Source organism: Micromonospora rhizosphaerae, assembly GCF_900091465.1.
In the GTDB taxonomy this organism is placed as follows: Bacteria; Actinomycetota; Actinomycetes; order Mycobacteriales; family Micromonosporaceae; genus Micromonospora; species Micromonospora rhizosphaerae.
The window spans coordinates 7,061,505-7,150,405 of record NZ_FMHV01000002.1 but is presented as its reverse complement, the minus strand read 5'-3'; the positions used below and the strand labels follow the sequence as shown (position 1 = coordinate 7,150,405).

Annotated in this window: 80 protein-coding genes and 5 pseudogenes (1 of these 85 only partly in view); 45 read left to right on the top strand and 40 right to left on the bottom strand. The window is 71.7% G+C overall.

Going from position 1 to position 88,901, the window contains the following annotated elements:
* Window positions 1–138: 138 nt before the first annotated feature.
* Together GA0070624_RS33635 and GA0070624_RS33630 are read left to right on the top strand one after the other, a co-directional pair.
* Window positions 139–1,053, top strand: a pseudogene (locus tag GA0070624_RS33635) (NUDIX hydrolase).
* A 347-nt stretch (window positions 1,054–1,400) separates the two neighbouring features.
* Entirely contained in the window at window positions 1,401–2,321 is a 921-nt protein-coding gene (locus GA0070624_RS33630; RefSeq protein WP_091350423.1) for a CDP-alcohol phosphatidyltransferase family protein, read from the top strand.
* 61 nt (window positions 2,322–2,382) lie between these two features.
* Here GA0070624_RS33630 and GA0070624_RS33625 read toward each other — a convergent pair whose 3' ends face one another.
* The 3 genes and pseudogenes from GA0070624_RS33625 to GA0070624_RS33615 all read right to left on the bottom strand — a co-directional run bounded on the left by GA0070624_RS33625 (window position 2,383) and on the right by GA0070624_RS33615 (window position 6,282).
* Window positions 2,383–3,630, bottom strand: coding sequence for a phosphatidylserine decarboxylase (locus GA0070624_RS33625; RefSeq protein ID WP_091347817.1), 1,248 nt, complete (start codon window positions 3,628–3,630; stop codon window positions 2,383–2,385).
* Between the two features lie 532 nt (window positions 3,631–4,162).
* A pseudogene (locus GA0070624_RS33620) lies at window positions 4,163–4,399 on the bottom strand (hypothetical protein); the annotation flags it as partial.
* Window positions 4,396–6,282: a PspC domain-containing protein gene (locus GA0070624_RS33615; RefSeq protein WP_091347814.1), complete on the bottom strand. Its 1,887-nt coding sequence runs from the start codon at window positions 6,280–6,282 to the stop codon at window positions 4,396–4,398. The pseudogene GA0070624_RS33620 and the gene GA0070624_RS33615, both read right to left, overlap by 4 nt.
* A 195-nt stretch (window positions 6,283–6,477) precedes the next feature.
* Here GA0070624_RS33615 and GA0070624_RS33610 point away from each other — a divergent pair, with 195 nt between their 5' ends.
* Window positions 6,478–7,719 carry an ATP-binding protein gene (locus tag GA0070624_RS33610; RefSeq protein ID WP_091350420.1) on the top strand — a complete coding sequence of 414 codons (1,242 nt, stop codon included), beginning with the start codon at window positions 6,478–6,480 and terminating at the stop codon, window positions 7,717–7,719.
* Between the two features lie 2 nt (window positions 7,720–7,721).
* Window positions 7,722–8,402, top strand: a complete 681-nt coding sequence (locus tag GA0070624_RS33605) for a response regulator (protein ID WP_091347810.1) — start codon at window positions 7,722–7,724, stop codon at window positions 8,400–8,402.
* Between the two features lie 9 nt (window positions 8,403–8,411).
* Here the strand turns inward: GA0070624_RS33605 and GA0070624_RS33600 are convergent, their stop codons facing one another.
* Window positions 8,412–9,146, bottom strand: coding sequence for a PIG-L deacetylase family protein (locus tag GA0070624_RS33600; protein ID WP_245719101.1), 735 nt, complete (start codon window positions 9,144–9,146; stop codon window positions 8,412–8,414).
* Between the two features lie 429 nt (window positions 9,147–9,575).
* Here GA0070624_RS33600 and GA0070624_RS33595 point away from each other — a divergent pair, with 429 nt between their 5' ends.
* The 5 genes from GA0070624_RS33595 (at window position 9,576) to GA0070624_RS33575 (ending at window position 15,324) form a co-directional block, all read left to right on the top strand.
* Window positions 9,576–11,216 carry a peptide ABC transporter substrate-binding protein gene (locus tag GA0070624_RS33595; protein ID WP_091347807.1) on the top strand — a complete coding sequence of 547 codons (1,641 nt, stop codon included), beginning with the start codon at window positions 9,576–9,578 and terminating at the stop codon, window positions 11,214–11,216.
* Between the two features lie 150 nt (window positions 11,217–11,366).
* Window positions 11,367–12,293 (top strand): ABC transporter permease, encoded by a 927-nt coding sequence (locus tag GA0070624_RS33590; protein WP_091347804.1) that lies wholly within the window; start codon window positions 11,367–11,369, stop codon window positions 12,291–12,293.
* On the top strand, window positions 12,286–13,263 hold the full coding sequence (locus tag GA0070624_RS33585; protein WP_091347799.1) for an ABC transporter permease: 978 nt from the start codon (window positions 12,286–12,288) through the stop codon (window positions 13,261–13,263). Before GA0070624_RS33590 ends, GA0070624_RS33585 begins: the two co-directional genes overlap by 8 nt.
* 26 nt (window positions 13,264–13,289) lie before the next feature.
* Window positions 13,290–14,318: an ABC transporter ATP-binding protein gene (locus tag GA0070624_RS33580; RefSeq protein ID WP_091347795.1), complete on the top strand. Its 1,029-nt coding sequence runs from the start codon at window positions 13,290–13,292 to the stop codon at window positions 14,316–14,318.
* Window positions 14,311–15,324: an ABC transporter ATP-binding protein gene (locus tag GA0070624_RS33575; RefSeq protein WP_091347792.1), complete on the top strand. Its 1,014-nt coding sequence runs from the start codon at window positions 14,311–14,313 to the stop codon at window positions 15,322–15,324. Before GA0070624_RS33580 ends, GA0070624_RS33575 begins: the two co-directional genes overlap by 8 nt.
* A gap of 154 nt (window positions 15,325–15,478) precedes the next feature.
* Here GA0070624_RS33575 and GA0070624_RS33570 read toward each other — a convergent pair whose 3' ends face one another.
* Window positions 15,479–15,871, bottom strand: coding sequence for a chorismate mutase (locus GA0070624_RS33570; RefSeq protein WP_091347790.1), 393 nt, complete (start codon window positions 15,869–15,871; stop codon window positions 15,479–15,481).
* A gap of 308 nt (window positions 15,872–16,179) precedes the next feature.
* Here GA0070624_RS33570 and pcrA point away from each other — a divergent pair, with 308 nt between their 5' ends.
* The 4 genes from pcrA to GA0070624_RS33550 all read left to right on the top strand — a co-directional run bounded on the left by pcrA (window position 16,180) and on the right by GA0070624_RS33550 (window position 21,505).
* The gene (gene pcrA, locus GA0070624_RS33565; protein WP_091347787.1) at window positions 16,180–18,585 is read left to right on the top strand and encodes a DNA helicase PcrA; all 2,406 of its coding nucleotides are present in this window, start codon (window positions 16,180–16,182) and stop codon (window positions 18,583–18,585) included.
* 161 nt (window positions 18,586–18,746) lie between these two features.
* Window positions 18,747–19,661 (top strand): LysR family transcriptional regulator, encoded by a 915-nt coding sequence (locus tag GA0070624_RS33560; protein WP_091350414.1) that lies wholly within the window; start codon window positions 18,747–18,749, stop codon window positions 19,659–19,661.
* Window positions 19,662–19,760: 99 nt separating this feature from the next.
* Window positions 19,761–20,327 carry a cysteine dioxygenase family protein gene (locus GA0070624_RS33555; RefSeq protein ID WP_091347783.1) on the top strand — a complete coding sequence of 189 codons (567 nt, stop codon included), beginning with the start codon at window positions 19,761–19,763 and terminating at the stop codon, window positions 20,325–20,327.
* On the top strand, window positions 20,324–21,505 hold the full coding sequence (locus GA0070624_RS33550; RefSeq protein ID WP_218105354.1) for a YeiH family protein: 1,182 nt from the start codon (window positions 20,324–20,326) through the stop codon (window positions 21,503–21,505). Before GA0070624_RS33555 ends, GA0070624_RS33550 begins: the two co-directional genes overlap by 4 nt.
* 253 nt (window positions 21,506–21,758) lie before the next feature.
* On the opposite strand, the gene GA0070624_RS33545 is transcribed toward GA0070624_RS33550, so the two are convergent.
* On the bottom strand, window positions 21,759–22,307 hold the full coding sequence (locus GA0070624_RS33545; RefSeq protein WP_091347780.1) for a TetR/AcrR family transcriptional regulator: 549 nt from the start codon (window positions 22,305–22,307) through the stop codon (window positions 21,759–21,761).
* Between the two features lie 112 nt (window positions 22,308–22,419).
* On the opposite strand from GA0070624_RS33545, the gene GA0070624_RS33540 reads away from it, so the two are divergent.
* Window positions 22,420–22,764: a hypothetical protein gene (locus GA0070624_RS33540; protein WP_141715233.1), complete on the top strand. Its 345-nt coding sequence runs from the start codon at window positions 22,420–22,422 to the stop codon at window positions 22,762–22,764.
* 189 nt (window positions 22,765–22,953) lie between these two features.
* Here the strand turns inward: GA0070624_RS33540 and GA0070624_RS33530 are convergent, their stop codons facing one another.
* The 6 genes from GA0070624_RS33530 to GA0070624_RS33505 form a co-directional block, all read right to left on the bottom strand.
* Entirely contained in the window at window positions 22,954–24,156 is a 1,203-nt protein-coding gene (locus tag GA0070624_RS33530; protein ID WP_091347770.1) for an ABC transporter permease, read from the bottom strand.
* Entirely contained in the window at window positions 24,153–24,860 is a 708-nt protein-coding gene (locus tag GA0070624_RS33525; RefSeq protein ID WP_091347766.1) for an ABC transporter ATP-binding protein, read from the bottom strand. The genes GA0070624_RS33530 and GA0070624_RS33525 overlap by 4 nt, the downstream gene beginning before the upstream one ends.
* A gap of 2 nt (window positions 24,861–24,862) precedes the next feature.
* Window positions 24,863–25,954 carry a peptidoglycan-binding protein gene (locus GA0070624_RS33520; RefSeq protein WP_091347761.1) on the bottom strand — a complete coding sequence of 364 codons (1,092 nt, stop codon included), beginning with the start codon at window positions 25,952–25,954 and terminating at the stop codon, window positions 24,863–24,865.
* Window positions 25,955–25,959: 5 nt separating this feature from the next.
* Window positions 25,960–26,526, bottom strand: a complete 567-nt coding sequence (locus tag GA0070624_RS33515; protein WP_091347758.1) for a hypothetical protein — start codon at window positions 26,524–26,526, stop codon at window positions 25,960–25,962.
* A 223-nt stretch (window positions 26,527–26,749) separates the two neighbouring features.
* Entirely contained in the window at window positions 26,750–27,817 is a 1,068-nt protein-coding gene (locus GA0070624_RS33510; RefSeq protein ID WP_218105353.1) for a sensor histidine kinase, read from the bottom strand.
* Window positions 27,818–27,905: 88 nt separating this feature from the next.
* Window positions 27,906–28,562 carry a response regulator transcription factor gene (locus tag GA0070624_RS33505; RefSeq protein WP_091347754.1) on the bottom strand — a complete coding sequence of 219 codons (657 nt, stop codon included), beginning with the start codon at window positions 28,560–28,562 and terminating at the stop codon, window positions 27,906–27,908.
* Window positions 28,563–28,901: 339 nt separating this feature from the next.
* Between GA0070624_RS33505 and GA0070624_RS36260 the strand changes: the two are divergent.
* Window positions 28,902–29,204 (top strand): annotated as a pseudogene (locus GA0070624_RS36260) (alanine racemase); the annotation flags it as partial.
* A 165-nt stretch (window positions 29,205–29,369) separates the two neighbouring features.
* On the opposite strand, the gene GA0070624_RS33495 reads toward GA0070624_RS36260, so the two are convergent.
* Window positions 29,370–30,158, bottom strand: a complete 789-nt coding sequence (locus GA0070624_RS33495; RefSeq protein WP_091350401.1) for a M23 family metallopeptidase — start codon at window positions 30,156–30,158, stop codon at window positions 29,370–29,372.
* Between the two features lie 260 nt (window positions 30,159–30,418).
* Window positions 30,419–31,135 (bottom strand): M23 family metallopeptidase, encoded by a 717-nt coding sequence (locus tag GA0070624_RS33490; RefSeq protein ID WP_091347751.1) that lies wholly within the window; start codon window positions 31,133–31,135, stop codon window positions 30,419–30,421.
* Between the two features lie 385 nt (window positions 31,136–31,520).
* On the opposite strand from GA0070624_RS33490, the gene icmB reads away from it, so the two are divergent.
* From icmB to sucD, 4 genes are all read left to right on the top strand, one after another.
* Window positions 31,521–31,925, top strand: coding sequence for a coenzyme B12-dependent isobutyryl CoA mutase small subunit (gene icmB / locus GA0070624_RS33485; protein WP_091347749.1), 405 nt, complete (start codon window positions 31,521–31,523; stop codon window positions 31,923–31,925).
* 405 nt (window positions 31,926–32,330) lie between these two features.
* Window positions 32,331–33,272, top strand: a complete 942-nt coding sequence (locus tag GA0070624_RS33480; RefSeq protein WP_141715232.1) for a hypothetical protein — start codon at window positions 32,331–32,333, stop codon at window positions 33,270–33,272.
* A gap of 181 nt (window positions 33,273–33,453) precedes the next feature.
* Entirely contained in the window at window positions 33,454–34,632 is a 1,179-nt protein-coding gene (gene sucC / locus GA0070624_RS33475) for an ADP-forming succinate--CoA ligase subunit beta (protein ID WP_091347741.1), read from the top strand.
* Window positions 34,633–34,634: 2 nt separating this feature from the next.
* Window positions 34,635–35,522 (top strand): succinate--CoA ligase subunit alpha, encoded by an 888-nt coding sequence (gene sucD, locus GA0070624_RS33470; protein WP_091347739.1) that lies wholly within the window; start codon window positions 34,635–34,637, stop codon window positions 35,520–35,522.
* A gap of 48 nt (window positions 35,523–35,570) precedes the next feature.
* Here the strand turns inward: sucD and GA0070624_RS33465 are convergent, their stop codons facing one another.
* The gene (locus tag GA0070624_RS33465; protein ID WP_091347735.1) at window positions 35,571–35,834 is read right to left on the bottom strand and encodes a hypothetical protein; all 264 of its coding nucleotides are present in this window, start codon (window positions 35,832–35,834) and stop codon (window positions 35,571–35,573) included.
* 159 nt (window positions 35,835–35,993) lie between these two features.
* Between GA0070624_RS33465 and GA0070624_RS33460 the strand changes: the two genes are divergently transcribed.
* A complete protein-coding gene (locus GA0070624_RS33460) occupies window positions 35,994–37,310 on the top strand; it encodes a cell division protein PerM (RefSeq protein WP_091347732.1) in 1,317 nt (438 codons plus the stop codon).
* 130 nt (window positions 37,311–37,440) lie between these two features.
* Here GA0070624_RS33460 and GA0070624_RS33455 read toward each other — a convergent pair whose 3' ends face one another.
* Window positions 37,441–38,067 (bottom strand): DUF4190 domain-containing protein, encoded by a 627-nt coding sequence (locus tag GA0070624_RS33455; protein ID WP_091347728.1) that lies wholly within the window; start codon window positions 38,065–38,067, stop codon window positions 37,441–37,443.
* Between the two features lie 32 nt (window positions 38,068–38,099).
* A complete protein-coding gene (locus tag GA0070624_RS33450; protein ID WP_091347726.1) occupies window positions 38,100–38,396 on the bottom strand; it encodes a CD225/dispanin family protein in 297 nt (98 codons plus the stop codon).
* A gap of 180 nt (window positions 38,397–38,576) precedes the next feature.
* On the opposite strand from GA0070624_RS33450, the gene purN reads away from it, so the two are divergent.
* Genes purN through GA0070624_RS33435 form a run of 3 tightly spaced genes read left to right on the top strand, consistent with a single transcriptional unit; the run spans window position 38,577 to window position 41,016 of the window.
* A complete protein-coding gene (gene purN, locus GA0070624_RS33445) occupies window positions 38,577–39,197 on the top strand; it encodes a phosphoribosylglycinamide formyltransferase (protein ID WP_091347723.1) in 621 nt (206 codons plus the stop codon).
* Window positions 39,194–40,765 carry a bifunctional phosphoribosylaminoimidazolecarboxamide formyltransferase/IMP cyclohydrolase gene (gene purH, locus GA0070624_RS33440; protein ID WP_091347720.1) on the top strand — a complete coding sequence of 524 codons (1,572 nt, stop codon included), beginning with the start codon at window positions 39,194–39,196 and terminating at the stop codon, window positions 40,763–40,765. Before purN ends, purH begins: the two co-directional genes overlap by 4 nt.
* A gap of 29 nt (window positions 40,766–40,794) precedes the next feature.
* On the top strand, window positions 40,795–41,016 hold the full coding sequence (locus tag GA0070624_RS33435; RefSeq protein WP_091347718.1) for a hypothetical protein: 222 nt from the start codon (window positions 40,795–40,797) through the stop codon (window positions 41,014–41,016).
* Between the two features lie 94 nt (window positions 41,017–41,110).
* Here the strand turns inward: GA0070624_RS33435 and GA0070624_RS33430 are convergent, their stop codons facing one another.
* A complete protein-coding gene (locus GA0070624_RS33430; protein WP_091347715.1) occupies window positions 41,111–41,614 on the bottom strand; it encodes a hypothetical protein in 504 nt (167 codons plus the stop codon).
* 34 nt (window positions 41,615–41,648) lie between these two features.
* On the bottom strand, window positions 41,649–42,692 hold the full coding sequence (locus tag GA0070624_RS33425) for an ABC transporter ATP-binding protein (protein ID WP_091347712.1): 1,044 nt from the start codon (window positions 42,690–42,692) through the stop codon (window positions 41,649–41,651).
* Between the two features lie 415 nt (window positions 42,693–43,107).
* On the opposite strand from GA0070624_RS33425, the gene GA0070624_RS33420 reads away from it, so the two are divergent.
* The gene (locus tag GA0070624_RS33420; RefSeq protein WP_091347709.1) at window positions 43,108–43,968 is read left to right on the top strand and encodes a bifunctional methylenetetrahydrofolate dehydrogenase/methenyltetrahydrofolate cyclohydrolase; all 861 of its coding nucleotides are present in this window, start codon (window positions 43,108–43,110) and stop codon (window positions 43,966–43,968) included.
* Window positions 43,969–44,068: 100 nt separating this feature from the next.
* Window positions 44,069–45,019, top strand: a complete 951-nt coding sequence (mdh, locus tag GA0070624_RS33415) for a malate dehydrogenase (RefSeq protein ID WP_091347705.1) — start codon at window positions 44,069–44,071, stop codon at window positions 45,017–45,019.
* An 87-nt stretch (window positions 45,020–45,106) separates the two neighbouring features.
* Here the strand turns inward: mdh and GA0070624_RS33410 are convergent, their stop codons facing one another.
* Window positions 45,107–45,955 carry an MBL fold metallo-hydrolase gene (locus tag GA0070624_RS33410; RefSeq protein WP_091347701.1) on the bottom strand — a complete coding sequence of 283 codons (849 nt, stop codon included), beginning with the start codon at window positions 45,953–45,955 and terminating at the stop codon, window positions 45,107–45,109.
* Between the two features lie 160 nt (window positions 45,956–46,115).
* Between GA0070624_RS33410 and GA0070624_RS33405 the strand changes: the two genes are divergently transcribed.
* Entirely contained in the window at window positions 46,116–47,333 is a 1,218-nt protein-coding gene (locus GA0070624_RS33405) for an NADP-dependent isocitrate dehydrogenase (RefSeq protein WP_091347698.1), read from the top strand.
* A 322-nt stretch (window positions 47,334–47,655) separates the two neighbouring features.
* On the opposite strand, the gene galT is transcribed toward GA0070624_RS33405, so the two are convergent.
* The 4 genes from galT to GA0070624_RS33385 form a co-directional block, all read right to left on the bottom strand.
* Complete coding sequence (gene galT / locus GA0070624_RS33400) at window positions 47,656–48,741, bottom strand: galactose-1-phosphate uridylyltransferase (RefSeq protein WP_091347695.1); 1,086 nt, start codon at window positions 48,739–48,741, stop codon at window positions 47,656–47,658.
* Window positions 48,738–49,535, bottom strand: coding sequence for a DeoR/GlpR family DNA-binding transcription regulator (locus GA0070624_RS33395; protein ID WP_091350397.1), 798 nt, complete (start codon window positions 49,533–49,535; stop codon window positions 48,738–48,740). The genes galT and GA0070624_RS33395 overlap by 4 nt, the downstream gene beginning before the upstream one ends.
* A gap of 250 nt (window positions 49,536–49,785) precedes the next feature.
* Window positions 49,786–51,315 carry an adenylyl-sulfate kinase gene (gene cysC, locus GA0070624_RS33390; protein WP_091347692.1) on the bottom strand — a complete coding sequence of 510 codons (1,530 nt, stop codon included), beginning with the start codon at window positions 51,313–51,315 and terminating at the stop codon, window positions 49,786–49,788.
* A gap of 123 nt (window positions 51,316–51,438) precedes the next feature.
* The gene (locus tag GA0070624_RS33385; RefSeq protein ID WP_091347689.1) at window positions 51,439–51,996 is read right to left on the bottom strand and encodes a DM13 domain-containing protein; all 558 of its coding nucleotides are present in this window, start codon (window positions 51,994–51,996) and stop codon (window positions 51,439–51,441) included.
* A 138-nt stretch (window positions 51,997–52,134) separates the two neighbouring features.
* Between GA0070624_RS33385 and GA0070624_RS33380 the strand changes: the two genes are divergently transcribed.
* From GA0070624_RS33380 to GA0070624_RS33365, 4 genes are read left to right on the top strand one after another with little or no spacing between them, the layout of a single operon-like run.
* On the top strand, window positions 52,135–53,049 hold the full coding sequence (locus GA0070624_RS33380; RefSeq protein ID WP_091347686.1) for an ABC transporter ATP-binding protein: 915 nt from the start codon (window positions 52,135–52,137) through the stop codon (window positions 53,047–53,049).
* Complete coding sequence (locus GA0070624_RS33375) at window positions 53,042–53,923, top strand: ABC transporter permease (RefSeq protein WP_091347683.1); 882 nt, start codon at window positions 53,042–53,044, stop codon at window positions 53,921–53,923. The genes GA0070624_RS33380 and GA0070624_RS33375 overlap by 8 nt, the downstream gene beginning before the upstream one ends.
* On the top strand, window positions 53,920–54,879 hold the full coding sequence (locus GA0070624_RS33370; RefSeq protein WP_091347678.1) for an ABC transporter ATP-binding protein: 960 nt from the start codon (window positions 53,920–53,922) through the stop codon (window positions 54,877–54,879). Before GA0070624_RS33375 ends, GA0070624_RS33370 begins: the two co-directional genes overlap by 4 nt.
* A complete protein-coding gene (locus tag GA0070624_RS33365; RefSeq protein ID WP_091347674.1) occupies window positions 54,879–55,589 on the top strand; it encodes an ABC transporter permease in 711 nt (236 codons plus the stop codon). Before GA0070624_RS33370 ends, GA0070624_RS33365 begins: the two co-directional genes overlap by 1 nt.
* 11 nt (window positions 55,590–55,600) lie before the next feature.
* Here GA0070624_RS33365 and valS read toward each other — a convergent pair whose 3' ends face one another.
* Complete coding sequence (gene valS, locus GA0070624_RS33360; RefSeq protein WP_091350394.1) at window positions 55,601–58,165, bottom strand: valine--tRNA ligase; 2,565 nt, start codon at window positions 58,163–58,165, stop codon at window positions 55,601–55,603.
* A 63-nt stretch (window positions 58,166–58,228) separates the two neighbouring features.
* Between valS and GA0070624_RS33355 the strand changes: the two genes are divergently transcribed.
* Entirely contained in the window at window positions 58,229–58,882 is a 654-nt protein-coding gene (locus GA0070624_RS33355) for a nitroreductase family protein (RefSeq protein WP_091347671.1), read from the top strand.
* A gap of 223 nt (window positions 58,883–59,105) precedes the next feature.
* On the opposite strand, the gene GA0070624_RS33350 is transcribed toward GA0070624_RS33355, so the two are convergent.
* The 3 genes from GA0070624_RS33350 to GA0070624_RS33340 form a co-directional block, all read right to left on the bottom strand.
* Window positions 59,106–59,636 carry a methylated-DNA--[protein]-cysteine S-methyltransferase gene (locus GA0070624_RS33350; protein ID WP_091347667.1) on the bottom strand — a complete coding sequence of 177 codons (531 nt, stop codon included), beginning with the start codon at window positions 59,634–59,636 and terminating at the stop codon, window positions 59,106–59,108.
* Window positions 59,633–61,162 (bottom strand): DNA-3-methyladenine glycosylase 2 family protein, encoded by a 1,530-nt coding sequence (locus GA0070624_RS33345; protein ID WP_091350391.1) that lies wholly within the window; start codon window positions 61,160–61,162, stop codon window positions 59,633–59,635. The genes GA0070624_RS33350 and GA0070624_RS33345 overlap by 4 nt, the downstream gene beginning before the upstream one ends.
* 89 nt (window positions 61,163–61,251) lie before the next feature.
* Complete coding sequence (locus tag GA0070624_RS33340; protein ID WP_091347662.1) at window positions 61,252–62,037, bottom strand: alpha/beta hydrolase; 786 nt, start codon at window positions 62,035–62,037, stop codon at window positions 61,252–61,254.
* 162 nt (window positions 62,038–62,199) lie between these two features.
* Here GA0070624_RS33340 and GA0070624_RS36255 point away from each other — a divergent pair, with 162 nt between their 5' ends.
* The gene (locus GA0070624_RS36255; protein WP_245719100.1) at window positions 62,200–62,688 is read left to right on the top strand and encodes a hypothetical protein; all 489 of its coding nucleotides are present in this window, start codon (window positions 62,200–62,202) and stop codon (window positions 62,686–62,688) included.
* A gap of 188 nt (window positions 62,689–62,876) precedes the next feature.
* Here the strand turns inward: GA0070624_RS36255 and GA0070624_RS36250 are convergent.
* Window positions 62,877–63,695, bottom strand: a pseudogene (locus GA0070624_RS36250) (EamA family transporter); the annotation flags it as partial.
* 87 nt (window positions 63,696–63,782) lie between these two features.
* On the opposite strand from GA0070624_RS36250, the gene GA0070624_RS33330 reads away from it, so the two are divergent.
* The 3 genes and pseudogenes from GA0070624_RS33330 to ychF all read left to right on the top strand — a co-directional run bounded on the left by GA0070624_RS33330 (window position 63,783) and on the right by ychF (window position 65,812).
* Entirely contained in the window at window positions 63,783–64,280 is a 498-nt protein-coding gene (locus tag GA0070624_RS33330; RefSeq protein ID WP_091347654.1) for a MarR family winged helix-turn-helix transcriptional regulator, read from the top strand.
* Window positions 64,281–64,343: 63 nt separating this feature from the next.
* Window positions 64,344–64,580 (top strand): annotated as a pseudogene (locus GA0070624_RS33325) (peptidase E); the annotation flags it as partial.
* Between the two features lie 146 nt (window positions 64,581–64,726).
* Entirely contained in the window at window positions 64,727–65,812 is a 1,086-nt protein-coding gene (ychF, locus tag GA0070624_RS33320) for a redox-regulated ATPase YchF (protein WP_091347652.1), read from the top strand.
* Between the two features lie 20 nt (window positions 65,813–65,832).
* Here ychF and GA0070624_RS36245 read toward each other — a convergent pair whose 3' ends face one another.
* From GA0070624_RS36245 to GA0070624_RS33300, 4 genes are all read right to left on the bottom strand, one after another.
* The gene (locus tag GA0070624_RS36245) at window positions 65,833–66,189 is read right to left on the bottom strand and encodes a hypothetical protein (protein WP_245719099.1); all 357 of its coding nucleotides are present in this window, start codon (window positions 66,187–66,189) and stop codon (window positions 65,833–65,835) included.
* 31 nt (window positions 66,190–66,220) lie between these two features.
* Window positions 66,221–67,012, bottom strand: a complete 792-nt coding sequence (locus GA0070624_RS33310; RefSeq protein WP_091347649.1) for an alpha/beta hydrolase — start codon at window positions 67,010–67,012, stop codon at window positions 66,221–66,223.
* 393 nt (window positions 67,013–67,405) lie between these two features.
* Window positions 67,406–67,669 carry a DUF2188 domain-containing protein gene (locus GA0070624_RS33305; protein ID WP_245719098.1) on the bottom strand — a complete coding sequence of 88 codons (264 nt, stop codon included), beginning with the start codon at window positions 67,667–67,669 and terminating at the stop codon, window positions 67,406–67,408.
* Between the two features lie 142 nt (window positions 67,670–67,811).
* Window positions 67,812–68,252: a hypothetical protein gene (locus GA0070624_RS33300; RefSeq protein ID WP_091347646.1), complete on the bottom strand. Its 441-nt coding sequence runs from the start codon at window positions 68,250–68,252 to the stop codon at window positions 67,812–67,814.
* Between the two features lie 169 nt (window positions 68,253–68,421).
* Between GA0070624_RS33300 and GA0070624_RS33295 the strand changes: the two genes are divergently transcribed.
* From GA0070624_RS33295 to GA0070624_RS33280, 4 genes are all read left to right on the top strand, one after another.
* Window positions 68,422–70,578, top strand: a complete 2,157-nt coding sequence (locus GA0070624_RS33295) for an amylo-alpha-1,6-glucosidase (RefSeq protein ID WP_245719097.1) — start codon at window positions 68,422–68,424, stop codon at window positions 70,576–70,578.
* 118 nt (window positions 70,579–70,696) lie between these two features.
* Entirely contained in the window at window positions 70,697–71,014 is a 318-nt protein-coding gene (locus tag GA0070624_RS33290) for an ArsR/SmtB family transcription factor (protein ID WP_091347641.1), read from the top strand.
* Entirely contained in the window at window positions 71,014–71,502 is a 489-nt protein-coding gene (locus tag GA0070624_RS33285) for an SRPBCC family protein (protein WP_091347638.1), read from the top strand. The genes GA0070624_RS33290 and GA0070624_RS33285 overlap by 1 nt, the downstream gene beginning before the upstream one ends.
* A 16-nt stretch (window positions 71,503–71,518) precedes the next feature.
* A complete protein-coding gene (locus tag GA0070624_RS33280) occupies window positions 71,519–72,223 on the top strand; it encodes a DUF998 domain-containing protein (RefSeq protein WP_091350384.1) in 705 nt (234 codons plus the stop codon).
* Window positions 72,224–72,636: 413 nt separating this feature from the next.
* Here GA0070624_RS33280 and GA0070624_RS33270 read toward each other — a convergent pair whose 3' ends face one another.
* On the bottom strand, window positions 72,637–72,945 hold the full coding sequence (locus GA0070624_RS33270) for a 4a-hydroxytetrahydrobiopterin dehydratase (RefSeq protein ID WP_091347637.1): 309 nt from the start codon (window positions 72,943–72,945) through the stop codon (window positions 72,637–72,639).
* A gap of 184 nt (window positions 72,946–73,129) precedes the next feature.
* On the opposite strand from GA0070624_RS33270, the gene GA0070624_RS33265 reads away from it, so the two are divergent.
* Window positions 73,130–73,579 (top strand): (deoxy)nucleoside triphosphate pyrophosphohydrolase, encoded by a 450-nt coding sequence (locus GA0070624_RS33265; RefSeq protein ID WP_091347634.1) that lies wholly within the window; start codon window positions 73,130–73,132, stop codon window positions 73,577–73,579.
* A 166-nt stretch (window positions 73,580–73,745) separates the two neighbouring features.
* On the opposite strand, the gene GA0070624_RS33260 is transcribed toward GA0070624_RS33265, so the two are convergent.
* From GA0070624_RS33260 to GA0070624_RS33240, 5 genes are all read right to left on the bottom strand, one after another.
* Window positions 73,746–74,855 carry a succinate dehydrogenase/fumarate reductase iron-sulfur subunit gene (locus GA0070624_RS33260; protein WP_091347632.1) on the bottom strand — a complete coding sequence of 370 codons (1,110 nt, stop codon included), beginning with the start codon at window positions 74,853–74,855 and terminating at the stop codon, window positions 73,746–73,748.
* 4 nt (window positions 74,856–74,859) lie between these two features.
* Window positions 74,860–76,770 carry a fumarate reductase/succinate dehydrogenase flavoprotein subunit gene (locus GA0070624_RS33255; protein WP_091347628.1) on the bottom strand — a complete coding sequence of 637 codons (1,911 nt, stop codon included), beginning with the start codon at window positions 76,768–76,770 and terminating at the stop codon, window positions 74,860–74,862.
* Between the two features lie 11 nt (window positions 76,771–76,781).
* Window positions 76,782–77,588, bottom strand: a complete 807-nt coding sequence (locus GA0070624_RS33250) for a hypothetical protein (protein ID WP_091347625.1) — start codon at window positions 77,586–77,588, stop codon at window positions 76,782–76,784.
* A gap of 259 nt (window positions 77,589–77,847) precedes the next feature.
* Entirely contained in the window at window positions 77,848–79,308 is a 1,461-nt protein-coding gene (locus GA0070624_RS33245) for a TldD/PmbA family protein (RefSeq protein ID WP_091350379.1), read from the bottom strand.
* A 35-nt stretch (window positions 79,309–79,343) separates the two neighbouring features.
* The gene (locus tag GA0070624_RS33240; protein WP_091347621.1) at window positions 79,344–80,780 is read right to left on the bottom strand and encodes a TldD/PmbA family protein; all 1,437 of its coding nucleotides are present in this window, start codon (window positions 80,778–80,780) and stop codon (window positions 79,344–79,346) included.
* Window positions 80,781–81,048: 268 nt separating this feature from the next.
* Here GA0070624_RS33240 and GA0070624_RS33235 point away from each other — a divergent pair, with 268 nt between their 5' ends.
* The 5 genes from GA0070624_RS33235 (at window position 81,049) to GA0070624_RS33215 (ending at window position 87,080) form a co-directional block, all read left to right on the top strand.
* Window positions 81,049–82,155 carry an ABC transporter ATP-binding protein gene (locus tag GA0070624_RS33235; RefSeq protein WP_091347618.1) on the top strand — a complete coding sequence of 369 codons (1,107 nt, stop codon included), beginning with the start codon at window positions 81,049–81,051 and terminating at the stop codon, window positions 82,153–82,155.
* The gene (locus GA0070624_RS33230; RefSeq protein ID WP_091347615.1) at window positions 82,152–83,207 is read left to right on the top strand and encodes an ABC transporter ATP-binding protein; all 1,056 of its coding nucleotides are present in this window, start codon (window positions 82,152–82,154) and stop codon (window positions 83,205–83,207) included. Before GA0070624_RS33235 ends, GA0070624_RS33230 begins: the two co-directional genes overlap by 4 nt.
* Window positions 83,204–84,211, top strand: a complete 1,008-nt coding sequence (locus tag GA0070624_RS33225; protein WP_091347612.1) for an ABC transporter permease — start codon at window positions 83,204–83,206, stop codon at window positions 84,209–84,211. Before GA0070624_RS33230 ends, GA0070624_RS33225 begins: the two co-directional genes overlap by 4 nt.
* A 12-nt stretch (window positions 84,212–84,223) precedes the next feature.
* Window positions 84,224–85,210, top strand: a complete 987-nt coding sequence (locus GA0070624_RS33220; protein ID WP_091347609.1) for an ABC transporter permease — start codon at window positions 84,224–84,226, stop codon at window positions 85,208–85,210.
* A gap of 133 nt (window positions 85,211–85,343) precedes the next feature.
* Complete coding sequence (locus GA0070624_RS33215) at window positions 85,344–87,080, top strand: ABC transporter substrate-binding protein (RefSeq protein ID WP_091347607.1); 1,737 nt, start codon at window positions 85,344–85,346, stop codon at window positions 87,078–87,080.
* A 55-nt stretch (window positions 87,081–87,135) separates the two neighbouring features.
* Here the strand turns inward: GA0070624_RS33215 and GA0070624_RS33210 are convergent, their stop codons facing one another.
* Window positions 87,136–88,901: the 3' portion of a S9 family peptidase gene (locus GA0070624_RS33210; protein WP_091347604.1), read on the bottom strand. The gene runs 376 nt beyond the window's last position; only the last 1,766 of its 2,142 coding nucleotides appear in the window; the start codon falls outside the window, past its right edge — the gene reads right to left on this strand; it ends in the stop codon at window positions 87,136–87,138.

Genomic DNA, 88,901 nt, shown 5'->3' with positions numbered 1-88,901 from the left:
AGGCCGCGGGTAACCCCTGCTCCCCGGGTAGCGATCGCCCTCAACCGATGAGCCCGAACGTCACCACACCCTCGCGGGCAATAAATTCATGATCGACGGGGTAACCGGACGGGCCGGGAGGCGGGAATTGGGGAGCTGGTGGAGCAGCGGCGGCGGATCGGGGCGTACGGGGTGCTGGGGGACGCCGACGGGCGGGTACTTCTGGCCCGAGGATCCGCCGGCTGCCCGTACCCCGGAGTGTGGCAGCTGCCCGGCGGCGGGCTGAAGCACGCCGAGCATCCCGCCGCCGCGGTGGTGCGTGAGTTCGCCGAGGAGACCGGGCTGGCCGTCCGCGTGACCGGGGTGCGGGACGCCGTGGCCGACGTGGCCACCTTCCGGGACGCCGGTGTCATCGTGCACACCGACCGGCTGGTGTTCGACGTCGAGGCGCGGGGAGGCGAGCTCCGCCCGGAGCCGGCCGGCGGCAGCGACGAGCTGCGCTGGTTCACCCCTGACGAGGCGGCGGGAGTGCCGCTGATGCCGTTCACCGCCGAGCTGCTCGGGCTTCCGGTGGCGCCCCCTGCCGCGGGACCTGCCCCGGGCCCTGCCGCCCGCGCACGCCGCTCCGCCCGCCACCGACCGGCGCCAGCGCTTCGCCGCGTACGGGCTGGTCACCGACCCGGCCGACCGGGTGCTGCTGACCATGATCGCTGAGGGTTACCCGGGGGCCGGGCGGTGGCACCTGCCCGGCGGCGGCACGACCACGGGGAGCAGCCGGCCGCAGGCCTGCTCCGGGAGCTGGTCGAGGAGGCCGGCCAGCTCGGTCGGGTGGTCGACCTGATGGCCGTCGACAACCTGCACAACCCCGCCGCGCTCGGTCCCGAGGGACGGCCGTTGGACTGGCACTCGGTCCGGGTGATCTACCGGGTCCGGGTGGACGCCCCCACCGAGGCGGTGGTGACCGAACTCGCCGGCGGCTCCACCGCCAGGGCGGCCTGGTTCGCTCCGGAGCGGGTCAGCCGGCTGCGGATGACCGAGGTGGCGGCCCGGGCAACCGGACGCTCGGGGTGGTAGCGCCCACTTGTCGAGCCCACCTGGGCCGCCTCCGGTACAGTCGGGACTTGGGATTGGCGGAGGAAACGGGCGATGACGCCCGAGATGGCAATATGAGGGCAGTTCGCGCGGTTTAAGGGAGATATAAGTACCGCCGGCAGCTATCGCCAAGCCCCGTTCCCTTATGCAATGGTGTTACTCCGCAAACGGCTGCCGGGCCCGAAAGCGGTCCGGCACGAGACAGCCGGACACCCGCCCTCGTGGCGGTCAGCCGATCCGGTGATGGAGGAAGCGTGCCGAGAGCCCCATGGCGCCGGCGTCGTACGACTGACAGTCCGCGCCCCGCAGGGCGTCGCTGGGCGGGCCGGCTGCGCCGCAGCAGCACGTTTGCCCGCCAGGTGCTGCTGGTCCGGGTGGGTCGCCGTGATGTCGACGCCGTCCCCGGCAACGACCTGGTCGTGCCCGACCACCGCTACACCGACCGGCAGCGCCGCCGGTACGGCCGCGACCGGTTCGACCGCGCCGAGGTCGAGGCCGTGGTGCCGGTCAGCCCGGCGCTGGCCCCCACGTCGCCGGTCGACGACGCGCCGCCGATGTCCATCCCGCTGCTGCCGGGTGATCGCACGGCCGCCCGCCGGATGAAGTTCGCCGTGGTGAACGCCTGCACGCTGAGCAGCCTGATGCTCGGCATGCTGGCCATCTTCCTGGCCATGCAGGGCGAGGTCCGGGTCGCGGCGCTCTGCCTGATCGCCTGCGTCGCCTTCGACGGCCTGGACGGCGCACTGGCCCGCAAGCTCGGCGTGGCCAGCCCGTTCGGCGCGCAGATGGACTCGCTGGCCGACATGTGCTCGTTCGGGCTCGCCGCCCCGGTGGTGGTCTACGCCTCGCTGGCCGGCTCGGTCCCACCGGCGGCCGCCGCGGTGGCCTGCGCCCTCGTGGCGGCCTGCGCCGCGATCCGGCTCGCCCGGTTCAACGTCTCGCCGAAGGACGGCCGGTTCTTCTGCGGCGTGCCCACCACCATGGCGGCCGCCGTGCTGGCCCTGACGGTGGCGATCGGGCTGCCGGTGTCCGGCCTGGTGATGGTCGGCGGGGTGGCGCTGCTCGGCGTCGCCATGGTCTCCAGCTTCCCGTACGCCAAGGTCGCCCGGCTGGTCAAGCTGCCGCCGTGGCTCTGGCTGGCCCCGGTGATCGGCGCGCTGGTCGACATCCGGCTCACCTTCGCCCTGGTGGTGGTGGGCTACCTGGTCAGCGGTCCGCTGCTCTGGCTGCACCAGCGCCACACCGCCTGATCCACCGACGTACGCGAAGAGGGGCGCCGCGACCGCGACGCCCCTCTTCGCGCGTCCGGGCTCAGACCCAGCGGGCGATCACGGTCGAGCCGCCGACCACCTTGTCGCCCGGGCCGACCAGCGGCTCGGCGGCGTCCGCCGGGAGGTAGACGTCGGTCCGGGAGCCGAACCGGATCAGCCCGAAGCGCTCGCCCTTGGCCAGCAGCGCGCCGACCGGCGCCCGCTGCACGATCCGCCGGGCGATCAGGCCGGTGCGCTGCGCGACGACCACCGTGCCGTGCTCGGTGTCCAGCACCGTGTACGCCGCCACGTTGTGCTCGGCGTCCGGCTTCATCGCGTTGACGAAGCCGCCGTCGGCGACGAAGTAGTCGACCACCTTGCCGGCCACCGGGGCGCGGTTGACGTGCACGTCCAGCACGGAGAGGAAGACCGCGATCCGCAGCCACTCGCCCTCGCCGAAGCGCTCGTCGTGCAGCCGCTGAACGGAGAGAACCTGACCGTCCGCGGCGGCGACCACGGCCGACGGATCCTCGGGGATGTCCCGCTCCGGGTCCCGGAAGAAGGCGGCCACCGGGGCGGCGGCGAGCGCCGGCAGCAGCCAGAGCTTCGACTTCGGCCGGGTCATCCGGGCCAGCGCGGCCAGACCGAGGCTGATGCCGGCCGCGGCGACCCCGTTGGAGTCGATGTGCATGTTGCGGGCCAGCGGCACGCTGGACGGCCGGTACGCCGGGGAGAGCCGGGCGGCGAGCGCGGCGCTGGCCGGGGTGAAGCGCAGGTGGTGCACCCGGACCGGCGGGGAGTTCCGCAGCACCAGGTCGGTCCGGACCCCGTGCAGCACGCCCTGCCGGTCCAGCTCGGCGGCGGCGCCCTCGGTCCGGAAGATCGGTGCGGCCACGCTCAGCACGGAGCCGTCGGTCAGGTACTTGGCCAGGCCGTTGACGGTCGCGCGCGCCTCCTCGGCGGTGCCGGTGAGCGGTTCGGCGGCGATGACCACCTCGGCGGCGTCGGCCTCGGCGAGGGTGGCGGCCACCCGGACCCGGTCGGCGACCCAGCCGCCCTGGGCCGACACGTGCTCGCGCAGCGCGGCGGGGGAGCATCCCTCCGCCGGCACGACGGTGAGCCGGTCGCCGGGAAGCAGCGCCTCGACCGCCGCGGCCAGGACCGCGGACCCCGGGGTCGCGCCGATCAGCAGGGCCGCCTTCGGGTCGTTACGCCGGGCGAGCTCGGTGACGAGGGTACGGGCGGCGCGCTCGCCGATGCGGACCGGACCGGAGGGGCCGGTGGTGCGCACGGCGGGGGACTGGGTCATGTCGGACGGGCTCCTGACGAGGTAGAGACGGGGAATCGCGGCGGGACCGCCACGGCGACCTGACCGGCTGAGCCGCGGACGAGGCCCCGCGGCGCGGGCCGGCCGGCGGAGGCGAGATCTCCACCGGCCAGCATATGCGCCTCCGCAGGAGACTCGCATCGCCGTGGCGGGCCATCATCGCCCGCGTGATCGACGAGGACCCGGGGGTGGGGCCGGCCACTCCGCCCGGGGCACCGCTGTCGGCTCAGTCGGACCGGTCCTCCCCGGTCGTCGGCCGCGTCCTGACGCCGGGCTCGTCGCCGACGGCCGGCAGCTCGTCGGTCGCCGGCTCGGTGCCGGCATCCTGCCGCTCGTGGCCAGCCAGGTCGCCGGGCGGTGCGGACGGCGACCAGCGCGGCTCGCCTCCTGGGCCGCTGACCGGGCGGTCCTCGATCGCCTCGGTCGGCACGTCCGCCACCGCGTCGGTGGGCCATTCGTCGGCCTCGGTGCGCTCCGGCCCGGCCCACCCCCGGGTGCCGTCCGCATAGGGCGCCGACACCGTGGTCTCGGCGTCCGTGCCGTCCGCGGACGGGTTCCGGTCCGCGTGCCGCCCGGAGCGCAGCGCGCCGGCCACTCCCAGCACTCCGATCAGGATGAGCGCGCCGGCCAGGAACCAGCCCACCGGGGGCAGGGTGAGCCCGAGAATCCGGGCGAGCAGCCACCAGACGGACAGGGCCAGGAAGACCAGCCCGAAGGCGAACGAGACGACGTCCGTGCGGTGGGCCTTCACCGGGTCACCTCCAGGTTGCCGGCGTTGACGTGGATGAGCAGGCGCAGGGTGCCACCGCCGGGCCCGTCCGGGCCGAGGTCGGTGCTCTCCCGCTGGCGGCCGTGCAGCCCGCCGGAGCGGCGACCGAAGACGGTGGCGTCACCGGCGTTCACGTCGGCCACCGTGGTGACGTCGACGTTCGGCGGGACCACCACGGTCGCCTCGCCGAAGTTGACCGCCACGGTGATCTGGGTGTCCTTCTTGTCGAAGTCGACCGCGCGCAGGTCGAGCACGGCGTCGCCGAAGTTGTTCTCGTACCGGACCGCCAGATCGCGGTAGTCGGTCGGTGCCCAGGTCACGTTGCCGTCCACCCCGCGTACCCGGTCGTAGGACTCGGCGACGGTGGCCACGCCGAGCGCGGCGGCGGTCACCAGGCCGAGCGCGATCAGCCAGCGGGCCCGGCCGAACCAGGTGCCGACCAGCAGCCCGAGCCCGATGGTGGCCAGCGCCGCGGCGAAGTACCCGGCCGCGCCGACGGGGAAGACGTCCAGCAGGTCGAGCACGGCGACCACGCCGAGGGCCAGGAAGATCAGTGAGAAGGTCACCGCGCCGAGCGGGGACCGTTCCTTCGGTCGCTTGGGTGCCTTCGCCGCCGGCGCGGGTGGCTGCGCCGGCGGGTACGGCCCGGCGTACGGGCCGCGGGGGGCGAACGGGGCCCGGTAACCGCCCGGCGGCAGCGGCGCGGTGACCGGCGACGCCGGCGGCACGGACGGAACGGCGCCGGTCGTCGAGGCGGGCGGCCACCCGGCCGCCTCGGCCCGGGACTCCGGTGTGGACCAGGCGGATTCCTCGTCGGCCCGTTGCGTCCCGGACCAGGCCGGCAGCTCCGTGGTGGGCTCCGCCCCGGGTGGCGCGGGGAGCACGCCGGTCTGCCCGGCCCCGGACCAGGCGGGCGGTTCGGCGGCGGCGCCGGCCGGGTGGCCCGCCGCGGTCCGCTCACCGGTCGCCGGTCCCGCCGACGGCTCCCAGGCCGCCGCGGTCGGCCCCCCGGCGGGGGTCGCCGGTCCGGCCTGGCGCGCAAGACCGGAGGTCGGGGCCCCGGCGGGCGCGCCGGCACCGGCCGGCGGGGTGAAGAGCCCCGGGGCCGGCCAACTGGCCGGTGGCACGGGGCCGGGTGGCGCCGGCGGGGGTCCGGGTGGACCCTGCGGTCCGGCCGGCGCGCGGTGGTCCCGATTGAGCAGCAGCGCGCCGCCGATCAGGATGGCCGCGCCGAGCAGGACCGCCCGGAACGCGTCGGTGACGATGTAGCCGAAGCTCACCGCGACCAGGATGCTGAGCACGATGACGGTGACCGGCGACATGCTGGACCGGCCGCGGCCGAGCATCGACTCCACGGGTGAGGCGGTGTCCCCCTCGCCGGGAATGATCAGCCAGGCGGCCACGTAGATCAGGACGCCGATGCCGCCGAAGAAGCCGAGCACGGCGAGCAGCACGCGCCAGAGCACCGGGTCGGTGTTGGTGGCCCGGCCGATCGCCGCGCAGACGCCGGCCAGGTAGCGGCCCTCGCGGGGGCGGACCAGCCCGTACCGGGAGGTGAAGCCGGCGCCGCCGGGCGGCGGGGCGTACCCGGGTGGTGGATGCCCGCCGGGCGTGGCGCCGGCGGCCGGCGGCGGCTCGGCGGACCCGGCGGCCGACGCGCCCGGGGGCGGGTCGGCGGACCCGGTGGTCGATCCAGGCCGGTCGGCGCCGGCGTCCCCCGTGAACGCGGCGGCCGTCGGCCCGGCGGCGGGGGGCGCCGTCTGGTCGGCGGGGGTGGTCGGCGCCGGTCCCGGCGGCGGGGGTGGCGGTGGCCCGTCCGGCGGTGCCGCCCCGGGCAGGGGCGGACGGGCAGCATCCTCGGTCATGCTCCGATCCTGCTCCGCGGCCGTCCGATCGTCCTCCGGACCCGACCCTGACCCCACCCTGAGATCCCGAGGCCCGGATGTCGGGGGCGTCCCCGTGGTCCGGAGGCGTCCGGACGTGTGACGATCGAATCGGCGCCGGCCGGGACCGGCCCGCACCCTCGTTTCCTCACCCGGGAGCCTCCGATCAGCAGCACCGTGACTCCGCCACCACCCCGCCTCTACCGGGCCCCCGAGCACCGGTTGGCCGCCGGGGTGGCCGCCGGCATCGCCGACCACCTGGGCATCTCGGTGGTCCGGGTCCGGGTGGCCTTCATGGTCCTGCTCGGGCTGAGCGGCCTCGGCCTGCTGCTCTACGCGGCCTTCTGGGCGGTGGTCCCGCTGCGCCCCGGCGACACCGCCGTCCCGCCCCGGCGGGACATCGCGCAGCTCCTGCCGTTCGTGGCGATCGGGCTGGGCGTGCTGTTGACCCAGGTCATGGTCTTCGATTCGGTGGGCGCGGCCGGCACCGCCGGGTGGCTGGTCGCGATCATCGCGGTGGGCGCCGGAGTCATCTGGCACCAGTCCGCCCCCGAGCGCCGCCGGCAGTGGGGCGAGTCGATGCCGGTGCCCTGGCTCGGCGCCGTGGTCGAGGAGAGCGACCGCCGCGCCTTCGTGCTCCGCTTCATCGGCGGCGGGGTGCTCGTCGCCGTCGGCATCATCGGGGTGGCGGCGGTCTACTCACCGACGCAGAACTTCGACGCGGTGATCAACGGGGTGATCTTCGCGCTGGTCGGGTTGGCCGGGGTCGGTGTGGTGGCGGCGCCGGTGCTCTGGCGGACGTGGAACCAGCTCCGCTCCGAGCGGGAGGGGCGCATCCGGGAGCAGGAACGCGCCGAACTGGCCGCCATGGTGCACGACCAGGTGCTCCACACCCTGGCCCTGATCCAGCGCAACGCCGGCGACGTCAAGACGGTGCAGCGGTTGGCCCGGGGCCAGGAGCGGTCGCTGCGGAACTGGCTCTACAAGCCGACCGCCTCGCCGGCCGAGCGCTTCGCCGCCGCATTGGAGCAGGCCGCCGCCGAGGTGGAGGACACCTTCGCCATCACCGTGGAGGCGGTGGTGGTCGGCGACCGGGAGACGGACGAGCGGGTCGGCGCGCTCGTCGCCGCCGCCCGGGAGGCGCTGGTGAACGCTGCCCGGCACGCCGGGGTGCAGACCGTGTCGCTCTACGCGGAGGTGGAGCCGGACCAGGTCAGCGCCTTCGTACGGGACCGGGGGAAGGGCTTCGACCCGGATACCGTGGAGGATCACCGGCACGGCGTCCGAGGGTCGATCATCGGGCGGATGAAGCGGCACGGCGGCCGGGCGGAGATCCGCTCCGGGCCGGGGGAGGGGACCGAGGTTCGGTTGATCATGCCGATCAACGGGACCGGCTCCACGACGGAAAGGGACAGATGATCATGGCCGAGCACGGACCGGACGAGGGGGCGCAGGCCCGGGACGGGCGGCTGCGGGTGTTCCTCGTCGACGACCACGCCATGTTCCGGGCCGGGGTCCGGGCCGAGCTCGGCGGCCGCGTCGAGGTGGTGGGCGAGGCGAGTACGGTGGCCGAGGCGGTCAGCCGGATCGCGGCCACTCAGCCGGACGTGGTGCTGCTCGACGTGCACATGCCGGACGGGGGCGGCCGGGCGGTGCTGGACGCGATGCGGCGTAGCCACCCGCAGGTGCGGTTCCTGGCGCTGAGCGTCTCGGACGCCGCCGAGGACGTGATCGGGCTGATCCGGGCCGGGGCCCGAGGGTACGTCACCAAGACCATCTCGCCCGACGAGCTCACCGACGCGATCCGTCGGGTGGCCGAGGGCGACGCGGTGTTCAGCCCGCGGCTGGCCGGCTTCGTGCTGGACGCGTTCGCGGCCCGGCCGGACGCGCCGGTCGCCGACCCGGAGCTGGACCAGCTCACTAACCGCGAGCGCGAGGTGCTCCGGCTGCTCGCCCGGGGGTACGCGTACAAGGAGATCGCCAAGGAGCTGTTCATCTCGATCAAGACGGTCGAGACGCATGTGTCGAACGTGCTGCGCAAGCTTCAGATGTCCAACCGGTACGAGCTGTCCCGGTGGGCGGCGGACCGCCGCCTGGTGTGATCCGTCCGGTCACTCGGTGCGCAGCACGGTGAACGCCTCGGCCATCCGGCCGGCGGGCAGGCCGGCGTTCTCGGCCACCGTGCCGAGCCGGTCGCGCACCCAGGTCTCGACGTCCATGTGCGCGGTCTGCGACCGGTGCGCCCGCATGGCGGCGACCTTGCGGTCGTACTGCTCCGTGACGTCGACCGCGTGGTCCGGCGCGGGGCCGCCGGCGTACCAGATCTCCCGGACCACCCACGGCGTCAACCCTTCGGCCAGCAGTTCCGGGAAGGCGAAGCGGTTGCGCGCGTCCGGGTAGACCGCGCAGGTGGTGGCCTCGCCGACCGCCAGGTGGTCGGGGTGGCTCGGGCCGGTGAGGTGTTCCCAGCGGCGCAGCGGCGAGCTGGTCAGCACGCGGTCGGGTCGGATCCGCCGGATCGCCGCGGTGATGTCCCGGCGCAGCGCGGGGGTGGGGCTGAGGAGCCCGTCCGGGTGGTCCTCGAGGAAGTCGACCCGGCGCACCCCGACCGCGGCGGCCGCGGCTCGCTGCTCCGCCTCGCGCAGCCAGGGCATCTCCTCTCGCGGGGTTTCGTCGAAGCCGCCGGAGGCGCCGCGGGTGACGATCAGGTACGCGACCTCGACGCCCTCCTCCACCCAGCCGGCGATGGTGCCCGCACAGCCGTAGTCGACATCATCCGGATGGGCAAATACGGCCAGCGTGCGACGGACGTCCGGTAGCACCGGAGAAGAAGAGGGGAAGCTCACAGAGCGTGAGCCTACGGGTCTTCTCCGCCCGCTATCGTCCTGATCTACCTGTTCAGAGGGGTACGACTGGGCCCTTTCGTGATCTTTTCTCAAGTATCGGCAACGTGGCGGCCAACTAACGGCTTGATAACGGCACCTTCACGGAAAGGGCCGGTGAGTGTCACAGTTGCAGCACCCCGCCCCCGGTGTGGGGCACCTCGTCGGCACGCCGACCACGTAACGCCACTCCTCCGTGGCTGATCGTGGCCGCTGACCCTGCGTGGTGTCGCCTCCGACGGGTGGGGCGCCCGGCGGATCGGTACCCCTGGGGTGTCCCGATTTCCTCTGCGGTAAACCGTCGACCTGTGGTTCGGGTCGGCGGCGGCGTCACCCCCAAGACGTGCGTGAAACCCACGACGGAACCAGGTCAGAAAGAGGAGGCCCCTCGGAATGAGAGTCTCGAAGCGGGCGACTGGCGCCCTCGCGGTCGGCGTTGCCGCCGCGCTGGTCGCCACCGGTTGCTCGAAGAGCGATGGCGGCGGCGGCGACGCCGGCGCCACCAAGGATGGCGCGATCACCATTCACGGCGTCCAGCCGGAGAACCCGCTGGTTCCGGCGAACACCACCGAGACCGGTGGCGGCAAGATCGTCGACTCGCTGTGGACCGGCCTGGTCGAGTACCCGAACAACGGTGGCGCGCCGCAGAACGCGCTGGCGGAGTCCATCGACACCAAGGACTCGAAGGTCTTCACCATCAAGATCAAGAAGGGTACCAAGTTCCACGACGGTACCGAGGTGAAGTCGAAGAACTTCGTCGACGCCTGGAACTGGGCCGCGTACTCGCCGAACGGCGCCGCGAACGGCAGCTTCTTCGCCGACATCCAGGGCTACGGCGACGTCGCCACCGAGGACCCGGACGGCGAGGGCCCGCAGAAGGCCCCGACTCCGAAGGCCGACAAGATGTCCGGTCTGAAGGTCGTCGACGACCAGACCTTCGAGGTCACCCTCGGCGCGCCGACCGCGGTCTTCCCGACCAAGCTCGGCTACAGCGCCTTCATGCCGCTGCCGGACAAGTTCTTCACCATGAAGCCCGAGGAGTTCGGTAAGAACCCGATCGGCAACGGCCCGGTGAAGTTCGTTTCCTGGGAGGACAACGTCCAGATCAAGCTGACGCGCTTCGACGACTACAACCTGCGCGACAAGCTGAAGATCAAGGACGTCACCTACAAGCTGTACCAGGACGAGAACGCCGCCTACAGCGACCTGCTCGCCGGCAACCTGGACTTCATGGAGACGGTCCCCACCTCGGCGCTCGCCGGCGACAAGTGGAAGAGCGACCTGGGCGACCGGGCCATGTCGGCCACCACCCCGTCGACCGCGTTCATCGCGTTCCCGATGTACGACAAGCGCTTCCAGAACGCGAAGCTGCGCAAGGCGGTCTCGCTGGCGATCAACCGGCAGGAGATCTCCGAGAAGATCTTCTTCGGTACCCGCAAGCCGGCTGACAGCTGGGCGAACCCGCTCACCCCGGGCGCCGAGCCGGGCAACTGCACCGTCTGCAAGTTCGACGCGGCGCAGGCCAAGCAGCTGCTCCAGGAGGCCGGTGGCTTCCAGGGCGAGATGGTCTTCTACTACAACGCCGACTCCAGCCACAAGGACTGGATGGAGGCCGTCGCCCAGCAGGTGAAGACCAACCTGGGCATCAACGCCCGGGCCGAGGGTGTGCCGACCTTCGCGGTGTTCCGGCAGAACATCAACGCCCACAAGATGAAGGGCCTGTACCGCGCCGCGTGGCAGCAGGACTACCCGGACATCGAGAACTGGGTGAACCCGCTCTACGTCACGGGCGGCTCCTCGAACGACGGCCTCTACAGCAACGCGCAGGTCGACGCTCTGGCCAAGGAGGCCAGCGGCGCCCCCAGCCTCGAGGCTTCGCACCAGAAGTTCGCCGAGGTGCTGAAGAAGATCGACGAGGACGTTCCCACCATCCCGATCTACTACTACGGCCAGCAGTCCGGCCACTCCGAGAAGATCAAGAAGATGGAACTGAACAACGTCGGCGAGCTGGACCTCTCCTCGGTCGAGCTCTGATCCGAACGGTCTGACCCCCGGGTCGGGCTCGCCAAATCCGGTGGGCCCGACCCGGGGCCGTTCCGCGAGCGGGTGTTACAGCACTCACACTCGCACATGACCGCCGTCGCGTCGGCCGTCCGACGCGCACCCTGTCTGGAGGACCACCCCATGGGCCGTTATCTGTTGAGGCGGCTACTTCAACTCGTGCCAGTCTTCATTGGCACCACGTTCATGATCTACGCGCTGGTCTGGGCCGTCCCCGGTGATCCGTTCGCCGGCAAGTGCGGCGAGCGGCGCTGCCCGGACACCTACATCGCGTTCATGACCGAGAAGTACCACCTCGATCAGAGCATCTTCGTGCAGTACGCGATGTACATGAAGAACCTCCTGCAGGGCGACTTCGGCGAGACGTTCAGCGGACGGTCGATCAATGACATCATCCTGACCGCCTACCCGAACACGCTGAAGCTGGCCGTGGTCGCCCTCACCATCGAGGCGGTCATCGGCCTCAGCGCCGGTGTGCTGACCGGCCTGCGTCGCAACGGTTTCCTCGACAACCTGGTGCTGGTCTCGACGCTTTTCCTGATCGCGCTGCCGGTCTTCGTCGTGGGCTTCGTGCTCCAGTGGCTGTTCGGTGTGCAGTGGCAGATCGTCAAGCCGACCGTCTCCAGCGAGATGCCGCTCTCCGAGTTGATCATCCCCGGCTTCGTGCTGGGTAGCGCCTCGATGGCGTACATCGCCCGGGTGGCGCGGACCAGCATCGCGGAGAACCGCCGCGCCGACTACGTCCGTACCGCCATCGCCAAGGGCCTGCCGATGCGCCGGGTGGTGGGCGTGCACCTGCTGCGCAACTCGCTGATCCCGGTGGTCACGCTGCTCGGCACCGACCTCGGCGCGCTGATGGGCGGCGCCATCGTCACCGAGGGCATCTTCCAGATCAACGGCATCGGTCGCCAGGTCTACCGGTCGATCGTCACCAAGGAGAGCGCTACCGTTGTCTCCATCGTGGTGGTGCTCGTGCTGGTCTACCTGCTGATGAACCTGTTGGTCGACCTGCTCTACGCCGCCCTGGACCCGAGGATCCGCTATGAGTGACCCGAGTGCCGCATCGCTTGTCAGCACCCCCCGTCCCGAGCAGCCGACCGAGATCGGCGCTCCGACCAACGCCGGCCTGCCGGAGAACGCCCGCCGGGAGAAGCCGCGCGGCCTGCTCGGCGACGCGTGGCGAGACCTGCGCCGCAAGCCGCTGTTCTGGATCTCCGCTGCGTTCATCGTGGTCTTCGTCCTCATGGCCGCGTTTCCGTCGCTCTTCACCTCCGGCGACGCGGTCAACGGCCAGCTGTCGCGGAGCCTGAACAAGCCGTCAGCCCACGCCTGGTTCGGGTACGACGTGCAGGGCCGGGACGTCTACGCCCGGGTGATCTACGGCGCCCGCGCCTCGATCGTCGTGGCGCTGCTTTCCGTGATCGGCACCCTGCTGATCGGCGGGACGATGGGCATCATCGCCGGTTACCGCGGCGGCTGGCTGGACTCGCTCCTCTCGCGGGTAGCGGACGTCTTCTTCGGCCTGCCGTTCGTGCTCGGTGCCATCGTCATCCTGACCACCTTCAACGGGTCGGGCACCAGCAACAGCAAGTGGGAGATCATGGGCCTGGTCACCGCCTCCCTCGTGGTGCTCAGCTGGCCGGTCGTGATGCGGCTGATGCGCTCCTCGGTGCTGGCCACCAAGGAGGCCGACTACATCGTCGCGGCCCGGGCGCTCGGTGCGGGCACCGGCCGGATCATCCTCAAGCACCTGCTGCCGAACTGCCTGGCGCCGCTGCTGGTCTACGGGACGATCATGGTCGGCTCCTTCATCGGCGCCGAGGCCACTCTGTCGTTCCTGGGCGTCGGCCTGAAGAGCCCGGTGGTCTCGTGGGGCATCATGATCAGTGAGGCGCAGAACTACATCCGGGTCGCGCCCAATCTGCTCTTCTTCCCCGCCGCGTTCCTCGTCACTGCCGTGCTGAGCTTCGTGATGCTGGGCGAGGCGGTCCGCGAGGCCCTCGATCCGAAACTCCGCTAGGGGAGACTGAGTTGTCCGACATTCTCGTGTCCGAGCAGTCCGCGCCGGGCTTTGGTGGCTCCGGTCGCCCCTCCGGCCGGCTGCTCGAGGTCGACGACCTGCGCGTGGAGTTCCGCACCCGGGACGGCGTCGCCAAGGTCATCAACGGAGTCACCTACCACGTCGACGCGGGGGAGACCCTCGCCGTGCTCGGCGAGTCCGGCTCCGGCAAGAGCGTCACCGCGCAGACCATCATGGGCATCCTGGACACCCCGCCGGGCTTCGTCACCGGTGGCCAGGTCCGCTTCCACGGCAGGGACATGCTCAAGATGTCCGCCGAGGAGCGCCGCCGCATCCGCGGCGAGGGCATCGCGATGATCTTCCAGGACTCGCTCTCCGCGCTGAACCCGGTCTTCACCGTCGGGTTCCAGATCGCCGAGCAGTTCCGGGTCCGGCGTGGCCTGAGCCGCGCGGACGCCAAGAAGCGCGCGATCGAGATGCTCGACCAGGTCAAGATCCCGAACGCCAAGGGTCGGTACAGCAACTACCCGCACCAGTTCTCCGGCGGTATGCGGCAGCGCGCGATGATCGCGATGTCGCTGGCGCTCGACCCGGAGGTGCTGATCGCGGACGAGCCGACCACCGCGCTGGACGTGACCGTGCAGGCCCAGATCATGGACCTGCTCGGCGAGCTCCAGCGAGAGCGGCGGATGGGCATGATCCTGATCACCCACGACCTCGGCGTGGTCGCCGACGTCGCGGACCGGATCGCGGTCATGTACGCCGGCCGGATCGTCGAGGAAGCCGACGTGTACGACCTGTACGCCAAGCCGGCGCACCCGTACACCCTCGGCCTGCTCAACTCGATCCCGCGGTTGGACGAGAAGGGGCAGGAGCTCCGCACCATCAAGGGCCTCCCGCCGAACCTGATGAACATCCCGACGGGCTGCCCGTTCAACCCGCGCTGCCCGATGGCGCAGCCGGTGTGCCGGGAGAAGTTGCCCCCGCTGCTGCAGATCGGCCGCGGTCGGGCCAGCGCCTGCCACTTCGCCGAGGAGCTCGTGAACCGTGACTGAGAACATCATCGAGGTCCGTGACCTGGTCAAGCACTACCCCGTCACCCGCGGGATCGTGTTCAAGAAGACCATCGGTCAGGTCAAGGCGGTCGACGGCGTCTCCTTCGACCTGAAGGCCGGCGAGACCCTCGGCGTGGTGGGCGAGTCGGGCTGCGGCAAGTCGACGCTGGCCCGGGTCCTGATGAGCCTGGAGAAGCCGACCAGCGGCAGTGTGTTCTACAAGGGGCAGGACATCTCCAAGCTCTCCGGCGGGGCGCTGCGGCGACTGCGCCGGCAGATCCAGCTGGTGATGCAGGACCCGTACACCTCGCTGAACCCGCGGATGACGGTCGGTGACCTGATCGGCGAGCCCTTCGAGATCCACCCCGAGGTGGCCCCGAGGGGCAGCCGCCGGAGCAAGGTCAAGGAGCTGCTCGACCTGGTCGGCCTCAACCCGGAGCACATCAACCGGTACCCGCACCAGTTCTCCGGCGGTCAGCGGCAGCGCATCGGCATCGCCCGGGCGCTCGCCCTGCGGCCCGAGATCATCGTCTGCGACGAGCCGGTCTCGGCCCTGGACGTGTCGATCCAGGCGCAGGTGATGAACCTGCTGGAGAAGCTCCAGAACGAGTTCGGCCTGTCGTACGTCTTCATCGCCCACGACCTGTCGGTCGTGCGCCACCTCTCCGACCGGGTCGCGGTGATGTACCTGGGCAAGATGGTGGAGGTCGGCACCGAGGACGAGATCTACGAGCGGCCGACCCACCCGTACACCCAGGCGCTGCTCTCGGCGGTGCCGGTGCCGGACCCGACCGTGCGGGATAACAAGGCGATCATCCGCCTCACCGGTGACGTCCCCTCCCCGGTGAGCCCGCCCTCGGGCTGCCGGTTCCGCACCCGGTGCTGGAAGGCGCAGGACATCTGCGCCCAGGAGGTGCCGCTGCTGCAGATCCGGCGGGGCTCGGACCACCCGAGCGCCTGCCACTTCGCGGAGAAGCGGGAGATCGTCGCCGCCCACGAGGTGTGATCGTTTCGGACCGCCTGCCGGCGCCAACGCGACGCCGGCAGGCGGTTCGTCGTATCCGGGGGTCGGCCGCCGTCGGCCCGCTGCGCCATCCGGGGTACGCCCGCGGGACGGCGGACCGGGCGGTGCCGCCCGGCGGCCGGGCCGGGGACACCCGTCACAAGGGTCCGCGGCCGGCGCGGAGCAGGAGCAGCGCGAGCTGGGTGCCGTCGGCGCCCAGTGCCTGCCGGAACCGCTCGAGGATCTCCCGCTCCCGGGAGAGCACCAGCCGGGTGCCGCCGGAGGCGATCCGGGTGGCCCCCACCTGCTGGGAGAGGCCGGCCCGCTCCTGCCACAGCTCGATCAGCGTCCGGTCGATCTCGTCGATCCGCTCCCGGATCGCCATGATCCGCGCGGCGGCCGCCGAGTCGTTGGTGCCGGTCCCGGCCGTCTCGGGGCCCGTCGAACTGGCCGGCACGCCCCCGCCGTCGCCCGGCCGCGGGTCGGTGTCCCCGTCCCCGGTCTTCCGGGACGCCATGCCGCCGCTGGACTCCACCACGTCTGTCATCATCGCCGTACCCCTCGGACATCAGGCCCGGTGCCCGGATCCCGGGACGAAAACGCCCCGGGCTCCAGGAGCCCGGGGCGTTTCGCAGGTCTTGTGATCAGGCGCGACCTACGGCTGCCGGACTCCCGGTGCCGTAGTAAAAGTAGAAGCGCTGACCGAACACGCCGTCGAGTATGCCGACCTCCCGCCCGCGGGCGCAAGGATTCCGCCAACTGGTGGGACGAGGCACATCCCTTCGCCGGTGCCGGCTTGTCTCATCGGGGCGTGCGCGGGCGGGTATTGTCCGGCCGACGACATAGACTCGCCGTGCGATGCATCCTCTCTTTGACATCCCCGCGTCTCCACCCGCGCCGGAGTCCCGGCCGATCCGGCCGCACCGGCCCGGGTCCGCCGGCGCCCGGCTGGACCCGCAGGCCCTCCTCGCCGGGCTGAACGGTCCGCAGCGTGACGCCGTCACCCACGCCGGCTCCCCGCTGCTGATCGTGGCCGGCGCCGGCTCCGGCAAGACCAGGGTGCTGACCAACCGGATCGCGTACCTGCTCGCCGCGCGGGACGTGCACCCGGGCGAGATCCTCGCGATCACCTTCACCAACAAGGCCGCCGGGGAGATGAAGGAGCGGGTGGCCGCCCTGGTCGGCCCGCGCGCCCGGCTGATGTGGGTGTCGACGTTCCACTCCGCCTGCGTCCGCATCCTGCGCGCCGAACACGAGCACGCCGGCCTGAAGTCGACCTTCTCGATCTACGACGCGGACGACTCGCGCCGGCTCATGCAGTTGGTCGCCCGGGAGCTCGACCTCGACCCGAAGCGCTACCCGGCGCGCGGGCTGGCCGCCCAGGTCTCCAACCTCAAGAACGAGCTGATCGACCCGGAGGAGTTCGCCGCCCGGGCCAAGGGCCCCAACGAGCGGGCGCTGTCGGAGGCCTACACGCTCTACCAGCGGCGGCTGCGCGAGGCGCACGCGCTGGACTTCGACGACCTGATCATGGCGACGGTGCACCTGCTGCAGTCGCACCCGCACGTCGCGGAGAGCTACCGGCGGCGGTTCCGGCACGTCCTGGTCGACGAGTACCAGGACACCAACCACGCCCAGTACGTGCTGATCAAGGAGCTGGTCTCCGGCACCGAGGGGATCGAGCCGGCCGAGCTCTGCGTGGTCGGCGACGCCGACCAGTCGATCTACGCGTTCCGTGGCGCGACGATCCGCAACATCCTGGAGTTCGAGCGGGACTTCACCGACGCCCGGACGATCCTGCTGGAGCAGAACTACCGCTCCACCCAGACCATCCTCAACGCCGCCAACGCGGTGATCGACCGGAACACCTCCCGCAAGCCCAAGCGGCTCTGGAGCGACGCCGGGGCCGGGGAGCGGATCGTCGGGTACGTCGCCGACACCGAGCACGCCGAGGCGGACTGGGTGGCCCGGCAGATCGACCGCCTGGTCGACGACGGCCACACCCGCCCGGGCGACGTCGCGGTCTTCTACCGCACCAACGCCCAGTCCCGGGTCTTCGAGGAGGTCTTCATCCGGGTCGGCCTGCCCTACAAGGTGGTCGGCGGGGTGCGCTTCTACGAGCGCAAGGAGGTCCGCGACGCGCTGGCCTACCTGCGCGCGGTGGTCAACGACGACGACACGGTCAGCCTCCGCCGGGTGCTGAACACGCCGCGGCGGGGCATCGGCGAGCGGGCCGAGGCGTGCGTGGAGGCGCTCTCCAGCCGGGACCGGATCTCCTTCGGCGCGGCGCTGCGCCGGGCCAAGGACGCTCCGGGGATCTCCACCCGGGCGGCCAACGGCATCGCCGACTTCGTCGCGCTCCTCGACGGGGCCCGGGAGCTGGCCGAGAGCGGCACCCCGGAGGAGGTGCTGGAGGCGCTGCTGACCCGCTCGGGCTACCTGACCGAGCTGGAGGAGAGCCTGGACCCGCAGGACGCCGGCCGGGTGGACAACCTCCAGGAGCTGGTCAGCGTCGCCCGGGAGTACACCGAGCGGATCGAGGCGCTCGGGGAGGAGGGGGAGCGGGCCACCGTGGCCGGCTTCCTGGAGCAGGTGGCGCTGGTCGCCGACGCCGACCAGGTCCCCACCGACGACCCGGACCACCAGGGCGTGGTCACCCTGATGACGCTGCACACGGCCAAGGGCCTGGAGTTCCCGGTGGTCTTCCTGACCGGCCTGGAGGACGGCGTCTTCCCACACCTGCGCTCGCTCGGCGACACCCGGGAGCTGGAGGAGGAGCGCCGACTGGCCTACGTCGGCATCACCCGGGCCCGGCAGCGGCTCTACCTCTCCCGGTCCGTCACCCGCTCGGCCTGGGGGCAGCCGGCCTACAACCCGCCGTCGCGCTTCCTCGAGGAGCTGCCGCCGGAGCTGGTCCGCTGGGAGCGCACCGAGGGGTCGTACACCTCGTGGGGCGGCGGGGGCGGCGGCGTCGGCGGCCGTGCGGACCGCGCGCCCGGCGGGCGCGGCGGCTTCACCGGGGGTACGCCGAAGGCGGCCCAGCTCGCGAAGCGGCTCGGCGTGGACGGCAGCCGGCTGGCCACCGCCAGCGAGCTGCCGCAGGGTCCGAAGGTGGCGGCCGGCGACCGGGTCAACCACCAGCGATACGGCCTCGGTCGGGTGCTCGCCGTGGAGGGGCACGGCCCGGGTGCCCGGGCGCAGATCGACTTCGGCGACCAGACGATGTGGCTGGTGCTCCGGCACGCCCCGATCGACAAGCTCTGAGCCGCCGCAGCCCGGCCCACCTGCAGCACTTGCTCGCCAGGCCGGGCCCGCGCTCATGCCGCCCGGTGACTGATCATGATCGGCATGTCGGGGACGCATGTGCGTCGGATATCACGCTCCGTGGCCTCGTGCAGGACAACCCGCGTGCCTATGATCCGGTGGTGTTCGACTCGCGCCACATCAGGACGTTCCACGAGGTGGTCCGGGCCCGGTCGTACTCGAAGGCGGCGCAGGCCCTGGGATACACCCAACCCGCGATCACCCAGCAGATGAAGGCCCTGGAGCGCGCGGTCGGCACTCCGCTGTGCACCCGCGTGGGGCGGCGGTTGCGGTTGACGGAGGCGGGGGAGACGCTGGCCCGCCACACGGAGAACATCCTCGGCAGCATGTCGGTCGCCCGGGAGCAGATGGCCGCGATAGCGCGGCTGCACACCGGCCGGGTGCGGGTGTGCGCGTTCCCCAGCGCCAACGCGACGCTGGTCCCCGAGGCAATGGCGCTGCTCGCCGTCGAGCATCCGGGAATCCGGGTGGAGTTGCTCGAGGACGAGCCGCCCGACTCGCTGCGACGGGTGGTGCAGGGCGAGAGCGACCTGACGCTGGCCTTCACCTATCCCGGCATGCGGGAGGAGGTGCCGGAGGACCTGGTGGAGGTCCCGCTGTTGGAGGACGAACTCACCGTCCTGCTGCCCGGCGGGCATCCGCTGGCCGAGCGCCACGAGGTCGAGCTCGCCGACCTCGCCGAGGAGCGCTGGATCGCAGGCTGCCTGCGCTGCCGCACCAACTTCCTGCACGAGTGCGCCCAGCTCGGGTTCACCCCCGACATCGTGTTCACCACCGATGACAACCTCGCGGTCCAGTCGCTCGTCGCGCAGGGCCTCGGCGTCGCGATGATGCCCGGGCTCGCCCTCTCCTTCCTCCGTCACGACAAGGTCAGTGGCCGCCCCCTGTCGCCCGCATCGCGGCGGCAGGTGTCGGCCTACGTCCTGCGCGAGCACCTGCGCATTCCGGCGACCGCCCGGCTCCTGAAGGCGCTCGCGTCGGTGGCCTGGCGGAGGAGGGCCGACCTCGCTGGGTGAGTCACGGCCGCGGTCTGCCGCATGGCCCATAAGCGTTCCTTGGGATCATGCAAATGACTGTTGTTGGACGTGATGGGTTGTAGCGGTCAGGCTGACGTCATGACCACTCCGGCCGCTGTTCCTGTCGTCACCGCCACCACCCCCCGCCTCGGGAGGCTGGTCGAGGAGGTGCGGGGCGTGGTGGACCGCGGCCTGCCGCACGATCTGACCGCGTACCTGGTGGGGGAGCGGCTCGCTCCCCACCTGGGCGCGCCCGATCTGCTCACCCCCGACCAGTACGAGGGTGATCCGGATCACTACCGCCAGCATCTCCTGCACGCCGAGCGGGACGGTGGGTTCTCGATCGTGGCCCTGGTCTGGCTCCCCGGCCAGCGAACCGCCATCCACGACCACGTCGCCTGGTGCGTCACGGGAGTCCATCAGGGCGAGGAGCACGAGCGGCGGTTCCGCCTGGTTTCCGACGGCACCACCGCCAGGCTCGTGGCGACCCAGGACGTTGTGAACCGGCAGGGCGAGGTGTGCGGCTTCGCGCCGCCCGGCGACATCCACCGGGTCTGGAACGGAGGGGACGGCATCGCGGTGTCCCTGCACATCTACGGAGCGGACATCTCCCGCCTCGGGACGAGTGTCCGGCGGGTGTACGACCAGCGGACCGACGAGTCGTGAGGGACGCGGGTACCGGGGCGTTGATCAGCGCGATGCGAAGCGAACTCCTCCCGGAGGCGCCCTCGCGGACCGGCGACGGCGACCACCCGGGGAGATGCCGCGACGGCCGTCCGGACGTCGCGAAGGGGTCCGCCGCGGCGCGGCTCCCGGGCCCGCGCTGGGGCGGGGGATCGGCCGTACTGCCCGGCCTGTTGGCCGCGAGCGCCGGGGCCGCCGGCGCCTGGGCGGTGCACTGGGCACTGCCCGCCGTGCCGGCGCTGACCGCGGCCATGGTGCTGGGGATCGCCGCCGCCCACCTACCCGTCGTCCGCGAGCGGGTGCGCGGCGTGGCCCGGCCCGGGCTGAGCGTCGCGGGCAAGCGGCTGATGCGGCTGGGCATCGTGCTGCTCGGGCTGAAGCTGAGCATGCAGGATGTGCGCGAGCTCGGGTGGCCGAGCATGGTAATGGTGGTCGCGGTGGTGGCGGCGACGTTCCTGGGCACGTGGTGGCTGGGCCGCCGTCTCGGCCTGCGCGGCGATCAACCGCTGCTGATCGCCGCCGGTTACTCGATCTGCGGCGCCTCGGCGATCGGCGCGGTCAGCGCGGCGACCGGCAGCGACGACGAGGACGCCGCGGCCTCGGTCGCCCTGGTGACGCTCTGCGGCACGCTGGCCGTCGCCGTCCTTCCGCTGCTGCAACAGCCGCTGGGACTCGACGACGTGCAGTTCGGACGCTGGGTCGGAGCGAGCGTGCACGACGTGGGGCAGGTCGTCGCCACCGCGCAGACCGCCGGGCCGGCGGCCCTCGGCGACGCCGTCCTGGTGAAGCTGATGCGGGTGGCGTTGCTCGCGCCGCTGGTCGCCGCCGTGGTGTTCGGACTCGGTCGGGCGCTTCGCGCCGGCACGCAGGGCGCCGACGGCGACGGTCCGCGGAGCCGGCGGCCGTCGCTCGTGCCCTTGTTCGTCGTCGGCTTCCTCGCCATGATCGGGTTGCGCAGTACCGGCTGGCTTCCCGAGGGTGTGCTCGTCGGCGCGTCCCTGGCGCAGGAGATCCTGCTCACCGCGGCACTGTTCGCCCTCGGGAGCGCGGTGCACCTGCCCACGCTTGCCCGCACCGGGGGGCGGGCCGCCGCTCTGGGGCTGAGCTCCTGGGCGGTCGTCGCCGGGGTGTCGTACGCGGGCGTGCTGTTGACCACCTGACCGTGCCTAGAGTCGGTAGTTCGGCGAGCGACAGCGCTGAGCGCAGCCAGGGAGGACGGGGTGTGGAAGCAAACTTTCGTACCCGGCGATGTCCTGAGCCTCTTATGAATCCGACCGCGGCTGCGCCGGGAGCAATCCCCGGAGGACCACCTCCGCCAGGGATTCGGCCAACTGCTCCCACTCTGCGGCAGATAGTGGTGCACGACCGACACGACGGGCGACCTCGCCCTGGGTCAGGGCCAGCGCGGGGCCACTAAGAGCGGTGAACAGGATGTCCATTGGTATTTTGGGCATCCGACCCGACTCCATCAGTCGCTTTGCGATCGGCTCGATTCGTTCCAGCATCGAAGCTGTGTACTTGCCGTAGATATAGTCCAGGCGTTCCGAGTTGAGCACAGACTCCGCGGCCAGAAATCCGGTTCATCTGCGGGACGTTCGCGGCGAGAGAGTAGAACGTCTTGACGATGTTCTCAAGTTTCTCGTAGTCGTCCGCATCGACGTCGAAGGCGACGGCAAGCTGCTTCATCAGGTCTTCCAAGACATGGTCAACTACCGCTCGGCAAAAGTTGATCTTCGAGCCGAAGCGATCGTTGATGAAATTGTGGCTGACCCCGAGACGCTTGGCGAGCTCGCGCACCGAGGCGCCCTCGTATCCCAATTCGGAGAAAGTGTCCAGCCCGCGTTGCAGAATCTCAGAGTCAGTGAGATTGACTTGCGGCGCCCTTGTCCGGACAGGTCGCCCCTGCCTCTGATTCGGCTGACTCTCGACCATCCCGGCCTCGCCCCATTCGTTGCCGAGCACGGGCGTAGGTCCTCGGCAGAGTTGTCGGTGCTCGGTGCGTTGGCCTGGAGACCTGCATTGGTTTCTCACTGGCTCGTCGGCAGGTTGTTCTCACCGATCTGTCGGTTTGATGGTGGACGGGGAGGCACGGCCGGAGTTCGGGCAGTGGTATGACCGGGTGCCCGACGTCGGCCCGGCTGGCAACCAGGCCTTCTTTGGCCGAGACGTGCTGGCGGGCCTGGTGCAGGGGATTCGGGACTTCCGGGAGCGCCGCCAGCAGTACCACGGGCCTGGGGCGACGCTGCTGGGCTGCGCGATGTGGATGGACGACCCGGAGCTGCTCGACGAGCTTGCCGCGCTGGAGGCGGCCTGCGTGGTGGTCAGCAAGCAGTCCCGGGACAAGAACGTGCAGCCGCCGCCCGCCGGAAAGCGTGGTCATCGCCCGCGATCGCGGGCCCAAGCCCTTCGAGCTCGGTGAGCTGCTCTCCGGGCGCATCGAACGCTTCCTGCTGCTCGTACGGCTGTTGAAGCCGGGTACCAGCGAATCCATGTTCGAGGTCGTCGGGGAGACCCGACCGGTCCGGCAGTTCCGACCAACACTCGGGCGGTTCCGCGGCGCCGGTCCGTCCGGCGGCGACCCCGGTCGGGACGCCGCCGGCCGGTCGGCTCAGACGCCCGCCAGCGCTTCCGTCGGCGTGAGCCGGGCGGCTCGCACGGCGGGGTAGAGTCCCGCGACCGCGCCGATCAGCAGCGTCGCGGTGAACCCGCCCGCCGTCGCCCATAGCGGCACCACGGCCGGCCAGTCCTGCGTGGCCGCGTACCCGCCGGTCACCACGACGCCGATCAGGATGCCGCCGAGGCCGCCGAGCGCGGACAGCAGCAGCGACTCCACCAGGAACTGCAGCAGGATCTGGCCGCGGGTGGCCCCGAGCGCCCGGCGCAGGCCGATCTCCGATCGGCGTTCGAGCACCGAGATGACCATCGTGTTCGTGACGCCGATCCCGCCGACCAGGAGCGCCACCGCGCCGAGGCCCAGCAGTAGGCCGCTGAACGCGTTCTCGGTGATCGTCCTGGCGGCCAGTGCGTCGGACGGCCGCGAGACCAGGACCTCGCTGGGAGCCCCCGGTTTCACGGTGCGCGGAAGGGCCTTGCGCACCTCGACCACCGCGTCTTGCGCCGTACGCGTGTAGACGGTCGTCGCGTGCCCGTCGAAGCCGAGGTAGGCCGTCGCGGCCGACCAGCCGACGAACACGGCGCGGTCCAGCTCCTCGGCCAGCGGCGCCGGCCGCAGCACGCCCACCACGGTGAAGCGGTGCTTGCCGACCACGATCTGCGGCTGTGCCGCGGCGTCGTCGATGCCGAGCCGCTGCGCCGCGGTCCAGCCCAGCACGGCGGTGGGGAAGTCGGCGGTGGGCTGGCTCAGCCAGCGCCCGCTGACCGGGCTGAGCCCGACCGTCTCCGGCAGGTCGAGGCGGCCCGCGTACACGGTGAGGCTGCCGGTCTGCGCGGGGTGGACGTGCTCGTTGCGGTACGCGTGCACGTCGGGCAGCCGGCCGACCGCCGACACCGCCTCCACCGACGCGATTCTTGCGATCATGGGGATCGCCTCGTCCGGTAGTTGCGTCGGCTTGTCGTCCGACGATCTGCCCGGCTCGACAGTCAGCAGGTTGGTGCCCAGTTCGTCCAGCTGCCGGTCCAGTTCGGCCTGGCTGGAGCTGGAGATGCCGACCACCGCGATCATCGCGGCGATGCCGATCGCGATACCGAGCGCGGACAGCGACACCCGCAGTCGGCGCGATCGCAGCCCGGCCGCGCCGACCCGCAGCACATCGCCCGGCGACAGCCGCCCGGGGCGGGGTGGGGCGCTCATAGGGCCGCCCCGATCCGCGCGGCGAACGGCACCACGCCGGGTTCGCGCTCGTCGCGCACGATGAGGCCGTCGGAGACCTCGACCCGCCGCGGCAGCCCTGCCGCCAGCTCCCGGTCGTGGGTGATGACCACGACGGTGGTGCCGGCCGCGTTCAGCTCCGTCAGCAGGCCCAGCACCGTCTCGCCGGAGGCGGAGTCGAGGTTGCCGGTGGGCTCGTCGGCCAGCAGCAGCGGCGGATCGCCGATCAGCGCCCGGGCGATCGCCACCCGCTGGCGCTCACCGCCGGACAGCTCGTGCGGCCGGTGGTGCAGCCGGTGGCCCAGGCCGACCCGTTCCAACGCGGCGTCGGCCCGCCGCAGCCGCTCCCGGGCGGCCACGCTCGAGTAGAGCAGGCCGTCGGCCACCGCCGTCCGCACCGCAACGCCCGAGGTCAGGTGGAACTGCTGGAAGACGAAGCCGATCGTGGCGGCCCGAAGGCCGGACAGCTGCCGGTCGGACAGGGCCGCCACGTCGTGCCCGCCGATGCGGACCTGGCCGCTGGTGGGGCGGTCCAGGGTGCCGATCAGGTTGAGGAGGCTGGACTTGCCCGATCCGGAACGCCCGACGACTGCGACCGCCTCGCCGTATTCGATGTCGAGGTTGACCCCGCGTACGGCCCGTACCCCGCCGGGGTAGGTCTTGGTGACGTCCGTCAGTTCGACCACGTTCACTCCGCGACCCCCACGGTGACGCCCTCGGCGATGCCGTCGCCGCTGATCTCGACCTTGCCGCCGGCGAACAGCCCCGTCTCCACGGGCACGACCCGGCTGGTCGCGCCGTCACGCAGTTCCACGCCGTAGCCGCGCTCGCCGATGGCGAGCAGCGCCTGGATCGGCACGACGAGCACGTTGGTGTGCTCGGCGGTGACGAAGCGGACCGTCACCGGCCCGGGCTCCCGCTCGGCTGTGGCTTTCAGGACCAGCTGCACGGTGACCTTGGGCTCCCCCTGATCCGGCGGCGGATCCGCGGGCGTGTCGCCGGTGGACCGGGGTGTCACCACGCCGAGCACGGTCGCCTCCACCGGTGCGCCGCCGGGCAGCGTGACGGTGGCCTTGGCGCCCTTCTTGGTCAGGTCGGGTTCGGTGGCCGGCACCTTCGCGGTGACGATGAGGGTGATCGGGCCGGCGGTGACGATGTCACCGGCGGCCGGCGCCCCGAGCCGGGCCGTCTGGGTGGCGATCCGCAGCGGACCGGGCGCGACGATCACGTCCGTCGACGCCACGGTGCCCGTGACGGGCAGCCCCAGCTCTTTCTGCCACCGCTTGACGGCCGCCGCGGTCGACGCGGAGTAGGAGGTGTCGGCCTTGAAGCCGGTGTACTTCAGCGCAATCAGGTTCGCCTCGAGCTGGGCGACGTCCGGGCCTTTGACCCCGTCGGCGAGGACCCGGTAGAACGGCAGCCGGCCGTAGAGCAGCACGATCGGGTTGTTGTCCGCACGCAGCAGCGGCTGTCCGCGCCGCACCGTGCTGCCGGCCGCCGCGAGCCAGGTCAGGGTGCCGGCCGCCTTGGACGTGACCGCCGACGCCTGGCCGTAGCCGATCTCGCCCTCGACGACCGTGGCCGCCGTGACCGTGGACCGCGTCACCTTGACCGTGTCGACCGCGGGAGCGCCGACGGGGCTGTCGTCCCCGCCCCCGGCGAAGACCCCGGCGGACATCGCCGCCGCCGCGGCGACCACCGCGGCGGCGACGACACCGAAGAGCACACGGCGCCATCGGCCGCTGATCCGACCGACCCGTCGCTGTTCCTGGCTGAGCATCTTCTTCAGCCGCCCGCCGGAGCGGTGAAGCAGATCTTCGCCGCCGCCTGGTACGCCGGTTCCGCCATCCGGTCCTTGATTTCCTGCTTCTGGCGCCTCAAGGTGGCGAAGTCGACCGGGGCGGGGTCGGGATCAGGGTCGGGGTAGCCCGGCACGCCGTTGTCGCGCATGCACTGCGCGATCGCCCGGCCCTTGCGTAGTTCCTCCTCGGTCGGCTTGCGGGGCGTGTCCTTTACCGGGGGGTCCAGCGCGGGCCACTTCTCGAAGCACTCGTCCAGGTCGGGAGTCAGCGTGTCCGGCCAGCCCGAGAATTCCATCATCGGGTTGTCGTGACCGAGGTAGCGGACCTCCGTCAGGCCCTTCTCGTTCAGGCACGTCGCGAGGTTCTGCTTCTGCTTGTCGTAGGCGTCCCACTGGCCGGCGGTGCCGGAGTCCGCCTCGCTGGTGGTCTCCGACTGGCCCGGCCCGCACGCCGTCAACACCGCCACCAGCAACGGCGCGCACGCCGCCAGTGCCGCGTACCGGATGCCACGCCCGGAAAGATGGCCCACACGTCCGCGGTCGATCGGCATCTACTTCTCCTCTGGAGCTGGGTTTCGCATCGCATATGACGTGCCGGTTCCGGCGGGAACGTCGTCGCCACGCCTGTGCTGGACGCCGGAGGGGTTCGCCGGCCGTCTCGGGTACACAGTCCACAAGAGGTGGTGTTATGCGGCGGTGAGCAGAATTCCTCACATCCCGCTAACATCATCCGAAGTCGATCGATTTACCGATTCCTCGGGTGCGGGCGTGGGTTCATGCCCGCGGGGCGTCACTGCGGGGCAGGATCACGCGCACCGACAGGCCGCCGTCGGGACGAGGGGTGGCCAGCGCGTCGCCGCCGTGGGCCTGGGCGACCGCACGCACGATGGACAGGCCCAGACCGCTGCCCCTGGCCGAACCCACCCGGTCGGTGAGCCGGCGGAACGGCTCGAACAGCGCCGGCACCTCGTGCGGCGAGATCAGCGCGCCCGTATTGGTCACGATGATCTCGGCCTGCCGGACCTCGGTCAGGGTCTGCACCCGCACGAAGCCGTGCGGGTGGTTGTAGCGGACCGCGTTGTCGACCAGGTTGCGGATCAACTGCTCCAGCAGGATCGGGTCGCCGACCACCGGCGCCGCTGCGAGTTGCGCCTGAACCTGCACCCGCTGCTCCGCGGCCGCCTTCGCGGTGACCTCGAGCGCATACCCCGCCAGTTGCGCCAGGTCGACCGACCGCCGGTCGGTGACCGCCTCCTCTGCCCTGGCCAGGGTGAGCAGCGAGTCGATCAGCCGTTCGTGGCGCAGGTTGACCGCGAGCAGGTTATCGCCTAGCTGCCTGACCTCGGCCGGGCTGTCCGGGCGGCTCATCGCAACCTCGACCAGGGTGCGGTTGAGCGCGATCGGGGTCTTCAGCTCGTGCGCGGCGTTGGCGATGAAACGGCCCTGCCCGGCGAACGCCCCGTCGAGGCGGTCCAGCATGCTGTCGAACGAGTCGGCCAAGCTCTTCACCTCACCCGGCGGCGCGTCCAGATCGATACGCTTGTGCAGGGTGCGCCCCGCGATCCGGTGCGCCGTCTCGGTGATAATGCTAAGCGGGCGTAGCAGCCGCCCCGACACGAACCAGCCCGCCGCGGTGACCACCACCCACACCACCAGCAGCGTCATCCCGCCCTTGAACAGCAGGTTCGCCTGCATCGAGTCCATGATCGCCTGCTTGGAGGCGAAGCCCTCCCCGATGTGCTCGCCCGCGACCGCCTGTTGCTCCGGCGGGAGCACCGCGTACTTCTCCTCGTACGCGACGTTCAGGCTGTACTCCATGCTGTTGTCGACCAGGATCAGCACGCCGCCGAGCACCCCGCTGCCCGCCAGGGCGAACAGCAGCTGAACACGACGGTCAGCCGGACCCGCAGGCTGCCGTGCCAGGAACCGTTCATCGCAACCGGTAACCCACTGCGGTCACCGTCTCGATGAGCTGCGGCTCCCCGAGCTTGCGGCGGAGCCCGCTGATGGTGACCCGGACGATGGTGGTGAACGGGTCCATGTGCTCGTCCCAGACCTTCTCCAGCAGCGTCTCGGCCGATACCACCGCGCCCTCGGCCCGCAGCAGCTCCTCCAGCACCGCGAACTCGCGGCGGGACAGGCCGACGTAGCGGCCGTCACGGTAGGTCTCGCGGTGGTGCGGGTCGAGCCGGATGCCGGCCCGTTCCAGCACCGGCGGCGTCGCCGGTCGGGCGCGCCGGCCAAGCGCCCGCACCCGGGCCACCAGCTCGGCGAACGCGAACGGCTTCGGCAGGTAGTCGTCGGCGCCGAGGCTGAGCCCGGCGACCCGCTCGGCCACCGTCACCGACACGGTGAGCATCAGCACCCGCACGTCCAGGCCCTGCGCCACGACCTGGCGGCACACCTCGTCGCCGTGCACCCGCGGCAGGTCGCGGTCCAGGACCATCACGTCGTACGCGTTGACGGCGAGCTTCTCCAGTGCCGCCGCCCCGTCGTAGGCGACGTCGACGGCGATGGCCTCCTGCCGCAGCCCCTCGGCGACGGCCTCGGCCATCAGCTCCTCGTCCTCCACGACCAGGACCCGCACCCCGCCACCTCCTCGACCGACCGACCGCCAAGTATGCACGGGCGTTGTTAGCAGGGTGTTAGTGAATTCCCTGTCGGCACGCTCACCCCCTCTGCTGTTGGCTACCGAGCGTGACTGGAAAGCTGGCCGAGGCGGTCGTCGACCTCGCGGCGGTCCCGGGCAACGTCGAACGGATCGCCGGGGCCACGAGCGCCGCGGTGATGGCCGTGGTGAAGGCGGACGGGTTCGGCCACGGCGCGTGCCGGTGGCCCGGGCCGCGCTGGCCGGCGGCGCCACCTGGCTCGGGGTCACCAGCGCCGCCGAGGCCTGCAGCTGCGCGCCGCCGGGCTCACCGCGCCGGTGCTGAGCTGGCTGCACGGCCCCAACACCGACTTCGCCGCGCTGGCCGCCGCCGACGTGGACGTGTCCGTGGCCGCCCCGGAGCTGCTCGACGCGGTCGCCGCCGCGGCCCGCGGCACCGGCCGCACCGCCCAGGTCCACCTGAAGATTGACACCGGCATGTCGCGGCACGGCGCGACCGCCGACGGCTGGCCGGAGCTGGTCGCCTGGGCCCGCAAGTACGAGCGGGAGGGCGTGCTGGCCGTGCGCGGCGTGTGGTCGCACCTGGCCACCGCCGACTCCTCGCCCTACGGCGTGACCGCGCAGCCGGCCGCGTTCGCCGAGGCCGTGAGCCACGCCCGCGACGCCGGGCTGGACCGCCAACCGCGGATCGGGAACGTGGCGGCGAACCTTCGCGCCTGTCGGAACCGACAAGTGCACCGACAGATCAATGAGAAACCGAAAGATCTAGTGGGAACCTACAGGTCGTCAGCAGGCCACGTCGATGCCCCGGGCGCGCAGGAACGGCGCCGGGTCGATCTGGTTCCACATCTGCCCCTTGTGCACCTCGAAGTGCAGGTGCGGGCCGGTGGAGTCGCCGGTGGAGCCCTCGTAGCCGATCACCTCGCCGACGCCGACCTTCTCCCCGACGGTGACGGCGAGGCGGCTCTGGTGGGCGTAGTGGGTGAGGTAGCCGTTGCCGTGGTCGATGAAGACCGAGATGCCGTACCCGTCGCCGACGTCGCCGGCCTTGACCACGGTGCCCGCGGCGGCGGCGTGGATCGGGGTGCCGGCCGGCATCGCGAAGTCGATGCCGGCGTGCAGCGTGCCCCATCGCATCCCGTAGCAGGAGGTGATCTCGGCGCCCTTCATCGGAATGACCCAGGAGGGCTTCGGGGCGGCGGTCCTCTTCGGCGTGGGCTTGGTCGTGGCCGCCTTCTGCGTCGGCGCGGGGCTGGCGGTGGACGGGCTCGGCGACGGGCTGACCGGGCTCGCGGAGGGGGTGACCGGGGCGGTCGACTCGCGCGCGGACCGGTCGGCCCGGGCGGCCGCCTCGGCGCGGGACTGGGCGTCGAAGTCGACGGCGGCGGGGGTGGGAGTGCCGTGGTCGGCGGTGGCGACGGTCGCGCCGCCGAGGCCGAGGCTGGCCAGGGCCAGCGCGCCGACGATGAGGTATGGGTTACGGCGGCTCTTCTGCTTGTGCAGTCGGTGCCGGCCGGGGGCGTGCACGGTCTTCTCGTTTTTGGTAGGGCTGTCTTCCTGCACGGGGACCTTCACCGAGTCGAGGGGCACTTGACCTCGAAATACTGGTGTCAGCCCGGTGAACGTTGGGTACAGGGAGCGCGGGGCGAGTGGGGCGCCTGGTCGTTCCTGCCCCTTTTTGTCCTGCGACGGGTGATCCAGCCCGGTAAAGGATCATGCAGGGGTGTGCCGTCACTCACATTCGGCGGTGTGAGCGAGCAGACATTGCCGGGCGGCGAGCAAACAAAAACCGCCCGGACCGTGTGATCCGGGCGGTAAACAGCCGATACGCAGCGTCAGGACGCGGCTACCTCGCTGTAAATTGCCTCGACTTGGAGCTTGATGTCCACTCCGCGCTCCTGCAGCCACGGCACCGGGTCCAACGGCTCCCCGTTGACATGGATCTCCAGGTGCAGGTGCGAGCCGTAGGAGTGGCCGGTGTTGCCGACCAGGCCGAGCTGGTCGCCGGCCTTGACCTGCTGGCCCTCCTTGACGCTCACTGCGGAGGAGTGGCCGTAGATCGCCTCGCTGCCGTCGGCGTGCCGGACGATCACCGCGTAGCCGTAGCCGCCGAACCAGCCGGCCTTGGTGACCGTGCCGTCATGGATGGCGACGTAGGGGGTGCCCTCCGGGGCGACCAGGTCCACGCCGGTGTGCAGCTTGCCCCAGCGCATGCCGTAGGGCGAGTTGAAGTCGTAGCCCTGCAGGGGCAGCAGCCAGACGTCCTGCTCGGCGGCGGCCTCGGTGCCGGCGCGTCCGCTGTCCCGGGACGCCCGGTCGGCGGCGTCGGCGCGGGCCGCCGCGTCCTGGCTGGTGACCGAGGCCTGCTTGAGCTCGTCGAGAACCGACGGGCTGACGCTCTTGGCGTCGGGGAGGGCGTTCGCGCCGAGCGCGACGATGCCGGCCCCGACGAAGGCGGTGGTGACGACTGCGGCGTAGCGGCTCCGCGGGGGGGTGGGTACGCGGCGGCGGCCACGATATCTATCGGGCTCAGACGACAGGCGCTGGCGCACGCACACCCTCCGTTGTCGGGGTTTCGATGCGGTCGGCCGGCGCCCGTGAAGCTCAAATGAACGTCGGCTGGCCGCGTCGCCACCCGTCCGTGGACCTGATGACAACCGTGGACACGTTAGCCAACCGCCACAGGAGTCACAAGGCGAAGCGCCGAATTGGCGTTTCTTTCTGTCCGTTTAAGTCCGCTGATGTCATAGGTCGTGCCACCGGTCGGCCAGCCCGATGACCGTCCGTTCGTCGCGCAGAGTGACCGTTCGGCGGAGGCGTCCGGCTTCCGGGTTGTCGGGTCGGACGCTATGCCACGGCCCGGGTTTCCGCGCCCGGGCGGGCCGGGTTACCGTTCGTTCAGGTGATAGCCGCGGAGCCGGTGAAAGGTGTGCGCTGATGAGCTCTCGTATCCGGGTCGTCGTCGCGAAGCCCGGCCTGGACGGCCACGACCGGGGCGCGAAGGTGGTCGCGCGTGCCCTCCGGGACGCCGGCATGGAGGTCATCTACACCGGCCTGCACCAGACCCCGGAGCAGATCGTGGAGACCGCGATCCAGGAGGACGCCGACGCGGTCGGCCTGTCCGTGCTCTCCGGCGCGCACATGACCCTCTTCAAGCGGGTGCTGGAGCTGCTCGCCGAGCGGGAGGCCCGGGACATCGTGGTCTTCGGCGGCGGCATCATCCCGGACGCCGACATCCCCGAGCTGGAGCAGCTCGGCGTGGCGAAGATCTTCACTCCGGGCGCCACCACCCAGTCGATCGTCGAGTGGGTCCGGCAGAACGTCGTCCAGCCGGTCGCCTGACCGCCCGGCCGCCAGCCTGGCCGGCGGTCCCGCTGCGGTCGCCGCGGGCGGACCCGGTCGGCAGGGGGACCCGGACAGGGGGAGGGGCCGGACGCACCCCTCACACGTCCGGCCCCTCTATGCACGATGCCCCGCCGCCACCCCTCGACCGACAGGGCATCGGCCGTCTCCCGTCGTCGCGCTGACCAGCGCTCCGACATCAGACTCAACGATGCCCCCACTGCGGGGTTACGCATCCCGGACAACATCCCCCGTACGGCTGACGGAGTTCGTCCGGCAGCGGCCGGTTAACCGGCCGCGGAGGGACGTGATCCGCTCCGAGCCGGCTCCCCGGGCGGGCCCGCTTCGTGACGTCGTGGGCCGTAACCTGTGGCTGCCCGCACCGATCCCCGCCGGGAGCCCGCCGTGACCCTTCCGCCGCATCAGCATTCGAATCCCGCCGACGAGTGGCCACCACCGGCCCCGCCGGCTGACGGCTGGCCACAGCCCCCGCATCAGCACGTCGGTCAGCCGGACGTTGGTCGGGCACAGCCGCCCGCCGGCCAGCCGGCCGAGTGGGGGCAGCCCGCGCACCCGCCGGCTCAGCCGGGTGGCGGTTGGGGGCAGCCGACCGCGGGCCCGTCGGCGGGCTGGGGACCGCCCGCGCAGCAGCCGGGTGGAGGTTGGCCGCAGCAGCCGTACCAGGGCGGAGCGGCTGCCGGCTGGTCGGCGCCGCAGCAGGCGTACCCGGGTGCCGGCTGGCCGCAGCCGGGCGGGCCGGCGCAGCTGCCGCCGCCCTGGCAACCGCCGCCCGCGCGGACGGCGAAGCGGATCCCGGAGGACCAGCCCTTCGTCGCCCGACCGAGCCTCCGCAAGCGGGCGCTGGCCCTCGGCGGGATGACCCTGCTGATCGGGCTGGTGATGGCCTGCCCGATGGGCCTGGCCGCCTCCTCCGAGAACGGGGGTGCGGAGATTCTCTTCGCCGTTCCGCTGATCATGCTGGCCTTCGCCCTGGTCGTGGGTCTCCAGCTGTGGCTCATCTCGTCCGGCGGCCCGGTGCTCGCGGTCGGGCCGGCCGGGCTCTGGATCAAGACCCGGCCCACCCGGGGGCAGGCGATCTGGCTGCCGTGGGAGGCGATCGACCAGATCTACCGGCGGCGCTGGGGGCTGGAGAAGATGCTCTGTGTGCGGGCGCGCGACCCGCGCGCGGGCGGTGACCTGGGCGCGTTCACCGCGCTCGACACCGGGATGTCGCAGGCGTTGTTCGGCACCGGCTTCACCGCCACGGTCAACTTCGCGGACCGCTCGGAGAAGGAGATCATGGAGGCGGTCCTGCGGCACTCCGCCGGCCGCTGCCGGGTCGCCTGATCCGTCGGGCCCGGCGGCTGTGCATTACCGCACACCCCGCACCCGCTCGGTTGCCCCCGGTTCCCATCTCGTTAGGCTGCGGCAAATGACCTGTCTCATCTGATGACAGGCGTCAAACTGATTTTCCAACGCTGGTGGCGGCGCGACGGCGCGCCGCGGAGACGGGACGGGACGCGCAATCGTGGACCTGTACGAGTACCAGGGGCGGGACCTGTTCGAGCGGCACGGGTTGCCCGTGCTCGCCGGCGGCGTCGCCACTACCCCGGAGGAGGCCCGCGCGATCGCCGAACGCCTCGGCGGTCGGGTGGTCGTCAAGGCGCAGGTGAAGGTCGGCGGCCGAGGCAAGGCCGGCGGCGTCAAGCTGGCCGAGGGCGCGGAGGAGACGGTGGCCCGGGCCACCGACATCCTCGGCATGGACATCAAGGGTCACACGGTCCACAAGGTCATGATCAGCGTGACCGCCGACGTGGCCGAGGAGTACTACCTCTCGTACCTGCTCGACCGGGCGAACCGCACCTTCCTCTGCATCGCCAGCGTCGCGGGTGGCATGGACATCGAGCAGGTCGCCGCCGAGACCCCGGAGAAGGTGGTCAAGGCCCCGATCGACGCCAACATCGGCGTGGACGAGGCGAAGGCGCGCGAGATCGTGACCGCCGCCGCCTTCCCGGCCGAGGTCGCCGACCAGGTCGTCGACGTCGCGGTCAAGCTGTGGCAGGCGTTCGTCGCCGAGGACGCCACGCTGGTCGAGGTGAACCCGCTGGCCAAGACCAAGGACGGCAAGCTGCTGCTGCTGGACGCCAAGGTCAGCCTGGACGACAACGCCGGTTTCCGGCACCCGGACCACGAGGCCCTGGTCGACCAGGCCGCGGTGGACCCGCTGGAGCAGGCCGCCAAGGAGAAGGACCTCAACTACGTCAAGCTCGACGGCGAGGTCGGCATCATCGGCAACGGCGCGGGTCTGGTCATGTCCACCCTCGACGTGGTCGCCTACGCCGGTGAGCGGCACGGCGGCGTCAAGCCGGCGAACTTCCTCGACATCGGCGGCGGCGCGAGCGCCGCGGTGATGGCGAACGGTCTGGAGATCGTCCTCTCCGACCCGTCGGTGAAGAGCGTCTTCGTCAACGTCTTCGGCGGCATCACCGCCTGCGACGAGGTCGCCAACGGCATCGTGCAGGCGCTGGCGCTGCTCGAGCAGCGGGGCGAGCAGGTCACCAAGCCGCTCGTGGTCCGCCTCGACGGCAACAACGCCGAGGCCGGTCGGGCGATCCTCGACGGCGCGAACAACCCGCTGGTCCAGCGGGTAGACACCATGGATGGCGCGGCCGAGCGGGCCGCCGAGCTGGCCGCTGCGGGGGTCTGATCATGGCAATCTGGCTGACCAAGGACTCCAAGGTCATCGTGCAGGGGATGACCGGTTCCGAGGGTTCCAAGCACACCCGGCGGATGCTCGCTGCCGGCACCAACGTCGTCGGTGGCGTCAACCCGCGCAAGGCGGGGCAGACGGTCGACTTCGACGGCACCGAGCTGCCGGTCTTCGCGAGCGTCGCGGACGCCATGAAGGAGACCGGGGCCGACGTCACGGTCATCTTCGTGCCGCCGCAGTTCACCAGGGGCGCGGTCATCGAGGCGATCGACGCCGGGATCGACCTGGCGGTGGTGATCACCGAGGGTGTCCCGGTGCACGACACCGCCGCCTTCTGGGCGTACAACGTGGCCAAGGGCGAGCGGACCCGGATCATCGGGCCGAACTGCCCGGGCATCGCCTCGCCGGGCGCCTCCAACGCCGGCATCATCCCGGCCGACATCACCGGCAGCGGCCGGATCGGCCTGGTCAGCAAGAGCGGCACGCTGACCTACCAGATGATGTACGAGCTGCGCGACATCGGCTTCTCGACCTGTGTCGGCATCGGCGGCGACCCGATCATCGGCACCACCCACATCGACGCCCTGGCCGCCTTCGAGGCCGACCCGGACACCGACGCGATCGTGATGATCGGTGAGATCGGCGGCGACGCCGAGGAGCGGGCCGCCGAGTTCATCAAGGCCAACGTCACCAAGCCGGTGGTCGGCTACATCGCCGGCTTCACCGCGCCGCCCGGCAAGACCATGGGTCACGCCGGCGCGATCATCTCCGGCTCGGCGGGCACCGCCGAGGCGAAGAAGGCGGCGCTGGAGGCGGTCGGCGTGAAGGTCGGCAAGACCCCGACCGAGACCGCCAAGCTGATGCGGGAGATCATGTCGGCCGGCTGAGCCGGTACGTGAGGCACCGAGGGGGTCGACCGGAAGCGGTCGGCCCCCTCACCTGTACCAGTACATGTTGTGGCCGGTGGCCCGCCAGATCGCGCTGGCGATGATGTTGATCACGCTCAATGCGATGGCCACGTAGCCGAGCGTGGGTGACTTGCCGAAGCGCTTGGCGTCCCGGATCGACAGGTAGCCGAAGACGATCCCCAGGATGCCGCAGCAGAGCAGCCCGACGACGATGCCCAGGACGCCCCAGAGCGTGGTGCGGTCCTTGCCGGGCGCCGGTGGTGGGGGCGGCGGCGGATACGGAGCGTTCACGGCGTCCTCCGGGCAGTCGGTGCCGCGACCGGACAGGTCGCGTCCTGGGCAGAGGCTAGACCGGATCGGGGGCGACGAGCCGGTGGATCACGCAACTCGCCGTCCTCGCCAGGCGGTATCGGAGTGCCGCCACCGGCGCGGCATGCCAGAGTAGAGCCAATGTCATCCGTCAGCCCTGACCAGACCCGCCGTACCGCCCCCGACGCCCGGCCGACCGGCCGCGCCCGGACGGCGCCCCGGGTGCCCGCGCCCCGGTCGGGGGAGGCGCCGCGCGGCCATGCGCCGCTGGTCGTCGCCGCCGCGGTGGCGGCCGGCTGGGCCGCAGTGACGTCCTGGCTGCCGGTCACCATCGTGCTCGGCCTGGCCCAGCTCAGCGAGGACGCCGGCTCCCTGTCCGGCGCCCTGCGCGCCGGGTTGGCCGGCTGGCTGCTCGGGCACGGGGTGGCGCTGGAGACCTCCGCCGGCCCGCTCGGCCTGGCGCCGCTGGCCCTGGCCGCGCTGGCCGCCTGGCGGCTGACCCGGGCCGGCGTGCACGTGAGCCGGGCGATCGGCGCCCGCGGTGGTCGCTCGCCCCGGCAGGCGCTCACCGTCGCGGTCGCCGTCGGCATCGGGTACGCGCTGCTCGGCGCCCTCGCCGCGCTCGCGGTCGGCGCAGGCGGCGTGCGGGCGTCCCCGGTCCGGGCGGCGGTGACCTTCGCGATCTTCGGGGCGCTGGCGGCGCTGGTCGGCGCGCTCCGCACCACCGGCGCATCGGGTCTGCTGGCACGGCGTTCCCCGGTGCCGCTGCGGGACGGGGTGCGCACCGGGCTGGTGGCCGCGCTGCTGCTGCTCGGCGCGGGCGCCGGGGCGGCCGGGCTGTCCGTGGCGACCGGGGGCGGCGACGCCGCCGACATGATCACGGCGTACCGAACGGGCGTGGCCGGTCAAGCCGGCATCACCCTGGTCAGCCTCGCGTACGCGCCGAACGCCACCATCTGGTCGGCCAGCTACCTGCTCGGTCCCGGGTTCGCCGTCGGCGCCGACACGGCGGTGCGGACCAGCGAGGTCTCGGTCGGCGCGCTGCCGGCCGTACCGCTGCTGGCCGGGCTTCCGCGCGGACCGGTCGACGGGCTCGGCGCCGGGCTGCTCGCGGTGCCGGTGCTGGCCGGCATGGCCGCCGGCTGGCTGCTCGCCCGGCGGCTGCTGCGGGCGGCCGCCGAGGACCGGGTGGTGGTCGGCTGGGGGGCGCTGCTCGCCCCGGCGGCCCTCTCCGGACCGGTCGCCGGAATGCTGCTCGGCGCGGCCGCCGCGATCTCCGGCGGGCCGCTCGGCGGTGGCCGGCTGGCCGAGATGGGCCCGGTGCCCTGGCAGGTGGCCGGGGTGGCCACCGCCGTCATCGCCGTCGGCGCGCTGCTCGGCGCCGCCACCACCAAGTCCCTCGCCCGCCCGTCCGGCGCCGACCCCGCCCCGCCCCGACCGGCCGCCGCCCGGTCCTGACCGCGCCGCGCCGACCTACGGGCGCCCCGACTCGCCCGTCGCGGACACGGCGAGGGCGGCCCTTCACCCGGCCGTCCGCGGACACGGCGAGGGGCGCCCGGACGGGTCCGGACGCCCCTGTCGAGCCGGGTCAGGAGAAGTTGTTCAAGTTGATGGCCGCGCCGGCGATCGCGTTGATGATGCCGATCACGACACCGATCGCACCGCAGATCAGGCCCGCCTTGGCCTGGCCCGCGTTGCTCGCCTCGCCCTGCTGGGCCTTCTTCTGGCCGAGCACGCCGAGCACCACACCGGCGATGCCGGCCGGGATGCCGAGCGCCGGGCAGCAGAGACCGAGCACGATGGAGGCGATGCCGGCGATCATGCCGATCAGGCCGAGGGTGTTGTTCTGCCCCTGCGGCATCGGGTAGCCGGCGTTCGGGTAGGTCGGCGCGGCGCCGTAGGCCTGCTGCTGCGCGTACGGGTCCTGGTACGGCTGCTGCCCATAGGGCTGGCCCGAGGTGGGCTGCCCGTACGGCTGTCCGGAGGTCGGCTGGCCGTACGGCTGACCCGAGGTCGGCTGCTGCCCGTACTGCGGCGGCTGCGGCGGCTGGGAGTACGGGTCCTGCGGCTGGCCGTACGGCTGGCCGGAGGTGGGCTGCTGGCCGTACTGCGGGGCCTGGGGCGGCTGGGCGTACGGGTCGCGGTACTGCGGGGAGGTCGGGTCCTGCGGGGGCTGCTGGCCGTACGGGTCCTGACCGGGGTAACCGGGCTGCATGCGAAGGCGCTCCTCAGACTGGGGGTCGGCGGTCAGTAGGTCGAGTTGTTGCCGCTCATGATCGCGCCAAGGCCGCCGAGGACGCAGCACAGGATGGAGATGGCCCAGCCGATGAGACCGATGATCAGGGCCCACTTGGACCACTTCTTCGACTCGGCGGCCGCCGCCTGGGCGCCCGCGTAGTCACCCTGCTGGAGCAGCGGGTTGACCTTGGAGGCGTTGATGATGGCCGGGATGGCCAGCGGCCAGAAGAGGAAGATGGCGACGATGGACATCGTCATGTTGTTGTCGATCTGCGGCGGCTGCTGCTGGGGGTAACCGGGCTGCATGGGGTGTACTCCTCGTTCGGTCGGCACCCGTGGATGCCGGTTCGCTGACGGGTGCGGCGCCGGGCGTGCATGGGGGCACCGAGCGTTCGGCAGCGTATCGCGTCCGCGCCACCCGGGTGATCACCCGAAACGTCGCTGCCCGACGGCGGGACACCTCGAACTGCCCGATAGGGTGACCTCGTGACCGAGCCCGCGTCCGTCGCCCGTCTCGTCGTCCTCGTCTCCGGCTCCGGCAGCAACCTCCAGGCGCTGCTGGACGCCGCCGCCGACCCCGGGTACGGGGCGAAGGTGGTCGCCGTCGGCGCTGACCGGGACGGGATCGCCGGGCTCGACCGGGCCGCCGCGGCCGGGGTGCCGACCTTCGTCGACCGGCTGAAGGACCACCCGACCCGGGAGGACTGGGACCGCGCGCTCACCGCGCACGTCGCGGAGCACAAGCCCGACCTGGTGATCAGCGCCGGCTTCCTCAAGCTGGTCGGCCCGCACTTCCTGGCCGCGTTCGGCGACCGCTACCTCAACACCCACAACACCCTGCTGCCGGCATTCCCCGGCATCCACGGCCCCCGGGACGCCCTCGCCTACGGCGTGAAGATCACCGGGGCCACCCTCTTCTTCGTCGACGCCGGGATGGACACCGGCCCGATCGTCGCCCAGGTCGCCGTACCGGTGCTGGACGACGACGACGAGGAGACGCTCACCGAGCGCATCAAGTCCGCCGAGCGCCGCCAGCTCGTTGAGCAGGTCGGTCGGCTGGTCCGTCAAGGTTGGACGATCACCGGAAGAAAGGTCACGATTCCGTGAGTTCCACTCAGGACGAGCGCCGCCCGATCCGGCGGGCGCTGGTCAGCGTCTACGACAAGACCGGGCTGGTTGAGCTGGCCCGGGCACTGCACGCCGCCGGGGTGGAGATCGTGTCGACCGGCAGCACCGCGGCGACGATCTCGGGCGCGGGCGTGCCGGTGACCCCGGTGGACCAGGTGACCGGCTTCCCGGAGATCCTCGACGGCCGGGTCAAGACCCTGCACCCGAAGATCCACGGTGGCCTCCTCGCGGACCTGCGCAAGGACTCCCACGCCGCCCAGCTCGACGAGCACGGCATCGCCGGGATCGACCTGCTGGTCTCCAACCTCTACCCGTTCCAGGCCACGGTCGCCTCCGGCGCCAGCCAGGACGAGTGCGTGGAGCAGATCGACATCGGCGGTCCGGCGATGGTCCGGGCCGCGGCCAAGAACCACGCCTCGGTGGCGGTGGTGACCGACCCGGCGGCGTACCCGGCGCTGCACGCCGCCCTCGGCGAGGGCGGCTTCACCCTGACCCAGCGCCGGGTGCTGGCGGCCCGGGCGTTCGCCGCGATCGCCGAGTACGACGTGGCCGTGGCGAACTGGTGCGCCGTCGAGCTCGCTCCTGCGGACCAGGAGTGGCCGGAGTTCGCCGGGCTGGCCCTGCGCCGCCAGGCGGTGCTCCGCTACGGGGAGAACCCGCACCAGCCGGCCGCCCTCTACGCCGACCCGGACGGCACGGCCGGGCTGGCCCAGGCCGAGCAGCTGCACGGCAAGGAGATGTCCTACAACAACTACGTCGACGCGGACGCCGCCTGGCGGGCCGCGAACGACTTCGCCGAGCAGCCGGCCGTGGCGATCATCAAGCACGCCAACCCGTGCGGCATCGCGGTGGGCGGGGACGTCGCCGAGGCGCACCGTAAGGCGCACGCCTGCGACCCGGTGTCGGCGTACGGCGGGGTGATCGCCGTGAACCGCCCGGTGAGCGTGGAGCTGGCCCGGCAGGTCGCGGAGATCTTCACCGAGGTGCTGGTGGCGCCGGAGTTCGAGCCCGGTGCCGTCGAGATCCTCCAGGGAAAGAAGAACATCCGGCTGCTGCGCGCCCCGGCCTTCGCGCCGCGGCCGGCCGAGTGGCGGCAGGTGACCGGCGGCGTGCTGGTCCAGCTGCGCGACGGGATCGACGCCGACGGCGACGACCCGGCGAACTGGCGGCTCGCCACCGGCGACGCGGCCGACGAGGCGACCCTGCGGGACCTCGCCTTCGCCTGGCGGGCCGTCCGGGCGGTGAAGAGCAACGCGATCCTGCTGGCGCAGGACGGGGCCACCGTCGGCGTCGGCATGGGTCAGGTGAACCGGGTGGACTCGGCGCGCCTCGCGGTCAGCCGGGCCGGTGCCGACCGGGCCAAGGGCTCGGTCTGCGCCTCGGACGCCTTCTTCCCGTTCCCCGACGGCCCGAAGATCCTCATCGACGCGGGCGTCCGGGCGATCGTCCAGCAGGGCGGCTCGATCCGCGACGAGGAGGTCATCGCCGCGGCGAAGGAGGCCGGCGTGACCATGTACCTCACCGGCACCCGGCACTTCTTCCACTGACCGCCTCGTCTCGGCGAAACCTGCCGGACGTGCCGGCCAGCTCGATCAAGGAGCTGCCCAACGGCGCGCTGGTGCTCGCCACCGACCTGGCCACCTTCTACCGCGCCCCCGGCGCCACCGACTGGCAGCGGCTTGGCACCGGCCTGCCGCTGACCGTCGGCATGGACGCCGAGTACAACGCGATCGACAACTCGGTCTACGTGGCCACCCACGGCCGCGGCATCTGGGCGTTCGATCTGGCCCAGCTCTGACCGTCGGGCCGCCGGTTCCCGAGCCGGCCGGCCCGTGCGACAGGAGGCCCCGTCCTGGCGAGAGGATGGGGCCTCCGTCGTGTGTGGTCGTGGGTCAGCCCGCTCTGAGGGTGACGGCACCCCGGGTTCCGTCGGTCCGATCCGCCCGGATGGTCCAGCAGCCGGCGGTGGGGAAGGTCCACTGGCTGCCCCACTCGTCCCCGGGGCGCTGCCAGGTGCTCCCGCCGGTGTGCCCGATGACCTCTATCGGCTCCGCGGTGGTGCCCTCCGGCCCCTCGGCCCGGAGCGTCAGGTCGCCGGCGCCCGTCATCCGGAAGGCGATCTTCGTTGGCTTGCCCACCCTGAGCTCTCCGCCTTCAAGGAAGAGCAGTGCCCAGAAGACGCCCGGAGTGCCCCCGACCTCGGCCAGCCCCGAGCCGTACTGGTTGGCCGGCGGACAACTCGGGGCCGGAACGGCGGCGTCAGCCGGCGAGCTGGCGACGGGCTCCGGGCCGGTCCCGGACGGCTTCCCGGCCGACTCGCCGCCGCGCTCACAACCCGCCAGCGCCGCCAGCGCGACCAGCGCCGTCAGCGCCAGGCGGGATCGACGGGATCTCATCTGCCCAGTCTGCCGCCCCAGATCAACGCGGTCGTCAGGCCGCGCTGGGGCGTACCTCGGCGAAGTGGCAGGCCGAGGGGTGCGGGTCCGCCGCGCGGAGCACCGTGTGCGGCTCCTTGTTGGCGCAGATCTCCTGGGCCTTCCAGCAGCGGGTGCGGAACCGGCAGCCCGACGGCGGGTCGGCCGGCGACGGCACGTCGCCGTGGAGCCGGATGATGTTCCGGTTCTCGCGGGCGCCGGGGTCCGGCACCGGCACCGCCGAGAGCAGGGCCTGGGTGTACGGGTGGGTGGCCCGCTCGTAGATCTCCTGCTCGGTGCCGATCTCGACGATCTTGCCCAGGTACATCACCGCGACCCGGTCCGAGATGTGCCGAACCACGGACAGGTCGTGGGCGATGAAGATGTACGACAGCCCGAACTCGTTCTGGAGCTTCTCCAGCAGGTTGATCACCTGGGCCTGGATCGACACGTCGAGCGCGGAGACCGGCTCGTCGCAGACGATGATCTCGGGCCGCAGGGCGAGCGCCCGGGCGATGCCGATGCGCTGGCGCTGACCGCCGGAGAACTGGTGCGGGTACCGGTTGATGTGCTCGGGGTTGAGGCCGACCAGGTCGAGCAGCTCCTGCACCCGCTGCCGCCGGCTGCCCCTCGGTGCCGCGTCCGGGTGGATCTCGAAGGGCTCGCCGATGATGTCGCCGACCGTCATCCGCGGGTTCAGCGAGGTGTACGGGTCCTGCATCACCATCTGCATGTTGCGGCGCAGCCGGCGCAGCTCGGCCCCGGAGGCCTTGAACAGGTCCCGACCCTCCAGGCTGGCCCGACCCGCGGTGGGGGTCTCCAGCCGCATCAGCAGCCGGGCCAGGGTGGACTTGCCGCAGCCGGACTCGCCGACCACGCCGAGCGTCTCGCCCCGGCGTAGCTCGAAGCTGACCCCGTCGACGGCCTTGACCGCGCCGACCTGGCGCTTGAGCAGCACGCCCTGGGTGATCGGGTAGTGCTTGACCAGGTGGTTGACGGAGAGGATCGTCTCGCCGCGGACCTTGCCAGCCGCGAGATCGGCTCCAGCAGCCCCACGCATTGGGCCTCCTCATCTCCTCACGCTGCGCAGCCAGCCTTGGCGCTGAGTAACGCTGTGCAACGATCGACAACGGTAGGTCGTCCAGGTGGGCTTCGACAAGGAGAGCGATGCGAACCGGCAACGGTGTGGCCCCCCGCCTTGTCGACTACCGGCGTGTCTGCTGTCGCGGAAGGTCCCCGAACCCATGCTCAAAGACAATGTCGGGCCCCTGTCGGAGCTGTCGGGCAGTCGGGGCGCCGCCCAGTGGTTCGGCGGACCCAGTGCGCTTCGTGCCTCTTGCTGGTCGACTGTCCGACCCGCCAGATGACGTGAGACAGAGATAGTCCGTCACTTTCGGTGACGAACATCTCGTAGCGGATCGTCACCGTCGGCCATCGTCGGATTCGCTGGCCCTTTCGCATGAGACGATCTGGGCGTGACGGCGATGATCCTGGACGGCAAGGCCACCGCGGCGGCGATCAAGGACGAGCTGCGGGTGCGGGTCAAGGCGCTGGCGGAGCGCGGCATCACGCCGGGTCTGGGCACGGTCCTGGTCGGCGCGGACCCCGGCTCCCAGGCGTACGTCAACGGCAAGCATCGCGACTGCGCCGAGGTGGGCATCGCCTCGATCCGTCGGGAGTTGCCCGCCGATGCGACCCAGGAGCAGGTCGACGAGGTGCTGGCCGAGCTCAACGCCGACCCGGCCTGCCACGGCTACATCGTCCAGCTGCCGCTTCCGGCCCACCTGGACACCCAGCGGGCGCTGGAGATGATCGACCCGGCCAAGGACGCCGACGGCCTGCACCCGGTCAACCTGGGCCGGCTGGTGCTCGGCTACGAGGGTCCTTTGCCCTGCACGCCGCGCGGCATCGTGGAGCTGCTCCGCCGGTACGACGTGGCGCTGCGCGGCGCCAAGGTCGCGGTGGTCGGCCGGGGCAACACGGTGGGCCGCCCGCTCGGCCTGCTGCTCACCCGGCGCAGCGAGAACGCCACGGTGACCCTCTGCCACACCGGCACCCTCGACCTCGCCTCGCACACCCGCGCGGCGGACATCGTGATCGTCGCGGCCGGCGTGCCGGGGCTGCTCACCGCCGACATGATCACGCCGGGTGCGACCGTGGTGGACGTCGGCATCACCCGGGTGATCGGCCCCGATGGCAAGGGCCGCTACACCGGCGACGTCGATCCCGAGGTGGCCGAGGTGGCCGGCGCGCTGGTGCCGATGCCGGGCGGGGTCGGTCCGATGACCCGGGCCATGCTGCTCACCAACGTGGTCGAGCGCGCCGAGCGGGACTGAGGGCCCCAAGCGCGCCATAACCGTCCGCCCCTGGCCCGATCGGTGCCAGGATGGCTGATACGGTCCGGAAAACCGACTGGTATCAGGGAGTGGGACGACCATGGGTAAGAAGGTCACTGTCGTCGGGGCTGGCTTCTACGGCTCCACCACCGCACAGCGCCTGGCCGAGTACGACATCTTCGACACGGTCGTGATCACCGACATCATCGAGGGCAAGCCGGCGGGCATCGCGCTGGACATGAACCAGTCGCGCCCGGTCGAGGGCTTCGAGACCAAGGTCGTCGGCGTCACCACCGGCCGGAACGGCGAGGGCTACGAGGCCATCGAGGGCTCGGACGTCGTCGTCATCACCGCCGGCCTGCCCCGCAAGCCGGGCATGAGCCGGATGGACCTGCTGGAGACGAACGCCAAGATCGTCCGCCAGGTCTCCGAGAACGTCGCCAAGTACGCCCCGAACGCCGTCGTCATCGTCGTCTCCAACCCGCTCGACGAGATGACCGCGCTGGCCCAGAAGGCCACCCAGTTCCCGAAGAACCGGGTGCTCGGCCAGGCCGGCATCCTGGACAGCGCCCGGTTCACCAACTTCGTCGCCGAGGCGCTGAACGTACCGGTCAAGTCGGTGAAGACGCTGACCCTCGGCTCGCACGGCGACACCATGGTGCCGGTCCCGTCGAAGAGCACGGTGGACGGCAAGCCGCTGCGCGAGGTGATGCCGGACGAGCAGATCGAGGACCTGGTCGTCCGGACCCGCAACGGCGGCGCCGAAGTGGTCGCGCTGCTCAAGACCGGTTCGGCGTACTACGCCCCGTCGGCGGCCGCCGCGCGGATGGCCAAGGCCGTCGCGGAGGACTCCGGCGACATCATGCCGGTCTGCGCCTGGGTCGACGGCCAGTACGGCATCTCCGGCGTCTACCTGGGCGTCGAGGCCGAGATCGGCCGGGACGGCGTCAAGCGGATCGTCGAGACCGACTTGGACGCCGACGAGCTGGCCAGCCTGAAGGCGGCGGCCGAGGCCGTCCGGGCCAAGCAGTCCGACGTCGCCAACATGTGACCCCCGACCGAAGGGGCGCGCCGGCATCGCCGGCGTGCCTCTTCGCCGTCTCCGCCTCGTTTGACCCGGTTGATCATGAAGTTGTTGTCACCCGCTCCGGCGTGTCGTGACTACAACTTCATGATCAACCGGGGAAGGGGTGGGCGCGAGGGCGACGAACGGGTCGCCCAGGTGGGGGGTGGCCAGCGTAGCGGGGCCGCGCAGCAGCGCCACGCGCGAGGCGCGCGCCGTCGCCGGGTCCTCCTCGTGGGCGTACGCGAGCTCCGGGTTGACCAGCTGCACGGTGTGCACCAGCAGGTCGCCGGTGAGCAACAGCCGCTCGCCCGCCGCCTCCAGCAGCACCGACTGGTGCCCGACGGTGTGCCCCGGGGTCGGCACCAGCCGTACCTGTGGGGTGATCGCGGCAGCGCCGTCCACCACCCGGAGCTGGCCGGCGGCGCGCAACGGCGCGACCAGGCCGGCCGGCAGACGCGGGTTGATCGTCTCCATCGCGTCGAGCTCGGCCCGCTGCAGGACGTAGGTGGCGTTCGGGAAGTACGGGCGGCCGGGGGTGCCGGTGATCGCCCAGCCAATGTGGTCGCTGTGCAGGTGGGTCAGGACCACCGTGCGGACGTCGGTTGGGTCGATGCCTGCGGCGGCGAGCTCCGCCGGCAGCCGTCCCGGCACCGGTGCCCAGCTCGCGGCGGGGGAGCCGGCCGGCCCGATGCCGGCGTCGACCAGCATGACCGGCCCGTCGCCGTCCCGCAGGGCGAAGCTGCGGAATGGCAACCACCACTGCCCGTCCGCGGTCACCGCGGCGGGGTCACGCCGGTCGGCCTCGCGCCACTGCTCCGCCGTCGCCGCCGGGAACGCCTCCTCACGGGGCTGGAAGAAGGCCCCCTCGCCGTCGGTGAGGGGGGTGACCGTGATAGACCCGAGGGTGCGGCTCAGCGCCATCCGGTGATGGTGTCAGCGTCGGACGCGCCGGACATCCGCTTTTCGTCGGGCGCGGACGGGGCCCGTCCTCGGCCTCGTCGAGGCCGGCTGAGGAGCGCCGGGCAGTTTCCAGTACGCTCGTACTGCTTGAGCATGTGTCCCCCGAGAGGAGCGCCGGCCGATGGCGAAGATCAAGGTAAACAACCCGGTCGTGGAAATCGACGGCGACGAGATGACCCGGATCATCTGGAAGCAGATCCGGGAGCAGCTGATCCTGCCCTACCTCGACGTCGACCTGCACTACTACGACCTGTCGATTCAGCACCGCGACGAGACCGACGACCAGGTCACCGTCGACGCCGCGAACGCCATCAAGCAGCACGGCGTGGGCGTCAAGTGCGCCACCATCACCCCGGACGAGGCCCGGGTCGCGGAGTTCGACCTGAAGAAGATGTGGCGGTCGCCGAACGGCACCATCCGCAACATCCTCGGCGGCGTGGTCTTCCGCGAGCCGATCATCATGTCCAACGTGCCGCGGCTGGTCCCCGGCTGGACCAAGCCGATCATCATCGGCCGGCACGCCCACGGCGACCAGTACAAGGCCACCGACTTCGTCGTCCCCGGCCCCGGCACGGTGACCATCACCTACCAGCCCGCCGACGGCGGCGCCCCGATGGAGATGGAGGTCGCCAAGTTCCCCGGCGGCGGCGTCACCATGGGGATGTACAACTTCGACGACTCGATCCGGGACTTCGCCCGCGCGTCGATGCGCTACGGCCTCGACCGCGGCTACCCGGTCTACCTGTCGACCAAGAACACCATCCTCAAGGCGTACGACGGCCGGTTCAAGGACATCTTCGCCGAGGTGTTCGAGAACGAGTTCAAGTCGGAGTTCGAGGCCGCCGGCATCACCTACGAGCACCGGCTGATCGACGACATGGTCGCCGCCGCGCTCAAGTGGGAGGGTGGCTTCGTCTGGGCCTGCAAGAACTACGACGGTGACGTGCAGTCCGACACCGTCGCGCAGGGCTTCGGCTCGCTGGGCCTGATGACCTCCGTGCTGATGACCCCGGACGGCCGTACGGTCGAGGCGGAGGCGGCGCACGGCACCGTCACCCGGCACTACCGGCAGTGGCAGAAGGGTGAGAAGACCTCGACCAACCCGATCGCGTCGATCTACGCCTGGACCCGGGGTCTGGCCCACCGGGGCAAGCTGGACGGCACCCCGGCGGTCACCGAGTTCGCCAACACCCTGGAGCAGGTCATCGTGGGTACCGTCGAGGGCGGCCAGATGACCAAGGATCTCGCGCTGCTCATCTCGCGCGACGCGCCGTGGCTGACCACCGACGAGTTCATGAACGCGCTCGACGAGAACCTGGCGCGCAAGCTCGCCGCCTGATTCCGTACCGCGTCACCGACCGAGCCCGCCGGCACCCGCCGGCGGGCTCGGTCGTACCTGCCCGGCGCGTCACCGAACGTGCTTCACCTCGTTGACCAGGTTGGACGTGGTGCCAGTCGCGTCCAGGAAGGTTGACCGCGGTCGCCTCGCGGCATGAGCGCCGATCAGCCAACCTTCCCGGCTGTCGCGCACAGCCAGCCGTCCCTTCCCTGCGGGGGGCCCTGTCCCGGGCCCCCGCGCCCTGCTGTCCGAGCAACTCGGCCTGCGGCAGGTGGTTCGGTCCGGATCCGCGGACACCGCGACCTGCCGCAGTCGGAGTCGATCAGCCCCGGGCTGAGGCGGCACGGAGGAGTTCGGCGGCGCGCTCGGGGGCGATGTCGTTGATGAAGACGCCCATGGCGGACTCGGAGCCGGCCAGGTACTTCAGTTTGTCCTTGGCGCGACGGATGCTGAACAGCTGCAGGTGCAGATGCCCCAGCTCGCGGTCGATGCGCACCGGCGCCTGTTGCCAGGCCGCGATGTACGGCATGGGCAGGTCGAACAGGCCGTCGAAGCGGCGCAGCAGGTCCAGGTAGAGCGGTCCGAAGGCGTCCCGCTCGGCGTCGTTCAGCGCCGGGATGTCCGGCACCGGCCGGTGCGGGGCCACGTGCACCTCGAACGGCCAGCGGGCGGCCGCCGGGACGTACGCCGTCCAGTGCTCGTTGCTCGCCACCACCCGGTCCCCGGCGGCCCGCTCGGCGGCGAGCACGTCGGCGTAGAGGTTGCCGCCGGTCCGCTCGGCGTGCCGGCGGGCGGCGGCCAGCAGCGACCGGGTCCGCGGCGTGACGAAGGGGTACGCGTAGATCTGGCCGTGCGGGTGGTGCAGGGTCACGCCGATCTCCACGCCCCGGTTCTCGAAGCAGAAGACCTGCTCCACCCCGGGCAGCTCGCCGAGCGCGGCGGTCCGGTCGGCGAGCGCGTCCAGCACGGTCCGGACGCGGCGCGGCGACAGGCTGGCGAACGAGGCGTTGTGGTCGTCGGTGAAGCAGACCACCTCGCACCGCCCGCGACCCGGCCGGACCGGGGTGAACGGGGTGATCTCGGCCGGCTCCTCGGCGACCCGCTGGCTCAGCGCGGGGAAGCGGTTCTCGAAGACCGCCACGTCGTACTCGGGAGCCGGGATCTCGCTGAGCCGGTCGGCGGTCGACGGGCAGAGCGGGCACTCGTCGACCGGCGGCAGAAAGGTGCGGGTCTGCCGGTGCACCGCGACCGCCACCCACTCGTCGGTGAGCGGGTCGTAGCGGAGCTGGGAGGCGGGCGGCGGCGGGGGCAGCTCACGCCGGTCCGGCTGGTCCCGCACCGCGTCGTCCCGCTCGTCGAAGTAGATCAGCTCGCGGCCGTCGGCCAGCTCGATCCGCGTGCGCTTCACTCCGCCGCCTCCGCCGTGGCCCGCCCCGTGGTTCCCACGATCACCAGCTCACCCACCTTTTCGCCCAGTACCCGACGCGCATCCGGTGCCAACTGGTCATCCGTGATCAGCACGTCCGCGGCGTCCAGCGGGACGATGGAGGAGATCCCCACCGTGCCCCACTTGGTGTGGTCGGCGAGCACGACCAGCCGGTCGGCGGCCGCCACCAGGGCCCGGTCGGTGTCCGCCTCCATCAGGTTCGGCGTGGTGAAGCCGGCCCGTTCGCTGATCCCGTGCACGCCCAGGAAGAGCAGGTCCAGGTGGAGCGCGCCGATCGCCGACACGGCCAGCGGGCCGACCAGCGCGTCCGACGGCGTACGGACGCCGCCGGTGAGCACCACGGTCTGGTCGGGTCGGCCGCCGACGTGCAGGATCTCGGCCACCGGCAGCGAGTTGGTCACCACGGTCAGGCCCGGCACGTCGACCAGGCGACGGGCCAGCTCGGCGGTGGTCGTACCGGCCGACAGGGCGACCGCCCCGCCGGGCCGGACGAGCCGCGCGGCCCGGGTGGCGATCGCGGCCTTCTCCGCCGACTCACGGACGGACTTGGCCCGGAATCCCGGCTCGTCGGTCGAGCCGGCCACCGTCGCCCCGCCGTGCACCTTGGCCAGCAGGCCCTGCTCGTGCAGCGTCTCCAGGTCCCGCCGGATGGTCATGTCCGAGACGCAGAACTCGGCGGCCAGCTCGGTGACCCGCACCCCGCCGGTGGCGCGGACCCGCTCCAGGATGGCCGCCTGCCGCTGCCGCGCCAGCATCCGCCGTACCTCCGGCTCCCGCGACCACGCACCCACGCGGTCGAACGTGTTCCAACAAAGACGAACACTAGCGCTCAGGAGGGCACGACGAAAGGAGCCCGGGGTCGGCGTAGGCGACGGCGACCCGGCCGTGGGCGGCGCAGGGCGACCGCGACCCGGCCGTGGGCGGCGCAGGGTGACGGCGACCCGGCGGTGGGGCGCCGGCGGGTGACGGGTGCCGCGGCCGTGGGCCGGGGGTGGCGGGCCGGGATCAGGCCGGCTGGAGGCGGGGCTCCACCCAGCCGGTCTCGGTCAGGTGGGTCATCACCACCTTGACCGCCTCGTCGACGGTCATGTCGGTGGTGTCCACCACCAGGTCGGCGTCGATCGGCTCCTCGTACGGGTCGTCGATGCCGGTCATCCCGGTGAGCAGGCCGGCCCGGGCCCGGGCGTACAGGCCCTTGCGGTCCCGCTGCTCGCAGACCTCCAGCGGGGTGGCCACGTGCACCAGCAGAAAGCCCGCCCCCGCGGCGTGCGCCATCTCCCGGGCGGTCGCCCGGGCCGCCGCGTACGGGGCGATGGGGCAGCAGATGGCGACGCCCCGGTGCCGGGCGATCTCGGCGGCCACCCAGCTGATCCGGCGGACGTTCATGTCCCGGTCAGCCTTGCTGAACCCGAGCCCGGCGGAGAGCTCCCGGCGCACCACGTCGCCGTCGAGCAGGGTGATGGTGCGGTCGCCGCCCTCGCGCAGCGTGTCGGCCAGGCCCCGGGCGATGGTCGACTTGCCGGAGCCGGAGAGGCCGGTCAGGAAGATCACCAGGCCCCGGTGCCGGCGCGGCGGCCGGGCCCGGGCCAGCTCCTTGGCCACGGCCGGCGGAGTGTGCCACTCGGGCAGCGGGAAGCCCCGGTCCAGCAGGTCGTCGATCTCCGCCTGGCTCAGCGCCAGCCGGCGGTTGCGCGGCGGGATGTCCTCCCGCCAGCGCCACTGCCCGTCCCGGTTGTCGTAGGCCAGCTCCCGGGGCACCAGCACCCGCAGGCCGGCGCCGGAGAGCATCTCGCCCGTGGAGAGGATGTGGGTCACGCCGTACGCGGCGGCGACCCGGGCCCGCAGCAGGGCGTCGCTGATCTCGTCGCGGCGCCGGACCAGCGGCACCGCCACCAGGGTGGCCGGGGGCATCCGGTCGCGGGCGGCGAAGACGCTGCGGACGAGCGCTTCGGACGGCAGCCCGGCGATCGACTCCTCGCCCACCGGGATCATCACCAGCAGGTGCGCGCCGAGCGTGCGGGCGGCGTGTGCGATCTGGGCGAGCTGCGGCCGGTGCAGCGGGCGGTCGGCGAACACCCCGAGCACCCGGCCCGGGGGCAGCAGCGCCCGCACCTCGTCCGGGCCACGGCGCAGCCGCTGGAACGGTCCGTGACCGCCGTCGCCGAGCCGGCGGACCGCCCCGCCCACGCCGACCGTGCCGTCGCGGACCGGCCAGACGTCGATCACGTCCATCGCGGCCACCGGGGCGCCCTCGCCGTCGGTGAGCACCAGCGCCCGGCGCAGCGGATCGTCCAGCTCCAGCCCGTCGGTGAGCGTCGCCGGCACCTGCAGGGTCACCGGTACGGGCCAGGGCGTGCCGTCGGCGAGCTGGCCGCGACGGCTGAGCGAGGCCAGGTCGGCGCGGGTCATGAAGCCGGTCAGCGGGGCGTACGCCCCGGTGAGCAGCAACTCAAGATCGGCCAGCTCACTGATGCGTAGCGCGTACGCCGGTGCGTCCCGCAACACGTCCTCGGGCAGCACCCACCCGTTGCTCATCGAACCCCCAACTCACCGGCCGGCACACAGTTTCTCAGCCCACCGCCGATCGGTCGAGAGCACCACTAAACCTGGCGGTCATCGGCCGTTCGTCCGTCGGTCGACCGGAGGTCGCCGCCGGAGTCAGCCGACGGGGGTCAGTGGGGCCGCGCCGAACGAGACGGCGAACCGCTGGCACCAGATTGCCACGCTGGTCAGCCCGGTCAGGTCGGTCCCGGCCGGGATGTCGTACGCCTGGTCACCCAGGTTGCCCTTGAGCGGACCGAGCTCGACCCGGCGGCCGTCGTCGAAGACGTTCCAGCCGGACCGGCCGGTGCGGACCGGCTGGTCGGTCAGCCAGACCTGAAGATCCGGACCGTTGGAGGTGTCCAGGCCGACCAGCTCCAGCCGATACCGCCCGTCGGCCCCGCGCACGATCCGCGCGGTGCCGCTGGTGTCGTGCTCGTGGGTGACGAAGTCGCCCCGGCTGACCAGGGTCGGTCCGACCGGCGCGGCGGTGCCGGTGGGCGCCGCGGTGCCGGCCGGCGAGGCGGTCACGTCGACCGCCGACAGCTCCTCGCGGACCTCCCTGTCGGTGACCGCCTTCCACGGTTGGAACCACCAGAGCCCGACGGCCGCCCCGGCGGCGAGGACGGCGACGACGACCCAGGTCAGCGGGGTACGCAGCAGACGGGAGATCATGTCCACAGTGTTCCGGGCGGGACCGGCCCGGTCGCCGTCCCCCGGCCTTACGGAACCATTACCCCTAGTGGGGGAATGGGCCAGGATCAGGGGCGCGCCGGATGCCAGGGCGAGCGTCGGCTCCCTACGCTGAGCAGCGTGACACTGATCGCAACCGAGTCGCTGACCAAGACGTATGGAGGTCGGGTCACCGCGCTGGCCGACCTGACAGTCGCGGTCGAGCCGGGGATCATAGGTTTGGTCGGCGCTAACGGCGCCGGCAAGTCCACGTTGATCAAGATCCTGCTCGGCCTGCTCGCCCCGACCAGCGGCCGGGTCCGGGTGCTCGACCTCGACCCGACCACCGACCCGGCGGCGGTCCGCGCCCGGGTCGGCTACATGCCCGAGCACGACGCCCTCCCGCCCGATCTCTCCGCCGCCGAGCTGGTCACCCATCTCGGCCGGATCAGCGGCCTGCCCCGCGCGGTCGCCCGCGAGCGGGCCTCCGAGGCGCTGCGTCACGTCGGCCTCTACGAGGAGCGCTACCGCCCGGTCGGCGGCTACTCGACCGGCATGAAGCAGCGGGTCAAGCTCGCCCAGGCCCTGGTGCACGACCCCGACCTGCTGCTCCTCGACGAGCCGACCAACGGCCTCGACCCGGCCGGGCGCGACGCCATGCTCGCCCTGATCCACCGGATCGGCACCGAGTTCGGCATCTCCGTGCTGGTCTGCTCGCACCTGCTCGGCGAGGTGGAGCGGATCTGCGACACGCTGGTCGCCATCGACGGCGGGCGGCTGCTGCGCGCGGACCGCGTCTCCGCGATGACCTCCGCCACCGACGTGCTCGCGGTCGAGGTCAGCGAGGGTACCGAGGACCTCGCCGCCCGGCTCGCCGCGCTCGACCTGTCGGTGACCCGGGAGGGGCGGATGTTGCTCGTCCCGCTCGCCGACGACGCCACCTACGACCTGATCCTCGGCGCGGTCGCCGAGCTGGACCTGCCGCTGCACCGGCTGGACCAGCGCCGGCACCGGGTGGCCGAACTCTTCGCCACGAGGGAGCCCAGCCATGTCTGAGCCGACCGGTGTCATCCACGACATCGGCTACCAGCGCTACACCGGCCCGCGGCTGGGCCGCGGGCACGTCTTCGGCGCGCTCTACCTGCACGGGCTGCGCACCGCGTTCGGCCTGGGCCGCAGCGCCAAGGCCAAGATCTTCCCCTGGCTGGTGGTCGGCATCGTCACCGTGGTGGCCGCCGCGCTGACCGCGGTACGCACCCAGATCGGCCAGGTCGTCATGACGTACGCCCAGTTCGCCGACGCGATGAGCTGGCTGGTCATCTTCTTCGTCGCGGTGGTCGGGCCGGAGCTGGTCTCCCGCGACCTGCGCAGCGGGGTGCTGCCGCTCTACTTCTCCCGGCCGCTGCCCCGCGCCGACTACGCGCTGGCCAAGCTGCTGGCCCTGATGACCGCGCTCTGGCTGCTGCTCGGCGCACCGCAACTGGTGATGTTCCTCGGTGCCGCGTTCACCACCGACGACGGGATGCGCGGGGTCTGGAACGAGCTGCTCGACCTGCTCCCCGGCCTGCTCTACGCCGGCCTCTGGGCGGTGGTGTTCTCCTCGGTCGGCCTGCTGATCGCCTCGCTCACCGGCAAGCGGGCGTTCGCCGCCGGTGGCATCGTGGCGGCCTTCCTGATGACCACGCCGATCGTCGGCACGCTGTCGATCATGCCCTCCCGGACGGTCAACGAGCTGGCCGGCCTCGGCTCACCCTCGACCATCGTGCAGGGGGTCGGGATCTGGTCGCTGGGCGACCTGCTGGTCACCCGGGAACAGAGCGGGCCGGGGATCGGCGACTTCGGCCCGGTCTACGCCCTCGCCGCCCTGCTGCTGGTGGGCGGTTGCGTCGCCCTGCTGCTGCTGCGATACCGGAAGGTGGCCGCCCGATGACCACGATCAGTGCCGGCCTGGAGGCGGCGGCCCCCACCGCGGCCGCCAGCACCCTCGACCTTGCCGGCGTCTCCCGCTGGTACGGCAACGTGGTGGCGGTCAACGACGTCACCATGCGGCTCGGCCCCGGGGTGACCGGGCTGCTCGGCCCGAACGGCGCCGGCAAGACCACGCTGCTGCACATGATGGCCGGCTTCCTCGCCCCGTCCCGGGGCGCGGTGACCCTGGACGGGGAGCCCACCTGGCGCAACCCGGACATCTACCGGCGGCTCGGCCTGGTCTCCGAGCGGGAGGCCGTGCACGCCTTCCTCACCGCGTACGAGTTCGTGCTGGCCAGCGCGAAGCTGCACCGGTTGCCCGACCCGGAGGCGGCGGCCCGCCGGGCGATCGCGCTGGTCGAGATGGAGGAGGCGCAGGGCCGGCGGATCGGCACGTACTCCAAGGGCATGCGGCAGCGCACCCGGGTGGCCGCCGCGCTGGTGCACGACCCGCAGGTGCTGCTGCTGGACGAGCCGTTCAACGGGATGGACCCGCGGCAGCGGCTGCACATGATGGCGCTGCTGCACCGGCTCGGCGACGCCGGCCGGACCATCCTGTTCAGCTCGCACATCCTCGAGGAGGTCGAGCAGGTCTCCGGCACGGTGCAGGTGATGGTCGCCGGCCGGCTGGCCGCGTCCGGCGACTTCCGTACCATCCGGCGGCTGATGACCAACCGGCCGCACGTCTTCGCGGTCCGCTCCACCGACGACCGTGCGCTGGCCGTCGCGCTGATCGCCGAGTCGTCAGTCACCGGGGTCGAGCTGGGCCGGGACGGGCTCACCGTCCGGGCCGGCGACTACGGCGCCTTCACCCGGGCGCTGCCGAAGATCGCGCTGGCCCGGGGCATCCGGGTCCGCTCGCTGCGGCCCGAGGACGAGTCCCTGGAGAGCGTCTTCTCCTACCTGGTGGAGGCCTGATGTCTACCGTCTCGTGGATCACCGCCCGAGGGCTCTTCGGCCGTCGCCGGTTCCTGCTGCTCTTCCCGCTGCCGGCGCTGCTGCTGGTGCTCGCGGTGACCTCCCGCGCCCTCGGGGTGGACCCGGGCGAGTGGGGGCCGCCGGTGCTGGTCGGGCTGGGCCTGGCCGTGGTGCTGCCGGTGGTCGCGCTGATCGTCGGCACCGGCGTGCTGGGCGCCGAGATCGACGACGGCACGATCGTGCACATCCTGACCAAGCCGCTGCCGCGCTGGCAGATCGTGCTGCCCAAGCTCGCGGTGGCGACCGGGGTCACCGCGGCCACCGTCGCCGTGCCGCTCTACGTCGCGGGCGTGCTCGCCGATTCGGTACGCCTCGGACTGGCGCTCGCCGCCGCCTCCGCGCTCGGCGCGCTCGCGTACTCGGCGCTGTTCCTGGCGCTCAGCCTGGTCACCCGGCGGCCGGTGCTGCTCGGGCTGGTCTACGTGCTGATCTGGGAGGGGCTGCTGGGCAACTTCGTCAGTGGCACCCGGGTGCTCTCCGTCCAGCAGTGGGTGATCGCCCTCGCCGACCGGATGGCCCCCACCGAGCTGCTCTCCGCCACCGTCTCCGTCCCGGTCGCCGCCGTGCTGACCGCCGTCGTCGCCATCTGCTTCACCGTCCTGGCGATCGACCGCCTCCGCTCCTTCTCGGTCGCCGGCGAAACGAGCTGAAGGGGTAAGGCTCAGAAGGCGCAGGCGATGACCAGCTCCGGGGCGCGGTCGGGGAGGAGGTCGAGCTTGGCGATGCGGCCCGCCGCGCGGAGGTCGTCGGCGATCACGGTGAGCCGCTCCAGCAGCGCGGCGGGGCCGAGCGCCTCGGCCAGCGGCACCTCCGCCTTCATGGAGAGCTTCCGCTCCGACTTGGCGCGGCGCACCTGGCTCAGCGCGTCCCCGGCCAGCCGCAGCAGTTCCGGGTCACCGGGGGCCTGCACCGCGCGCCCCACCTCGTACGTCGTGGGCCAGGGCGCGCGGTGCACCGAGCCGTACCGCCACCAGGACCACACCTCCTCGGTCACGAAGGGCAGCACCGGGGCGAAGAGCCGCAACTGCACCGAGAGCGCGGTGGCCAGCGCCGCCCGCGCCGAGTCGGCACCCGACCCGGAGCCGTAGGCGCGTTCCTTCACCAGCTCGATGTAGTCGTCGCAGAACCGCCAGAAGAACGCCTCGGTCGCCATCAGGGCGGCCGTGTGGTCGTACTCGTCGAAGGCGGTGGTCGCGGCCGCGACCACGCCGGAGAGTTCGGCGAGCATGGCGGTGTCCAGCGGCTCGGTCGCCGCGGCGCGCAAGGCGTCCGCGGCGCCCAGCCCCAGGGCGAACTTGGACGCGTTGAGCAGCTTGGTGGCGAGCCGCCGACCGACCTTGATCTGGGCCGGGTCGAAGGCCAGGTCCATCCCGGGCTTGCCGTTGGCCGCCCAGTACCGCACCGCGTCGGAGCCGTGCTGCTCCAGCAGCGCCATCGGGGTGACCACGTTCCCCTTGGACTTGGCCATCTTCTTGTGGTCCGGATCGAGGATCCAGCCGGAGAGCACCGCGTCCCGCCAGGGCAGCACCCCGTGCTCGAGGTGGGAGCGGACGATGGTGGAGAAGAGCCAGGTCCGGATGATGTCGTGCCCCTGCGGGCGCAGGTCCATCGGGAAGACCCGGGCGAACAGGTCCGGGTCGGTCTCCCAGCCGCCGATGATCTGCGGGGTCACCGACGAGGTGGCCCAAGTGTCCAGCACGTCCGGGTCGCCGACGAAGCCGCCCGGGGCGCCGCGCTGCGACTCGTCGAATCCGGGCGGCGGGTCGCTGGACGGGTCGACCGGCAGCATCGCCTCGTCCGGCGTGAGAGGCTGGGACCAGTCCGGCTCGCCAGCGTCGTCGAGCCGGTACCACACCGGCACCGGCACGCCGAAGAACCGCTGCCGGCTGACCAGCCAGTCCCCGGTCAGACCGCGCACCCAGTGGTCGTAGCGGTGCTTCATGTGCTCCGGCACCCAGTGCAGCTCCTCGCCCCGGGCCAGCAGCTCCGCCCGCAACTCGGCGTCCCGGCCGCCGTTGCGCAGGTACCACTGCCGGGTCGAGACGATCTCCAGCGGGCGGTCGCCCCGCTCGTAGAACTTCACCGGGTGGGTGATCGGGCGCGGCTCGCCGACCAGGTCACCGGCGTCGGCCAGCATCTGCACCAGCGTCCGCCGGGCGCCGTTGACCGTCTGCCCGGCCAGCGCCGCGTAGGGCTCGGCGGGCACGCCGGGCGGCGGCTCGGGCAGCAGCCGCCCGTCCCGGCCGATCACCACCCGGGTGTCGAGCTGGAGCTCCCGCCACCAGGTCACGTCGGCCAGGTCGCCGAAGGTGCAGACCATCGCGATGCCGGTGCCCTTGGCCGGGTCCGCCAGCGGGTGCGCGCGCACCGGCACCTCGACCCCGAAGATCGGGGTACGCACCGACGCGCCGACGAGGTCGGCGTACCGCTCGTCGTCGGGGTGGCAGACCAGCGCCACGCAGGCCGGCAGCAGCTCCGGCCGGGTGGTGTCGATCAGCACCTCCCGCCCGCCCGGCCCGGTGAACCGCAGCCGGTAGTACGCCCCCGGCCGCTCCCGATCCTCCAGCTCCGCCTGGGCAACCGCGGTGGCGAACCCGACGTCCCAGAGTGTCGGCGCCTCGGCCTGGTACGCCTCGCCCCGGGCCAGGTTCCGCAGGAACGCCCGCTGCGACGTCGCCCGGGCCATCCACCCGATCGTGGTGTACGTCAGCGACCAGTCCACGGACAGCCCGAGCCGCCGCCAGAGCGCCTCGAAGATCTCCTCGTCGGCGACCGTCAGCAGCTCGCACAGCTCGATGAAGTTGCGCCGGGAGATCGGGGTGGGGTCCTTCCGAGCCGCCTCGCTCACTGGAACGGCGGGCGGCACCCAGGACGGGTCGTACGGCAGGGCCGGGTCGCAGCGCACCCCGTAGACGTTCTGCACCCGACGCTCGGTGGGCAGGCCGTTGTCGTCCCAGCCCATCGGGTAGAAGACCGCGCGGCCGCGCATCCGCTGGAACCGGGCCACCGTGTCGGTGTGGGTGTACGAGAAGACGTGGCCCATGTGCAGCTCGCCGGATACCGTCGGCGGCGGGGTGTCGATCGCGTACACGTCGGCCCGCTCCTTGGTGCGGTCGAACGCGTACGTGTCCTCCTCCTGCCAGCGGCGCGCCCAGGTCTCCTCGAGCCCGTCCAGGGTCGGACGCTCGGGGACGCCGGCGCGGGCCGTCCTCGCCGTATCGGTCATCTGCCGATCGTAGGCAGCGGGCATCGACGTCTCCACGGCTTATCGCCGTGTCACGATGACGAGATGCCGACGCTGCCACTGAGCCCCGACGAGCTGCTCACCACCACCCGGACGGTTCGCAGGCGGCTGGACCTGACCCGCCCGGTGCCGATGGAGCTGGTCCGGGAGTGTCTGGAGATCGCCCTCCAGGCGCCGTCCGGCTCCAACCGGCAGAACTGGCAGTGGATCGTGGTCACCGACCCGGCCAAGCGGGACCTGATCGGCCGGATGTACCAGCGCGCCGTGCACGGCTACCTTGGCGGCGAGGGCTCGGCCGCCCAGCTCTTCGCCGACGACCCGGCCCGGTCCGCAGTGCAGCGCCGGGTGGCGGAGAGCGTGGCCTGGCTCGGCGACCGGATGGGGCAGGTGCCGGTGCTGGTCATCCCCTGCATCCAGCTGGACTCCGGCGGCGAGCTGCCCGCCGGAAACCAGGCCGGGCTCTGGGGGTCGGTGCTGCCGGCCGCGTGGAGCTACATGCTCGCCGCCCGGGCCCGCGGCCTGGGCACCGCCTGGACCACCCTGCACCTCGTGTACGAGGCGGAGGCGGCGGAGCTGCTCGGCCTCCCGGAGAACGTCCGGCAGGGCGCGCTGATCCCGACCGCGTACCACATCGGGGAGAGCTTCCGGTCGGCGGAGCGGCAGCCGCTCGACGAGGTGCTGCACATCGACGGGTGGTGAGCCCGGCCACCTGCCAACCGGCGTCCGCCAGACGGATCCGCCGGTGCCCGTGTGGTGTGAGCCGGGGATCCTGCGCGTCAATCGTCACGGAGGCGACCACCGCGAAGAGTCATATGACTCTCCGGCATATTTATGACCGAGAGTCATATGGCCCACGAGCACAACATTTGCCTCCCCGTGCCCGCCCGCGCGTCCCGGCGGAGCCTGCACCGGCAGCACTGGATCAGCGAGTCGCGCCACCGGCGGTGAAGTCCCGCCGCTCGTGATCAAGCAGCCACTTCTTCACATCCAGCCCCCACCGGTAGCCGCCGAGGGTCCCGTCGATGCGCAACACCCGATGGCAGGGGACGAAGAGGGCCGCGGCGTTGCGGGCGCAGGCCGCCGCGGCGGCGCGGACCGCCGCCGGCCGGCCGGCCAGCCCGGCGAAACCGGTGTACGTCACCGGCTCGCCCGGCTTCACCTCGCGCAGCACCCGCCAGGCGTGGCTGAGGAACTCGCCGCCGCTGTGCTGCTCCACCGGCACCCCGTCGATCGCGGTCAGGTCGCCGGCCAGGTAGGAGCGGACGGCGACGGTCACCGGGCCGAGGTCGGGCCGGTCTCGCAGGTCGCCGCGGAGACTCGGGTGGATCAGCGGCAGCAGGCCCTCCGGCGCGGCGGTGAAGCCGGCCGCCCGGACCACGCCGTCGGGGCCGGTCAGGATGCTCAGCGGTCCGGTAGGCGTCTCGATGACGGTGCTGTCCAGTGTGGTGTTCATGCTGCTCTCCAGAGTCGGATCACCGCGTAGGACCGCCAGGGGCGCCAGCGGTCGGCGTACGCGTCAAGGGTCTTCGGGTCGTCGGGCAGGCGGAGCGCGGCCGCGCCCCGGCGTACGGCGAGGTCGGTGGGGAGGAAGACGTCCGGGTCGCCGAGGGCCCGCATCGCCACGTAGCCGGCGGTCCAGGGCCCGATCCCGGGCAGGGCAGTCAGCCGCCGCACGGCCTCCTCCCGGTCCCCGCCGGGATCGAGATCGAGCTCGCCGTCGGCCACCGCCCGCGCCACCGCCCGAATCGTCTCCCGCCGCGCCCCCGGCATCCCGAACGCCGAGTCCGGCAACCCGAGCACCTCCCCGGCACTGACGAACCCCCGCAGCCTGACCTCAGCCGAGCCCCGCCCCCGCTCGCGTTGATCATGAAGTTGTTGTCCGGACACGCCGTCTTCGATGGCAATAACTTCATGATCGTCGGGGCCGGGCTCGGGGTGGTCGGGGGTGGTCGTCCGGAGGAGGCGGGTGAGGGTGGTACGGGCGGACTGGAGGGAGACCTGTTGGGTGGTGATGGCGCGGAGGGCCATCTCGAAGCCGTCCACCGCGCGGGGCAGGCGTACTCCCGGTTCGGCCGCGACGGCTTTGGCGAGGGCCGGGTCCTCCGCCAGGGTCTGGTCGATGGCCACGGGGTCGGCGTCGAGGTCGAGCAGGCGGCGGCAGCGGGCCACCGCGGGGGCCAGGTCGCGCATGTCGGCCAGGCGCAGGGTCGCCGCGACATACCCGTCGGCCGGGGTCAGCGCGACCTCGCCGGCCCCGTGCGGCAGCCGCAACCCCCGGCGGTACGTCCCGTCGCGGACCTCCTCCACCCCGGGCAGCGCCCGTACGGCGAGGAAGTCCAGCAGCGCCGCCGCGTGCAACGGCGGCCGGTACGCCAGCCGCAACGTGATCGTGCCCGCCCCGCCAGCCACCGGTCGCCCTCCTCGGGTGGCCCGAAGTTCGGACGGGGCGGTCCCGTACACCTCCCGGACCGTGTCGTTGAACTGCCGGACGCTGCCGAAGCCGGCGGCGAACGCGATCTCGGCCATGCCCAGGCCGGTGGTCTCGATGAGGATCCGGGCGGTCTGGGCGCGCTGGGCGCGGGCCAGCGCGAGCGGCCCGGCGCCCATCTCGGCGCGCAACATCCGGTGCAGGTGCCGCTCGGTGTAGCCGAGCCGGGCAGCCAACCCCGGTACGCCGTCCCGGTCCACGACCCCGTCGGCGATCAGCCGCATGGCCCGCCCGACCACGTCCGCCCGCACGTCCCACTGCGGCGATCCGGGGGCGGCGTCGGGGCGGCAGCGCCGGCAGGCGCGCAGCCCGGCTCCTTGCGCCGCCGCCGCGGACGGGAAGAAACGTACGTTCTGCCGCTTCGGCGTCATTGCCGGGCAGGACGGCCGGCAGTAGATCCCGGTCGAGGTCACGCCCGTGTAGAACCAGCCGTCGAACCGCTGGTCGCGGCTGTCGACGGCCCGGTAGCACCGTTCGAAGTCCAACTCCACGCCACCGATGATGCCCCGCACCCAGCGGGCCCGGCTGGCGGGAATCGGACGTGGGCGTACGGGGTCGACCGCAGACCCCGGAAGCCGGCCTATCTCGCGTTCGCCAGCGCCCAGGCGAGAACGTCGTCGGCGATCTGCTCCCAGCCCTGCTGGGCGGGGAGCAGGTGCGGGTAGCCCGGGTACTCCCGGATCTCGGTCACCGCGTTCGACCGGTAGTGCGCGGCGTTGGACCGCTGCACGCTGGGCGGCATGAGGTGGTCCTCGCCGCCGGAGACGAACAGCAGCGGAGCCCGGTCGTCGTTGTGGTAGTCGACCCAGGTGTGCTGATGGCCCGGCCGGAAGTTGGCGAGGAGGCTGCCCCAGAAGATCGTCGCGGACGCCGGGACGTGGTAGCGCTGATACAGCGCCAGGGACTCCTCCTCGCTGAACGTGTTGGTGAAGGCGTACCGCCACTGCTCGGGGGAGTAGCCGATCGCCCCGGCCGGGTTGTCCAGGACGGGGAAGGCCGCCTTTAGCTGCGTGGGTGGGGTCACCTTGACGCCCTCGGTCGGGGCGGAGTTGAGGGCGACTCCGGCCGCGCCGAGCCCGTGGTCGAGCAGGATCTGGGTGAACGCGCCGCCGGCCGAGTGCCCCATGATGATCGGCGGTGTCGGCAGCTCGCGGATCACCGCCTCGAGGTGGCGGATGATGTCGGGCACGGTGAGCCGCTCGACCGGGGAGGGGTCGGCGTTCAGCGTCTCGACCCCGACCTCAAAACCGGGGTAGGTCGGCGTGAGGACACGGAAGCCCTGTCCCTCGTAGCGAGCCTTCCAGTTCTCCCAGCTCCGGGGCGTCACCCAGAAGCCGTGGATGAGCACGATGGTGTCGGGTCTCATCGCACCCCCTCCGACCTGGCCCGTCCTGCCGGAGCCTATCCACGTTCCACCCGCCGCCGATGCCGTCCGCTGAAATCGCCGTCCCCGGTGGATTCCGCCACCTTCGAAAGTGTCGGTAGTGGTCGGTACCGTCCGGCCACCAACTCAAGAAGGGGTGCGGCGATGGCGAGCGTGGCGGGTCGGGAAGCGGCGTCGACGCGGGACGGGCACCCCCCGCCGGACGTGGTCCAGGGTTTCTACCGGCGGATGCGCGCGGTGGCGCCGGCCGCGGTCGGCGCGATCGAACGGGACCGGGCCGACGACCCGGGCCGCGCCTTCGCCGACACCGCCTGCGGCCGGCTGGCCCGCTCGCTCGACGACGACGGGCTCCGCGCGCTCGGCATGTGGGCGCACCACTGGTGCATGCGGTTCTACGACGACGACACTCGGGTGGGCCTGCGACTGGTCCGGGAGATCGCCGGCCGCTCCGGTCTGGGGTGGACGGCCGACGAGGTGCGCTGGCTGCTCGACCAGTCGGACGCGGCCGGTCCGGCCGCCACCGGCCGGTTCATCCTGCCGGTGGCCGCGGCCGGCGAGCTGCCGCACGGCGCCCGGCCGGAGATCGGTACGCCCGGCTCGGAGACCGACCGGCGCCGGCTGCTCGCCGGATGACCGAGCCGCCCGCCCGCGCCGGCATGCTGACCGAGCTGCGCGCTCGTTCCGGCAAGCTGATCGAGCCGCCCGCCCGCGCCGGCATGCTGACCGGGCTGCCCGCCCGCGCCGGCCTTCTGACCTGACTGCGCGTCCGCGCTCGGCTGTCGGGCGGAGGGCGGAGAGAGTTGGCCGACCACCATCGCGGCGACGGCGACGGCGAAGCCGGCGAGCTGCACCGGGCTGAGCGCCTCGCCCAGCACCAGCCAGCCGAGTGCGGCGGCGGTCAACGGGCTCAGCGCGCCGAGCACCGACACCTGGGTCAGCGGCAGCCGAGCAGCGCCCCGGAACCAGAGCGCGTACGCCAGGGCGGTGCCGACCAGGCCGAGCCAGGCGTACCCGAGCAGGGCCGGCCCGTCCGGTGCGGGCGGCGCGCCCTCGACCGCGGCGGCGAGCGGCACGATCATCAGGCCGCCGGCGACGAGCTGCCAGCTCGTCGCGGCGAGGGTGCCGATCCCGGCGGACCGCCCCCAGCGGCGGGTGAGCACCAGCCCGGTGGCCATCGCGACGGTGCCGGCAACCCCGGCCGCGACGCCGAGCGGATCGACCGCCGCGCCGGGGCGGAGCACCACCAGGGCCACTCCCATCGGCGCGGCCAGCGCGGCGAGCAGCACGGGCCGGCGGGGCCGCTGTCCGAGGGCGACCACGGTGAGCGCGGCGACCAGGAGCGGCTGAGCCGCGCCCAGCACGGCGGCGGTCCCGCCCGGCAGCCGGTACGCGGCGGCGAAGAGCAGCGGGAAGAACGCGCCGATGTTGAGCGCGCCGAGCAGGGCGGCCCGCCACCACCAGATGCCGTGCGGTCGGCGTCGGGTCAGTGCGAGCAGCAGCAGCCCGGCCGGCAGCGCCCGGAGCACGCCGGACCAGAGCGGCCGGTCGGTCGGCAGCAGCTCGGAGGTGACCAGGTAGGTGGTGCCCCACGCGGTCGGGGCGGTTGCGGTCAGCGCCACGTCGGTCCAGCGTTGGTTCATCACATTCCTCTCGTCCCTAAGTATCTTAGCGCTAAGCTAATCAGTGTCGAGCGAAAGGGGAAGTGCCAGGTGCGGCACAATCCAGGGGTGGCAACGGACGACGTGGACGTCATCGTCGAGCAGTGGCGGCGGGAGCGGGCCGGGATGCGGCCCGAGCCGATGGCTGTGTTCGGCCGGATCTACCGATTGGCCCGGCTGGTCGGCGACAGCCAGGAGACGGTGTACGCCGACTGGGGGATCAGCCGGGGCGACTTCGACGTGCTCGCCGCGCTGCGCCGCTCCGGCGAGCCGTACACCCTGGCGCCGAAGGCGCTCGCCGCCGGGCTGATGCTCACCTCCGGCGGGATGACCGGCCGGCTCGACCGGCTGGAACGGGCCGGGCTGGTCCGGCGTACCCCGGACCCGGCGGACCGGCGCGGGCTGCGGGTCAGCCTCACCGACGATGGCCGGCGCGTGGTGGAGGAGTCGGTCGAGGCGGGGCTCGCCGTGCAGCGGCGGATCCTCGACGCGCTGCCGCCGGAGGACCAGGAGCGCCTGGCCGACCTGCTGCGTACGCTGCTCGCCGCCGCCGAATCGCGGGCCTGAGCGGCCGCGCCACGTCCGCCGCCGGGCTGCGCGGGCCTGAGCGCCACGTCCGCCGGCGAGGCGCACTACGACAGCGAGGAGCAGCGGGGCCCGCTGATGCACGAGTTTGTCGGCAACGGCACCCTCCCGACGAGCCACTGCACTGACGACGGGGTGGGGCTGGTCTACCGGGGCACCCGCCTGGTCGAGGCGGTCGCGGACCACGAGGGCGTCGCGGCGTACGAGGTCAGCCGCGCCGAGCACGGCAGCGTCCGGGAGACCCGGATCGAGCCCCGGCTGCTCACGGCTCAGCCGGCCTGATCCTGGCGGCGTCGTACGGCGTCGGAGACCTGGGCCAGCTCGGCCGCGTCCTCCCCGGCATGGTGGGTGTCCCTTTTCCCAGCCGGGCCGGCTCCGTCGGGCCTGCCTGCCCGGGGCCGGGGGTCACCGGCGTAAGCTGGCTCGTCGTGAGTCTCACCATCGGCATCGTCGGCCTGCCCAACGTCGGCAAGAGCACCCTGTTCAACGCGCTGACCAAGAACGACGTGCTCGCGGCGAACTACCCGTTCGCCACCATCGAGCCGAACGTCGGCGTGGTCGGGCTGCCGGACGAGCGGCTGGACCAGCTCGCGGAGATCTTCTCCTCGCAGAAGCTGCTGCCGGCGCCGGTGTCGTTCGTCGACATCGCCGGCCTGGTCCGGGGCGCCTCGAAGGGGCAGGGCCGGGGCAACGCGTTCCTGGCGAACATCCGCGACGCCTCGGCGATCTGCCAGGTGGTGCGCGCCTTCTCCGACCCGAACGTGGTGCACGTCGACGGCAAGGTCTCCCCGGCCGACGACATCGAGACGATCAACACCGAGCTGATCCTGGCCGACCTCCAGACCCTCGAGAAGGCGCTGCCCCGGCTGGAGAAGGAGGCCAAGCTCCGTAAGGACCGGGGCGCCGCCCTGACCGCGGCCAAGCAGGCGGTCGAGGTCCTGGACAAGGGCATCACCCTGTACGCCGGCGCGGCGGCCGCGAAGATCGAGCTGGAGCACCTGCGGGAGCTGCACCTGCTCACCACCAAGCCCTTCCTCTACGTCTTCAACGTCGACGAGGCCGAGCTGGCCAACCCCGAGTTCCTCGACGAGCTGCGGGCGCTGGTCGCCCCGGCCGAGGCGGTCTTCATGGACGCGAAGATCGAGTCCGAGCTGGTGGACCTGCCCGAGGAGGAGGCCCGCGAGCTGCTGGAGTCGATCGGGCAGTCCGAGCGGGGCTTGGACCAGCTCGTCCGGGTCGGCTTCCGCACGCTCGGGCTCCAGACGTACCTGACGGCGGGCCCCAAGGAGGCGCGGGCCTGGACCGTCCCGATCGGCGCGACCGCGCCCGAGGCCGCGGGCGTCATCCACTCCGACTTCCAGCGCGGCTTCATCAAGGCCGAGGTGGTTTCCTACGACGACCTGGTCGCGGCCGGATCGATGGCGGCGGCGAAGGCCGCCGGCAAGGTCCGGATCGAGGGCAAGGAGTACGTCATGCAGGACGGGGACGTGGTGGAGTTCCGCTTCAACGTCTGAATCCGGCCTGTTCTCCCTGGTCAGGCGGTTGTGCCCTCGGTTTGGGGCACACCGGGGGCACAGCCCCATGCCTCGTCGACCGCGCGGCGGGTGCGCTCCTCCGAGTCCGGCATCAGGTGCCCGTACGTCGACAGGACCAGGGTCGCGTTCTCGTGCCCCAGCCGCTCTGCGACCACGATGACCTTGGACTGCGGCGCGAACTGCCACTCGATGCGCACCAGACGCGCGGCGAAGTCGAGCGGTCCGAGTGCCGACGGCTGGACGGCGGGGCCGGCCTCCTTGCGGGAGGCCGTGCCCCAGCCGAACGAGTAGCGGCGTCCGGGCGGATCGAAGGTGGGGTCGGTGAGCAGGCGCCATCCGGCCGCCTCGATCAGCACGGTCGGCCCGCCGATGTGGGTCAGCCGGGCCTCACCGGGCGTGCCGCAGCGCCCAGTCGAGTGCCGTGTCGGCGACCTGTTCCCAGCCGGGCTCGACGCAGGTCCAGTGCGATCGGCCGGGGAACTCGATGTAGTCGGTGATCGTGCCTTCGCCCTTGTAGTGGTGGGCGTTGGACTTGTTCACCGACGGCGGCAGGACGTGGTCGGACCCTCCGGCGATGAACAGCAGCGGCGCCCGGTCGGCGTTGCGGAAGTCGACCCAGGTGTCCTGCTTGCCGGGTTGGAGATTGGCCAGCAGGCCGTCCCACACCCAGCTGCCGGGCGTCGGGATGGCGTACCGGTCGTAGGCGGCCTTCGAGTCCTCGGCCGACAGGTTGTTGGTGAACGCGTAGTGCCACTGTTCGGGTGTGAGACCCACGGCCTGATGGCGCTTGGCCGGGTTGTTGAGGACCGGGAACAGCGACTTGATCTGCGACGGCGGCGTGACCAGGATGCCTTCCGGCGGCGCGGAGTCGATGACGACACCGGCGGCGCCGTGCCCGCGGTCGAGCAGCAGCTGGGTGAAGGCCCCGCCGAACGAGTGCCCGATGAGGATTGGCTTCTCGTCCAGGCTGGTGACGACCTTCTCCAGGTGGGCGAGGGTCTCCGGCACGGTGACCGTGGCGATCGGTGTCGGGTCGGCGCGCAGCGCCTCCACCTCGACGTCGAAGCCCGGGTACGCGGGCGTAAGCACCCGGTGGCCCTTGCTCTCGTAGTACGGGACCCAGTGTTCCCAGCTGCGCGGGGTGAGCCAGAGGCCGTGGATGAGGACGATGGTGCTCACTTGGTATCCCTTCAGGGTTGATACTACGAGACGTAGTAAATACTACCGGGCGTCGTAGAAGGGCCGGCAGGGGGGTCCCGAACTCCAGCAGGTCGCGGCCGAGCTGGTCCTTGTGCGCTTCGGTGATGTCCGTCCCGGGTGATCGGACTGCTCGCGCTTGCCGCCTTGACGCCGGCGATGCTCCACCGCGCGCCGATCGTCGCCGCCACCGCCGCAACCCTCGTCCTGGCCGGCGTTGCGGCGTGGGACGCAATACGCGAGCGGAGACACCCAGGCGAGGCGCCCTCGCCACCGCGCTAGGGCGCGAGACCAGCAGGTCGCCCGAGAGCGCGGGACCAAACAAGATCGGCCCCCGACCGCGTTTCTGCTGGTCAGGGGCCGTTCTCTCGCTGCTCAGCCCTTGATCTGGCGAGGGTCGCGGCTACGGGGGTAGGTGTTCTTCTCGCTTATGGTGCCGTCTTGCTTCTTGATCACGTGTTCGACGTCGCGCTCACTGGCCATCTGTCGGCCCGTTGCTTCCGCTTCTGCCTTGGTGTCGTGCACCGTGCTCGCGCGCTGGTTTCCCTCAGGACGGTTCTTCCACTGCCCATCCTCGTTGTACGTCTCGATGTCGCCCTTCGCCATGTCGTGGCCTCCCTTGTCGGCGTGGTCGGTCACGAATATCTGCCCCAGCCGATTTGCCCCCCAAACCTCCGCCGCACCGCTCCGCCAACAACCGCGGTCGAAGAAGCGACGCGTCGGCGAGAGTAAGCACATTCCTCGCCGGGGGACAGGAGCACGATGCCCGCCGAGACCGTCGTTAGGGACGGCCTCCTGGATCTCGGCGGCGAGCGTGGCGTCGTTTGAGGATGGCCTCCCCCCACTGGTGGTGATTTTGGACTGCGCGCTCGAACGTGCCGGCGGGCAGCGACCAAGCCGCATCCCGGGGCTCGCCGAGTCGGCTCAGCGCGGGCGGAATGACGTCCATCCAACTGAACAGGCCGCCTCGTTTCATCCATCGCTGATGCAGTGCTCGTCCCGCCTCGGTGTGCCAGTAGCGATCGGCCTCGGCATCGGCGCCGATGAGGCCGGCGGCGACCAGGCGGGGCACGGCCCGGGTGAACTCCGCCTCAGTCAGGATGTCGTGATTGATGCCGTCGGCCTTGGTGATGATCTGGGCGAGCGTGTAGCCGTCGTCAGGGCCGGTTCCCTCGATGGAGGAGAAGACCCAGGCGTCCGACCCGGTCCATTGCGCCGCCACAGTTGCAAGGATAAGAACGGGCTGCCCGGCGAGGCGATTACGGGCGCGCGGGGCGGGTAGTCGCGCTTGTGCGTGCTGCCCCTGACGCTGGGCGGCGCCACCGCTGGTCATCGGCTGCGGACGGACGTACGGCATTGCCAGTCCTGCTCCCGAATCCTGGGAGGTGTGCGTGACGGCGACACAGCGACCGACGCCCGCTGACCCGATGCCGGAGGCGCGGGCACGCCACGGCGTGCCCAGCGGCGCCTGCCGAGACCTACCCCCGGAGTTGGGGCCCGATGCGATCGGCGTACTCGAGGGTCGCACGTTCATGTTCTCCGACGCCGTCGGAAACGTGCCGAGAGGTTCGATCGGCGGCCTCGTCCACGACGACACCCGGTTCATCGGCCAGTGGGAGCTGACGATCAACGAGGCGCCCCTGCTGGTGCTGTCCTCCGGAGCCGTGGATGCCCACTCCGCGGCGTTCTTCCTGGCCAACTCCAACCTGCCCGATCTGCCCGCGAATCGGATCGGGGTGCGGCGGCAGCGGTTCGTCGGTGACGGGCTCTACGAACGCATCGAGGTGCGGTACTTCGGGATCGAGCCGGTATCCTTCCGGCTGCGCTTGGCGGTCGGCACCGACTTCGCCGACTTGTTCGAGATCAAGGAGTCCGGCCGCGACCGCGCTGCGGACATCGTCCGCCGGCATGAGCCGGACGGCTCGGCGCTCGAGTTCGCCTACCGCAACGGCGACTACTCGGCCATGGCGCGAGTCGAGGCCGAGCCGGTCGCAGACCGGCTCGACGGGGACGCTCTGGTCTGGGACCTCCACCTCGACCGGGGACAGCGCTGGGGGTGCCAGCTGTGGGTCCCGTTGCGCTGTGGCGAGGAAAGCTACCGTCCCACGGTCCGGGAGTTCGGGCACGTGTTCGAACACGGGCCGGACGATCCGTCGACCCGGTGGGCGGCGGAGAAGCCGCATCTGGAGACCGACACGGACCTGCTGCGCAACGCCTACCACAGGTCGGCGGCCGACCTGGTGTCGATGCGGATCGAAAAGACCATAGGCGGGGAACCGGTGGTTCTGATCGCCGCGGGGCTGCCGTGGTTCATGACGGCGTTCGGTCGGGACACGTTGATCACTGCCTACCAGACCATGACCTGCGGTGCCGAGGTGGCCCGCGGCGCCCTGATCGTGATGGCCGCGCACCAGGCACAGACGTTCGACGACTTCACCGACCGGGAACCGGGGAAGATCTTCCACGAGTTCCGCACAGGTGAGCTGACCCAGCTCGGCCTCAAGCCTTACCGTCCCTACTACGGCGGCGCGGACAGCACCGCTCTGTGGCTGATCCTGCTCTCCGAGTACTGGCGGTGGACCGGCGACCACGAACTCGTGCACCGGCTGCGCGGCAACGCCGATGCCGCCCTCCGGTGGATCGACCGCTACGGCGACCGTGACGGGGACGGCTACGTCGAATACGCCACCCGCTCCACGCAAGGCCTGGGTAACCAGTGCTGGCGGGATTCCCCGGACGGGGTGCAGTTTGCCGACGGCACCATCCCCGTGCTTCCGATCGCCACCTGCGAGACACAGGGCTACACGTACGACGCGAAGCTGCGCGCGGCCGAACTCGCCGACGGCCCGTGGCAGGAACCTGACCTGGCGCGGCGGCTGCGCGCAGCGGCCACCCGGCTACGTGAGCAGTTCAATCAGGACTACTGGGTCCCTGAGCGGGGTGGCTACTACGCCGTCGGCCTCGACGGTGACAAGCGCCGCATCGACTCGATGACGTCGAACATGGGTCACCTGCTGTGGAGCGGCATCGTGCCGCAGGACCGCGCCGGCCAGGTCGCGGCGCGGCTGATGTCCGACGAGATGTTCTCCGGCTGGGGCGTGCGCACCCTGTCCACCGCCGATATGGGCTACAACCCCATCGGATACCACCTCGGCACCGTCTGGCCACACGACAACTCGATCATCGCCGCCGGGCTGGCCCGATACGGCTACCGCGACGAGGCCAACCGCATTGCCATGGCCATGCTGAACGCGGCCGCCTACTCCCAGCACCGGCTGCCTGAGGCGTTCTCCGGCTACGACCAGTCCTTCGGCCGCGAGCCCGTGCCCTATCCGACCGCGTGCAATCCGCAGGCGTGGGCCAGCGGAGCGCCCCTGCTGTTTCTGCGCACCATGCTCGGCCTGGGACCACACGGTGGCGCGTTGCACGCCGACCCGCAGATACCCGCCGAGCTCGGACGGATCCGCCTGAGCAACGTCGCGGCCCTCGGCCGACGGTGGAACGTCGAGGCAGCCGGCAACCGCTCCACTGTTCGGCCCGTCGGGTGAATGGTGGGGTGCGTCCGTACGATCCGCTGATGATCGAACCCTCTGCCGCTGCGAATGACGGCGCGAATCCCCGGCCCTGGCGTTGACATGTGACCAAATGGTCACCTATTTTTAAGTCGTGCCCGACGACGATCTCGTGTTCAAGGCGCTCGCCGACCCGACGCGGCGTTTCCTGCTCGACCTGCTCTTCGCCCGGGACGGACGCACCCTGACCGAGCTGGAGTCCGAGCTGGAGATGACCCGCTTCGGCGTCATGAAGCACCTGCGCGTGCTGGAGGAGGCGGGTCTCGTCGTCTCCCGCCGGTCGGGCCGGGAAAAGCTGCACTTCCTCAACCCCGTGCCGATCCGCCAGATCCACGACCGGTGGATCGACAAGTACACCGCGCACCACGCGTCGGCACTCGTCGACCTGAAAGCCGAGTTGGAGGACCAGTGATGACCAGCACCACGCGTACCGTCCAGGTCTACCGGATCTACATCAAGGCGACGCCGGAGGCGGTCTGGGCGGCGATCACCGATCCGGAATGGAGCGAGCGGTACGGCTACCGGTCGCCCGCGCACTACGAGCTGCGCCCCGGTGGCCGGTACCGCGGCCTCGCGAGCCCGGAAATGACGGCGGTGGGCGTGCCGGAGCTGGCCGTCGAGGGCGAGGTCCTCGAGGTCGACCCTCCGCGCCGGCTGGTGCAGACCTGGCACCCGCTCTGGGGCGCGGAGGCCGCCGCCGAGCCGCCCACCCGCCTGACGTACGAGATCGATGAGATCAGCCCGGGCGTCACCCGGCTGACGGTGGTCCACGACGTCACCGACGCGCCCAGCGTGGCGGCGATGGTCGGCGGGGAGGTGCCGAACGCCGGCGGCGGCTGGAGCGAGGTGCTCAGCGACCTCAAGACGCTGTTGGAGACCGGCAAGCCACTGGCCTGCTGACCCCGAGGAGACGGTGGTGACGAGCGAGTCCAGCACGCTGGCCGACCGCGCGGCACTACGGGCCGCGTCCCCTTCCCGGACCACCCGGGGGCTGCTGGTCTGCGGCGCTCTGGCCGGGCCGGTCTTCGTCGTGACGGTGGCGGCGCAGGCCTTCACCCGCGACGGCTACGACCTCCGCCGGCACCCGATCAGCCTGCTCACCCTCGGCACCCTGGGCTGGATCCAGATGTCGGCGTTCATCGGCGCCGGCCTGCTCAGCGCCGCGTACGCCGTCGGGTTGCGGCGTGCCCTGCGCCCCGGCCCGGCGGGAGCCTGGGTGCCGCCACTTGTCGGTGTCTTCGGCCTCGGCCTGATCGTGGGCGGGGGGTTTCGGCCGGACCCGGCGCTCGGCTTCCCGCCCGGCGCTCCCGCGGGGAACGCGGACCCGATGAGCTGGCACGGCATCGTGCACGCCGTCGCCCCGCCGCTCGCCTTCACCGCCCTGGTGCTGGCCTGCTTCGTGGTGGTCCGCCGGGCCGTCGTGCTGCGGCAGCCCTGCTGGGCGGCCTACAGTGCGGCCACCGGCATGGTCGCCCTGGCGCTGGTGGCCTGGCCCGGCCAGGAGGGGCTGAGCGTACGGCTCGCCCTCGCGGTCACCCTCGCCTTCGCCTGGACCACCACGCTGGCGCTGCGCCTGCTCTCCGGCGACCGGGTCGCGAGCAGCGGGCCTCGACGGGTCTAGTCGGCGCGGGCGATGACGATCAGTTCCCCGTCGCCGCTGGCGCCCGCCGGCTCCCGGCCCCAGCCGCCGGACAACCGCTCGACGGTGAAGCCGGCGGCGGCGAGGGACGCGCGCAACTCCTCCTCGGTCCGGAAGCGCAGCGTCCCCGAGCCGAGCAGTTCCGCACCGTCCGGGAAGACGTAGTGGTGGACGAAGCTGACAGGAGACGTGGTGCAGGATCACGTTGTGCACGTCGCCGCGGGCAGGCGGGCCGGTGAGCGGTATGACGCTGAGTCATAAATTGCCTGACAGGCATAACGCTCACCGGGAAACACGTCCGGGTGGCGCAGCGGTCAGGCCGGACCGGCCGCCCAGTTGGCGGAGACGTCAGGGACCGGCCGCACAGGTGTCGGTGAACCGCGCGGACCAGCCGGTCAGGAGCCGGTGACCGCGCGGACGGCGTCCTCGATGCGGGCGGCGAGCAGGACCTCGCCCTCGGTCAGCGGCTCGCCGTCGCCGTGCCCGACCCGGATCTGGGTGCGGTCGGCCCGGCGGCTGATCTCCGGGCGCAGGCGCAGCGCGTCCGCGACCACCTTGATCCGCTCGGTGAGGGCCGCGTGCTGGGTTTCGTCGAGGACGAGGTTCCGTCGGATCTGCTCACCCTCCCGGGTCCACCCGGACAGCAGGGTGAGCGCGTCGCTGAGGTAATCGCGTTTCGCCCGGCCGTTGAACAGCACGCGCATCACCGAACCTCCCAGGCGTCGTTGCCGGCTTGTGGCCAAATCGTCGCCATCCCGTGTCTCAGTCGACGCCCTCTAGTCTGTCGCCGCACGGAGGGTGTGTCCACGCCCACACTTCCGGGTTCTCTTGGCCTGACGGCCGACCGCGGTACCCAAACCGCCGATTGATCTGGCACCCTGGACGCCCGTGCGGACCGAACGGGTAAGCGGGAACGGGCAGGCCGACCGGCGCGAGCCGAAGGTCGTCGTGGGAGCGGCGATCATCGCGAACGGGCGGGTCCTCGCCTGTGCGCGCGCCGCGCCGCCCGAGGTGGCCGGCCGGTGGGAGTTCCCCGGCGGCAAGGTCGAGCCGGGCGAGAGCGAGACCGCGGCGCTGATCCGGGAGTGCGCCGAGGAGCTCGCCGTACGCGTGGAGATCGGCCAGCGGGTCGGCCGCGACGTCCGGATGGCGCACGGCCGCTCCGTCCTCCGGGTGTACACGGCCCGCCTCCTGCACGGCGACCAGCCGAAGCCCCTGGAGCACTCGGAGTTGCGCTGGCTCTCCGCCGCCGAGCTGGACACCGTCAGCTGGCTCCCCGCCGACGCCCCCATCGTCGCCGCCCTCCGCCCCCTCCTGCTGTCCGACCGATCCCACTGACTCTTCCCCACCCAGCCCTGCCCAACCCCGTTGATCATGGGGTTGGCGGCTGAAGACGCCGTCAGCCCCATGATCAACGTCGAGGAGGTGGAAGGGGACGGTGGGGCGGAAAGGGGACGGGGGCCGGCGGCAGATGCCGCGGCCCCCGTCGTTGGTGTCCTGGTGGTCAGTGCTTCGGCTCGTCCTGCTGCGGGTGGGCGAAGTTCAGGTGCTCGGGCGGCAGCGGGAAGTGGACGTCGTCACCGAACGGCGACGGCGCGGCCGCGCGGTCGAAGGTCAGCTCCGTCAGCGGGAGCTTGCCGCGGTCGTCGACGGCCGCTTCGGTCGGGCGGGGCACCTGGCGGTGCCAGTTCACGCCGCGCTGCGCCTGCGCCTCGTGCCGCGGGTCATGCGACGCGCCCGCGTGCGAATGCAGATGCGCTTCGCCCTGGGTCGCACCTGGGTGCGCCGCGCCGCCGTGCTGCGCGCTGGTCACGAAGGTCTGAGGCACCTGACCCCTCCGGAAGATCTTGCTACCGAGCCACACGAGTGGATCGTACCTGCGGTCGACGACCCGCTCCTTCATGGGGATGATCCCGTTGTCGGTGATCTTGATGTGCTCCGGGCAGACCTCGGTGCAGCACTTGGTGATGTTGCAGTAGCCGAGGCCCTGCTCCTGCTGCGCGTACTCCCTGCGGTCGGTCCTGGCGTCGAGCGGGTGCATGTCCAGCTCGGCGGCCCGGATGAAGAACCGCGGGCCGGCGAAGGCCTCCTTGTTCTCCTCGTGGTCGCGGATCACGTGGCAGACGGTCTGGCACAGGAAGCACTCGATGCACTTGCGGAACTCCTGCGAGCGCTCGACGTCCACCTGCTGCATCCGGTAGTCGCCCGGGGCCACGTCGGCCGGCGGCGCGAAGGCCGGCGTCTCCAGGGCCTTCTGGTAGTTGAAGGAGACGTCAGTGACCAGGTCCCGGATGACCGGGAAGGTCCGCAGCGGGGTGACGGTGACGGTCTCGTCCTCCGCAAAGGTGGACATCCGGGTCATGCAGCTCAGCCGCGGCTTGCCGTTGATCTCCATCGAGCAGGAGCCGCACTTGCCCGCCTTGCAGTTCCAGCGGCAGGCCAGGTCCGGCGCGTCGGTGTTCTGCAGGCGGTGGATGACGTCGAGGACGACCTCGCCCTCCTTCACCTCGACCATGTAGTCCTGCAGCTCGCCGCCGTTCTCGTCGCCCCGCCAGATGCGGAACTGTCGCTTCACGGCCGGCTTGCCGGCCGCCGGGGATTTCTGCTCACCCATTTCGTCAGCTCTCCTTCTCAGCGAGGGCGTCGAACTCGGCGAGCTCCTCGTCGGTCAGGTACTTGGCCAGCTCCGCCCGGTCGAAGAGCTTCATCAGCTCCAGACGCATCTTCGGCAGCGGCTTGTGCTCCAGGCGGACGGTGTCGCCCTCGAGGGAGCAGACCAGGTTGACCCGGCGCCACGTCGCGTCCATCTTCGGGAAGTCCTCCCGGGTGTGCCCGCCGCGCGACTCCTGCCGCTCCAGCGCCGCCTTCGCGGTGCACTCCGAGACCACCAGCATGTTGCGCAGGTCCAGCGCCAGGTGCCAGCCCGGGTTGTAACGCCGGCCGCCGGCCGCGCTCACCTTGGCCACCCGCTCGCGCAGCTCGCTCAGCTTGCCCAGGGCGTCGCGCAGCTCACCCTCTCGCCGGATGATGCCGACCAGCTCGCCCATCACCGCCTGGAGGTCCTGCTGCAGGGTGTACGGGCTCTCCCCGGTGTCCCGCTGGAGCGGGGCCAGCGCCGTCTCCACCGCGGCCTCCACCGCCGCGATGGCGATCTTCGGGCGCGAGGTGAGCTGCTCGGCGTACGTCGCGGCGTGGCCGCCCGCCCGCTTACCGAAGACCAGCAGGTCGGACAGCGAGTTGCCGCCGAGCCGGTTGGAGCCGTGCATGCCGCCGGAGACCTCACCAGCGGCGTAGAGACCCCGGACCCGGCCGGCCGCGGCGCCGCTGTCCGGGTCCACCTCGACGCCACCCATGACGTAGTGGCAGGTCGGGCCGACCTCCATCGGCTCCTCGGTGATGTCGACGTCGGCCAGCTCCTTGAACTGGTGGTACATCGACGGCAGGCGGCGGCGGATCTCCGCGGCCGGCAGCCGGGAGGCGATGTCCAGGTAGACGCCGCCGGCCGGCGTACCCCGACCGGCCTTGACCTCGCTGTTGATCGCGCGGGCGACCTCGTCGCGGGGGAGCAGCTCGGGCGGACGCCGGTTGTGGTCCGGGTCGTCGTACCAGCGGTCCGCCTCCTCCGCTGTCTCCGCGTACTGCTTGCGGAAGACGTCGGGGACGTAGTCGAACATGAACCGCTTGCCCTCGGAGTTCTTCAGCACGCCGCCGTCACCGCGGACCGACTCGGTGACCAGGATGCCCTTCACCGAGGGCGGCCAGACCATGCCGGTCGGGTGGAACTGGAGGAACTCCATGTTGATCAGAGTCGCCCCGGCGCGCAGTGCCAGCGCGTGTCCGTCCCCGGTGTACTCCCAGGAGTTCGAGGTGACCTTGTAGGACCGGCCGACGCCACCGGTGGCCAGCACCACTGCCGGGGCCTCGAAGAGGAGGAACTCGCCCGACTCCCGGTAGTAGCCGAACGCGCCGGCGATCCGGTCGCCGTCGAGCATCAGCTCGGTGATGGTGGTCTCGGCGAAGACCCTGATCCGGGCCTCGTAGTCGCCGAACTCGCGCTTGTCCTCCTGCTGGAGGGAGACGATCTTCTGCTGGAGGGTGCGGATCAGCTCCAGGCCGGTCCGGTCGCCGACGTGCGCCAGGCGCGGGTACTCGTGGCCGCCGAAGTTGCGCTGCGAGATCCTCCCGTCCTTGGTGCGGTCGAAGAGCGCCCCGTACGTCTCCAGCTCCCAGATCCGCTGCGGCGACTCCTTCGCGTGCAGCTCGGCCATCCGGAAGTTGTTGAGGAACTTGCCGCCGCGCATCGTGTCGCGGAAGTGCACCTGCCAGTTGTCCCGGCTGTTCATGTTCCCCATGGCGGCGGCCGCGCCACCCTCGGCCATCACCGTGTGCGCCTTGCCGAAGAGCGACTTCGAGATGATGGCCGTCTTCTTGCCCGCCAGCCGGGCCTCGATCGCCGCGCGCAGGCCGGCGCCGCCGGCCCCGATCACGACGACGTCGTAGTGGTGTCGTTCGATTCGAGTCTCAGTCATGTCCAGGGCCTCTAGTTGATGAACCGCAGGTCGTTGAACCAGCCGGCCGCTACCGCCATGACGTAGAAGTCGGTGAGCGCCAGGGTGCCGAGGGTGATCCAGGCGAGCTGCATGTGCCGGACGTTCAGCCAGGAGACGAAGGTCCAGCCCTTGTAGCGCAGGGGGTGTTGGGAGAAGTGCTTGAGCCGGCCGCCGATGATGTGCCGGCAGGAGTGGCAGGAGATGGTGTACCCCCAAAGCATCACCACGTTGGCCAGCAGGATCAGGTTGCCCAGCCCGAAGCCGAAGCCCTTCGGGGAGTGGAACGCGTAGATCGCGTCGTAGGTGTTGATGATCGAGATGATCGCGGCGGCGTAGAAGAAGTAGCGGTGCGAGTTCTGGCCGAGCAGCGGGAAGCGGGTCTCACCGCTGTAGGCCTTGTGTCCGTCCGGGACCGCGCAGGCCGGGGGAGAGAGCCAGTACGACCGGTAGTAGGCCTTGCGGTAGTAGTAGCAGCTCAACCGGAACAGCAGCAGCAGCGGCAGGGTCAGTGCGGCGTCCGGGATGACCCACCAGTCCGGCAGGAAGCGGCCGAAGTGCGAGGACCCGTCGACGCAGCGGTCCGTCACGCACGGGGAGTAGAACGGGGTCAGGTAGTGGTAGGCGTCCACCCAGTACCACTTGTGCATGAAGACCCGGACCGTCGCGTACGCGATCCAGGCGGTGAGCCCGATGACGGTGATCAGTGGAGCAAACCACCAGCGGTCGGTCCGCAACGTTTTCGCCGCGATGGCGGCGCGCGCCCGCGCCCCCCGCGGCCTCGTTGCCGTTGATGTCATTCGAGTCGTCTCCCTGACGGCGCCCTCGCGGGCGGCGGATCACGTTCCATACCGGTCAGCGGACCGGCGAGACCGCGTCCACTGCCACGTCTTGCGCACACCAACGACCGCACCGGCAGACCGGCGCAGCTAAGTGACACACGTTACGCCGATCTTTGCGGCCCGGCCGCGCAACGCAGTGTCCCGTGTGTCCCGCACCTTGGAAAGACCCGGACGCGTGATCGATGTCCGGCCGTTAGGAAAGATCGCCCCGACCGGGTCAGCCGGAGGCGCCGCCGGTGAAGTTCCAGGCGGCCAGCCGCAGCGGCGGAGGCTCCCACCAGACGCCGTCGACCCGGTCCGGCTGCCGCACCGCTCGTCGCCCCACGCCCAGCACCGCGCCCGGCCCGAGCGCCCGCGGGTACGCCTCGGTGAACCGGAAGTCGCGTACCGCCCTGGTCGGCACCCCGTCCTCGACCAGCCACACTCCGTTGCGGGTCAGCCCGGTGATGACCAGGCTCTTCGGGTCGAGCACCCGGGTGTACCAGAAGTCGCTCACCAGCAGCCCGCGCTTCACCCCGGCGACCAGCGCGGCGGTGTCCGGATCGGCCACCGCCCCCGCCGTCGAGGCGCCGCCGCCCGGCCCGCTCGGGGCCGCCCCCTCGCCGGGCGCCGGGCCGTCGGCCGCCCCGCCAACGGGCGCCGGGCTGTCGCCGCCGACCGTGTGGGCGGCGGCGGGGAGCAGGCGGAGGTTGTGGGGGATCGGGCCGAACGTGGACGCGCCGACCATGCCGTGACCGGTGGACGCGACACCCACCTCGGCGCCGCTGCGCCGGTCGTGCGCCACCGCCATGGTGGTGCCCGCGTCAACCAGGGTCAGCGGGTGTCGGTGGGTGCCCTCCAGGTCGTACGGGAGGGCGGAGCCGTGCAGCGGGTCGTCGACCAGGGTCACCGACGGGTCGAACTGGGCGGCGCCAAGCTCGGCGAAGGACTGCCGCTCGGCGTACCGCTTGCCGTTGAAGCCGTACCAGGCGAGGTTCTGCAGGAGATCGGCCACGGCGGCCGGCTCGAGCACCACCTCGTAGCGCCCGGGAGGCAGCTCGACCGGGTCGGCCGCCGCCCGCGCCTTCGCCGCCGCCCGCGCGCCGAGTGCGCCGCCGTCGAGGTCGGCGAGGCGGTCGGCGCAGCGTCGGGCCACCCCGTCCGAGCCGCCGGTACGGGCGATGCCGTCCATCGCCGCCTCCGCCGTACGCCCCTGCGCCGAGTGGCCGGCGGAGTTGGCGAACGCCCCGGACCGGTACGACGTGCGGCAGTAGCCGGCTGCCTCCAGCCCGCCCACCGCGTCCACGAAGGCGCGTACCCGGGCGGCGCGCTCGTCCGGCTCGGCGTGCGCGGTCGACTCGTCGAAGACGGCGCTCGGCGGGACCGGGGAGGGCGGGGTCAGCCCCGGCCAGGCCGGGTCGGGCGGGCAGAGCCGGGCCGCCGTGAGGGTCCGCTCGACCAGCGCGCGGAGGCCGTCGGTGTCGACCAGGCTGCCGCCACCGGCCGCGGTACGACCCTCGACGTGCACCCGCAGCCGCACGGCCACGCTCGACTCGGCAACGTTCTGGTGGATGAAGGAGTTGGCGAACCGGGTCAGCGCCAGGTCGGTCCGGCTCACCACGGCCTCGGCCTGCGCGTCCGGCCCGGCGAGCCGGCGGACAAGCTCCACCACCTGACCGGCGATCTCCAGCTCGGTCATGTCGCCGTCCCTTCCCTCGCGGCCACCGGAGCCGGTCATGCGCGCACCCCCACCCGGACATTGCGGAAGCGGGCCGGCGCGGCCGGGTGACCGGTGTGGCCGACCTGGCCGGGCTGGCCCTTGCCGCAGTTGGGGGTGCCCCAGGGCACGATCTCGGAAGAGAGCATGTCCATCGAGCGCCAGAAGAGCGGGCCGATCCCGGTGTAGGTGGGGTTGCGCAGCATCCGCCCGCGCCGGCCCTTCTTCACCTCCCAGCCGATCTCGCAACCGAACTGGAAGTTGAGCCGCTTGTCGTCGATGGACCAGGAGCGGTTGACGTCCATCAGCACCCCTTCGTTGGTGGCGGCGATGATCTCGTCGAGCGTGTGCGGGCCCGGTTCCAGGCCGACGTTGGTCATCCGCACCATCGGCAGCCGGGCCCAGCCGTCCGCCCGTACGCTGCCGCCGTAGCCCAGACCGGCGACGGCGCCCGAGTCGCGGCCGGCGAGCACGCCCACCCACCGCCCCTCGCGGACCGCGTCCCGAGCGACCGCGGGGGAGCCCTCGTCGTCGAAGCCGAAGCTGCCCAGCGCGCCCGGGATGGTCGGGTCGATGGTGATGTTCATCAGGTCGGAGCCGTAACGCAGCGAGCCGAGCTGGGCCAGGTCCAGCCAGGAGGTGCCGGCGAAGGCGGCCTCCCAGCCGAGGATCCGGTCCAGCTCGATGGCGTGCCCGACCGACTCGTGGATCTGCAACGCGAGCTGCTCGCCGCCGAGGATCAGGTCCGTCTCGCCGGCCGGGCACCCGGGGGCGGTGAGCAGCGCCCGGGACTCCTCGGCGATCCGGGCGGCGTGCGCGGCCAGGTCGAGCGACGTGACCAGCTCCCAGCCGGTGGTGCCGTACTGGCCGCGGTAGCTGGGGTAGGAGCGACGCTGGGTCTCGCCGTCGCCGATCGAGGTGGCCGAGATGCCGCCGCCGCACTCGCGGATCCGCTGGTCGATCCGGTGGCCCTCGCTGGAGACGAACCACTTCGCGGTGTCCCAGATCTGGTAGAGCCCCTCGGCCAGGTCGGCGCCGTGCGACCGCATCGTCTCCGTCGCCCGGACCAGCAGGTCGCCCTTGTCCGACAGCGGGACGCCGAGCGGATCCACCTCGCACCCGGAGGACCAGTTGGCGGTGGTCGCCTCGGTGGGGACCAGGTCGATCGGCGGGCCGGGGACGCGCGCGCTCGCGGCGGCGATCGCCGCGGCGCGCCGGCCGGCGTCGCGCGCCCCGGCGTCCGACAGATCCGGTACGGCGTGGAAGCCCCAGCTCGACCCGACCAGCGCGCGGACCCCCAGCCCGACGCTCTCGTCCTGGACCAGCTCCTCGATGTCGCCGTTGCGGGCCGACATCGACTCGTAGCGGCGGTGCATCACCCGGGCGTCCGCGTACCGGGCTCCCGCGTCGAGGGCGGCCTGGACGGCGGCGGTCGCCGCGTCGAACTCGCTCATGCGCCCGACCCTAGGCGAGCGCCCCGACATCCGTCAGCGCCTTGGCCTCAAGATCGACGCAATGTACGGGAGGTGGTGCCTTCCGCCCTCCAGGACACCGCGACATGCCGCAGCTGGAGTCGATCACAGTCATAAATGTGCAGGTGGGGACTGGTCAGGGCCGATGCAGACTCGTTACGCTGACGCCCGCTGACAGGTCCCGACTTGTAGCTTATTTTCGCCCTCAGAACTTTGCTGTAAGTTCTCTTCGTCACTGAGGGAGGCGGTCGTGGGCAGGTCGGAGTCGGCGCCGTCCGGGGTTCCGGGCGACGGCCCCAGCGTGCCGGAGCAGCGCACCGGCGAGGGGCCCTACCTCCGGGTGAAGGACCTGCGGGTCCGCTTCGACACCGAGGACGGCGTGGTCCGCGCCGTGGACGGGGTGTCCTTCGCGGTGGAGCGCGGTCGCACGCTCGGCATCGTCGGCGAGTCCGGCTCCGGCAAGAGCGTCACCTCGCTGGCCATCCTCGGCCTGCACAGCGCCAAGCGCGCCACCATCACCGGCGAGATCTCCGTCGGCGGCCGCCAGCTGGTCGGCCTGCCGGAGGAGGCGGTACGCCGGCTGCGGGGCCGGGACATGGCGATGATCTTCCAGGACCCCCTGTCGGCGCTGCATCCCTACTACACAGTGGGCAAGCAGATCGCCGAGGCGTACCGGGTGCACCACCCGAAGGCGAGCAAGCGGGAGGCCCGGCAGCGGGCGGTGGACATGCTCGGACGGGTCGGCATCCCGCAGCCGGCGAAGCGGTTCGACCAGTACCCGCACGAGTTCTCCGGCGGCATGCGGCAGCGGGCGATGATCGCGATGGCCCTGGTCAACGATCCGGACCTGTTGATCGCGGACGAGCCGACGACCGCGCTGGACGTCACGGTGCAGGCGCAGATCCTGGACCTGCTGGAGGACCTGCAGGCCGAGTTCCACTCCGCGATCATCCTGATCACCCACGACCTGGGCGTGGTCAGCCAGGTGGCCGACGACGTGCTGGTGATGTACGGCGGCCGGGCGGTGGAGCACGGCGGCGTGGAGCAGGTGTTGCGGCGGCCGCAGCACCCGTACACGTGGGGGTTGTTGTCGAGCGTGCCGTCGTTGCACGGCGACGCGGACGCGGACCTGGTGCCGATCAAGGGCAACCCGCCGTCGCTGATCAACCTGCCGTCGGGGTGCGCGTTCCACCCGCGCTGCCGCTACGCCGGCCGCAACGGTGACCGCTCCTTCACCGAGGTGCCGGAGCTGCGCCCGACCGGGGAGGACGGCCACCTGGTGGCCTGCCACCTGCCGGCCGAGGAGCGCACCCGGCTGTACCAGGAGGACATCGCACAGGTGGGGGTGGCCCAATGACGGCGCAGGCGGAGACGGCGCCGGTGGCGCCGGGAGCGGCGGCGGAACCACTGCTGCGGGTCCGCGGTCTGACGAAGCACTTCCCGGTGCGGGGTGCCTTCCGCACCACCGGGCTGGTGCGGGCCGTGGATGGCCTGGACTTCGACGTGCGGCCGGGGGAGACCCTGGGCCTGGTCGGCGAGTCGGGCTGTGGGAAGACGACGACCGGGCGGATGCTGGTGCGGCTGCTGGAGCCCACGACCGGCAGCATCGAATTCGCCGGGCGGGACATCACCCACGCCCGGCGGCGTGAGCTGCGGCCGCTGCGGCAGGACCTGCAGATCATCTTCCAGGACCCGTACGCCTCGCTGAACCCCCGCCACACGGTTGGCCGGATCGTGGCCATGCCGTTGCAGGTCAACGGCATCAACCCGCCTGGCGGCATCAAGAAGCGGGTCCAGGAACTGCTGGAACTGGTGGGGTTGAATCCGGAGCACTACAACCGGTATCCGCACGAGTTCTCCGGTGGGCAGCGCCAGCGCATCGGCATCGCCCGCGCCCTGGCGCTGCGGCCGAAGCTGATCGTCGCCGACGAGCCCGTGTCGGCGTTGGACGTCTCCATCCAGGCGCAGGTGATCAACCTGCTGCGCGAGCTGCAACGCGACCTGGATCTGGCGTTCGTGTTCATCGCCCACGACCTGGCGGTGGTGCGGCACTTCTGCCACCGCGTCGCGGTCATGTACCTCGGCAAGATCGTCGAGATCGGCGACCGCGACGACATCTACGAACGGCCCCAGCACCCGTACACCCGGGCGTTGCTGTCGGCGATCCCGGATGTGACCACCCTCGGCCCGGCCGGCCGGATCCGGCTGGCCGGGGACGTGCCGACGCCGCTGAACCCGCCCTCGGGCTGCCGGTTCCGCACCCGCTGCTGGAAGGCGCAGGAGCGGTGCGCGACCGAAGAACCGGCACTGGTAGCCCGTGACGGCGGCCGACAGTTGACGGCCTGCCACTTCCCGGAGCAGGGAGCGATCAACGCCGGGATCAGCGAGTCCGCGGAGGTGTCGCAGTGAGCCTGTCCCCGGTCGAGGGCGCGGCGCGGGCGGAGATCGAGCCGGCCGTCGACATCGTCAAGCCCGACGAGAGGGCGATCGTCGGCCGGTCACCCGGCCAGCTCGCCTGGGCCCGGCTGCGTCGGGACCGTACGGCCATTGTCAGTGGCGTCGTGCTGCTGTTCTTCACCGTGCTGGCACTCGCCGCGCCGCTGGTTGCCAAGCTGTACGGGGTCGGCCCGAACGAGCAGTTCCAGCAGCTCCTGGACGGCAACGGCATGCCGCTGGGCTACGTCGGCGGCATCACCGGCGACCACTGGTTCGGGCTGGAACCGCGGCTGGGCCGGGACATCTTCATCCGGATGGTGTACGGCCTGCGGACGTCGCTGTTCATCGCGTTCGCCGCCGCCCTGGTCACCACCGCGATCGGCGTGGTGACCGGCATCCTCGCCGGCTTCCTGGGCGGCATCGTCGACACGGTGATCAGCTGGATCACCGACGTGGCGCTGGCCCTGCCGTTCCTCATCTTCGCCCTGGCCGTGGTGCCGACCGTGGCGCTGCGCTTCTACGGCCCCCGCGAGGAGGTGCCGCCGGCGTTCCAGGTGGCCGTCCTCATCGGCATCTTCGCCGCGTTCGGCTGGACGAGCACCGCCCGGTTGGTCCGCGGTCAGGTGATCTCGCTGCGCGAACGCGAGTTCGTGGAGGCCGCCCGGGCCAGCGGCGCCGGGCTGGGGCACATGCTCTTCCGGCAGCTCCTGCCCAACCTCTGGGCGCCGATCCTGGTCGCCTTCTCGCTGGCCGTGCCGCAGTACATCACCGGCGAGGCGGCGCTGTCGTTCCTGGGCATCGGCATCCTCGAACCCACCGCCGACTTCGGTCGGATGATCTTCCAGAGCATCCCGTACCTGCAGACCGACCCGGCATACGTGTTCTTCCCCGGCGTCACGATCTTCATCCTCGTGCTCGCCTTCAACCTGCTCGGCGACGCGCTGCGTGACGCGCTCGACCCGAAGTCGTCCCGGTAGGGGTGGACTCTGATGACCCGATTCCTGGTACGCCGGCTGCTCACCGCCGTGCTCACCCTCTTCGCGGTGAGCGTGCTCAGCTTCTTGATGTTCTTCGGGCTGCCCCGCGACCCGGTCAGCGGCATGTGCCCGAAGAACTGCAACGCGGAACGGCTGGAGCGGGTCCGTGAGGAGCTGGGCCTGCGCGACCCGCTGCCCGAGCAGTACGCCAACTACATGAAGGGCATCGTCACCGGCCGGGACCTGGGCAGCTCCCAGGGCGGCCGGTGCGACGCCCCCTGCCTCGGCTACTCGTACGTGAACAGCGAGGCCGTTACCGACACGTTGGCCCGGGTGCTGCCGGTGACTCTCAGCGTGGTCCTCCCGGCGGCGGTGCTCTGGCTGGTGCTCGGCGTCGGGCTCGGCATGATCTCCGCGTTGCGACGCGGCACCGTGCTGGACCGGCTGGCCATCGGCTTCTCGCTGGCCGGCGCCTCGATGCAGCTCTACTTCGTCGGCGCGGTGCTGCTGCTGGTCTTCACCTACAACCTGCGGATCACCCCGGTGCCGAGCTACACCTCCATCTTCGACAACCCGGTGAAGTGGGCCAGCGGTCTGGTCCTCGCCTGGGTGGCGCTGGCCTTCCTGTTCTCCGCCATCTACGCCCGGCTGTCCCGGGCGCAGATGCTGGAGACGCTGTCTGAGGACTTCGTCCGCACCGCGCGGGCCAAGGGCCTGGCCAAACCCAAGGTGTACGGGCGGCACGCGCTCCGCGCGGCGATCACCCCGATCGTCACCATCGCCGGTCTGGACGTGGGCAGCGCGCTCGGCGGCACGGTGATCACCGAGACCACCTTCGGCATCCAGGGCCTCGGCCGGACCGCGGTGGACGCGGTCCGCTCGGGCGACCTGCCGACCATCATGGCCACCGTGTTGATCTCGGCGGTCTTCATCGTGGTCGCCAACATCGTGGTCGACGTGCTCTACGCCGCCATCGATCCCCGGGTCCGGTTGCGATAGCGCAACGGCGGCCCGCAGGGCATGGAGAAATCCACCGCCCTCTGTTACACACACCGTAGTTTTCCTACGTCGACCGACGAGGCTCCGGACAAGGGGTCTGACGAGGCTCCAGATAAGGGGAGGAGGGCGCCAGATGCGCCTGAAGAGGGCAGCCGCCGCGGGCGGCGCGCTTGCACTGCTCGTGGTGATGGGGGCGTGCAGCGAGAACAAGGGCACCGGTGGCGACACCGGCGCCGACCGGGTACAGAGCGGTTCGATCGCCACCGACCCGAAGGAGTCGATGGGGCCGGCTCCCGAGGTCCCGGGCGCCGCCAAGGGCGGCACCTTCCGGGTGATCCGGGAGACCAAGATCTCGCATCTCGACCCGCAGCGGGTCTACTCGTTCGCCGGCCTGATGAACGCCCCGCTCTACAGCCGCTTCCTGACCACGTTCAAGGACGACGGCTCCGGCAAGGTCACCCTGGTCGGCGACCTCGCCGAGACCCCGGGCACCGACGTCAACAAGGACTGCAAGGTCTGGGAATTCAAGATCAAGGACGGGGTGAAGTTCGAGGACGGCAGCCCGATCACCAGCAAGGAGATCGCGTACGGCATTGCCCGCTCCTTCGACCCCGACCTGACCGGCGGCCCGACCTACCTCCAGGAGTGGCTCGCCAACGACCCGCAGTACGACACCAAGTGGAACTTCAAGGCGAACAAGACCTCGCTGCCGCCGGGCCTGACCACGCCGGACGCGAAGACGCTGAAGTTCGAGTTCGCCAAGCCGCACTGCGACCTGCCGTTCGCCGCGTCGCTGCCGTACACCGCTCCGCTCAAGCCGGAGAAGGACACCGGGGTCAACCTGGACAACCAGCCGTTCTCCTCGGGGCCGTACAAGATCACCAAGAACACCGCCGGCACCGAGCTGGTGATGGAGCGGAACGAGAACTGGGACCCGAAGACGGACCCGGTGCGGCACGCGTACCCCGACAAGATCGTGTGGAACTACGGTCCGGACGCCGAGGCGGGCGCCAACCGGGTGATCTCCGACAGCGGCGACGACCAGACGGCGCTGGCCTGGAACGGCGTGCCGTCGGCGCTGATCGCCCGGGTCACCGGCGACTCGGCCCTCAAGCAGCGCTCGGTGCAGGGGCAGACGCCGAGCCTGTGGCGGCTCAGCATCAACACCCAGCGGGTCACCGACCTCTCGGTGCGGCAGGCGCTGAACTACGCCATCGACCGGGACGGCTTCATCAAGGTGTACGGCGGTGAGGCGTCGGCCAAGGCGGTCACCACCCTCATGCCGCCGTCGACCATCGGCTACGAGAAGTACGACGCCTACCCGGCCGGCCCGACCGGCAACGTGGAGAAGGTCAAGGAGCTGCTCGCCGGCAAGACTCCGGAGCTGGTGCTCGGCGTCGGCGACGACAATCCGGAGTACGGCACCCAGCTCAAGACCAACCTGGAGAAGGCCGGCTTCAAGATCACTCTGAAGACCATCCCGGCCGACGCCAAGCTCGACGAGGTCGGCAAGAAGAACAACCCGTGGGACCTCTACATCGACCAGTGGGCCGCCGACTGGCCCAGCGGGGCGGCGATCCTGCCGGTGCTCTTCGACGGTCGCACCATCAAGGCCGAGAACAACAGCAACACCTCGTACGTCAACAGCGATGAGATCAACAAGGAGTTCGACCGGGTGCTCGCCATGCCCGCCGCCGAGCAGGGCAAGGAGTGGGCCAAGCTTGACAAGCGGATCATGACCGAGCTGGCGCCGGCCGTGCCGCTCTTCGTCGAGCAGGGCTACTACCTGCACGGGTCGAAGGTGGGCGGGATCTACCTGTCCAGCATCTTCGGCTACCCGGCCTTCACGAACGTCTACGTGAAGCAGTAACGGGCGGCAACGGAAGGCCCCGGTCGACAACGGCGTCGACCGGGGCCTTCCCCGTTCACAGATGAGTGCGGAGGAAGTCGAGTTCCAACCTCAGCAGACGCTCGGCGGTGCCGCCGGCGGCCATGTGGGTCGCCCCGGTCAGCGGCAGTACCGCGTGCGGCCGGCCGGCGGCCAGCAGCGCCGCCGAGAGCCGCAGCGTGTGCGCCGCCACCACGTTGTCATCGACCAGCCCGTGGACCAGCAGCATCGGCCGGGCCTGCTCCGGATCGCCGACCGGCTCGGCGGCCAACTCCACCAGCGAGTGGTGGGCGTAGACGTCCATCCCCTCGTCCGGCGTGCCCAGGTAGCGCTCGGCGTAGGCGGTGTCGTAGAGGGTCCAGTCGGCGACCGGCGCGCCGACGATGGCGCACCGGAACAGCTCGGGGTGGCGCAGCACCGCCAGCCCGGCCAGCCAGCCGCCGAACGACCAGCCGCGGATCGCCACCCGATCCAGGTCCAGGTCCGGGTGCTTGCCCGCCAGGGCGGTCAGCGCGTCCACCTGGTCGGTCAGGATCACGTCGGCGACCCGCCGGTGGATCGCCTTCTCGAACGACGGCGCCACCCCCGGGGTGCCCCGGTTGTCGACCGTCACCACCGCGAAGCCGGCGTCGGCCCACCACTGCCGTTCCAGCCAGGCCCCCCGCGCGGAGATCACCTCCTGGTGCCCGGGACCGCCGTAGACGTCCAGCAGCACCGGCAGCCGGGTGCCCTTGACGTGGTCGGTCGGGTAGAGCACCGCGCTCGGCAGCCGCCGGTCGGTCACCCGGACCATCACCGGACGGGGCGCGTACGGCGGGGTGGCGGCCAGCGAGCGGAGTTCGGCCACCTCCCGGTCGCCGTGCCAGACCGACCACCGCGTCCCCGGGTGCTCCAGCGAGGCGGTGCCGACCACCAGCGTCGAGCCACCGATCGCACCGGTGTGCCAACCCGGGTCGCCGCTCATCCGGCGGGCGTCCACACCCCCGCCGATCACCGTCCGGACCCGGTAGAGGTGACGCTGGCTCGGCTCACCCTCGCTCGCCTCGACCAGCAGGTCGGCCGGGCCGTTGCCGGCCGGCAGCCGGCCCACCACCCGGCGTACGTAGAGCGACGGCGGAGTGAGCAGGGTGCCGTCCGCGAAGAGGCAGCGGGCGTCGTACCCGTCGTGGGCGAGTTCCCCGCCGACCAGCACCCGGCCGTCGGGCAGGTGCGCCGGGGTGCCGGGAATGGGCTCCACCCAGCGCGGGTCGGCCAGCTCGGCGTGCACCTGGGTCTCCCCGGTGCGCGGATCAACCGCGAGCACCAGGCCGTGCTGCTGGGACCGGCGCAGCACGGTGATCAGCGGCCCGCCGTCCGCCCAGTCGACCGAGGTCAGGTACGGGTAGGTCTCGCGATCCCAGTGCACGTCGACCCAGCCGCCGTCGAGGTCGAGCAGGTGCAGGCTGACCTGCGCGTTCGGGCCGCCCGCCTGCGGGTACGCGACGGTGGTGGGTGGGTTCGCCGGCTCGGCCGGGTCGTGCAGGTGCCAGCAGGGCAGCCGGGACTCGTCGACCCGGGCGGCCAGCACCGAGCGGCCGTCCGGGGCCCACCAGTAACCGCGGAACCGGTGGAACTCCTCGGCGGCGATGTGCTCGGCCAGGCCCCAGGTGACCCCGCTGTCCTCACCGGCCAGCAGGGTGTCGGTGCCGTCGGACTCGACCACCCGCAGCTGGCCCCGGCGGACCCCCTCGGCGGCGTCGGTCACGTAGGCCAGCCGCTCCCCGGTGGGGTCGGGCCGGGGGTCGATGACCGGGCCGACGGTGG

Coding starts and splice junctions, on each gene's coding strand:
- GA0070624_RS33250 (WP_091347625.1), bottom strand. CDS start 77,588: ATGACATCAACGGCAACGAGGCCGCGGGGGGCGCGGGCGCGCGCCGCC.
- GA0070624_RS33215 (WP_091347607.1), top strand. CDS start 85,344: ATGCGCCTGAAGAGGGCAGCCGCCGCGGGCGGCGCGCTTGCACTGCTC.
- GA0070624_RS33260 (WP_091347632.1), bottom strand. CDS start 74,855: ATGGGTGAGCAGAAATCCCCGGCGGCCGGCAAGCCGGCCGTGAAGCGA.
- GA0070624_RS33355 (WP_091347671.1), top strand. CDS start 58,229: ATGCCGACGCTGCCACTGAGCCCCGACGAGCTGCTCACCACCACCCGG.
- cysC (WP_091347692.1), bottom strand. CDS start 51,315: ATGAGCAACGGGTGGGTGCTGCCCGAGGACGTGTTGCGGGACGCACCG.
- mdh (WP_091347705.1), top strand. CDS start 44,069: ATGGGTAAGAAGGTCACTGTCGTCGGGGCTGGCTTCTACGGCTCCACC.
- GA0070624_RS33405 (WP_091347698.1), top strand. CDS start 46,116: ATGGCGAAGATCAAGGTAAACAACCCGGTCGTGGAAATCGACGGCGAC.
- GA0070624_RS33285 (WP_091347638.1), top strand. CDS start 71,014: ATGACCAGCACCACGCGTACCGTCCAGGTCTACCGGATCTACATCAAG.
- GA0070624_RS33615 (WP_091347814.1), bottom strand. CDS start 6,282: ATGACCGAGGATGCTGCCCGTCCGCCCCTGCCCGGGGCGGCACCGCCG.
- GA0070624_RS33570 (WP_091347790.1), bottom strand. CDS start 15,871: ATGATGACAGACGTGGTGGAGTCCAGCGGCGGCATGGCGTCCCGGAAG.
- GA0070624_RS33625 (WP_091347817.1), bottom strand. CDS start 3,630: ATGACCCAGTCCCCCGCCGTGCGCACCACCGGCCCCTCCGGTCCGGTC.
- GA0070624_RS33410 (WP_091347701.1), bottom strand. CDS start 45,955: ATGGCGCTGAGCCGCACCCTCGGGTCTATCACGGTCACCCCCCTCACC.
- GA0070624_RS33350 (WP_091347667.1), bottom strand. CDS start 59,636: ATGAACACCACACTGGACAGCACCGTCATCGAGACGCCTACCGGACCG.
- GA0070624_RS33450 (WP_091347726.1), bottom strand. CDS start 38,396: ATGCAGCCCGGTTACCCCCAGCAGCAGCCGCCGCAGATCGACAACAAC.
- GA0070624_RS33230 (WP_091347615.1), top strand. CDS start 82,152: ATGACGGCGCAGGCGGAGACGGCGCCGGTGGCGCCGGGAGCGGCGGCG.
- GA0070624_RS33370 (WP_091347678.1), top strand. CDS start 53,920: ATGACCACGATCAGTGCCGGCCTGGAGGCGGCGGCCCCCACCGCGGCC.
- GA0070624_RS33255 (WP_091347628.1), bottom strand. CDS start 76,770: ATGACTGAGACTCGAATCGAACGACACCACTACGACGTCGTCGTGATC.
- GA0070624_RS33520 (WP_091347761.1), bottom strand. CDS start 25,954: ATGCTCAGCCAGGAACAGCGACGGGTCGGTCGGATCAGCGGCCGATGG.
- GA0070624_RS33270 (WP_091347637.1), bottom strand. CDS start 72,945: ATGCGCGTGCTGTTCAACGGCCGGGCGAAACGCGATTACCTCAGCGAC.
- sucD (WP_091347739.1), top strand. CDS start 34,635: ATGGCAATCTGGCTGACCAAGGACTCCAAGGTCATCGTGCAGGGGATG.
- GA0070624_RS33455 (WP_091347728.1), bottom strand. CDS start 38,067: ATGCAGCCCGGTTACCCCGGTCAGGACCCGTACGGCCAGCAGCCCCCG.
- GA0070624_RS33590 (WP_091347804.1), top strand. CDS start 11,367: ATGGGCCGTTATCTGTTGAGGCGGCTACTTCAACTCGTGCCAGTCTTC.
- GA0070624_RS33460 (WP_091347732.1), top strand. CDS start 35,994: ATGTCATCCGTCAGCCCTGACCAGACCCGCCGTACCGCCCCCGACGCC.
- GA0070624_RS33530 (WP_091347770.1), bottom strand. CDS start 24,156: ATGAGCGCCCCACCCCGCCCCGGGCGGCTGTCGCCGGGCGATGTGCTG.
- GA0070624_RS33365 (WP_091347674.1), top strand. CDS start 54,879: ATGTCTACCGTCTCGTGGATCACCGCCCGAGGGCTCTTCGGCCGTCGC.
- GA0070624_RS33595 (WP_091347807.1), top strand. CDS start 9,576: ATGAGAGTCTCGAAGCGGGCGACTGGCGCCCTCGCGGTCGGCGTTGCC.
- icmB (WP_091347749.1), top strand. CDS start 31,521: ATGAGCTCTCGTATCCGGGTCGTCGTCGCGAAGCCCGGCCTGGACGGC.
- GA0070624_RS33430 (WP_091347715.1), bottom strand. CDS start 41,614: ATGAGATCCCGTCGATCCCGCCTGGCGCTGACGGCGCTGGTCGCGCTG.
- GA0070624_RS33425 (WP_091347712.1), bottom strand. CDS start 42,692: ATGCGTGGGGCTGCTGGAGCCGATCTCGCGGCTGGCAAGGTCCGCGGC.
- GA0070624_RS33555 (WP_091347783.1), top strand. CDS start 19,761: ATGACCACTCCGGCCGCTGTTCCTGTCGTCACCGCCACCACCCCCCGC.
- GA0070624_RS33395 (WP_091350397.1), bottom strand. CDS start 49,535: ATGCTGGCGCGGCAGCGGCAGGCGGCCATCCTGGAGCGGGTCCGCGCC.
- GA0070624_RS33220 (WP_091347609.1), top strand. CDS start 84,224: ATGACCCGATTCCTGGTACGCCGGCTGCTCACCGCCGTGCTCACCCTC.
- GA0070624_RS33385 (WP_091347689.1), bottom strand. CDS start 51,996: ATGATCTCCCGTCTGCTGCGTACCCCGCTGACCTGGGTCGTCGTCGCC.
- GA0070624_RS36255 (WP_245719100.1), top strand. CDS start 62,200: ATGGCGAGCGTGGCGGGTCGGGAAGCGGCGTCGACGCGGGACGGGCAC.
- GA0070624_RS33245 (WP_091350379.1), bottom strand. CDS start 79,308: ATGACCGAGCTGGAGATCGCCGGTCAGGTGGTGGAGCTTGTCCGCCGG.
- GA0070624_RS33605 (WP_091347810.1), top strand. CDS start 7,722: ATGGCCGAGCACGGACCGGACGAGGGGGCGCAGGCCCGGGACGGGCGG.
- GA0070624_RS33585 (WP_091347799.1), top strand. CDS start 12,286: ATGAGTGACCCGAGTGCCGCATCGCTTGTCAGCACCCCCCGTCCCGAG.
- GA0070624_RS33515 (WP_091347758.1), bottom strand. CDS start 26,526: ATGCCGATCGACCGCGGACGTGTGGGCCATCTTTCCGGGCGTGGCATC.
- pcrA (WP_091347787.1), top strand. CDS start 16,180: ATGCATCCTCTCTTTGACATCCCCGCGTCTCCACCCGCGCCGGAGTCC.
- GA0070624_RS33240 (WP_091347621.1), bottom strand. CDS start 80,780: ATGAGCGAGTTCGACGCGGCGACCGCCGCCGTCCAGGCCGCCCTCGAC.
- GA0070624_RS33340 (WP_091347662.1), bottom strand. CDS start 62,037: ATGAGACCCGACACCATCGTGCTCATCCACGGCTTCTGGGTGACGCCC.
- valS (WP_091350394.1), bottom strand. CDS start 58,165: ATGACCGATACGGCGAGGACGGCCCGCGCCGGCGTCCCCGAGCGTCCG.
- GA0070624_RS33375 (WP_091347683.1), top strand. CDS start 53,042: ATGTCTGAGCCGACCGGTGTCATCCACGACATCGGCTACCAGCGCTAC.